97 protein-coding genes (2 of these 97 cut by a window edge) are annotated in these 115,343 nt (G+C 40.6%); 53 read left to right on the top strand and 44 right to left on the bottom strand.

Features of this window, described 5'->3' with window-relative positions:
- Both AC106S_RS05050 and AC106S_RS05045 read left to right on the top strand, forming a co-directional pair.
- Nucleotides 1–794 carry the 3' portion of an alpha-L-fucosidase gene (locus AC106S_RS05050; RefSeq protein WP_482437990.1) on the top strand. The gene continues 679 nt to the left of window position 1, outside the view, so 794 of the gene's 1,473 nt are visible here — the last part of the coding sequence; its start codon lies off the left edge, out of view; the stop codon is at nucleotides 792–794.
- Between the two features lie 141 nt (nucleotides 795–935).
- Nucleotides 936–1,199, top strand: a complete 264-nt coding sequence (locus tag AC106S_RS05045) for a hypothetical protein (protein WP_482437989.1) — start codon at nucleotides 936–938, stop codon at nucleotides 1,197–1,199.
- A gap of 90 nt (nucleotides 1,200–1,289) precedes the next feature.
- Here AC106S_RS05045 and AC106S_RS05040 read toward each other — a convergent pair whose 3' ends face one another.
- Nucleotides 1,290–2,180 (bottom strand): hypothetical protein, encoded by an 891-nt coding sequence (locus tag AC106S_RS05040; RefSeq protein ID WP_482437988.1) that lies wholly within the window; start codon nucleotides 2,178–2,180, stop codon nucleotides 1,290–1,292.
- A 346-nt stretch (nucleotides 2,181–2,526) separates the two neighbouring features.
- Here AC106S_RS05040 and AC106S_RS05035 point away from each other — a divergent pair, with 346 nt between their 5' ends.
- The 8 genes from AC106S_RS05035 to AC106S_RS05000 all read left to right on the top strand — a co-directional run bounded on the left by AC106S_RS05035 (nucleotide 2,527) and on the right by AC106S_RS05000 (nucleotide 14,808).
- A complete protein-coding gene (locus AC106S_RS05035) occupies nucleotides 2,527–3,372 on the top strand; it encodes an RteC domain-containing protein (RefSeq protein ID WP_002996078.1) in 846 nt (281 codons plus the stop codon).
- Between the two features lie 248 nt (nucleotides 3,373–3,620).
- A complete protein-coding gene (locus AC106S_RS05030) occupies nucleotides 3,621–3,974 on the top strand; it encodes a helix-turn-helix domain-containing protein (protein ID WP_002996076.1) in 354 nt (117 codons plus the stop codon).
- A gap of 11 nt (nucleotides 3,975–3,985) precedes the next feature.
- On the top strand, nucleotides 3,986–4,294 hold the full coding sequence (locus AC106S_RS05025) for a helix-turn-helix domain-containing protein (protein ID WP_002996071.1): 309 nt from the start codon (nucleotides 3,986–3,988) through the stop codon (nucleotides 4,292–4,294).
- Nucleotides 4,295–4,379: 85 nt separating this feature from the next.
- Complete coding sequence (locus tag AC106S_RS05020; RefSeq protein ID WP_002996066.1) at nucleotides 4,380–5,843, top strand: DUF3945 domain-containing protein; 1,464 nt, start codon at nucleotides 4,380–4,382, stop codon at nucleotides 5,841–5,843.
- Nucleotides 5,844–5,849: 6 nt separating this feature from the next.
- The gene (locus AC106S_RS05015) at nucleotides 5,850–7,934 is read left to right on the top strand and encodes a type IA DNA topoisomerase (RefSeq protein WP_002996062.1); all 2,085 of its coding nucleotides are present in this window, start codon (nucleotides 5,850–5,852) and stop codon (nucleotides 7,932–7,934) included.
- Nucleotides 7,934–8,812 (top strand): ORF6N domain-containing protein, encoded by an 879-nt coding sequence (locus tag AC106S_RS05010; protein WP_002996058.1) that lies wholly within the window; start codon nucleotides 7,934–7,936, stop codon nucleotides 8,810–8,812. Before AC106S_RS05015 ends, AC106S_RS05010 begins: the two co-directional genes overlap by 1 nt.
- A 145-nt stretch (nucleotides 8,813–8,957) precedes the next feature.
- Complete coding sequence (locus AC106S_RS05005) at nucleotides 8,958–9,395, top strand: DUF1896 domain-containing protein (RefSeq protein ID WP_024567727.1); 438 nt, start codon at nucleotides 8,958–8,960, stop codon at nucleotides 9,393–9,395.
- The gene (locus tag AC106S_RS05000; protein WP_024567728.1) at nucleotides 9,382–14,808 is read left to right on the top strand and encodes an N-6 DNA methylase; all 5,427 of its coding nucleotides are present in this window, start codon (nucleotides 9,382–9,384) and stop codon (nucleotides 14,806–14,808) included. The genes AC106S_RS05005 and AC106S_RS05000 overlap by 14 nt, the downstream gene beginning before the upstream one ends.
- A gap of 46 nt (nucleotides 14,809–14,854) precedes the next feature.
- Here the strand turns inward: AC106S_RS05000 and AC106S_RS04995 are convergent, their stop codons facing one another.
- The 16 genes from AC106S_RS04995 to mobC form a co-directional block, all read right to left on the bottom strand.
- Nucleotides 14,855–15,682, bottom strand: a complete 828-nt coding sequence (locus AC106S_RS04995; protein WP_024567729.1) for an RteC domain-containing protein — start codon at nucleotides 15,680–15,682, stop codon at nucleotides 14,855–14,857.
- Between the two features lie 75 nt (nucleotides 15,683–15,757).
- Nucleotides 15,758–17,005: an MFS transporter gene (locus AC106S_RS04990; protein ID WP_024567730.1), complete on the bottom strand. Its 1,248-nt coding sequence runs from the start codon at nucleotides 17,003–17,005 to the stop codon at nucleotides 15,758–15,760.
- Between the two features lie 83 nt (nucleotides 17,006–17,088).
- Nucleotides 17,089–19,491, bottom strand: a complete 2,403-nt coding sequence (locus AC106S_RS04985) for a TonB-dependent receptor (protein WP_024567731.1) — start codon at nucleotides 19,489–19,491, stop codon at nucleotides 17,089–17,091.
- Nucleotides 19,492–19,989: 498 nt separating this feature from the next.
- Nucleotides 19,990–20,313: a DUF6122 family protein gene (locus tag AC106S_RS04980; protein ID WP_024567733.1), complete on the bottom strand. Its 324-nt coding sequence runs from the start codon at nucleotides 20,311–20,313 to the stop codon at nucleotides 19,990–19,992.
- Nucleotides 20,314–20,453: 140 nt separating this feature from the next.
- A complete protein-coding gene (locus AC106S_RS04975) occupies nucleotides 20,454–20,876 on the bottom strand; it encodes a hypothetical protein (RefSeq protein WP_024567734.1) in 423 nt (140 codons plus the stop codon).
- Nucleotides 20,877–20,910: 34 nt separating this feature from the next.
- Nucleotides 20,911–22,635: a heavy metal translocating P-type ATPase gene (locus AC106S_RS04970; RefSeq protein WP_228417746.1), complete on the bottom strand. Its 1,725-nt coding sequence runs from the start codon at nucleotides 22,633–22,635 to the stop codon at nucleotides 20,911–20,913.
- A gap of 354 nt (nucleotides 22,636–22,989) precedes the next feature.
- A complete protein-coding gene (locus AC106S_RS04965; RefSeq protein WP_024567736.1) occupies nucleotides 22,990–24,180 on the bottom strand; it encodes an efflux RND transporter periplasmic adaptor subunit in 1,191 nt (396 codons plus the stop codon).
- 21 nt (nucleotides 24,181–24,201) lie between these two features.
- On the bottom strand, nucleotides 24,202–28,596 hold the full coding sequence (locus tag AC106S_RS04960; protein WP_024567737.1) for a CusA/CzcA family heavy metal efflux RND transporter: 4,395 nt from the start codon (nucleotides 28,594–28,596) through the stop codon (nucleotides 24,202–24,204).
- Nucleotides 28,597–28,617: 21 nt separating this feature from the next.
- Entirely contained in the window at nucleotides 28,618–29,226 is a 609-nt protein-coding gene (locus tag AC106S_RS04955; RefSeq protein WP_024567738.1) for a hypothetical protein, read from the bottom strand.
- 11 nt (nucleotides 29,227–29,237) lie between these two features.
- Entirely contained in the window at nucleotides 29,238–29,921 is a 684-nt protein-coding gene (locus AC106S_RS04950; RefSeq protein ID WP_024567739.1) for a HupE/UreJ family protein, read from the bottom strand.
- Nucleotides 29,922–30,045: 124 nt separating this feature from the next.
- Nucleotides 30,046–30,309 carry a hypothetical protein gene (locus AC106S_RS04945; RefSeq protein ID WP_024567740.1) on the bottom strand — a complete coding sequence of 88 codons (264 nt, stop codon included), beginning with the start codon at nucleotides 30,307–30,309 and terminating at the stop codon, nucleotides 30,046–30,048.
- An 86-nt stretch (nucleotides 30,310–30,395) separates the two neighbouring features.
- On the bottom strand, nucleotides 30,396–30,803 hold the full coding sequence (locus AC106S_RS04940) for a hypothetical protein (protein ID WP_024567741.1): 408 nt from the start codon (nucleotides 30,801–30,803) through the stop codon (nucleotides 30,396–30,398).
- A 110-nt stretch (nucleotides 30,804–30,913) separates the two neighbouring features.
- Nucleotides 30,914–31,792, bottom strand: a complete 879-nt coding sequence (locus AC106S_RS04935) for a helix-turn-helix domain-containing protein (RefSeq protein ID WP_024567742.1) — start codon at nucleotides 31,790–31,792, stop codon at nucleotides 30,914–30,916.
- A gap of 27 nt (nucleotides 31,793–31,819) precedes the next feature.
- Nucleotides 31,820–32,020 carry a hypothetical protein gene (locus AC106S_RS04930; protein ID WP_482437987.1) on the bottom strand — a complete coding sequence of 67 codons (201 nt, stop codon included), beginning with the start codon at nucleotides 32,018–32,020 and terminating at the stop codon, nucleotides 31,820–31,822.
- Between the two features lie 127 nt (nucleotides 32,021–32,147).
- Nucleotides 32,148–32,348 carry a hypothetical protein gene (locus AC106S_RS04925; RefSeq protein ID WP_024567743.1) on the bottom strand — a complete coding sequence of 67 codons (201 nt, stop codon included), beginning with the start codon at nucleotides 32,346–32,348 and terminating at the stop codon, nucleotides 32,148–32,150.
- Nucleotides 32,349–32,507: 159 nt separating this feature from the next.
- Nucleotides 32,508–34,508: a conjugal transfer protein MobC gene (gene mobC, locus AC106S_RS04920; RefSeq protein WP_024567744.1), complete on the bottom strand. Its 2,001-nt coding sequence runs from the start codon at nucleotides 34,506–34,508 to the stop codon at nucleotides 32,508–32,510.
- A gap of 213 nt (nucleotides 34,509–34,721) precedes the next feature.
- On the opposite strand from mobC, the gene AC106S_RS04915 reads away from it, so the two are divergent.
- Entirely contained in the window at nucleotides 34,722–35,279 is a 558-nt protein-coding gene (locus AC106S_RS04915; RefSeq protein ID WP_024567745.1) for a hypothetical protein, read from the top strand.
- Nucleotides 35,280–35,297: 18 nt separating this feature from the next.
- Here AC106S_RS04915 and mobB read toward each other — a convergent pair whose 3' ends face one another.
- Both mobB and mobA read right to left on the bottom strand, forming a co-directional pair.
- A complete protein-coding gene (gene mobB, locus AC106S_RS04910; RefSeq protein WP_024567746.1) occupies nucleotides 35,298–36,584 on the bottom strand; it encodes a conjugal transfer protein MobB in 1,287 nt (428 codons plus the stop codon).
- Nucleotides 36,581–37,027, bottom strand: coding sequence for a conjugal transfer protein MobA (gene mobA / locus AC106S_RS04905; protein ID WP_002996037.1), 447 nt, complete (start codon nucleotides 37,025–37,027; stop codon nucleotides 36,581–36,583). Before mobA ends, mobB begins: the two co-directional genes overlap by 4 nt.
- 721 nt (nucleotides 37,028–37,748) lie before the next feature.
- Here mobA and AC106S_RS04900 point away from each other — a divergent pair.
- From AC106S_RS04900 to AC106S_RS04890, 3 genes are read left to right on the top strand one after another with little or no spacing between them, the layout of a single operon-like run.
- Nucleotides 37,749–38,516 carry a ParA family protein gene (locus AC106S_RS04900; protein ID WP_024567747.1) on the top strand — a complete coding sequence of 256 codons (768 nt, stop codon included), beginning with the start codon at nucleotides 37,749–37,751 and terminating at the stop codon, nucleotides 38,514–38,516.
- A 4-nt stretch (nucleotides 38,517–38,520) separates the two neighbouring features.
- Nucleotides 38,521–38,955 (top strand): DUF3408 domain-containing protein, encoded by a 435-nt coding sequence (locus tag AC106S_RS04895; protein WP_002996029.1) that lies wholly within the window; start codon nucleotides 38,521–38,523, stop codon nucleotides 38,953–38,955.
- A gap of 11 nt (nucleotides 38,956–38,966) precedes the next feature.
- The gene (locus AC106S_RS04890; RefSeq protein WP_002996027.1) at nucleotides 38,967–39,602 is read left to right on the top strand and encodes a hypothetical protein; all 636 of its coding nucleotides are present in this window, start codon (nucleotides 38,967–38,969) and stop codon (nucleotides 39,600–39,602) included.
- 16 nt (nucleotides 39,603–39,618) lie between these two features.
- Here the strand turns inward: AC106S_RS04890 and AC106S_RS04885 are convergent, their stop codons facing one another.
- The 5 genes from AC106S_RS04885 to AC106S_RS04865 are packed head-to-tail and all read right to left on the bottom strand — an operon-like array spanning nucleotide 39,619 to nucleotide 43,603.
- Nucleotides 39,619–40,431 (bottom strand): hypothetical protein, encoded by an 813-nt coding sequence (locus tag AC106S_RS04885; protein WP_002996025.1) that lies wholly within the window; start codon nucleotides 40,429–40,431, stop codon nucleotides 39,619–39,621.
- Entirely contained in the window at nucleotides 40,432–42,207 is a 1,776-nt protein-coding gene (locus AC106S_RS04880; RefSeq protein ID WP_002996024.1) for a DUF2326 domain-containing protein, read from the bottom strand. It abuts the gene before it with no gap.
- Nucleotides 42,197–42,487 carry a hypothetical protein gene (locus AC106S_RS04875; protein WP_002996022.1) on the bottom strand — a complete coding sequence of 97 codons (291 nt, stop codon included), beginning with the start codon at nucleotides 42,485–42,487 and terminating at the stop codon, nucleotides 42,197–42,199. Before AC106S_RS04875 ends, AC106S_RS04880 begins: the two co-directional genes overlap by 11 nt.
- Nucleotides 42,484–43,380, bottom strand: a complete 897-nt coding sequence (locus tag AC106S_RS04870) for a hypothetical protein (protein WP_002996021.1) — start codon at nucleotides 43,378–43,380, stop codon at nucleotides 42,484–42,486. Before AC106S_RS04870 ends, AC106S_RS04875 begins: the two co-directional genes overlap by 4 nt.
- Nucleotides 43,381–43,387: 7 nt before the next feature.
- Nucleotides 43,388–43,603 (bottom strand): helix-turn-helix domain-containing protein, encoded by a 216-nt coding sequence (locus AC106S_RS04865; RefSeq protein ID WP_109570615.1) that lies wholly within the window; start codon nucleotides 43,601–43,603, stop codon nucleotides 43,388–43,390.
- 257 nt (nucleotides 43,604–43,860) lie between these two features.
- Between AC106S_RS04865 and AC106S_RS04860 the strand changes: the two genes are divergently transcribed.
- From AC106S_RS04860 to AC106S_RS04780, 17 genes are all read left to right on the top strand, one after another.
- Nucleotides 43,861–44,166 carry a DUF4134 domain-containing protein gene (locus AC106S_RS04860; RefSeq protein ID WP_002979435.1) on the top strand — a complete coding sequence of 102 codons (306 nt, stop codon included), beginning with the start codon at nucleotides 43,861–43,863 and terminating at the stop codon, nucleotides 44,164–44,166.
- Nucleotides 44,167–44,176: 10 nt separating this feature from the next.
- The gene (locus AC106S_RS04855; protein WP_002996016.1) at nucleotides 44,177–44,509 is read left to right on the top strand and encodes a DUF4133 domain-containing protein; all 333 of its coding nucleotides are present in this window, start codon (nucleotides 44,177–44,179) and stop codon (nucleotides 44,507–44,509) included.
- A complete protein-coding gene (locus AC106S_RS04850) occupies nucleotides 44,506–47,010 on the top strand; it encodes a TraG family conjugative transposon ATPase (protein WP_024567749.1) in 2,505 nt (834 codons plus the stop codon). The genes AC106S_RS04855 and AC106S_RS04850 overlap by 4 nt, the downstream gene beginning before the upstream one ends.
- Before the next feature lie 27 nt (nucleotides 47,011–47,037).
- Entirely contained in the window at nucleotides 47,038–47,670 is a 633-nt protein-coding gene (locus tag AC106S_RS04845; protein WP_002996013.1) for a DUF4141 domain-containing protein, read from the top strand.
- Between the two features lie 2 nt (nucleotides 47,671–47,672).
- The gene (gene traJ, locus AC106S_RS04840) at nucleotides 47,673–48,668 is read left to right on the top strand and encodes a conjugative transposon protein TraJ (protein ID WP_002996010.1); all 996 of its coding nucleotides are present in this window, start codon (nucleotides 47,673–47,675) and stop codon (nucleotides 48,666–48,668) included.
- 25 nt (nucleotides 48,669–48,693) lie between these two features.
- Nucleotides 48,694–49,317, top strand: coding sequence for a conjugative transposon protein TraK (gene traK / locus AC106S_RS04835; protein ID WP_002996009.1), 624 nt, complete (start codon nucleotides 48,694–48,696; stop codon nucleotides 49,315–49,317).
- An 11-nt stretch (nucleotides 49,318–49,328) separates the two neighbouring features.
- Nucleotides 49,329–49,763, top strand: coding sequence for a hypothetical protein (locus AC106S_RS04830; RefSeq protein WP_002996007.1), 435 nt, complete (start codon nucleotides 49,329–49,331; stop codon nucleotides 49,761–49,763).
- Between the two features lie 17 nt (nucleotides 49,764–49,780).
- Complete coding sequence (locus tag AC106S_RS04825) at nucleotides 49,781–50,065, top strand: hypothetical protein (RefSeq protein ID WP_002996005.1); 285 nt, start codon at nucleotides 49,781–49,783, stop codon at nucleotides 50,063–50,065.
- A complete protein-coding gene (traM, locus tag AC106S_RS04820; RefSeq protein ID WP_002996003.1) occupies nucleotides 50,052–51,392 on the top strand; it encodes a conjugative transposon protein TraM in 1,341 nt (446 codons plus the stop codon). Before AC106S_RS04825 ends, traM begins: the two co-directional genes overlap by 14 nt.
- Nucleotides 51,393–51,415: 23 nt before the next feature.
- Entirely contained in the window at nucleotides 51,416–52,309 is an 894-nt protein-coding gene (traN, locus tag AC106S_RS04815) for a conjugative transposon protein TraN (RefSeq protein WP_002996001.1), read from the top strand.
- A gap of 27 nt (nucleotides 52,310–52,336) precedes the next feature.
- Nucleotides 52,337–52,897 (top strand): conjugal transfer protein TraO, encoded by a 561-nt coding sequence (locus AC106S_RS04810; protein WP_002995999.1) that lies wholly within the window; start codon nucleotides 52,337–52,339, stop codon nucleotides 52,895–52,897.
- A gap of 13 nt (nucleotides 52,898–52,910) precedes the next feature.
- Complete coding sequence (locus tag AC106S_RS04805; RefSeq protein ID WP_002995997.1) at nucleotides 52,911–53,360, top strand: DUF3872 domain-containing protein; 450 nt, start codon at nucleotides 52,911–52,913, stop codon at nucleotides 53,358–53,360.
- A gap of 232 nt (nucleotides 53,361–53,592) precedes the next feature.
- Nucleotides 53,593–54,129, top strand: coding sequence for a GNAT family N-acetyltransferase (locus tag AC106S_RS04800; protein ID WP_002995995.1), 537 nt, complete (start codon nucleotides 53,593–53,595; stop codon nucleotides 54,127–54,129).
- A 52-nt stretch (nucleotides 54,130–54,181) separates the two neighbouring features.
- A complete protein-coding gene (locus AC106S_RS04795) occupies nucleotides 54,182–54,463 on the top strand; it encodes a hypothetical protein (RefSeq protein WP_002995992.1) in 282 nt (93 codons plus the stop codon).
- 174 nt (nucleotides 54,464–54,637) lie between these two features.
- Nucleotides 54,638–54,949: a helix-turn-helix domain-containing protein gene (locus AC106S_RS04790; protein ID WP_002995989.1), complete on the top strand. Its 312-nt coding sequence runs from the start codon at nucleotides 54,638–54,640 to the stop codon at nucleotides 54,947–54,949.
- Between the two features lie 28 nt (nucleotides 54,950–54,977).
- Nucleotides 54,978–55,223 (top strand): helix-turn-helix domain-containing protein, encoded by a 246-nt coding sequence (locus AC106S_RS04785; protein WP_430827366.1) that lies wholly within the window; start codon nucleotides 54,978–54,980, stop codon nucleotides 55,221–55,223.
- A 280-nt stretch (nucleotides 55,224–55,503) separates the two neighbouring features.
- Nucleotides 55,504–56,226, top strand: a complete 723-nt coding sequence (locus AC106S_RS04780; RefSeq protein WP_002995984.1) for a response regulator — start codon at nucleotides 55,504–55,506, stop codon at nucleotides 56,224–56,226.
- Nucleotides 56,227–56,476: 250 nt separating this feature from the next.
- Here the strand turns inward: AC106S_RS04780 and AC106S_RS04775 are convergent, their stop codons facing one another.
- The 7 genes from AC106S_RS04775 to AC106S_RS04745 all read right to left on the bottom strand — a co-directional run bounded on the left by AC106S_RS04775 (nucleotide 56,477) and on the right by AC106S_RS04745 (nucleotide 61,402).
- Complete coding sequence (locus AC106S_RS04775; RefSeq protein WP_002995980.1) at nucleotides 56,477–56,809, bottom strand: hypothetical protein; 333 nt, start codon at nucleotides 56,807–56,809, stop codon at nucleotides 56,477–56,479.
- A 23-nt stretch (nucleotides 56,810–56,832) separates the two neighbouring features.
- The gene (locus tag AC106S_RS04770; protein ID WP_002995976.1) at nucleotides 56,833–57,270 is read right to left on the bottom strand and encodes a hypothetical protein; all 438 of its coding nucleotides are present in this window, start codon (nucleotides 57,268–57,270) and stop codon (nucleotides 56,833–56,835) included.
- 4 nt (nucleotides 57,271–57,274) lie between these two features.
- A complete protein-coding gene (locus AC106S_RS04765) occupies nucleotides 57,275–57,763 on the bottom strand; it encodes a DUF1281 family ferredoxin-like fold protein (RefSeq protein WP_002995973.1) in 489 nt (162 codons plus the stop codon).
- 2 nt (nucleotides 57,764–57,765) lie between these two features.
- Complete coding sequence (locus tag AC106S_RS04760) at nucleotides 57,766–58,176, bottom strand: hypothetical protein (protein ID WP_002995970.1); 411 nt, start codon at nucleotides 58,174–58,176, stop codon at nucleotides 57,766–57,768.
- Between the two features lie 52 nt (nucleotides 58,177–58,228).
- A complete protein-coding gene (locus tag AC106S_RS04755; RefSeq protein WP_002995967.1) occupies nucleotides 58,229–59,302 on the bottom strand; it encodes a DUF932 domain-containing protein in 1,074 nt (357 codons plus the stop codon).
- Between the two features lie 42 nt (nucleotides 59,303–59,344).
- A complete protein-coding gene (locus tag AC106S_RS04750) occupies nucleotides 59,345–59,737 on the bottom strand; it encodes a single-stranded DNA-binding protein (RefSeq protein ID WP_002995963.1) in 393 nt (130 codons plus the stop codon).
- 414 nt (nucleotides 59,738–60,151) lie between these two features.
- Nucleotides 60,152–61,402, bottom strand: coding sequence for a site-specific integrase (locus AC106S_RS04745; protein ID WP_002995959.1), 1,251 nt, complete (start codon nucleotides 61,400–61,402; stop codon nucleotides 60,152–60,154).
- A 514-nt stretch (nucleotides 61,403–61,916) separates the two neighbouring features.
- On the opposite strand from AC106S_RS04745, the gene lpdA reads away from it, so the two are divergent.
- Complete coding sequence (gene lpdA / locus AC106S_RS04740) at nucleotides 61,917–63,305, top strand: dihydrolipoyl dehydrogenase (protein ID WP_482437986.1); 1,389 nt, start codon at nucleotides 61,917–61,919, stop codon at nucleotides 63,303–63,305.
- A 471-nt stretch (nucleotides 63,306–63,776) separates the two neighbouring features.
- Here lpdA and AC106S_RS04735 read toward each other — a convergent pair whose 3' ends face one another.
- Complete coding sequence (locus AC106S_RS04735; RefSeq protein ID WP_482438417.1) at nucleotides 63,777–64,028, bottom strand: Ada metal-binding domain-containing protein; 252 nt, start codon at nucleotides 64,026–64,028, stop codon at nucleotides 63,777–63,779.
- Between the two features lie 170 nt (nucleotides 64,029–64,198).
- Between AC106S_RS04735 and AC106S_RS04730 the strand changes: the two genes are divergently transcribed.
- Complete coding sequence (locus AC106S_RS04730) at nucleotides 64,199–64,999, top strand: patatin-like phospholipase family protein (RefSeq protein ID WP_482437985.1); 801 nt, start codon at nucleotides 64,199–64,201, stop codon at nucleotides 64,997–64,999.
- Nucleotides 65,000–65,006: 7 nt separating this feature from the next.
- Here AC106S_RS04730 and AC106S_RS04725 read toward each other — a convergent pair whose 3' ends face one another.
- The 8 genes from AC106S_RS04725 to AC106S_RS04690 all read right to left on the bottom strand — a co-directional run bounded on the left by AC106S_RS04725 (nucleotide 65,007) and on the right by AC106S_RS04690 (nucleotide 72,595).
- Nucleotides 65,007–65,312, bottom strand: a complete 306-nt coding sequence (locus AC106S_RS04725) for a hypothetical protein (RefSeq protein WP_482437984.1) — start codon at nucleotides 65,310–65,312, stop codon at nucleotides 65,007–65,009.
- Nucleotides 65,313–65,355: 43 nt separating this feature from the next.
- Entirely contained in the window at nucleotides 65,356–65,799 is a 444-nt protein-coding gene (locus AC106S_RS04720) for a hypothetical protein (protein ID WP_482437983.1), read from the bottom strand.
- A gap of 50 nt (nucleotides 65,800–65,849) precedes the next feature.
- Nucleotides 65,850–66,890, bottom strand: a complete 1,041-nt coding sequence (locus AC106S_RS04715; RefSeq protein ID WP_482437982.1) for a hypothetical protein — start codon at nucleotides 66,888–66,890, stop codon at nucleotides 65,850–65,852.
- Nucleotides 66,891–66,895: 5 nt separating this feature from the next.
- Entirely contained in the window at nucleotides 66,896–67,597 is a 702-nt protein-coding gene (locus AC106S_RS04710) for an ABC transporter ATP-binding protein (protein WP_482437981.1), read from the bottom strand.
- Between the two features lie 81 nt (nucleotides 67,598–67,678).
- On the bottom strand, nucleotides 67,679–68,251 hold the full coding sequence (locus AC106S_RS04705; protein WP_482437980.1) for a hypothetical protein: 573 nt from the start codon (nucleotides 68,249–68,251) through the stop codon (nucleotides 67,679–67,681).
- A 395-nt stretch (nucleotides 68,252–68,646) separates the two neighbouring features.
- Nucleotides 68,647–70,746 carry an Imm49 family immunity protein gene (locus tag AC106S_RS04700; RefSeq protein ID WP_482437979.1) on the bottom strand — a complete coding sequence of 700 codons (2,100 nt, stop codon included), beginning with the start codon at nucleotides 70,744–70,746 and terminating at the stop codon, nucleotides 68,647–68,649.
- Between the two features lie 96 nt (nucleotides 70,747–70,842).
- A complete protein-coding gene (locus AC106S_RS04695; protein WP_482437978.1) occupies nucleotides 70,843–71,538 on the bottom strand; it encodes a LytR/AlgR family response regulator transcription factor in 696 nt (231 codons plus the stop codon).
- On the bottom strand, nucleotides 71,531–72,595 hold the full coding sequence (locus AC106S_RS04690) for a sensor histidine kinase (protein WP_482437977.1): 1,065 nt from the start codon (nucleotides 72,593–72,595) through the stop codon (nucleotides 71,531–71,533). Before AC106S_RS04690 ends, AC106S_RS04695 begins: the two co-directional genes overlap by 8 nt.
- Before the next feature lie 899 nt (nucleotides 72,596–73,494).
- Between AC106S_RS04690 and AC106S_RS04685 the strand changes: the two genes are divergently transcribed.
- The 9 genes from AC106S_RS04685 (at nucleotide 73,495) to AC106S_RS04645 (ending at nucleotide 86,133) form a co-directional block, all read left to right on the top strand.
- Nucleotides 73,495–76,938 (top strand): hypothetical protein, encoded by a 3,444-nt coding sequence (locus tag AC106S_RS04685; protein WP_482437976.1) that lies wholly within the window; start codon nucleotides 73,495–73,497, stop codon nucleotides 76,936–76,938.
- Between the two features lie 11 nt (nucleotides 76,939–76,949).
- Nucleotides 76,950–80,426: a DUF6443 domain-containing protein gene (locus AC106S_RS04680; protein WP_482437975.1), complete on the top strand. Its 3,477-nt coding sequence runs from the start codon at nucleotides 76,950–76,952 to the stop codon at nucleotides 80,424–80,426.
- Nucleotides 80,410–80,886, top strand: a complete 477-nt coding sequence (locus AC106S_RS04675) for a hypothetical protein (protein WP_482437974.1) — start codon at nucleotides 80,410–80,412, stop codon at nucleotides 80,884–80,886. Before AC106S_RS04680 ends, AC106S_RS04675 begins: the two co-directional genes overlap by 17 nt.
- A gap of 241 nt (nucleotides 80,887–81,127) precedes the next feature.
- Nucleotides 81,128–82,120, top strand: a complete 993-nt coding sequence (locus AC106S_RS04670) for an RHS repeat-associated core domain-containing protein (protein ID WP_482437973.1) — start codon at nucleotides 81,128–81,130, stop codon at nucleotides 82,118–82,120.
- The gene (locus AC106S_RS04665; protein WP_482437972.1) at nucleotides 82,117–82,533 is read left to right on the top strand and encodes a hypothetical protein; all 417 of its coding nucleotides are present in this window, start codon (nucleotides 82,117–82,119) and stop codon (nucleotides 82,531–82,533) included. Before AC106S_RS04670 ends, AC106S_RS04665 begins: the two co-directional genes overlap by 4 nt.
- Before the next feature lie 154 nt (nucleotides 82,534–82,687).
- Nucleotides 82,688–82,879 carry a hypothetical protein gene (locus AC106S_RS04660; RefSeq protein ID WP_482438424.1) on the top strand — a complete coding sequence of 64 codons (192 nt, stop codon included), beginning with the start codon at nucleotides 82,688–82,690 and terminating at the stop codon, nucleotides 82,877–82,879.
- A 312-nt stretch (nucleotides 82,880–83,191) separates the two neighbouring features.
- Nucleotides 83,192–84,316, top strand: a complete 1,125-nt coding sequence (locus tag AC106S_RS04655; protein WP_482437971.1) for an acyltransferase family protein — start codon at nucleotides 83,192–83,194, stop codon at nucleotides 84,314–84,316.
- A gap of 74 nt (nucleotides 84,317–84,390) precedes the next feature.
- A complete protein-coding gene (locus tag AC106S_RS04650) occupies nucleotides 84,391–84,573 on the top strand; it encodes a hypothetical protein (RefSeq protein ID WP_482437970.1) in 183 nt (60 codons plus the stop codon).
- Nucleotides 84,574–84,768: 195 nt separating this feature from the next.
- Complete coding sequence (locus tag AC106S_RS04645; RefSeq protein WP_482437969.1) at nucleotides 84,769–86,133, top strand: S41 family peptidase; 1,365 nt, start codon at nucleotides 84,769–84,771, stop codon at nucleotides 86,131–86,133.
- A 31-nt stretch (nucleotides 86,134–86,164) separates the two neighbouring features.
- Here the strand turns inward: AC106S_RS04645 and AC106S_RS04640 are convergent, their stop codons facing one another.
- Both AC106S_RS04640 and AC106S_RS04635 read right to left on the bottom strand, forming a co-directional pair.
- Nucleotides 86,165–87,295 (bottom strand): tetratricopeptide repeat protein, encoded by a 1,131-nt coding sequence (locus tag AC106S_RS04640; RefSeq protein WP_482437968.1) that lies wholly within the window; start codon nucleotides 87,293–87,295, stop codon nucleotides 86,165–86,167.
- Nucleotides 87,292–88,929: a helix-turn-helix domain-containing protein gene (locus AC106S_RS04635; RefSeq protein WP_482437967.1), complete on the bottom strand. Its 1,638-nt coding sequence runs from the start codon at nucleotides 88,927–88,929 to the stop codon at nucleotides 87,292–87,294. Before AC106S_RS04635 ends, AC106S_RS04640 begins: the two co-directional genes overlap by 4 nt.
- Nucleotides 88,930–89,322: 393 nt before the next feature.
- Between AC106S_RS04635 and AC106S_RS04630 the strand changes: the two genes are divergently transcribed.
- The 8 genes from AC106S_RS04630 (at nucleotide 89,323) to AC106S_RS04595 (ending at nucleotide 103,900) form a co-directional block, all read left to right on the top strand.
- Nucleotides 89,323–91,626 carry a fibronectin type III domain-containing protein gene (locus AC106S_RS04630; protein ID WP_482437966.1) on the top strand — a complete coding sequence of 768 codons (2,304 nt, stop codon included), beginning with the start codon at nucleotides 89,323–89,325 and terminating at the stop codon, nucleotides 91,624–91,626.
- 131 nt (nucleotides 91,627–91,757) lie between these two features.
- Nucleotides 91,758–94,058 (top strand): fibronectin type III domain-containing protein, encoded by a 2,301-nt coding sequence (locus AC106S_RS04625; RefSeq protein ID WP_482437965.1) that lies wholly within the window; start codon nucleotides 91,758–91,760, stop codon nucleotides 94,056–94,058.
- Between the two features lie 159 nt (nucleotides 94,059–94,217).
- Nucleotides 94,218–96,557 carry a T9SS type B sorting domain-containing protein gene (locus tag AC106S_RS04620; protein WP_482437964.1) on the top strand — a complete coding sequence of 780 codons (2,340 nt, stop codon included), beginning with the start codon at nucleotides 94,218–94,220 and terminating at the stop codon, nucleotides 96,555–96,557.
- A 31-nt stretch (nucleotides 96,558–96,588) separates the two neighbouring features.
- A complete protein-coding gene (locus AC106S_RS04615) occupies nucleotides 96,589–98,874 on the top strand; it encodes a T9SS type B sorting domain-containing protein (protein WP_482437963.1) in 2,286 nt (761 codons plus the stop codon).
- 99 nt (nucleotides 98,875–98,973) lie between these two features.
- On the top strand, nucleotides 98,974–102,057 hold the full coding sequence (locus AC106S_RS04610) for a T9SS type B sorting domain-containing protein (protein WP_482437962.1): 3,084 nt from the start codon (nucleotides 98,974–98,976) through the stop codon (nucleotides 102,055–102,057).
- A gap of 329 nt (nucleotides 102,058–102,386) precedes the next feature.
- On the top strand, nucleotides 102,387–102,899 hold the full coding sequence (locus AC106S_RS04605; RefSeq protein ID WP_482437961.1) for a DUF305 domain-containing protein: 513 nt from the start codon (nucleotides 102,387–102,389) through the stop codon (nucleotides 102,897–102,899).
- A 97-nt stretch (nucleotides 102,900–102,996) separates the two neighbouring features.
- Entirely contained in the window at nucleotides 102,997–103,551 is a 555-nt protein-coding gene (locus AC106S_RS04600; RefSeq protein ID WP_482437960.1) for a hypothetical protein, read from the top strand.
- A gap of 19 nt (nucleotides 103,552–103,570) precedes the next feature.
- Nucleotides 103,571–103,900 carry a hypothetical protein gene (locus AC106S_RS04595; protein WP_482437959.1) on the top strand — a complete coding sequence of 110 codons (330 nt, stop codon included), beginning with the start codon at nucleotides 103,571–103,573 and terminating at the stop codon, nucleotides 103,898–103,900.
- Nucleotides 103,901–103,963: 63 nt separating this feature from the next.
- On the opposite strand, the gene AC106S_RS04590 is transcribed toward AC106S_RS04595, so the two are convergent.
- The gene (locus AC106S_RS04590) at nucleotides 103,964–106,387 is read right to left on the bottom strand and encodes a T9SS type A sorting domain-containing protein (RefSeq protein ID WP_482437958.1); all 2,424 of its coding nucleotides are present in this window, start codon (nucleotides 106,385–106,387) and stop codon (nucleotides 103,964–103,966) included.
- A 348-nt stretch (nucleotides 106,388–106,735) separates the two neighbouring features.
- Nucleotides 106,736–108,328, bottom strand: a complete 1,593-nt coding sequence (locus tag AC106S_RS04585; RefSeq protein ID WP_482437957.1) for a helix-turn-helix domain-containing protein — start codon at nucleotides 108,326–108,328, stop codon at nucleotides 106,736–106,738.
- 389 nt (nucleotides 108,329–108,717) lie between these two features.
- On the opposite strand from AC106S_RS04585, the gene AC106S_RS04580 reads away from it, so the two are divergent.
- From AC106S_RS04580 to AC106S_RS04570, 3 genes are all read left to right on the top strand, one after another.
- A complete protein-coding gene (locus tag AC106S_RS04580) occupies nucleotides 108,718–109,473 on the top strand; it encodes an SDR family oxidoreductase (RefSeq protein WP_482437956.1) in 756 nt (251 codons plus the stop codon).
- 724 nt (nucleotides 109,474–110,197) lie between these two features.
- Nucleotides 110,198–110,725, top strand: coding sequence for a hypothetical protein (locus AC106S_RS04575; protein ID WP_482437955.1), 528 nt, complete (start codon nucleotides 110,198–110,200; stop codon nucleotides 110,723–110,725).
- Between the two features lie 213 nt (nucleotides 110,726–110,938).
- Nucleotides 110,939–115,343 carry the 5' portion of a DUF8202 domain-containing protein gene (locus tag AC106S_RS04570; protein ID WP_482437954.1) on the top strand. It continues 2,696 nt past the right edge of the window, so only the first 4,405 of its 7,101 coding nucleotides appear in the window; its start codon is at nucleotides 110,939–110,941; its stop codon lies beyond the right edge, outside the window.

The raw sequence follows: 115,343 nt of genomic DNA, 5'->3' as shown, positions 1-115,343 counted from the left end.
ACTTTAAAACATTCACTTTCAACCAGCTGAATGAAATTACTTCCAACTACGGCAAAATTGATATTCTGTGGCTGGATGGCGGCTGGGTAAGACCTTTTCACACCATTGATCCTGCGGTGGAATGGCAGAGAACCATCAAAGTAGAGCAGGACATTGATATGGATAAAATCGGAAGCATGGCAAGGAAAAATCAGCCTGGAATTATTGTGGTAGACCGTACTGTTCCCGGAAAATGGGAAAATTACGTCACTCCTGAGCAGGCCGTTCCTGAACATGCGCTTTCGGTTCCCTGGGAGAGCTGTATTACGATGGGAGATTCCTTCTCCTATGTTCCCAACGACCATTACAAATCTTCCCAAAAGATCATTGAAACCCTTGTTAAAATTATCTCAAGAGGCGGTAATTACCTGATGAATATTGCTCCCGGTCCCAATGGAGACTATGATCCTGTGGTTTATGACAGGCTGAAGGAAATTTCCGGATGGATGGAGAAAAACAAGTCTGCAGTTTTTGCCACGAGAAGCATTGCTCCTTATCATGATGAAGATTTTTATTATACCCAAAGTAAAGACGGTAAAACTATAAATGTTTTCCATATCAGTGAAAACAGAGAATATAAAGCTCCGGAGAATCTTAGATTCACCATTCCTGAAGGTTTTAAACCTGAAACTGTAAACGTTCTGGGGGTAAAGTCAAAAATACAGTGGAAGCAGAACGGCAATATCATCGAAATTAAAATGCCGCAGGACAGAAAAGCATTGCAATATGCTGCCGTTATTCAGATGAAGAAATAAAAGAGCAGAAGATCAGTCGTTTTGAACCGGTTTGAGGAGGGACCTCCGTAAATTGAATTTATGTTTGGTATGGTATATGTAATATTATGATAAATCAGGATGAATTTAGCTGACTAAATTCTCTCTTAAAATATACATATCATGAAAAAGTTATTCATTTCAACAGTATTGCTGTTAGGATTGTCGGTGAATGTTTATGCTCAGAAACATCCTCCGCTTCCTCCGCATCCTTCAAAAAGTGAGTTGGTTGATCGTAAGATGAGTGAACTGGATAAAAGATATAAAACCGAAAAGAAACTGATCCAGAAACATCCGCTTTTAACCAAAAAGATGAAAAGAGCACAGCTTCAGGCCCTGAATGAAAAATACCAAAGCCAGAAACAGCTGCTTAAAAAAATGAGATAATGTTGTTTTCTTTCATTAAACAGCTCAGACAATACAGGTAAATAAAAAGAGCAGGCGGAAAATCCTGCTCTTTTGCTTTTATAAACCTTCTTAATACACCTTTCTGGCTAACAGAAGATTGAGAAGGAAAGTTCCCGTCCAGTTACTGTTATTGGATCCGTTGTTTCCGATAAAATCAATACGGGCTACCGATACCGTAAGCCGGGTTTTCCCGTCGGTTCCGTTATTCGCAAGACTCACAAAAGAAGCCGTAAAAACATCAGGAAAGCTTGAGTTGTTTCCTGCCGTGAGAATAGGATACATATTGTTCACATTAAATGCAGGTCCCTGATATTCATAAACAATAGTCATTCTGCTTGCATTTGAATAACCTGCGGTATGACCATAAGGGGTAGAGGCTTTACTGATCACCCACCAGGCATTCGTCCCTGTTCCCGTATCGTATGTGCTCACCGTATGATTGCTCCAGTCTGCCACAGGCGATGTTCCGTCTTTATGCGGGGGAATAGAGAGCTGAACCCCGAAAATCTCAACATTGCTGGGTTTGGGTAATACCGTAAATGACAGGTCCCAGGTTCCGGCAGTGGTATTGCTGTTGTTCACCACTTCTGCGTAAGCTCCGGTTGGAATGGTAAAAGAAGTAACCGGATTGTTGTCAATTCTTAATGTATTTCCGCTGGAAGCCTGAAGGGTAATGTTGAAGGCTGATATATTCTTGATCTTGTAAATTCTGCCCGTAAAACTGGTTGTTCCCGTTCCGATTACCGGAAGGGTAAAAGTAGCATTGGCCGCTCCGTTATAGGTAAGATAATGGTCTGTTGCAATAATGCTGTACGCCGTTGATGTAATCTCTTTGTAATGGGCTCCTAACGATCCGTTAATCATCAGAGTACTGTTGGGAGTCTGTGTGTTGATACCAACTTGTGCGTTCAGTAAAATGCCCCAAAGCAAAATGAGGGCTGTAATAATCTTTGTTTTCATATTTTTATATTTTAACTAAAAAAGATTAATATAGCCCAAAGTGGCTAATAAAGAGTAGTTTACAAGAGTGGGAAATCCAATCGGTAACGATTTAGTAATGGTGCTTACTGCACTCGCTTTCATCTGATTACCTTGTAAATCAATACTGCAAATATAAAAAAATAAAGGGTAAAGTACATAGGTGCTTTACCCTTTTTTTCTTTCCTCTCATACAAAAATTATGAAAAAAAATTCCCCCACTGTGGGGAACCTGTGATATTTATTCCAGTATATTTTCCAAATTTTGGTTCATCATCAATAGATGTAATTCCGAAACAGATAGTGATAACTTTTAAAAGACTAAGCTATGGAAATCCTGTTGAGTAAAATATTATCGCAAATAAGGTATCAAGAAGATAAACTCGCTTCCGATTTGATGCCAACGGCGGAAAAGGCGTATCAAATGACCTTATTCCTGAATGAAATGCTTCTTAAAGTAAAAGCCAAGATTGTGCAAAGTGGGTTTAAGAACGAACAGCAGGAAATTAACTTTTTTAAGAACATCAAACCCCAAATCTTAGGAAAGCTCATCTACTACAATAAAGTATTTCGATTTGAAACGACCTGTCCGGTCAGCACAGGGAAAATACATCAGAGTTATTACGAGAATGAATTAAAATCTCTCAAATCAGAATATAAGGAGAGTATTTGCAATACCTATTTTTACAGGTACTACCGTGCAGGAAGAACAGACCGTGACCACAGCTATTTTATGCTCGGAAAAATTAATTACCACGATGGTTTAAATAGCGGAGTTTTTGAAATAGACCTTAGCTTTTCCACTTATTACGATAACAAAATAGCCCATATTATTGCCAATGAACTACTCTATACTTATTTGCTAAACAAAATCAATCCCGAAGAAAATCCTGACTTCGTTTTACTAAATGACGATGTGAATAAGGATATTTCGTGGACTAATTCGCAAAACGCACTTATCGAACTGATATATGCCCTGTATGCTTCCAGTTCTATCTCACACGGAAGTATCGGTATCAGAAAACTGGCTTTGATTTTTCAAATCCTGTTCCGAACTCCTGTAAATGATATACATCACGCTTTCCACAGAATGAAAACCCGTGCAGGTTCCCGAACGGCATTTTTAGACCAGCTTAAAGTTTCATTGGAAGAATATATGGATAAAGACCTTTGACTATTAAAAGGCATTGGTTCAAAGCAGTACATTTATGTGTACTGCTTTTTTTTACCCATATCTGCCAATTGGCAAATGAAGGCAAAATAACGTAGTTAATAATTCAAAAGCCCTCGAAACCCTTATTAAACAAGGGTTTTTCCCGATTGCAAAAATTTTCAAAAAACCGTCAAACCAATTGGCAGACATTGGCAGACAAACTTTGCCACCCTTAGCAATTTTGCATTGTGAACATTAATAGCAATGCAATGAAAATAATCACTATCGAAGAAGAAGCGTGGCAACAGCTCAACAGCCGTATCAATGCGATTGCCGATTATCTCAAAAGGTTAAATGATACAAGCTACGATGACTTGTGGCTGAACAACCACGAGGTATGCCAATACCTGCACATCAGCGAAAAGACTTTGTGGCGTATGCGTACCAAAGGCGAAATAGCTTATTCAAAACTTTACGGGCAATACTTCTATACGATTGGAGCAATCAAGGATATGCTCAATGCCAATGCTATACAAAGCAATGATGAATTTGTACAGGAGCTTATGGCAAAAGGCAAAAGCTATATCAAGAAAGGTAGAAAGCTGAAATCAGGTAAATCTTAAAACGTGCGGTTATGAACATTGACAGAATGGAATTTTTGGCGTGGATGGAACGCCTAATGGAACGCCTCGATATGCTGGGCGACAATATAGACAGCTTACAAAAGAAACGCAACAGCATTGACGGAGAGGAATTGCTCGACAATCAGGATTTACTGCAAATGCTGAAAATCAGCAACCGTTCCCTGCAACGGTATCGCTCCATCGGCAAGTTGCCCTATTACACCATAAGTGGCAAACTGTATTACAAACTGTCTGACGTGCATCAGTTCATCAGGGAAAGTTTTAATCCGCCTTTACCCAAACTGAACGCCAATGGATGACAAACACTGCCTTTGACTGCCATATCAGGCAAGTGAGCAAACGCTTCATATACATTCGGCATTTGAACTTTAAAATATTCAGATTATGAGCGAAGAAACAGAAAACAAACAGCAAACTCCCGAACAGTTATCGGATATATTACTGGTATTGGATAAGCAAAAGAATAAAATACAGGCGGTTACCGGCATAGACGAAAACGGCAAATTGAAGACTACTGACCCCACAAAGGAAAACCAAAGCCAGTTTATGCGTGTGGATAAGCACGGCGATTTGTTCTCCAACTTCTTCTCTAACTTTTGGAGGCAGTTAAAAAATCCGACCAATTTTTCATTCTTCAAAGTATCGGCTGATGAAGCCGTAGATAAGGCTAAGGAAATGCAAAAGCAGGTAGATAATCCTACACCCGAAGGCGAAAAGGAAATGAAAAAGAACGAGGTAAAAGCCGAACCCGAAAATGAACAAAAACAAGAAAATAAAAATGATATGGCAACAACACAGACAACACCGGATACCAGCGAATACCGCTACAAGCCGGAACAGATTGATTGGGAAACAATGAACAATCTCGGAATAGGCAAAGAACGCCTTGAAAAAATGAACCTTTTAGACCCGTTGCTAAGAGGTTACAAGACCAATGACCTTGTACCTGTAAGCGTAAACCTCGGCGGGGCTATTGTTCGCACAGATGCCCGTTTGTCTTTACAGACTGCACCGGACGGAACCGTAGTGGCAGCGATACACGGTATCAGGAAAGAGCCTAACCTGAACTTTGAGTTTTTCGGACACAAGTTTACCGATGAGGATAAGAAAAACCTGCTCGAAACGGGGAATATGGGTCGTGTGGTTGACTTGACCAATTCCAAGACAGGCGAATTGATGCCGTCAATTATCAGCGTGGACAGGCTAACCAATGAGCTGATTGCCCTGAAGACCGAATTTGTCAAAATTCCCGATGAGATTAAGGGTGTAAAATTGAACGATGAGCAAAAACAAACCTTGATGGAAGGCAAATCGCTTTATTTGGAAGGAATGATTTCTAAAAAGGGCGATGAGTTTAGTGCCAATGTACAGTTTAATGCGGATAAAAGATATGTTGAGTTTCTGTTTGATAGAAGTAACAATAATCAGCAAACACAAGAAAACCGGCAGAACAATCAGCAAAGCCAACCGCAGGAAGCTCCGAGAACTTTTAGAGGTAAGGAACTTGATGATGAACAATACAATAAGTTCAAAGCTGGACAAACTGTTTATATAGATGGTCTGATAGATAAAAAAGGACAAAAATATCAGGGCTACATCACGCTCAACAAAGAAACTGGCAAAACAGATTTCTCGTTCCAAAATCCCGACAAGCTCAAAGCCCAAGCGAAACCAACCGAAGCCCACAAAACGCAGACTGCGGTTAATTCCGAGGGAAAAACCAACGAAGCAACCAAGAATATCAAAGAGCCTTTGAAATCGGGGCAGCAAACACCCAAAAATGAAAAACAGCAGGAACAACAGAACAAACCCAAAGCACCTGCAAAATCCAAAGGCGTAAAAAGATAGTGAATAATGAAAACAATTATTGCAGAAAAACCAAGCGTAGCAAGGGAAATAGCCGGACTTGTGGGAGCATCCGATAAAAAGGACGGCTACCTTACGGGTAACGGCTATTTTGTTACGTGGGCATTCGGACATCTGATAGGATTGGGAATGCCCGAAGATTACGGCATTTCGGGGTTTGACAAAGCATCCTTGCCGATACTTCCAAACCCTTTTATGCTGACCGTTCGCAAAGTCAAAAAAGACAAAGGCTATCAAGCCGATGCTGGTGCATTGAAACAGCTAAAAGTGATTGAAAAACTGTTTAACCAAAGTGAAAGCCTCATCGTGGCAACCGATGCAGGTCGTGAGGGCGAACTCATCTTTCGGTACATTTATGAGTATCTGAAATGCTGTAAGCCCTTTAAACGGCTTTGGATAAGCTCGCTGACCGAAAAAGCCATTAAACAGGGCTTTGACAACCTAAAAGACGGAAAGGAATTTGACGGATTATATCAGGCGGCACAAGGCAGAAGCCGTGCCGATTGGCTCGTAGGCATCAATGCTACACAGGCATTGAGCATTGCCGCAGGCAACGGTATTTATTCGCTCGGAAGAGTGCAAACGCCTACACTGGCTTTGATTTGCAAACGGTATATAGATAACAAGAATTTCGCCGTACAGAAATATTGGCAGATACAATTATCCCACTCCAAAGAGCAAATTGATTTTAAAAGTATTTCTGCTACCAAATGGCAGGATAAAAAGCTGGCAGATGATACATTAAAATCTATTGAAAGGAATGGTAATACTGTAACAGTTACTTCCGTAGAAAATAAGAATATAACGGAGCAGCCGCCTTTGCTTTTTGACCTCACAGGCTTGCAAAAGGAAGCCAACAAAAAGCTGAACCTCTCTGCTGAAAAAACTTTGAATATTGCTCAAAGCCTGTACGAAAAGAAATTCATTACCTATCCACGTACCGGGAGCAAATACATCCCCGAAGATATGTGGGCTGAAATTCCCAACCTCGTGAGGGCATTGCAGAACAGGGAAACCTGCAAAGCTGCTTTATCCAAAATTAAATGGGGGCGTTTCAATAAGCGTATTGTAAATGATTTGCGTGTTACCGACCACCACGGATTGTTGATTACAGATAAAGTCCCGTCCGTTTTGAGTGCAGACGAAAATGCGGTGTATGATATGATTGCCTTTCGCCTGCTCGAAGCCATTTCGCAAGCCTGCATCAAAGAAATAACCGATGTTTCCTTACAGGCAATGCACTATGATTTCACCGTAAAAGGCTGTAAAATTTTGGAAGCAGGCTGGCGTATGATTAAGGGTAATTTTTCGGAAGATGATGCAGAACCTATACAGGATTTGCCCGAATTGAAAAAAGGCGATGAACTTAAAATAAAAGAAGCTGCCATTCTCGAAAAGAAAACCAAACCTCCTGTGCTTTATACCGAAGCTGGGCTTTTGTCGGCTATGGAAACCGCAGGTAAGGAAATCGAAAACGAAGAAGAACGGAAAGCCCTGCAAAACATCGGTATCGGTACTCCGGCTACAAGAGCCGCCATTATCGAAACACTGTTTACCCGTAACTATATCCAACGAGAAAAAAAATCTTTAATACCAACCGAAAAAGGATTGCAGGTTTACGAATTGGTTAAAGACCGAAAAATTGCGGACGTGGCTATGACCGCAGAATGGGAACTCGCTTTGCAGAAAATTGAGAACAACGAAGCGAATGCCGGAAGTTTTCAAAAGGAAACGGAAACCTTTGCAAAGTCCATTACCGATGAATTGCTGCAAACCTCCATTGCTCAAAACAGCCTCCCTAAATTGGTTTGTCCGAAATGTAAAAGCCAACAGCTTATTATCCGTGATAAGATTGTTAAATGCTCCGATGAAGTTTGCGGCTGGATACAGTTTCGCAATGTGTGCGAAGTGCAAATCAGTATTTCCGATATTGAAAACCTTGTGAATAAAGGGAAAACCAATCTTATCAAAGGAATGAAAAGCAAGGCAGGAAAGAAATTCGATGCTTATATCGTATTGGATGCCGATTGCAAAACCTCTTTTGAGTTTGATAATAAAAAGCCAAAAAGATAATGACCGATATTACCATATCCCAAAAGGAAATAGCACCGCTTATCCATACCATTAGGGATAAGCAAGTTATTCTTGATGCTGATTTAGCAATGCTCTATCAGGTAGAAACAAAAGCCCTAAACAGGGTTGTAAAGAGAAACCAAAACCGCTTTCCCGAAACTTTTTGCTTTCAGCTTAGCGAACAGGAAGTAAAATCTTTGAAGTACCAATTTGGCACTTCAAACGTTGGACGGGGCGGGAGGCGTACGCTACCCTTTGCATTTTGTGAGCAAGGAGTGGCAATGATGTCCGCATTGTTGCGAAGTGATATAGCGGTAAAGGTCAGCATTGAGATTATGAATGCCTTTGTAGAAATGCGGAAAATGCTTATCAGCAATGCTTCGCTGTTTCATCGTTTGAATAATATAGAACTGAAACAACTACAAGCCGACCAAAAATTTGAGGAAATCTTTAAGGCATTGGAAAGCGACAAGCTCCACAGCGAAAATGGCATCTTCTACAACGGTCAGGTTTTCGATGCTTACGCCTTTGTGTCGGATATTGTACGAAGTGCCAAAAGCTCCATTATCCTGCTGGATAACTACGTGGACGATACAGTGCTGACTTTGCTGGGCAAGCGCAAGGAAAATGTAACCGCTACAATCTATACCAAAACTATCAGCAATCAGCTACGGCTGGATGTACAACGGTACAACAGCCAGTATGCTCCGATTGAAATTGAGGTTTTCTCCGATGCTCACGACCGCTTTTTGATTATTGATAATGCAGAACTATACCACATCGGGGCATCTCTCAAAGACCTGGGCAAAAAATGGTTTGCCTTTTCGAGAATGGATATTGAGGTCGGCAGGATGCTCCAAATTCTAAACAATCCATAAAATGAACCTCTGAATTTTCAGAGGTTTTTTATTGCTCATTGCGACAAATCCTGCCACACAAAGCCAAACCCTGCCACTTCTTCAAAGGCACTTATCTACCGCTATAATTTTAGGCTTCAAGCAAAATTCTAAACAAAATTATAGTATGAGTACACAGCAAAAAGACTTGTCGTATTACAGATTACGACTACAAGAACATCTTAATTCAGGCTTTCCTGAAAAAGCCAGCGACCACAAATTTATCGACCAGCGTTCTTCGTGGGCTGCCAATGCTTACGAGGGTGCTTTCAGTTCGGGAAACGCTATTGAGCAGTGCAACGAAATAGCCAATTACATTCTCTTTGAGGGCTTACATTTTTCAAGGTTCGATACCATTTTTCAGGTGGTCTGCAATGAGTTCGATACCCTAATGGCAGACGAGGAACTTCGACCATTTGCCCTGAAAATGTTCCGTGTTTGCGAGCCTGTTTTTGCCAAATATAAACTGACCGATGATTTCGCCTACGGTTATGAGTTTGATGTACTCTACACCGAAATAACGGGAACCATCGCAATATGGATAACCGAAAATGGGCTTCAGTAAAAAGCAACATCTCCAACAGAATATTGATGCCCTGCGAATTGCTTTTAAACTGGAAAAGGAGAACCGACAAGCCACCGTAGGCGAAAGACTGCTAATGATGCAATACAGCGGATTTGGCGGTCTTAAATTCGTTCTGAACCCCGTTGAATATGAGATGGACATCAACAATTGGAGAAAGACCGAACACGACCTTTTCTCTATTACGCAGGAGCTGCATCAGGTTTTAAAAGAAAATGCCACAGACGAAAAGCAATACAAACGATTTGTGGACAGTATGCGAAGCTCCGTACTCACAGCATTCTACACACCGCCGGAGGTTATAGATGCCGTTTCTTCCGTATTGCGTGATAGCGGTTTGAAGATTGATAAATTCCTCGAACCCTCCGCAGGTATCGGCTCATTTATACAATCCTTTTCGGAAAATCAAAAAGCCAATGTTACTGCTTACGAAAAAGATTTGCTAACGGGCAAAATCCTAAAGCAGCTTTATCCCGCAAATAATATCCGCATAAGCGGTTTTGAGGAAATCCCCGAAAAGGAACAAAGCAGTTACGATGTTGTTGCCAGCAATATCCCGTTCGGTGATACCTCTGTATTTGACCTTTCATACTCCCGAAGTAGAAACCCCGCAAAGGAGCAAGCTGCCCGAAGCATTCATAACTATTTCTTTTTGAAAGGAAATGATATGCTCCGAGAAGGTGGTTTGCAGGCTTTCATTACCTCACAGGGGATTTTGAACAGCCCGAATAATGAGCCGATACGCAGGGCATTAATGGAAAACAACAATTTGGTTTCAGCTATCCGCTTACCCAACAATCTGTTTACAGATTATGCAGGTACAGAGGTTGGCTCTGACCTGATAATCCTGCAAAAGAATACAGCAAAACCAAATTTGACCGAAGCGGAAGAATTGTTTTGCCAAAGCAACAAAACAGGATATGGTACACCCAGCAATGCTTTATTTGAGGACGGTACAAGAATTATACATACGCATTGGAAAGTAGATACTGACCCTTACGGGCAACCTGCATTAATCTATACACACAAAGACGGCGTTGAGGGCATTGCAAATGCCCTCAAAGAGATGCTTTCCGAAGATTTTGGTAACCACCTGAATTTGTCTTTATACAAAGGCGAACAACACGATGAACCTTTTATACAAATTCCAACGCCGGTAATTCCGCCTCCCATTGTTGAGCGTGAAATCATTCAGCCCCAGCAACAGCTTTTTACGACACCTGTGATAAGACAGGAAAGTCCGCAGGAATTAAAACAGCTAAGCATTTTCGACCTATTTGAAAATACAGGTGAAACTGTGGCTGTCCTTGCTCCGCCAAAAAAAGCAACATCAGCCAAAAGACAGACCAGCCAGAGAAAACGAATGCCTATCAGTCGCCAGCCCGACCTGTTCAGTTCTGCAATGCAGCAACCTTACACGCTTCCTGTTTCAAATGGCAATAAAACATTTAATGGCAAAGAACAGGAAGTAATCGGCGATTTGTTTTCGCAACAAAACGGGAATGGCCAAGCTGATAAGCCAGCCATTCCCGTAGCCGTTCTTGCCGCCATTCCCGAACCTGCGCCGTTTAGTAACGAACTGCAATCGTTCCACCGAAACGATTGCCTTGTGGTAGATAATGGCTGGGTGGGTTATCTGCAAAGTGTAGATACCGCAGACGGTACGGCTGTCTTCCACCCGTTGCAATTACCTCCTACGCAAAAAGCAAGAGCCGAAGCGTATATACAGGTACGTGATGTTTACCAACAGCTTTATACCAAAGAAGCACAGCACCAAACTGAACACAAAGAAGAAAGGGAAAACCTTAACCGATTGTACGATGCCTTTATCAAAAGGTATGGCAATCTGAATAGCGCCGATAATATCAAGCTCATTAAAACGGACAGTGCCGGAAAGGAAATGCCTTATCTGGAGCGTGTGGTGGGCGGCGTGGTACACAAAGCGGATATATTCAGCCGTCCGGTCAGCTTTTCCATCACAACATTAGCTACCGACAATCCCGATGAAGCGTTGGCGGCATCGCTGAACAAATACGGAAGTGTGGATTTGGACTATATGTCCGAAGTGAGCAATATGACTGCCGATGTGCTGAAAGAAGCCTTACACGGCAGGATTTTCTATAACCCTTTGCAACAGGAATATGAAATCGCCGAACGCTGGATTGCAGGTAACGTGGTAGAAAAAGCGGCGGATGTAAGAAACTACCTCGAAAACAATCCCGATGATGCCCAAGCCAAAGAAAGCCTTACTGCTTTGGAAGAAGCCCGCCCAAGACGAATTGAATTTGAAGAGCTGGACTTTAACCTCGGCGAACGCTGGATACCGACTGGCGTTTATGCCCGTTTTGCTTCGCATCTTTTCGATACGGATGTGCGTGTACATTATTCCGAAAGCTCCGATGACTTTTCTGTAACCTGTGGACAGAAGAATGTGCATATATGGGACAAATATGCTGTTAAGGCAGAGAGCAGAACGTTTGACGGGATTAACCTGCTGAGGCACGCCCTTGTCAATACTACGCCTGATATTACCAAGAAAATCACAATAGATGATAAGGAAGTAAAGGTTAGGGATATGGAAGCCATTCAAATGGCAAACACCAAGATTGACGAAATCCGAACTGCCTTTACAGAGTGGCTCCACGCCCAAAACAATGAGTTTAAAAACAGGCTGACCGACCAATACAATGATACCTTTAACTGTTTCGTCCGACCGAATTATAACGGAACACATCAGGAGTTTCCGGGATTAGACCGCAAGGGGTTAAAAATCCAAGACCTGTATGATAGCCAAAAGGACACCGTTTGGATGATTAAGCTCAACAACGGTGCTATCTGCGACCACGAAGTAGGTGCAGGAAAAACGCTGGTAATGTGTACGGCAGCACAGGAAATGAAGCGGTTGGGGCTGGCTCACAAACCAATGATTATCGGGCTGAAAGCGAACGTACCCGAAATTGCCGAAGCATATAGAACCGCCTATCCGCACGCTAAAATACTCTATCCGGGCATTGACGATTTTACGCCTAAAAAACGCTTGCGGATTTTTGGTGATATTAAAAACAACGATTGGGATTGCGTGATACTCACACACGACCAATTTTCTATGATACCGCAATCGCCCGAAATGCAAAAGGAAATTCTCGAAATAGAACTGGACAGTGTGGAGCGTAACCTCGATGTGCTGCAATCGCAAGGAAATGAAGTTACCAGAGGGATGCTTGCCGGAGCGATAAAGCAAAAAGAAAATCTCGAAGTAAAGCTGAAAACCCTGCAACACGATATTGAGAACCGTAAAGATGATGTGGTGGACTTCAAAATGATGGGCATAGACCATTTGTTTGTGGATGAAAGCCACCAGTTTAAAAACCTCATTTTTAATACACGCCATTCAAGGGTTGCCGGATTGGGAAATATGGACGGAAGCCTAAAGGCTTTGAACCTGCTCTTTGCCATTCGCACTATCCAAGACCGTATTGATGCGGATATGGGTGCTACTTTTCTTTCGGGTACAACCATCAGCAATTCACTGACAGAGTTGTATCTGCTGTTTAAATACCTACGCCCAAGAGCATTGGCAAAGCAAGGCATTCATTCTTTTGATGCGTGGGCGGCTATTTACGCCCGTAAGACCACCGATTATGAATTTTCGGTGGCTAATAATATCGTGGCGAAAGAACGTTTCCGCTATTTTATCAAAGTACCGGAACTGGCTCAATTCTATTCCGAAATCACGGATTACCGTACAGCGAAAGATATTGGAATTGACCGCCCCGAAAAGAATGAGGTGTTATACAACATACCGCCAACTCCCGACCAGGAAGCATTTATCCAAAGCCTGATGCAGTTTGCCAAAACGGGCAATGCCACTTTATTAGGAAGAGAGCCGCTTTCTCAACGGGAAGAAAAAGCAAAAATGCTGATTGCTACGGACTACGCCCGTAAAATGTCGTTGGATATGCGAATGGTAAGCGATATTTATGAAGACCACCCCGACAACAAGGCTTCTCATTGTGCCGCTAACATTGCGAAGTATTACCACCAATACAATGCGCAAAAAGGAACGCAGTTCATTTTCTCGGATTTAGGTACTTATAAACCGGGTGAATGGAATGTATATTCTGAAATTAAACGCAAGCTCGTGGAAGACCACAACATACCTCCACACGAAGTCCGGTTTATACAGGAAGCTAAGAATGATAAGCAGCGTAAGGAACTTATCAAAGGAATGAACGAGGGCAAAATCCGTGTGCTGTTCGGTTCAACAAGTATGCTCGGCACTGGCGTAAACGCACAGAAAAGAGCCGTTGCCGTACACCATTTGGATACACCGTGGCGACCGAGCGACCTTGCCCAAAGGGACGGGCGGGCTATCCGAAAAGGCAATGAAATTGCAAAGCATTTTGCGGACAACAAAGTACAAGTAATTATCTATGCCGTAGAAAAATCACTGGACAGCTATAAGTTCAACCTGCTATTCAACAAACAGCTTTTTATCGACCAGCTAAAGAATAATAATCTCGGTAAGCGTACCCTTGACGAGGGTAGTATGGACGAAAAATCGGGTATGAACTTCTCGGAATATGTAGCAATTCTCTCAGGAAATACCGACTTGCTGGATAAAGCCAAAATAGAAAAGCAGATTGCCGGACTGGAAAGCGAAAAGCAGGCTTACAGTCGTTCTAAATACAGTGCCAAATATAAATTGGAAGACTATACAGCCGAACTTGACAAAGCCCAATCACGCTTTGACCGTATGAGCCTTGATTGGGGAAACTTAGAGCAACGGTTACAAAAACGGCAGGACGGTACGGTTGTAAATGCTCTTGTGCTGGACGGTTTATCGCCGAATGCCGATGTAAAACAGACGGGTGCAAAACTTAACCAGCTTGCGGACAAAGCACGTACAGGAGGCGATTATGAAGAAATCGGTAGCCTGTATGGTTTTCAGCTATTGGTAAAAACCGAAGTTTCCCAAAAAGAGGGCGTGGATATTCGTGTGAACCGATTTTTTGTACAGGGCGAGGGCAATATCAAATACACGTTCAATAACGGTGTTATGGCAAAAGACCCCGAAACGGCATCACTGAATTTTTTAAGGGCTTTGGAAAAGCTGCCTGTCTATATTAAAAAGGAACAGGAGAATATTGCCGAGTTCCAAAAAGATTTGCCTGTGCTTCAGGAAGTGGTTAACGGTACGTGGTCTAAAGAAACCCGTTTAAGCGAACTTAAAACTGAACTGGCTGCCGTAGAAAGGAAAATACAGCTTTCCATAGAACCTGTTAAACAAGTAGAAGAACCTGCGGAACAAACTGAAAAAAAGCAGCAAGCTCCAAAGGTGTCAGAAAGCATTATCAGAACTAAAGGTATCCATTTGCCACGAGGCGTACTATGAAAAGAAAACGGGGATCTGCAAGTCCCCGTTCCTTTTTTATCAATTTCTAATATTCATCTTCTTCCAGCTCATCCATCCGTTTTATCAGCGCATCACGCAGGCTGTCAAGAAACTTCGTCCGGTTTATTTTTCGGGCTTTCAGCTCCATAAATGTATGGTAAAAGTCGCCTAAATCAACATTAAAGATGCTTTCAAATGTTTTGGCGATTACTTTAATATCCGTATTGTCAAATACACCCTGAGCGTGAAGGGCATATATCAATTCTGTCAATGCAGTTTTACTGCCTCGCCAATTTAAGTTAGGTAATTCTATTGATTTGCTTTTATGTATCGGGCTGTGAAGCTGGTCTTCAAGATATACTTGTATCAGGTCATTGGCGATGATTTTTGCAGCCTTATAATCGTGGGAAGTGGAAAAATTATGGTCCGCTTCAAAATAATAGGTGTCCAGACTTAGTTTAATGTCATACTTTCCCCGTACAAATAGCTTATCATCTATAAAAGTATTATTGGTTCTGTAATATTTATAAAATTCGAGGTTATTGTCAAAATATCTTTTGAGTTTTTCCAATTCATCATTATAGTATTTCTTCACTGCCTTACCGCCATAAGGTTTCTTTGTTTCGATTTTATAGATAGCGTTATAATAGATGAGCTTTGAAACAATAGCGGGCTTTTGATGCTTGAAAAAACGAATTTCTTCCTCTACATTTTTAAATCCTCTGTTCAATACATATTCTTTCACATTAGACAGGCATTTGATGATAAGTTTTATTATCACTTCAATCTGTTGTATGGAGCAATCCGTTTCAGTTTCTAATTCTTTGATTGCGGCTTCCAGATTATTCAACGTTTCGTTATAAAATTTATCCATCCTGTTTATTTTGAAATTTCTATTGGACACCTACATTGAATTAGTTGATGTCATTACATAGGGTTAGCTAATCGGTCAAAGTGCCTTTTTACGATTTCCTTTCGATGATTTAAAGGTTAAAACAGCAATTACCGCCAAAGCCAACGTAAGCATACCTCCATACAAGAACTCTTTTTCGGGAAACCGTGTGCCTAAAAAACCTGCTATCGGGTATGCTATTGCCCACCACAAATGAGAAAACGCAAAGTGAGAACCGTACACCTTACCTTGATTTTCTGATGCAATGTTTTCGCCTATTAATGTTTCTGACGGCATATCGGCAAGCGTTTGACCTATACCTGCCAAAACCCATAAGAACAGCAAGCCGTTGTACGGAACAAAATTGGCAAAGCTGATAGCTAAACCTATCAGGACAGCCCCGCTTATCAGCGATATGCTCCGTGTTTTGGTTTTATCAAGGCTGCCTAACAGAAAAGCCGTGATAGCTGCGCCTACTCCGAAAATTGCCATTATCCAGCCGTAATGCTTATCATCTAAAGCTAAAGATGTTTTTACCAAACCAACGGTATTTACCAATACCATAGCTCCGGCAATAGCAGATATAAATTCAATACTTAAAGAGAACCTTAAAATCTTGTTTCCAAACAATAAGCGAATACCTTTTATTACTTCGCTCCACGTATTGCCGGGCGGTGTACTATCGGTATTCACTCCTTTTTGCAGTGCTGCCACCGGTATAGTCAATATCAGTAGTATGGCAATGAATAATGTTGCTCCATTGACAAAGAAAATCTGCTTGGCTCCTAACCATACCGCAAATATCCCCGCCAATGCAGGACCAAATACGCTTAACAACTGAAAAGTTGCCATTGATAAGCCGTTGGCTTCCCTGTATATTTCTTTGTCTACTATCTGTGGGATAATAGCCCTGTATGTTGGCGTGAAGAATGCAGCGAATACGTTCAATGCAAATATCAACCCATACACCTGCCACTCGGCATTTACAAACGGCAGCATACACACAATTGCCATTCTTGCCAGTTGCGTTATCAGCAATATGTTTTTTCGCTTTAATTTTTCAGACACTACGCCTGCAAAGGGCGAAAAAATGATATACGCCGTTACCCGCAAAGTGAGAGCCGATGCCAATATAGCTGCCGCATTATCGGGGCTGATTTCATAGGTAAGCAATGCCAATCCTAACCACGTAAAGGCATCCCCGAACAAACTTGCGATTTGGGCAAAATAAAGCCTTGCGAAAGTCGAGTTCCGTAATGTTTTAAATGGTTCTGTAAACGCTTTTTTTAATAATTGTAATTCCATTTTACATTTTTAAATTATTCTTATTAAGCGGATAAGCACCGCCGTCAGACGGTGCTTTTTTCTATCCGCTTCGTTATGGTTTCTTAAAAATTCATTATCAGTTTCACACTGATATTACGTCCCATATTGAAAACGCCCATTCTTCCCGTTGCCGGATTTTCAGGAGCATATTTCAGTCTGCTTAAATGACTTTGATAAGCCACATCAGCAAGATTTTCTCCACTAATGAACAAAGACATAAAGTCGCTCCGGTTGAACGCCTTAATATTTGTTCCGATACCTGCACTCAATAAAGTGTATGCGGGTGTTGCTGTTTCTGTTCCGTAAGCACTGAAAAACTTATCCTGCTGAAAGAAGTGGTTAATCCCAAATTTGATGTAAGCGTTGGAAAACGTTCTATTTACATTCCTTAATTCGGCTTTGATTTCGCCCCTGTATCTCGGGGCTGGGATAAACGGCAAGTATTTCGAGCTTTCGGGTTGGCTGCTTTGGGTAGCCTGTACATACGAAAATGAGTTTTCCAAATGCAGCCATTCTATCGGTTGCGGGTGTATGTCCAAATAAATTTCGCCACCAACTAAGGTAGCGTTGCCCGCTGTATATTGAAAGGCTGGCGCACCATCAACAGGGTCGGGAATAATTTCCGTTCCGTCTTCCGCAACAAGTTTTTCGAGATAGATATAATTTTGAATGAAGTTTACAAATGGCGTAAGCTCCAACGTAATGTGTTTGGAGTTCAGAAAATAGGCAACATCTATCTGGTGACTGATTTCTGATTTTAAATCAGGTGTTCCGAACAGATAACGAAACGTTCCCTCGTGTCTTCCGTTCGCTGACAGTTCCGTACTGTTCGGCGCTCTGAAACCTCTCGATACATTGAATTTTAACGTAGAATTTTTATCGACTTGATAAGACAATCCTAAGCTACCGGAAACGCCATTGTAGTTTTTATTAAAGGCACTGAACTTTAATTCCGCATCGGGGTCTGTACTTTGCACAGGCTCTTCGTCTTCATTAAGATAGAGTTCTTTTGAGTTCATAGACCTGTTGTCAAATCTAAGTCCTCCGGCTAAAGTGAGTTTGCCAAAAGTTTTCTGTGTAAAAAGAAATGCTCCGGCATCAAACAGATTATAGGCAGGTATCAAAAATTCTTCCCCTCTGTTGGTGTTGGATTGCCACATACCACCGATACCAACCGAAGTTTCCCAGCCTCTTGATTTTTCAAAATTATACCGCACATTATAATTAAGTGTGTTCAAATCAAAGAACAATGCCGGTTCATTGGGAGCGGCGGGGTTTTCATACTCTCTTCGTTTATTGTTCTGAAAACCGAAATCGGCATTAATTGTACCTTTATTCAATATGAAATAATTGTTGGAAGAAACGCCCAAATGGTTGATGGTCTGATGTGGAAAACCGACCTTATACCCTTTATAATCATTTCCGCTTGCAACTACTTCATCGCCATTGGCATTTTCATAGATAAATCTTCCTAACTCGTCCCTTTCGCCCTCTACAAGATTAAGCGTGTTGTTATAAGAGCTGACGGTGAGGTGCGAGTGTCCCCACCTTTTGTTTATTCCCAAGAACAAGCTGCCGTTAAGTTCCTTAAAACCCGAATTGAAGACTTTCCCATCGTAGGCATTTTGATAGTTGCCCGCAAATTTATTACTAAACCTGCCCAACCATTGTAAACCATCCTTATTGCCTGCATTGGAAAGGGAGTAGCCTATCAGGTTATTATTGCTTTGGTAATTCGTAGAAACCTGCGTTTTTATCTCACCTATTGGCAAGGCTTTAGGAGCAAGAAAGTTAAGCACTCCGGCAATACCGTCCGAGCCGTACATCAGGCTGCCGGGACCTTTCACTACTTCCACTCTGTCCACCGCATTCTCATCTATTTCAATACCGTGTTCATCTCCCCATTGCTGCCCTTCTTGACGAATACCGTTATTCAATGTAATCACCCTGTTGTATCCCAATCCTCTTATGGTAGGTTTTGAAATTCCCGTACCCGTTGTTATCTGGTTTACGCCCGGTATGTTTCTCAAACCGTCAATCAGGTTGGTAGCACTGTTTTGTTTTAAGGTGTTGCCGTCAACCGCTTTGACAATAACAGGGCTTAATCTTAGTTCTGTCGAGCGGGTTACACCTGTGATGATTAACTCGTTCAGCTCCGTAATGGCAGGACTTAATACAAAGTCCATAACCGTATCTTGTGCTATCGTTATTTTCTCGATTATTGGTTCATAACCTGTAAAACTTATCTCTAAAAGATATGTTCCCCGTTTCAGGTTTTTGATTTCATAATTACCGTTTACATCCGTTGTGGTTCCGGCTTTTAAATCAGCAATATAGACTGATACCCCGGCTAAATTTTTATTATTTTCCTGGTCTTTTACTGTACCGGAAATTCTGTTTTGTGCAAATATGTTTAAGGTTGCTGAAACAAAGGCAACCAATAGCAATACGCTTTTTAAATTCATAAATCTGATTTTTTAATTCTTATAATTTGAGCTGGATAAACAGACGCTCCGGCTGCTTACCTCTATAAAAAATCAAATTATTGGCGGACCTCTGTTTTGGGTTTCAGGAAGTGTGGCTTCGTAAAAATTTGCCTTATATAATGTATATTCCGAACGATGTTCAACATTAATGCAAACAAACTGTATAGCGGTAAAAAGATGAACAGATACACAATGATTGTCACAAAGAAAACACTTCTTTAATACTTTGCTAAGGTGGGCTTTATGTTCGCAGAAACTATTGCTGCCATCTGAATAGTAAACAGTTTTTTCACATTTGGTTGCTTTTTCAAATGCAATAATTTCATCGTGGTGGTGAAACATAAGTGCAGGGCTGTTGCCGAACAGGTATAACATCAACAGAAAAAGTCCTGCAAATTTTATGTTTCTTTTATCTTTCAATTTTAGCTACGATATGGTTAAAAATGTTTTGGATTTTCCTGTAAACTCAACGGGTATCTACCAAAGACAATCCTGAAAATCGGTTGCCATATGTAACAATAAGCCCAGCGCAACAATCCTGACTATTTTGTTGCCGAACAGCAAGAGCAAGAAATACACTGCTATTGCATAATACGAATGCAGGTAGTGAAAGCCAACGCTGCATCTGTTCGGGTCGAATATCGGTTCTGCAAACAGGTGGTCTATATCAACAAGCATTGTTGCTAACAAAATTATCCAGACCATCTTCCATTCCTTTCTGAAAAACACGAAGGCAACCAATCCCGGAAAGAGAAGGTGCAAAGCGTAGTGGATAATATTTTGCAGTACGAATAAGGACATTTAGTTATTTTTCTTTGGTCGTTTTTTAGTCGGGTATGAAGCCTATTAATAGTTTATGTTGATTTGTTATGGAAATAAAGCCTTGCGGAAGTCTTATTCCACAAAGCCTTATTATTTCACCGCCAATTTTAGATGAAAAATTAGTGTTGATGTCCGTGTGCTTTGTCAGCAGCAGAAACCTCATTTTTAAATTTTCCAACCAACTTTTTGCCCTCATAGGTAATCGTAACGGTGCAATTCGTATGGATGCCATTTTTAGGCAATGCCACTGTCAATGCTCCATTTTTACCTGCGATAAGATTAGCTGTTGATTTACTGCCATTTTCAAAAGCAAATTCTACCGAGCCGGTAGCCGTTTTGGTTAACGTTTTAGCATTGGCATCCAGCACATAAAAAGTAAGCGCATTGTTGGCTTTTACCATTTCGATATGGTAGTTGTCAATATCTACCATTTTACCCCCGTGTGGAGCTGCACCGTGTCCGCTTTGAGCCATTGCAGGGCTAATTGCTAAAGTTGCAATAGCAACCACTAAAGCCATTCCGATTGATTTGATTTTTCTCATTTTTTTTGATTTTTAAAAAGTGAATAATTAAGAATTAAATTTTTACCCTAAGTAATTTGATTGAATTAAGAAACACCAGCGTATCAGGTAACAGGTGGATGATGGCTGCCTGCACCGGTCCTAAAACTCCCGTTAACACCAATGTGATACCTACAACGTGTACCACACCCACACCGCCGATGATATTTTCCTTAATTGTCCTGAATGCTTTTTTACTGATGGCTTTGGAACGGGCTATTTTTTCCAGCTTATCTTCCACCAATACAATATCAGCCGCTTCCATTGCAGCTTGTGTACCCACTATGCCCATAGAAATACCTACATTCGCCTGTACCAAAGCAGGTGCATCGTTAATGCCGTCACCAACCATTGCTACTTTTTCGCCTTTGGATTGTAGTTCCTGTATCGCCTTGATTTTGTCTTCAGGCAGCATATCTGCCCTGAATGATGTAATACCTAATTGTCCTGATACGTGTGCTGCCGTCTGTGGATTGTCGCCTGTGAGCATAATGATGTTTTCTACACCGCTTCTTTTCAATTCCTCAATCATTTCCTTTGCTCCCGGACGTATCGCATCTGACACATAAAACACAGATGCCGCATTGCCATCCACCGCCATATAGATAGCCGTATCGGTGAGGTTTTCGCTATTGACGGTTACGGAAATAGTATGGTCGTCCATCAGCGTTTTGTTACCTATCAGCACTTTTTTATTGTTGATGGTAGCACTGATACCTTTCCCTTTGAATACCTCAAAATCCGTAGGCTCTGATAACGAAGCACCCATATTGTCCGCATACATCAGTATAGCATTGGCAAGGGGGTGGCTGGAACGGTTTTCCGCTGATGCCGCTAATTGCACCAATTCTTTTTCAGTAAAGCTGTCATCGAGTATTTCAACTCTGTTTACGGTAGGCTTACCTATGGTCAATGTGCCTGTTTTGTCAAAAACAATGGTTTTTATCTTCGCCAATTCTTCCAAAAACTTACCGCCTTTTACAAGTATTCCTTCTCTTGCGGCTCTTGCTATGGCAGAAATGGTTACTAAAGGCGTAGCTAAGCCTAATTCGGCAGGCGAAGTGAAAATAAGCAGGGCTATCACGAGCTTTACATCTTTAGTTAGTAGGTAAACACCCAATACAAAAACGAAAACAACGGGTATCAGCCACGCCGCTACCTTATCCGTTAATTTTTCAATAGGGGCTTTACTGCTTTCTGCTTCTTCTACCAAAGCGATAATGCGTGAAAACACCGTATCTTTTCCCGCTTTGGTCATTTCTACGTCCAAAGCCCCTAACTCCAGTATTGTACCTGCAAATACTTCTGTACCGGAATTTTTTTCTACGGGTACGCTTTCTCCTGTTATGGGGGCTTGGTTTACAGACCCCGAACCCGCCACTATCTTACCGTCAACGGGTATTTTTTCGCCAGCCTTTACCACCACAATATCACCCACCGTCAGTGATGCAATAGATACGGGCTGCTCGTTACCGTCCTTTTTCAATATGGCTGTCTGTGGCACAGAACCGATGAGTTCCTTTATAGATGCTCTTGCTCTTTCACCGCTTGCACTGGCAATGTATTCGGCAATCAGGATAATCATCAGCACCACAGAACCCGCTAAATATTCTTTACCAACGACCGATACGATTACGGCAATGGAAATAAATAACTCCGTACCTATTTTCCGTTCCCTGATTAATTCGAGAATGGCAGTTTTTAGCAATGCGTATAAACCAAAAGCCGTAGCTGCCAGCAAGACGGGAAGTGGTATAATTTCTAAATAAAACAACAGGCTGGCAATACCCACTGTAATAATGCGTATGATTTCCCAAAAAAATTGCCGGGAAAAAAAGGTTTGTAAATAGTTCATATTGTTATGATATTAATGGGTATGCCCTTTGGATATACCCAAGTTTGAAATAACTACCGATAATATGAGCAATGCTATAAACAATACTACCCCAAGGGCAATCAAACCATACTTCATCTTTTTAGATAGGGGTCTGTTATTTGTACCTCCTTTTCTTTTCGGAGGAGGTACAAATTTTTTCCTCTTTCTTGTTTTCCGACTTCTATTTGTTCTTGATTTCATACAGTAGATAGCATTGTCTTATTCTTCCTCTTCAGCGTTTTTAATTGCCGAAAGAATGGTATAAGCATTTTTAGTAACTACCTTTAATGATTGCTGATTAACACTTTGAGGCAATTCGATAGCCGTATAGCCTTCCTGTTCCATACCTTTGGCAACTTGTACCAACTGGAAGGTATAGCCGTCTTTACTATCCGCTGTTTGAATAATGATGTAATCCAAACCGTCCAACTGAACAATGGCATCATTCGGTACTGCACTCTTTTGTTCCGTTCCTGTTTCTACCCACGCCTTTACATACATTCCCGGTAAAAGTTTTGCATCTTTGGTAAAGCGGCAAAGCACAGGTATCATTTTTTTGTCATCGGCTGCCTGACCTACCAAGTACACTTTTGCTGTGTGGCGGTAATCATTCTCATTAGATAATGAAAACTTAACCGTTTGCCCAACCTGAATTTTTCCCAAGTCTTTTTCAAAGGCATTTAAGGCAAGATGCAGGGCATCTGTACCTGTTATCTCAAACAGCACATCGGTAGGGGCAGCATATTTACCAATGTTGGTATTGCTGCTTTTGATATAACCTGAAATGGGTGCATAAATGCCCGCAGTTCTGGAAATTTTATTGCTGCTTTTTAAACTTGCGCTGCTGATGCCAATGAGTGCCATTTGCTGTTCTAATCCGGCAATACGGGCTTTCATTACATTATAATCTGAACTTACCTGTTGAAAAGTCTTTGCTGCATTCACATCCTCGTTTCTCAATTCCTGCTGCCTTTTGTATTCCTGCGATAAATATTCCAACCTGCCGATACTTTCCAGATATTCCTGCTGAATGGTAATAAATTCCGGGTTTTCAATGGTGGCTAATTGCTGTCCTTTTTTTACAGCTTGCCCCGGTAGCAGCCCTGCTGTTTTTATATAACCTCCCAATGGTGCTGACACTGTGGCTATACTGTTAGGGTCAGCTTCGATAGCTCCCGTCAGCTTGATGATATTACTTAGGTTTCTTAATTCGATAGCACCTGTTTGTATCTCTGATAGCTTATACTGGTCAGGAGTAAACGTAATTTGTCTGACCGAAGAAGCTGTGTCCGCCTTGCTTTCTGCGGTAGTCTGCTCCCCGGCAGCTTGCTCTTTTTTATCCTTACAGGATACTACCACTATTGCTGATAGCAGTAGGAGCGGTATATATTTTTTAAATGACCTATTCATTATTTTAATTTTTTTGAATGATTAATTTTTACCTGAAATTGCTTCTATGGAAATAACGACCCTGTTGAAATTATACAGGTTGTCTATATACTCCGAATGGATGTTATTGGATAGCGTAAGGTTTTGCAAATATTGTGTATAGGAAATATCACCGCTTCTAAAACCTTTATCCGAGTTGTTGATAATCAGGTCTGCCTGCGGCAATGCCTGTGTCTGATAATAGTTTATTGACTTCTGATATTTCACATACTCCTGCGCCAGCTCTTTTAATTGTCCGTTCAGGTTCATCGTTGTCAGTTCCACCTGTTTTTGTGCAATCTGCTCGTTGATTTTAGCCGCATTGATTTTGGATTTATAACCTCCGGGGAAAAGAGGAATAGCAACACCAATCTGGAAAAAATTAAACCGGTCTTTTCCGGTATAGGTTCTGTCTATACCGTTTATTGTTTGCAAGCCTTTGTAGGTTTGACCGTTATAACCTAAAATAATATCCGGTAGCATCTTGCTTCTCTCCAAAGAGATTTCTCTTTGGCTTACATTGATTTCCTGTTGCAGATATTGAATGATGGGATTATTGGCAGTAGATGCGTTATCCATAGGCAATAATATATCTCTTGGAACTAATGCGGTATCTGCTATACTGATATCATCGGTTGTGTTGAGCAATGTCTGTAAAAGCTGCTTGGCAATTTTTATATCGGCTTCGTTCTTTTCCAGCTCATTTTGAATTTGCCGGTACTGTACAGATGAAGTAGCATTTTCAAGGCTTGTACTTTCTCCTGTCCGGTATCTCACGTCGCTTGCTTTGCTTAGCTTACTAAAAATGGTGTCCTGCTCTAACAACAGCTTCCTTTTTTCCAAAATGTACTGGTATTGCAGGTAAGCCAGCTTCACGTCTTCTACAAGGTCGTTTTCGGTCACAGCTTTGTATTTTTCGCTGCTTTGTATTCTTTCCTGCGCCAGCTTTGACTGGTTGCCGTAAACCGTTGGAAAATCAAAACGCTGTGTAACACTGATTAAATTATCATTAATGGTAGGATTACTCACTACGCCCTGCGTATAGGAAATTTCTGTCTTAGGAATAGTAACGCTTCCTTTTTTTAAAGCCTGCTGGACATTGATGTTATACTCCGCTATCTTGATGCTGTTGTTGTTTTTTAACGCCTCGTCAATAGATTGCTGCAAGGTCAGCACTCTCGTTCCCGAATTGGATGGTACTTGCGCCTGCATTACAGATGGGAAACAGAAAAATCCCAATAGCAATATGGCGGTAGGTAAGGCTTTGTTTTTACGCATTTTGAAAGATGATTTAGTGAAGTAGATATACAGTACCGGCAGCACTACAAGGGTTAAAGCGGTTGCCGTTATCAGCCCTCCAATAACTACCGTAGCCAACGGGCGTTGTACTTCTGCACCTGATGAGCTGGACAAAGCCATTGGTAAAAAGCCTAAAGAGGCTACGGCGGCTGTCATCAATACAGGTCTTAACCTTACCCGAGTGCCAATACGCACCCTTTCGTAAATATCTTCTACACCGTCTTTTGCCAATCGGTTAAATTCCGCTATCAATACAATCCCGTTCAGAACCGCAACCCCAAACAACGCAATAAAACCTACACCTGCAGAAATACTGAAAGGCATATCCCTGATAAGTAGAGCAAATACACCGCCTATTGCAGACAATGGAATAGCTGTGAATATTAATAAGCCCTGCTTTACCGAACGGAATGTAAAGTATAAAAGCAATAGGATGAGCAATAGTGCGACAGGCAAAGCTACTGCCAGCCTTGCGTTGGCTTCTTCGAGATTTTTAAATTGCCCGCCATAGGTGATATAATAGCCTGATGGCATCTTAACCTTAGCATTCACAATATCCTGAATATCGTTTACGATGCTTTTTACATCTCGGTTTCTTACGTTGAAACCAAGTGTAATCCGTCTTTTCGCATTATCTCGCTGTATTTGTACCGGACCGGGTTTGTAAGCAATATTCGCCACCTCGCTTAAAGGGATTTGCTGACCTGTGGGCGTACTTACAAATAGATTTTGAACATCTGTAATGTCTGCTCTTGAAGCATTATCCAATCGTACTACCAAATCAAAACGTCTTTCTCCCTCGTACACCAAACCTGCTGCTTTACCGGCAAAGCCTGTTTCGATGGCACTGTTCACGTCCTCAACGTTCATTCCGTATTGGGCTATCTTATCTCGGTCAAACTGTATGCTGATTTGTGGTAAACCCGTAATTTCTTCCACATACAAATCTTCTACACCCTCAACATTTCTTATTTTCCGACCTACATCTGAAGCAAGGTCAGAAAGCACATCTAAATCTTCACCGTATATTTTTAAAACCACATCCTGCTTAGCACCGGTAAGCAATTCGTTAAAACGCATCTGTATGGGTTGCTGGAAACTGAATGTTGCATTGGGGATTACAGATAGAGATTGTTGCATTTTTTCAATCAGTTCTTCTCTGTCGCCTGCACTTGTCCATTCTTTTTTAGGCTTTAGCTTAACAACCATATCTCCCGCTTCAATAGGCATTGGGTCTGTCGGAATTTCACCCGAACCTATTTTGTTTACTACCTGTTCTACTTCGGGATAGTTCTTCAATAAAATGGTTTGTGCTTTTTGGGAAACGTCTATCATTTGGGTGATGGAGCTTCCCACGGGAACCCTTGTTTCCACTGCAAAATCACCCTCGTCCAACTGCGGGATAAATTCACCGCCCATTCTGTTGAATGTGATAAGTGTGATGATGAACAATACCACTGCAACCGATACTACCAAAAGTTTTCGCTTCATCGCACCATTAATGATAGGTGTATAAACTTTCTGTATGGCTTTCATCATCCTGTCCGAAAAGTTTTCTTTGTGCGTTGTCTTTTTACTCAACACCAATGCAGACATCATCGGAACGTAAGTGAACGATAACAGGAATGCGCCTAAAATGGCAAAAGAAACTGTTTGTGCCATTGGTCCAAACATTTTACCCTCAACGCCTACCAATGCTAATAAAGGCAGGTACACGATTAAGATAATAATCTCGCCAAATGCTGCTGCGGAACGTATCTTACGGGACGACTGATAAACTTCTTCGTCCATTTGGTCTTGTGTCAGTTTAGCCACGCCACCGTACCGTTCCTTGCTACCTGTAATCCTATGCAACACCGCCTCAACTATAATGACCGTTCCGTCAACGATTATCCCGAAGTCAATTGCCCCCAAGCTCATCAGGTTTCCTGAAACTCCAAAAACCCGCATCATTGCTATTGCAAACAACATTGCCAGTGGAATTACAGAAGCCACTACCAATCCGCCTCGCAGGTTTCCTAAGAAAAGTATCAATACAAAAATTACAATTAATGCCCCTTCAATAAGGTTGGTTGAAACGGTTGAAATAGCTCCGTCCACCAATTTTTTACGGTCGAGGAAAGGCTCTATTTCTACACCTTCGGGTAAACCTTTCTGAATTTCCGCAATCTTTTCTTTTACATTGGTAATAACCTCCGATGAGTTAGCTCCTTTCAACATCATAACGATACCTGTAACGGTTTCGCCCTCACCGTTACGTGTGGCTGCTCCGTATCTTGGACCGTTGCCAAAACGAACTTCGGCTACATCTCTTAACAAAACGGGTACGCCTCCCTCGGTTTTTATAACAATTTTTTTGATTTCCTCAATGTTCTTTACCAAGCCTTCGCTTCGGATAAAGAAAGCATTCGGACCTTTATCAATATATGCACCTCCCGTATTTTGGTTGTTTTTTTCCAGTGCTGTGAAAATATCGGAGATATTAATGTTCTGGCTGGCAAGCCTGTCAGGTTCAATGGCGATTTCGTATTGCTTTACAAACCCTCCGAAGCCACTTACTTCCGCCACGCCGGGCGTACCTAATAGCTGCCGTTTAATAATCCAGTCCTGAATGGTTCTTAACTCTGTGGCATCGTACTTATCTTCATAGCCTTTTTTGGGATGGATAACGTATTGGTAGATTTCGCCCAAACCGGTGGTTACAGGAGCCATTTCAGGCGTACCCACCCCTTCGGGGATATTTTTAGCTGCAATAGTCAGCCTTTCCTGTACCTGTTGCCTGCCCCAATAGATGTCTACCTTTTCTTCAAATACAATGGTAACAATAGAAAGCCCAAAACGGGAAAAGGAACGCATATCCTTTATACCCGGAATGCTGACCATTGTCTGCTCCACGGGAAAGGTTACGAGCTGTTCCACTTCCTGCGCCGCCAGTGTAGGCGATACAGTAATGACCATCACCTGATTATCCGTGATGTCAGGTGTGGCATCAATAGGAAGTTTGGTAAGCGAATAGGAACCCCAGCAAATTAATGCCAGGGTAAATAATCCTATTACCAACTTATTCTTGATTGAAAAATGAATGATGTTATTTAACATATCATAATGTTATTAGAATATTTATTGTTTAAGAAGATACTGTCCTTTCATTTTGATTTTAACAGTAATGTTCTCATTGGAATTGTTTTTGAAATACCAGCCCTGCGGACCTTCAAACGGAGCGACTAAAGAGCCGACCATATTATTGGAATAGGCAATCGTATAGCTTTCAAAGTAGTTGCTGTTGTTCTTTACTTCGCCGTGAAAGTCAAAGTATAGCTCACCTTTATCGGTAATCCATTCATATTTCATCTGACCGTATTTCAACATATTTACTTTGTATTCCAATCCTTCGCCTGCCGGAATAACCACGCTTACCTCGTCTGTACGTTCTGCCAGTTGAGTGGCTGGTGGCGGGTTATCTGCCGCCGCTGGTTTGGCAACATCTGCCGGAGAGCCAACATTTTCCAGTTTTAGTATCTTGTGCGGTCCCGAAGCCAACGCTTCCGTACCTGCATCACCAACATACAGCTTGCTAAAGCCTGTTGCCTTGCCAATACCCAAAGGGTCTATCCCGTATTCAGCCGGGAGTACGGCACTTACCAAGAGTACCGCTCCAATAACCAAAGCAATAATGACCTGCTTTACAATGGATTTCTTATCTAAGATTTGATGTGCTATTTCTGCCATTTTGATATTTGTTAAGAGTTAAAATAACCGACTAACTGATAGCCGAATAATAAAAAGCCTGCTGCCATCAGCAACATATTTGTAACTGTTGAGAATTTTAGAAAACTCGGTGACCTTCTCCAATTAGTGATGATAAACAATACAAGGGCTAAGGCTATGAACTGACCTATCTCTACACCGATATTGAAGCCAAGCAGGTTGGTCAATAAGCCGGTTCGGTCAAAGCTCAATTCCTGTAACTTACTGGCTAAACCAAACCCGTGAAAAAGTCCAAAGATTAAGACTGCCGCTTTGGTATTGGGCTGACGTCCTAAAAACCTTTGAAAGCCTCCTAAATTATCGAAGCCTTTATACACGATAGACAATGCAATAATGGCATCAATCAGATAGGCATTGATTGCCATATCTGCCAATACACCCAGCAATAGGGTAATACTGTGACCAATGGTAAAAAAACTCACATAAAGCAGTACTTCTTTTGGGCGATACAGAAAAAAGATAACGCCTACAAGAAAGAGCAGGTGGTCATACCCGGTGAGCATATGCTTTGCCCCGATATACAGAAAAGGAACGAAAGCTACTCCCGAATTGCCGCTTAAAAATGTCTGGGTATCCTCATCTACTCCGTGAGCATACGCCGCCCCTGAAACCAATATCAGTAGGGCTATTGATAGAAAAATTTTGATATACTTCATTTCCGGATTTTTTGTTAATTGAAAGCATAGCATCGAGGATGTGCATAGGTGAATACACACATCTCACGATGTACAGTTTGTGAAATCAATTATGCACACGGATTAAGCGTAATCCCCAAAAGGATTAATGCTTGTGTCCGTGAGCTTTGTCTATGCTGTCCTGATTAACTTTAGGCTGCGCAGCAGATTTATCTGTGCTGTCAGCAGGTGTATGATTACCCGCAGGGTCGTGGGAATGACCGTGAGCCTTGTCAATGCTGTCCTGATTGACTGCCGGAGCTGTTAGTTCCTGTTCTGAATTTGAATTATCCGAAGAAGATTTTTCGCTGTTATTGCAAGCTGTAAACGCAAGTGCAGCAAATGCCGCTATAATGAATGATTTTTTCATCGTTAAAATAAATTTGATATTAAAAAAGAAATAATTCGCCCGTAGGATTGGGCGTAACTCAAATTTTAACTTTCAGAGAATGAAAGTTAAGCAACGATGAAAGAGGGAGGTCCCCGAAGGGTGTATGCTCCGAGGAGCGGTGGTAAATAAATAAAGTGTCCATCAGGTGGAAACGTGTGTTTCTGATAGACAACTATATATTCAACAGGCGGAATGAAATCAATCGGTAAAGCCTTGATTGATTTTACATCATCCTTTGAAATAACAATTCTGGTTTCGCTTGAATTAGTAAAAGATACGTGTTCGCCAGCGTGTATAAAACCCGAAAAGGCAAGCTCTAAAGGTGTTTCTTTACTATTGTTATGATGATTGTTGCCATTCTGATGCCCGTCATTGGCAATATCTGCGTGGTGGTGGTGCGATACAATGCCGTGCCCCAAAATAACTAATTGGGCAGCAATTAAAAACAATATGGCAATATATTTACGCAACATTATGGCAAAGATATACAAATAAGTTCATTTGGTAATAATTCGGTGCAAAAAAATGAATTTAGCCCCCAATAAAATATTACAATGGCAGATGCTTAAATTTAAAAAGCCTTTTACACAGGCTCAACAGGAATATGGATTGCTCTCTCCATATTTTCGTAAGGATTTGTCAGCGGGCTTTGCGGTAAAATCTCAAATGCAAAAGGTTGTTTAATCCTGTAAGGGCTTTGATGCAGCCATTCGTATAAGCTGTGAAAAGTATGGAATATTTGTTTTGTATCGCCTGTAATGCCACATACGGCAAACTTTCCGCCGTCAATGTTTAGTATATCAATGCCTTTGGGTATCTCCTGATGTGCCTGTAACGTTATTCCTGCCTGATATATGCCTGCGTGTGGATTGACAATGCCGACAAATTGCGTGTTCACAGTCAGTAAATCCCTTGCCTCTGCAAACTGAATAACTCTTTTGAAACTCTTATGAATTTCTCCGATGTCTGTTAAAGGTGCATTTACAAAAATGACTTTAAGCGATTGGGCTTTTTTTATTTCAATGCTCAAATCCTTTTCCCTGCCGTTATTATCATTTACGAAAAAGTTCCCATTGATTTTTATATGCTTCAGGTACTTTGTAATAGTCGTGTGGTCTTTTGACGGAATGTTCCGCAATTCCTCTGCCGAAATACCAAAGAAATTCCTAAAGCTCCTTGCAAATGTAGAAGATGAAGCAAAACCGTTATCCAGTGCAATTTCGGTAATGGATTTGTGCGTATGTGTGAGCAAATAATGGGCAACATTTATCATTCTTACCTTTATGATAAACTGTTTCGGGCTTTCGCCAGTTACCTGCTTAAATATTTTTTGGAAATGAAAAGGCGAATAATTAGCGATGCCCGCAAGTTGTGCTAACGAAAGCTCCTCTTGCGGGTTTTGCTGAATGAAGTTGATAACTGCATTGATTTTCTTTTTATGTTCCGTTGAAATATCAAACATCGCTTACAAAGGTAATCAAAATACAGGCTAATGGTTTGAGTGCTGCTCCATTCCGTTGTGGTGTGGCGGTGTATGATGCCCTGAATGAAAATGATGAATAATGCCGTGAACAATGGTTGCAACAAGGATGAGGTGAAGCATCACAAGAACGACTTTACTGAAATGGCGATACCATTTTCCAAGCGAATGCCTGTCTATGTAAATCCTCAAAAAAACGGCTGCAATCAACGTCAATAATTCAAAGGTCAAAAGACCTGCTAAATGTAAGTGAAACATAATTTTATATGTAAGCTGATTAAATTAAAAAAAGCAAAGAGCAACCTTATATTGTTACTCTTTGCTGTAACTGCGTTCATCATTTTTTAACAACAAGTTTTTCAGTTGCGGCATTAAACTCAATCGCCTTTTTGTTGCTTTCGGCAACTCTCGATTGTTTGCCGTGAATGATTTTTCCCAAAGGGCAAATACCGTCAGCAGGTGGTTGGTGTCCTACGTGCAATGCCGCTCCAAGTGTAAGAACAGAAGCCGCACTTAACATTACAATTTTACCTTTCATATTATTTTCGACAGTGATTATAGTGCTGTCCCCGCACTTCTAATAATTTACTAAGGCAAAGATTGAATGTTTACATTGCATACACTTTACAAAACGAGGGAAGTAGTTTGCATTTCTTGCGATTGTTGCCAAAACATTTAAAGAACTTTCACTATTCGGCTATTGTTCCTGCACCAAATGCTGTAAGTTCGGGTCGTTCTTGATACGCTCCATTTCGCTGACTACAATATTCAGTATATCAGATTTTATCTGTTTGTAATTGCTTTCAATTTCCTGCTTCATTTTATCCTCGCCCTGCTCATTTACAAAAGATAAGATTTGCGGTATCTTTTGATAGGCTTTGCTTTCTGCTGCTACCTTTTCATTATCTACCACAATTTCGGCGTGAAAAATCTTTTGCTCGATACGTTCATCAAAGTTATCTGATACAGAACCGACAAACATCCCTTGCGTTAAAGTTGAGATTTTGGAAGCGGGAATAAGGCTGTCTAACTGTGTGGAGATAGAGGTAGATTTATCGTTGCGGTTAATCGTCATACTTTGGCGTTTCTGCAACACTTTACCAAAGCGTTCTGATAGGCTCTTTGCCGTTTCTCCAACCACCTGACCACTAAAAATATTGCCTACGGTATTCTGTATTACCTTGCTTTCTTTATCGCCGTAATCCCTCGTCAATTGCGAAAAATCCTGAAAGCCCAAGCAAACCGCTACCTTATTACTTCTCGCCGTTGCGATAAGATTGTCCAGTCCCCGAAAATAAATGGTGGGCAATTCGTCTATGATAACCGAACTTTTAAGCTGTCCTTTTTTGTTGATGAGCTTTACAATTCTTGAATTGTATAAGCCCAATGCTGCGGAGTAGATATTTTGACGGTCGGGGTTATTGCCTACACATAAAATTTTCGGCTCTTTCGGATTGTTGATGTCGAGCGTGAAATCATCGCCTGTCATCACCCAATAAAGGCTCGGCGAAATCATTCTTGATAAAGGAATTTTTGCCGATGCAATTTGTCCCTGTAACTGGTCTTGTGCGCCGCCTTGCCACGCATCCATAAAGGGCGACAAATAATTTTCCAAATCGGGGTAAGAGGTTAAAATCGTGAACACGTCCGAATACTTTTTATTCAGCAATTCAATGGCGTGTGGGAACGTACAATACTTACCATTCTCGTAGATTTTCAGATACCAAATAATGGCAGCCAATAAGATAATTGGGCTTTCTACGAAGAAATCGCCCTGCTTCTGTATCCAGCTTCGGTTGAGGTTTAGCATTATGGTATAAGCCGCTTCGTAAGCATCGGATATGTCGGTCATAAAATCGGGATTGAGTGGATTGCAACGATGGCTCTTGCGTGGGTCGTCAAAATTTATCACGTAAAATTTTGGCTGTACTTTGTACTTGTCCCTGTGCTTCAGTAAATGATTGTAGGCAATGGTAGAAAGGTCGTCAAACTTGAAATCGTATATGTACATACTGAAACCTTTCTCTATCTGCTGCTTGATGTAGTTATTTACAATCGCATACGATTTACCCGAACCCGGAGTGCCTAACACAATTGATGCCCTGAATGGATTGACGATGTTAATCCAGCCGTTGTTCCATTTTCCTTTGTAATAAAACTTCGTGGGAAGATTGACAGAGTATTCGTTTTCCATCAACTTGGTTTCCTGCTGAAAGCTCTCGTTCTCGTTGTTGAAAACATCGTCCATCAGGTTGTTGCGAAGCAAACGGCTCATCCAAACGCCAGCGACCATTAAGGCGATATACCCTAAACCTGTGGTTAAGATATACAGAAATGTAGCGATTAATAACGGTAGCTTTAGTAAAGGGAAATTCAGAAAGAACAGGATAATACCGATTGCTAAAGCCACATAGATTTTAGACCAGGTTATCTTCTCATCTTTAACGCCCTTTGTTCCCAAACAGCTCAAAGCCAACAAAACCAAAGCGAAGACTTTGGTATATAAGGTATGCGAAAACAGCCCTGCCGTTCGCTGAAAGTTGCCTAATATTTTATTGATTAACTCCAATGTCCAGCCACGCTCTATAAAGAAACCGTAGCAGAACCAATAAAGGTGCATCAGCACTATGATGATGCTTACTGCCCGCATAAAAGCCATTATCTTGGCAAGTCCTCTTAAATCGTCTTCTCCCTGCATTTTTGTAAAATTTTAAATGTTCGGGCGTGAATTTAGAAGCTGTGTTGTGTGGCTATAAGAATGTGGCAGTGAATGGCAGTGTTTGGCATTAAGAGGCTATAAAGCCTTCAATACCGTTCAGGTAATCCAATGATTTTTTTTAAATTTATACTCGTGAAAACCATTTTGCTATTCTCGTCTGTTGGAACAAGCAAGATTTAAAAGAGGAATGCTATGAATTGGAATAATCCTGATGCTTATCCCGGAGAAACTGAAGAAGAATATGAAATTCGGAAAAGAGGTGAAAGCCAAGCTGCCACCGGATTAATGTCTGGGATAATAAAGTTTTTTCTTTTCGGCTTAAAAATAGCGGCTATTTTCGGCGTGTTCTTTTACGCCGGGTTTTTGCTGTCGCAAAAATTGTGGGGCAAAGAAACTGATAACTTTAAGATTTGGGCATTCTCCCTATTATTTGCCTACCTCATCTTCTGCATCGTTTATTTTTTGAAAGGAACTATTATAGGATTACGGAGAAAGAACCAGAGGCTATGGATATTACCGTGGGCTATCTGTGTTTTATTATGCTGCATTGTTCCTGCATTCATTATAAAATCAATAGTAGCTGGTATGTTCAGCGTGACAGAACGAGATAGTATATGGTGTATCGGGCTAAGCTGGGGAGCGTTTGTACTTTCCGCATTATACATCTACGGTATTTATCAATTCAAAACACCTACTGCACCTAAGATTTTGCATTGGAGCTATGCGTTGGGGCTGAAAGTTTCTACATAATAGGCAAAGAAAAACCTGTTACTGACCTCGTTTGCGCTTCCTTTTCTTTTTCATTCTATTGGCAAAATCCTGTTCCTCGTAATCCTCGCCCTGTGCTTCGGGAATGAGCAAACCGCCCAACGCTTCAACCAACCCGTCTTCATTTTTATCGGTAGTAACAAAATCAAACAAATGGTGGGGTTCTTCCGCAGGAAGATCTGCATCATTTGTCCTTGCTATTTTCGGTATTAGCTTATCAGGCTCTTTTATCTCCGGCTTAATGTTGTTATTCCAGTAATCATTAAAGGTATTGGCAGAAAGCTCTGTTGCTAAACGTGAACCGTTCCAAACCGTTTTGGAATTGTGGTCAATAAAAGTGATACCGTAAATACGTCCTGTATCATTCCGGCGCACTACTATGTTAATGCCCTGTTCTCCTAACTGCTTTTTAAATGCCTGTTCATCGCTTGTGGTTTTCAGGGCTATGGTAACGGCAGATTTTAGGGTCTGCTTGGTAGGATTGTCTTTCAATGCCGTTTTGCATTTCGCAAAATGCAATTCCAAAGCCGGAAGCCCTGCGCTCTTGCCAAACAAGGAAGCCTTGAACGGATGCCCGGCTCTTTCGCCTTTTTCATTCAACGGAATATATAATAAGCCCTGCTGCATTTTTCCTTGTAATTCGCCCTCTATTTTCTCGGTGGTAATATTGAACAGGGAAAGCAGGGCATTGTATTCGCCCAAAGTTTGGTATTGGTAGTAGTTCGGCAGGTGGCGAACGACCGAAGCTATTTGGCTTTTTACATCGCCCGCCCGATAATCTACCGGACGGAAAACCTTATCAGTCTGGTTACGTTCTTTGTCCGTAGCCGGTATTAAATGATATTGTTTTTCCAGTTCCCGGCATACATTCATCGACCGCATTTTCTCAAATTTGTCCGAAATCTTTTTGCCCTGCTCGTCCACACATACCGATACGATGTGAATGTGGCTGCGGTCAATATCAGTATGCTTGAATACAATAAAAGGCTGCTCGCCGTAACCCATTTCCCGCATATACTGCTGTGCCATTTCCCGAAATTTATCATCATTTACGATGTCTTTCGGGTCGGGATTGAGCGAAATATGCAGCGTATGTTTCTCGGTATTGCGGTTGGCTATCAGATAAGGAGCGAAAGATTGGGCTAATTGCGCAACCGTATATTGACCGCTTGCGGTTTCAATCATCTTATTGGCAAACAGAATTTGTCCGTTTTCTTTTTCAATTTTCAGGTTATTGTATGCCAATGCACCATATAAATTTCCGCTCCTACCGATTTTTGCTATCACTTTTTAGAATGGTTTTTGAGGTATTTTGCTTCAAATTCTTCGGTCAGTTCAATGATTTTTCTACATAACATCGCCATTTCAGCCGTCTGTTTTTCCAGCTTAAAGAGGTAAGCCGATGCTTTTTTCTGTGAAAAATTCTTGTAAAGCAGCTTAATAATCTGGTTGTAATTCACGCCAACGTTGCGGAACTGGCTGTGAAAAGAGGTCAGCCGCATATAAAAATCAACCGTTCCTTTGTCAATCTGAATGGTCTTTATCGTCTTGTCAAAGATGCGGGATTTGATAAAGTGTGCCTTTACATCCATATTCGACTGGTCAAACAGGGCAAGAAACTTGGCGTTTTCCTCTTCGTTAAGAGAAAGCGAATACCTGAATATCGCTGGGTCTGTTTTAAGTGGACGACCAATGGGTTTTCTCACTTGTCTTTTGTTGTTCTCGTTCATAATAAATCCATTTTTAACCTATACAAAACCCTGACTTCGGAAGGTGTTTTCCAGCCCCCTGCAAGGGCAAGTTGTTCTGCATCGGAAAATACTTTTGAGATGCTGAGAACACAACTTGCCGTGTTCTGTTGAACACAAAAATCCGCCCTGCGGGACGGATTGAATGTAACAGGGAAAAACGGCTCGATGCCGTTCCCCATTTTTTCCGATTTGTCAAAATATGCTTGCATAAATCCGTTAATAAAAATCATTCTACAAAGTAACTACCTCTTATTAAGAGTATTGCAATGCGATACCCGGACAAATACTGCCTTTGAACGCCAAACACTGCCACAATGAAATAAGCACCTATCTATCTGCATTTCTTTGTACATAGAAACAGAGATAAGGGCGCAGATAAGTATGCAGGTAACAACATAAGTACCTGATTAAAAAAGTAGCTAAGTGCAATTGTACGGAGATAGAAAAATACCTGCCGACATACCTGAACAGATAGTTGAGCAAGTAAAAATGCAGGTACGCATATCGGCAGATATGCAGATGCAAACCTGCATATCTGCATACAATCCTAAAGAAGTATTCAGGTACATCGCTAATGGAGCGCATACCTGCCTAAGTAATTACATACCTATATGCCTATGTACAGGATGATATAGGTAGAAGCCTGCGGAGATACGGACATAAGTAATTGAGTATATAAATAAGTAAAAACAGTTGTAATATGAACGAAAAACAAAAACCAGTATTTATCGCCTTTTCATCCCAAAAAGGCGGTGTAGGTAAAAGCACCTTTACTACGCTTGTTGCAAGTACAATGCACTACCGGTTAGGCTACAATGTTGCCGTATTCGATGCGGATTTTCCACAGCACAGCCTGATGAAAATGAAAGACCGTGATTTGAAAATGATAATGGAAAACGAGGCTTTGAAAAAGCTGGCGTACAAACAATTTACCACTATCAACAAAAAAGCCTATCCAATAATACAGCACAAGGCAAACAGCGTACTGGAAGAAGCCCACGAATTTGTAAGCAGCTCTTCAGTGCCACTTGATGTGGTATTCTTTGACCTGCCCGGAACGGTGAACACACCCGGCATCCTGAAAGCACTGGCAGGAATGCACCACATTTTTACGCCCATTACGGCAGACCGTGTGGTAATGGAAAGTACGCTCATTTTCACACAGCTTTTGCAGGACGTGATTATGAAGAAAGGAGAAACCGATATAAAAACCATTAACCTGTTTTGGAACCAAGTGGATGGAAGGGAAAGTACCCCGCTATACGGTATATATAATCAGCTTATCGAACAGTTAGGGTTAAGCCTGATGCAAAGCCAAATCAAAAACAGCACACGCTTCCGCAAGGAAAGCGAAGTAAACAGCAAAACCATATTTCGCTCAACCCTGATGCCGCCCGATGAGCGGCTGATGAAAGCCTGCCAGTTGGACGAGTTTATGAGCGAATTTTTAAAAATCATTCAATTATAGTCCTATGGAGAAAGACAATAAGAAAAAAGTAACGCCCGATATTAACGAGGAGCTGATGATGAACCTGATGGTAGATGGTGTAAAAAAAGAGGGCTTACAGCTTCCGCCAGAAACCGCCGATGAACCGGAGCAGAAAGTAAGTGTGCGGGAAGAACCGACAAGGGAAAAGCCTGCGGTTAAAGAGAAGAGCAGGACCAAAAAGGCAACCGAAGCCGATTACGAAAGTATCTTTTTCAAAAAGTCGGAAACCAATGCCCGTGATGGGAAAACGGTCTATATCCGACCAGAGTTTCACGAAAAGCTGACACGTATTATACAAGTAATTGGTGAAGACAAGATTAGTATTTACGCTTATTTGGATAACCTGTTGGATTATCACTTTCAGGAATTTGGCGAACAGATTACCAAGAGCTATAACGATAAGTATAAACCCATTTAATAATTGGAGCTATGGAGATTGTAATTGTAATATGCCTGCTGATAGTCATTGCCTTGCTTTTGCAGGACAAGATTGTCATTAAGAAAAGGTCGGAGCAAAAGCCGACAAAGGGAAAAATCAATCCGCACCTTCCCGATATTATGGGGCAGCCTAAACCGAAATTAAGCCATTCAGTGCCAAACACTGCCAATGAAAGCCAAATAGAGGAAGTGGAGATAAACCTTGATAATTTAGACATTGAATATGACGAAAACGAAAACGTCAGCATTCAAATTCCGCAGGAAGAACTGGACGAAGTTTTCAGCAATATACCTGATTTGGAAGATGAGGAAGAAGACTGGAACAGGTACGGAATACCCAATGGCGATGACGGTTTTGCCCAAGGGGTTACCTTCGAAGAACTAAGCTCCGTGGGGGTATTGCTCCAAAAAGAAAAATTGGAAACAGCCCAAAAGGAAACAGCGGTAGCCATAGTTCAGAAATTACAGGGAACCGAACTATTCAGCCTATTGGAAAATTCTGTGGCGGATGCTTCCCGAAAGATAGCCGAGCTTTTGGATAGTAGCCTTTCAACTGAAACAGAACCCGGTTCTTCCACCTTGCGGAAAAATGATTTGGGGAATTTTGACATTGGGGAGTTCTTATAGACTTCCCTTTGTCTTTTTAAATTCCGTTTTCCGAGAACTCTTCAAACGCAGAATAGTTTTTTATTCCTTTAGACTTGTTCACTTTTCCCATAATTGTGCAATCAATCCGGCTTTTTAGATAGGATGCTAAATCATCAAAATGCCGAACATCAATATAATTAATTCCTGATGCTTTATATCTTTTAGATAATGAAATAGTAAAAGCAGCCCAGTTGAATTTTTCTCCCTTTTTACTTAGTTCAATTTGTTTCCAATCGCCATATCTTTTTTTTAAATAATCAATATAGTTCTTCTTAGAAAGCTCTTTCCCCAATGCTCCGTCAGGTAATTCAATTTTTGCTTTTACAGGCTTGGATTTTTTTACAAACTTTGGAAAATACTTATGTAGCAAAGCCTCTGATTGTTCAATATGCTTTGTAACGGTGTCCCATCCCCAATAATATAAATGAAATGGAAGTTCCTTTTCTTTTCTGATTTGATTGAGGTATTCCTGTATTTGCACATCGTCACGGAAGGTAGAAACAAAAACAAATTTGTCGAAATCAATAGCTAAGTCCCTCGATTTTTCTAAATCGGTGTTTATATCCTGAATTAGATTTTTCCTGATAGTTTCATCCTTTCTTCCAATGCTCTTCAATTTGCATTGAATAACCGTTTTGGTTTTAGTAGAAAAGACATCAATTCCTTTCTGATTTTGTCCTTTTACACCAAACGTCTGAAAGTCTGTATTCTCATATGACGAAGTATTCTCTACAAAATTGAATAAATCACAAGTAAGTTCCTCAAATAACCTTTCATCTTTTAAAGGAGGTAGTTGATAGTTCGCCATCTAAAAAAATCGTTTAAAAATTGTTTCCTGTTCGGTATCTGAATATTCAGCAATCACTTGTTTTGACCAATCAAAATCAAACTTTCCAAACTTATTTTCATCGCCGTTTAAATCAATTTCATCTTCATTGAAAGTAAGTATATATTGAAAGTTATGCAGCTCGTTCGATTTGTGGTACATATAGTTCAGGACATTGGATATTGTTTTGTATGATATGGCGTGAAATACACCATCGTGTACAAGAAAATCAGGGATATTGCGTTTATCAATCCTGCTTTTTAAGAATACCATTAAATCATACGCTACAATTTTCAAACGTTCCTGTCCCAAAGCATCTGCTTTTGGAATTTCCAGACTTATTTTAAATGGCAACTGATTTCTTGGCGAAGTAGAGTTTAATGTGATATTAAAATAAGAATTATCAAATTCTTCATCCAAATAGATAGCATTTTCAAGAATTTGCTGAAATAATAATCTCAACTCATCAAGATAGGTTTGTTGCTTATTTAGTTCACTAACAATATCTCTCTTTAATTCTGCAATGACAATATTGGAATTTCCTAATATTTCCTCTATTTCGTCAATTTCCCTTACAATTGAGGTGTTCCGTTCTAAAAGTGTTTTTTCATTCACTAATCTTTCGTAGGTACTCTCAATCCTGTCCAATGCACCTCTCTCTTTTAGCAATGAAAATAATTGGCTCCTGTTCTTTTCTAATTTTTCAAGCTGTGTTAAACTTTGGTCTATTGATGATTGTAATTTCTTTTCTTCTTCCAATAAATATTTATTTCTATTCGCCAGAAGTTGTTTTTTAAAGTCTATAACTTCATCTAAACTCTTTTTTACAAAGTTGCCAAATGTAGATACGGTTTCATTGTAGAGCTTACGAATTTTGTCCAGGTCGATAGATGTTACATCATTGTAAGAGGATTTGAGTTTTTCTAATTTACGGTTTGTATTATGATAGATGACAGATTGCTCGTTAATTTCAGATATAACCTGATTTAGCTTTTGCTCTATCTCTTTGTGATTAGCAAGAAAGTTGTACTCTTTCAGGCTATTCTCAAGTGCTACAATATCTTTTTCGATTTTTAGCCGCTCGGTTCTAAACTCCTGAATATCTTTCCCTGTATCTGCCTTAACCTTTTCTGATAATGATTTTACTGTATTATTGTATCTTTCATATTCAGAAGAAACTTCGTTATATTTTAAAAGTGTTTTAGTCGGGAGATTAAGCAAATAAAAATTATACAACGCCTTTTCTCTTGCATTGGCGTTATAAGAAACAAAATTTAAAGGGTCAACTCTCTGCTGACTTTGCAAGTCATCCTTAACAAAAAATTCCATCAACGTTCCATATCTTTTTCCCTCAAAGAATACTTCGTTGTTCTCTGTCGGAAAAAATATCCCTTCCAGCAATTTCGGCATTTCAGATTTTTCATATTCATCGAGAGCATCCGGTCGCTTCCCGAAAAATATTTTTTTTGTATCGGCAAAGCCCCTCTTGAGAAAATATTTTTGTTCCTGTACTTCAATTTCTAAAGTAATCGTGTGTTCATCCTCACGTAAAAAGTCATACTTTTTTTGAGCAAATCTTTTTTCTGCTTTACCGCTTAGTAAGGTAAAATCAACAAGCCTGACCAACGTAGATTTGCCAATACCATTAATCCCTCGTGCTTCTTTATCCCCAGAGTATTTGCCCAATATGATGTTTATTCCATTGTGAAATGGAACAGCATCTATAAGGTTGGTTTCTGAATATATTCTAATTAACATTGTCGAATAAACTTGTTTGATTTTCTTCTTGGCTTTCTTTCTTTACCAATTTAATTTTATATCCTTTTTTCTCAATACTGCCAATTGTATGCAAAAAGGTTAAAGCATACAGAAAAAGGTCGGGTGTTCTATCTTTATCCCTGTTTAAAAACTTATTCATTATATCATCCACGATGGTATATTTGTTTTTAAAAGGGGAATTGCCCATAATACTAATAATATCTGCTCCCAATACCATAAGATTGGTTTTAAGATTGCTTTCTGGCTGCGGTAATATCATAGTTCATTTTCTGTTTTTCTGCCTATTAAACACTGCTCAAACATATAAAGCAATATAGATTTTACACACTTCACATATTCATCATCTTTAATGTTTCCATATGCTGTTGTATATTGGTCGGTTAGATTATATAATCTATCCTTGAAATTTCCTGAAAGTTTATTGTAATCATTTATAACTCTTCTTTTCAGGGTATTAATCTCATCATCGTTATATCCCGAAAGTATATTGGTAATCGTGTTAAATTCTGCCATAACCAGTACCATTTCCGAGTTCATTCCATCCCAATCTTCCTGCTCAAAGTTGAGTTCGATTTTCTTTTGGGGAGGGACTAATGATTTCCTGTCGAAATGCAGAGCCTTATCTTCTTCGCTTGAAGCATTCAATAAGTCATTAATAATTTCCTGAATATAGTCCTGTATAAAAAAGTTCTCAATCCCCAAATAAGCTGCAAGTTTTCTTTTTTTACTTGATACAAGTTCATCAACAATAGAAAGAATTTGGTCTATACCCTTAATCGAAGTATCGCCGTCCAAACTCTGAATTAGCGTAAATTGTTCCGGTGATACTTCGTGGTTTACGTACATTTCCCAATTTGGAAATTTGTCTTTCCAGTTTTTCTGGTATTTTTCGAAATCTCCTTCTTTGTTTGTTGCCCCTAAAACTTTCGTTTCAAAATCAGTTTTGCTATATTTTCTTGGTGCGTAACAAGCCAATATTTTTTGTTCGGGTAAAATAGTACCGTCATTGCCTTTATCCTTATTCCTTCTAATGGGCGTATAGTTATCAACGCCATATTTCAAAAGAAACAGTTCATCAATAAATTCTTCGAACTCAAATCCTTCTTTGGATTGAATTTGCATTTTAAAAGCGTTCTTCAATAATTTATCCATATACAAATCAGAGTTCCAAATTAATTTTAACTGTACCGTCAAATCCCTTTTCTACTATCTCTTTAAGGGTTTGAAGTTTGATATTATTGCCATAATCAGTTTCAACCTTAGAAATGTAACTCCTTTTCTTACCCACTTTTTGGGCTAATTGTTCTTGAGTTAGCTGTCTTTGTTCTCTGGCTTCCTTCAGCATTTCTCCAATATGTCTGCCTGATATTTTCATCTCAAAAAGGATTAAAATTGACTTTATTACGAATGTACAAATGTAATTTAAAAGTTGCATTGAACCAACTGTAAATTGTATAAAAAGCATTTGAAAATTTCCACTCTCGTTCTGAAAATTCCCACCAACAAAGCCACTCACAGCCAAACACTTCCTTTGACTGCCACTTTCTTATAACGCCTCTTTTTCCACAAGACATTTGTCCCGAAAGCTCGCAAGGTGCGGGATAAAATGTAACAAATAAATGTGTTTCAATTATGGAAAAACAGAGAAAAAAAGTTTTGCTGGCAGCCGTGGCGATGCTGTCAGGAATTGGTGCGTTCGCACAGGGAAACGGTTCGGCAGGTATCAACGAAGCTACTCAAATGGTAACAAGCTATTTCGACCCCGCCACCCAATTAATCTACGCCATCGGTGCGGTGGTTGGGCTCATCGGAGGCGTTAAGGTGTATAACAAATTCAGCTCCGGCGACCCTGACACGAGCAAGACTGCGGCAAGCTGGTTTGGTGCGTGTATCTTCCTGATTGTTGCCGCTACCATCCTGCGTTCATTCTTCCTGTAATCCTTTGCTTATGAATAGTTACAATATTAACAAAGGCATTGGGCGTACAGTAGAGTTCAAAGGATTGAAAGCGCAATACCTGTTCATTTTCGCAGGCGGACTGCTCGGTACGCTTATTCTCGTGATGATACTGTATATGGCAGGCGTAAACTCTTACATCTGCCTGTTCATCGGAGCAGGGGGTGCTTCGCTCATCGTATGGCAGACCTTTTCACTGAACCAAAAGTACGGCGAACACGGGCTGATGAAAGTGGGTGCAAGAAAACGGCATCCTCGATACATCATCTGCCGCAAGCCTGTACACAGGTATTTAAAATTCACTTCTAAACCAAAAGCCGTATGAGAAATGTAGCAAAGACCTCCACTTTGGAAAGCAAATTTCCATTGCTGGCAGTAGAGAACAACTGCATACTTTCCAAAGATGCGGACATTACCGCCTGTTTTGAAGTGCGTTTACCGGAACTGTTCACGGTAGCTTCTGCGGAATATGAAGCCATTCACTCCGCTTGGCACAAGGCGATTAAGACCTTACCCGATTTTACGGTCATTCACAAACAGGATTGGTACATCAAAGAAAGCTACGCCCCCGATTTGGCACAGGAAGATCAGAGTTTTTTATCGAAATCTTATCAACGCCATTTCAACGAGCGACCATTCCTGAACCACTATTGCTACCTGTTCCTGACAAAAACCACCAAAGAGCGTATGCGTATGCAAAGCAACTTCAGTTCGCTTTGCAAAGGCACACTCATACCAAAGGAAATCAGGGATAAGGAAGCGATACATCGCTTTATGGAAGCCGTAGCACAGTTTGAGCGTATTGTGAACGATAGCGGTTTTGTGAGCCTGCAACGATTGAGCGAAGAAGACATCATCGGTACAAATGAAAAGCAAGGATTGCTGGAACAGTATTTTACCCTTTCGAGGGAAGCAGGAACGCCGATGCAGGACATCGCACTCGGTGCTGAAGAAGTCCGTATCGGAAACAAAAGGTTGTCTTTGCACACCCTGTCCGATACGGACGATTTGCCCGGAACGGTATCGGCAGATACACGTTTTGAAAAGCTATCTACCGACCGTAGCGACTGCCGTTTGTCGTTCGCTGCACCTGTGGGGTTGTTGTTGAGCTGCAACCATATCTACAACCAGTATTTGTTTTTGGATAACAGCGAAGCGAACCTGCAAAAGTTTGAAAAATCAGCAAGGAATATGCACTCATTGGCTCGGTACAGCCGTGCCAACCAAATCAACAAAGAGTGGATAGAAAAGTACCTGAACGAAGCACATTCGTTCGGGCTTTCCTCTGTTCGTGCGCATTTTAATATTATGGCGTGGTCGGAAGACCCTGCCGAACTCAAACAGCTAAAGAATGATTGCGGTAGTGCGTTAGCACTGATGGAGTGTAAGCCACGCCACAACACTACGGATGTTGCCACGTTGTATTGGGCTGGAATGCCGGGCAATGCCGGCGACTTTCCGGCAGAGGAAAGTTTTTACACGTTCATAGAGCCAGCCTTATGCTTCTTTACCGAAGAAACCAATTACCACAATTCGCCGTCCCCATTCGGGGTAAAAATGGCGGACAGGCTTACAGGCAAGCCTATCCATTTGGATATATCAGATTTGCCAATGAAGCGTGGCATTATCACGAACCGGAACAAATTCATTCTTGGTCCGTCAGGTTCGGGTAAATCGTTCTTCACAAACCATATGGTAAGGCAGTATTTCGAGCAGGGCGCACACGTACTGTTGGTAGATACGGGTAATTCCTATCAGGGTTTGTGCGAATTGATTAAGGGGAAAACCAAAGGCGAAGACGGGGTTTATTTTACCTATACCGAAGACAATCCCATTGCCTTTAACCCTTTTTATACCGATGACGGCGTGTTCGATATTGAAAAGCGTGAAAGTATCAAAACTTTGATACTAACGCTTTGGAAAAGGGACGATGAACCGCCGACCCGTTCGGAAGAAGTGGCATTATCCAATGCCGTTAGCGGTTATATCGAGCGTATCAAAACGGAAAACGTGTACCCATCATTTAACGGCTTCTACGAGTATGTAAAAGGCGATTACCGCAAGGTATTGGAGCAAAAGCAGGTAAGGGAAAAAGACTTTGACATTGCCAATTTCCTCAACGTATTAGAGCCTTATTACAAAGGCGGCGAATACGATTACCTGCTGAACTCAAACAAGCAGTTAGACCTGCTTTCCAAACGCTTTATCGTGTTTGAAATTGATGCCATCAAAGACCACAAAATCCTCTTTCCCATAGTCACGATTATCATTATGGAGGTGTTCATCAACAAGATGCGCCGACTGAAAGGTATCCGTAAGCTCATCCTGATTGAAGAGGCTTGGAAAGCGATTGCCAAAGAGGGAATGGCGGAATACATCAAGTACCTCTTTAAGACCGTTCGCAAATTCTTCGGAGAAGCGATTGTCGTAACGCAAGAGGTCGATGATATTATCCAGTCGCCCATTGTGAAAGAAAGTATCATCAACAACTCCGATTGTAAAATCCTCTTAGACCAGCGCAAGTATATGAATAAGTTTGACGATATACAGGCAATGCTGGGGCTTACCGATAAGGAGAAAGGGCAGGTACTTTCTATCAATATGAACAACGACCCATCAAGGCTTTACAAAGAAGTCTGGATTGGTTTAGGTGGTACGCACTCGGCAGTCTATGCCACCGAAGTTAGTTTGGAGGAATACCTCGCCTATACCACCGAAGAAACCGAAAAAATGGAAGTAATGCAGCTCGCTGCTGAACTGGACGGAAACGTGGAACTCGCCATTAAGCATATCGCTATGCAACGGCGTGACAATTCAAATCAATAGTCATTAACAATTTAAAATTTCAAGAAAATGAAAAAAATCCTTTTTATGGTGTGTACGGCACTAATGCTTGCCGTTGCACCGTCCGCAAAAGCCCAATGGGTAGTAACCGACCCCGCAAACCTTGCATCGGGCATTCTCAACAGTGCGAATGAAATCGTACAGACTTCTTCCACCGTAAGCAATGTGGTTAAGAACTTCAACGAAGTGAAGAAAGTGTACGAACAGGGCAAGGAATATTACGACAAGCTGAAAGCCGTCAACAACCTTGTGAAAGATGCCCGTAAGGTGCAGCAAACGGTTTTGCTGGTAGGCGATGTTTCGGAAATGTACGTGCAGAATTTCGGCAAGATGATGAACGACCCCAATTTCTCGCCGCAAGAGCTGACCGCTATCGGTAACGGCTACTCCGCATTGCTCAATGAAAGTACCGAACTGCTGAAAGAACTGAAGCAAATCGTAACCTCATCCAGCCTTTCGCTGAACGACAAAGAGCGTATGGACATCATCGACCGTGTGTACAAAGAAGTAAAAGACTACCACAGTCTTGTACGCTATTACACCAACAAAAATATTTCTGTAAGCTACCTGAGAGCGAAAAAGAAAAACGATGCCAAAAGGGTGCTTGACCTATACGGAACTGCTAACCAAAAATACTGGTAACAATGGAATGGGATAATCTTCACGAACTCCTGCGTTCGCTTTATGACGATATGATGCCGCTTGCAGGCGATATGGCGGCAGTGGCTAAAGGTCTTGCGGGATTGGGTGCATTATTCTATGTGGCATTAAAGGTTTGGCAGGCTTTAAGCCGTGCCGAACCTATTGATATGTTCCCATTGTTACGCCCGTTTGCTTTGGGGCTTTGCATTATGTTTTTCCCAACCATTGTATTGGGAACTATCAATGCAGTGCTAAGCCCCGTTGTAACGGGAACACATTCCATACTCGAAGACCAGGTGCTTGACCTGAACAAGCTGCAACAGCAGAAAGACCAACTGGAATATGAAGCAATGGTCAGAAATCCCGAAACCGCCTATATGGTATCGGACGAAGAGTTTGACAAGAAGCTGGATGAATTGGGCTGGTCGCCCTCCGACATCGGCACGATGGCGGGTATGTATATGGACAGGGGTGCTTATCAAATAGAAAAAGCCATAAAGGATTGGTTTCGCAATCTACTGGAGATACTCTTTCAGGCGGCGGCTTTGGTTATTGATACCATAAGAACATTTTTCCTGATAGTCCTCTCCATACTCGGACCGATTGCCTTTGCAATTTCCGTATGGGACGGCTTTCAGTCCACGCTCACGCAGTGGCTCACGAGGTATGTGAGCGTTTACCTGTGGTTGCCTGTTTCCGATTTGTTCAGTTCGATGCTGGCAAGGATACAATCGCTGATACTGGAAAAGGATATAGCAATGCTTTCAGACCCGACCTATATACCCGACACCTCCAATACGGTGTACATCATCTTTATGATTATCGGCATCATCGGGTACTTCACTATCCCGACAGTAACAGGCTGGGTAATCCAAGCTGGAGGCGCAGGAAACTTTACCCGCAATGTAAACTCAACAGCAATGAAAGCAGGAAACCTTGCCGGAGCCGGAGCTGGTTCAACGGTTGGAAACATCGGCGGTCAGTTACTTAAAAAATAATGTAAAACAATAATCATTCTTAAAAATGGAATTTAAAACGCTAAGAAATATAGAAAACAGCTTTCGGCAGATACGTTTATATGCCATCGTGTTTGCCGTTCTCTGCATAGGCGTAGTAGGATTTGCCGTGTGGAAATCGTACAGCTTTGCAAATGAACAAAGGCAAAAAATCTATGTGCTGGATAATGGCAAATCACTGATGCTTGCCTTGTCGCAGGATGCCAGTATTAACCGACCTGTGGAAGCAAGGGAACACGTCAGGAGATTTCACGAATTGTTCTTCACGCTTGCACCCGATAAGAACGCTATTGAAAGCAATATGAGCAGGGCGTTCAACCTTGCCGATAAATCAGCTTTCGACTATTACAAAGACCTGTCTGAAAAGGGCTATTACAGCCGTATCATTTCGGGTAATGTTCAGCAACGAATTGAGGTAGATAGTGTGGTGTGCAATTTCGACAATTACCCCTATGCAGTGCGCACCTATGCCAAACAGTTCATCATCCGTTCGAGCAACGTAACACGCCGTAACCTGATTACTTCCTGCTATCTCGTCAACTCCGTTCGTTCGGATAACAACCCGCAGGGATTTAACATCGAAAAGTTTGCGGTAGTAGAAAACAAAGACATCGAAGTTATCGAACGCTAAAAATTAAGGATATGAAACAGTTACTTGATTTAGACGCATTCGCAAAAACGCTGACCGATAAAGGGTATGACGGTTATTTCCAAACGGAGGCAGCTTATGCCGACAAAATCAAAGACAGCATCAGCAGGTTTTTAGAGGCTTGTAAAAATGGGATGGATAAACCGATGTTGCCCAACATTATGATGCTGACAACTTACCTGCAATGGAATGGCGATGATAAGCCAAAGGTTGAATGCAATATGTGGGTAAAGTATGAAGACGGTCTTTTTGATGTACAGAAGATGAATATTGAAAGGATAGACCAATACGGGCAATTATTGAAACAATCCAAACTGACAGACCTCTCTACAAGCTCGGTTCCGACAAGGAAAGAAGCCATTGCCCAAGTGTCTGACAAACCTAAAGAACAGTTGTCTTCCCCGAAAAGGCGGTTTAAAATGCGATAACCGAAAATCATTAAAGTATGAAAAAATTAAGAGCAACTATGGACAGGTTTTTTGATAAGCTCGATGAGCGTTGGCGGGCTTTGCCAGTGCGCAAGCAGCATCAATACACGTTGTACTTTTTTGTGGGTTATCTCTTGCTTACGGCAGGGGTTATTGGCAAAGTAGTGTACGATACGGGCAAGCCGAATGATACCATCAACATCAGGCATATCGAGAACCCTGTCCTCAAAAGTAAAAATCCTGCAAGGTTGCAGGATAGTGTATCAACAATTTTAAAAAATCAGTTTTATGAAAGAAAATGAAAAAAGGGTCAGCATTCTCGTTGAGGAAGGCGACCAAAGTAAAGCATCCAATCTGCTGGATGATAAAAAGAACAGCAAAGACCGCCTTAAAAAGCCCTTGATATTCGGTTTGATGGCGATTGTCTTCTTAGGCTGTATGTACCTCATCTTTAAACCGTCAAAGGATAAAAAAGAGGTCGAAAACATCGGGCTGAACGATGCTGTTCCACAAGCTACCGGGGCAGGAATGCCCGACAGCAAAGGCAAAGCGTATGAGCAGGAAATGCTGGAACAAAAAGACCAGGAGAAACGCAATGCCCTTACCACGCTATCCGATTATTGGAATGAGGACAGCTCATCTGCCAACGCCAAGAGCGAAGAAGATTTTGTAGAAGAGGAAGAAAGCAACGGCTATGGCAGTGGCAGAAATTCGGGACGTTATGGCAATCCTGCCTTGAACAGCTACCGAAATACACAAAGCACGTTAGGCTCATTCTATAATAACGACAATGCAGAAACAATGGAACTCCGCAGGCAATTGGATGAGCTAAAAGAAAAACTGGCTGATAAAGATGTACCTAAAGCAACAACAGTAGATGACCAGCTTGCCCTGATGGAGAAATCCTATCAAATGGCTGCAAAATATCTTCCGCAAGGTAATAGCAGCAATGGAGAAGCCACACCCACAAACGGTACAGCTTCGGGAGCTTCGACTGCCAGCCAAAAAGAGCATTTTGTATCATTTACGCCCACAAGGAAAAACACCGTATCAGCCTTGTATCGTGAGCCAACAGACAGCGAATTTTTGAACGATTTAAACCAGACCAAAAACAGGGGCTTCTATACCGCAGGTTCTACTGAACAGGTGGTACAGCCGAAAAACAGCATCAAAGCCTGCGTACACGATGCACAAACCGTTGTTGGGGAAACGGGCGTAAGGCTTCGTTTATTAGAGCCTGCCAAAACGCCTAATCGTACCATTCCCAAAGGAACTATCGTAACGGCGAATGCCAAGTTTCAGGGCGGTCGTTTACAGCTAAAGGTTACTTCGGTAGAACTGGAGGGTAATATCATTCCCGTAGATATTACCATTTACGATTTGGACGGGCAGCAAGGCTTGTACGTTCCGTATTCGCCCGAAATGAACGCACTTACCGAAATGGCGGGCAATATGAGCCAGACAGGAGGAACGAGCGTGATGCTTACGCAGAATGCCGGACAACAGGTTGCTGCCGATTTAAGCAGAGGCATTGTACAAGGAATTTCGGGCTATTTCGCAAAGAAAGTACGTACACCAAAGGTTACGCTCAAAGCAGGGCATCAGGTCTTCCTTGTATCAAAACAATAATGTTAAACTAAAATAATTTTATAATGAAAAATCTTTTTAAAACACTTTGGGCATTTGCTCTGACTATCGGCTTAGCCGTAAATTCTTTTGCGCAGGACAGCATCAGAACTCCGCTTGCATTGGGCAAGATAGAACCATACAAAATGGAAGTAACCTACGATAAAACTTCGCACTTGATTTTCCCGACTGCCATTCGTTACGTGGATTTGGGAAGCGAATACCTGATTGCAGGTAAAGCCGAAGATGCGGAAAACGTACTACGAGTAAAAGCATCGGTAAGGAACTTTGAACCGGAAACGAATTTTTCAGTAATTACCAATGATGGACGTTTTTACAGTTTCAGTGTGTATTACAGTTCCTACCCTGAAGCAACAAGCTATGACCTGCTAACAATGCAAAAATCAGTAGATAGAACCAACGGAAACGATGTGCTTTTTGAAGAATTGGGCAACAATTCGCCCTCACTGGCAGGCTTGTTACTGGAAACCATTTACAAGAAAGACAAGCGCATTGTAAAGCATATCGGGGCTAAGAGTTTCGGCATTCAGTTTATCCTCAAAGGCATTTACATACACAACGGCAAATACTATTTCCATACCGAACTGCGTAACAAAACCAATGTTCCGTTTGAGATTGATTTTATCAATTTCAAAGTGGTGGATAAAAAGGTTGCCAAACGTACCGTAGTGCAGGAAATTCCTTTGACACCGCTTAGGACTTACAAACCATTGGACGGCATAAAAGGAAAATCTACCGAGCAAAATGTATTCCTCTTAGACCAATTTACCATTGCCGATGATAAGATACTTCTGATTGAGATTTTCGAGAAGAACGGCGGCAGGCATCAAACATTGCAGGTGGAAAATTCGGATTTAATCAAGGCTCGTTTGATTGACGATATGCACCTGAAATTTTAATAACCCATTTAAAACAACAGTAATAAAATGAAAAAGTATATCTATACCGTGATGCTCGTTTTAATGGGTATCACAACGACACAGGCACAGCGAATGCTGCCGAAACAGAAAGGGTTGGAAGTAAATGTTGGTGTGCTGTCCGATGATAAAATCGGCAACGATTATTATATCAATATCGGTATGACCGTGAACGGTAAGAACGGCAATTACCAGCTTTGGGCGTTGGAATATACGCACCAATACCACGATTATAAAGACCTCCGCATCCCGCAGGAAACTTTTACAGCCGAGGGCGGTTACAGCTTCTTCCTTTTGGGCGATGCCCGGAAGAACATCACGCTGAATGCCGGAATAACCGCCGTAGCAGGTTATGAAAGCATCAACCGTGGCGAACCGATGTTGTATGACGGAGCGAAGATATTGGACGAGGACAATTTCATTTACGGAGCTGGCGGACGACTGACCTTTGAAACGTACCTTTCTGACCGATTTGTATTAGTCCTGCAAGGGCGTACAAAAGTCTTTTGGGGTACGGATTTACGACAGTTCCGACCGTCGGCAGGTGTGGGATTAAGGTTTAACTTTTAAAACGTAAAAAACGATGATAGCAATATTCAATAAATTCAGAACAGGGCTACTGCCATTATATATATTCCTGGCAATCCTCACAGCTTCGGTTACGTTGGTATCTTGCAGCAAAGATGATGAACTCGAAATACAGAACAATTTTCCTTTCGAGGTCAATGTAATGCCAGTGCCTAAAGATGTTGCCAACGGACAAACCGTAGAAATACGCATTACCATACAGCGTACAGGCAATTACAGCAACACGCAGTATTTTCTTCGCTACTTCCAGTTTGATGGTCAGGGAACGTTGCAATACTACAATGAGCCGCCGTATCAGCCCAACGACCTGTACCAGTTACCAACGGAGCAGTTCAGGCTGTATTACACGTCAACGTCTGCCGTATCACAATCTTTTGATGTTTGGATTTCGGACAGCTTCGGGAACGAAAAGCAGATAACTTTTCAGTTTAACAGCAGCGATTAAGAGCAGTATTCCAATTCATAAATAACGGCTTATCTGATGGGTAAGCCGTTTTTAATTTTAAATTCGATAGTTGCTAAAGAAATAATTTCTTATCCTTGCAATAATGAAAAAGGGTATTATCCTTTCGGTTTACCAAATTTGAGTAAGTTATTATTTCCATAAACAATGAAAGCGGCTTGCCTTTTTGGGTAAGCCGTTTTCGCATTTTATAAAACTGCTGATTTTACAGACTATGGAAATAAAAATTAGAAAGGAAGAAAAGGAAGATTTCAAAAAAGTTTTTGAACTCATTCGCCTGGCTTTTGAAAACGAGGAATTGAGCGACCATAAAGAACAGTTCTTGGTGGAACGGTTACGCAATTCTGATGCGTTTGTCCCCGAATTATCACTTATTGCCGAAGTAGATAATCAAATTGCGGGATATATATTGCTCACAAAAATTAATATTGAAGACAAGGATAAAAACACTTACACCTCGCTTGCGTTAGCCCCTGTTGCTGTGTTGCCGAATTATCAGGGAAAAGGTATTGGCGGCAAACTCATACAAGCTGCCCACGATATAGCAAAAAAAATGGGCTTTGGCTCTGTGATGCTGTTAGGACACGAAAACTATTACCCTAAGTTTGGCTATAAGCTGACCAAAGAATTTGGGATAAAGCTGCCATTTGAAGTTCCTGAAGAAAACTGTATGGCAATAGAACTATCGCAAAATGCGCTGCAAAATGTAAGCGGTGTAGTTCGGTATCCGAAAGAGTTTGAAATTGAATAATGCCACGGATATTTTTCGTAAATTCAAACAGTGGAAATAAAGTATTTTTGGTATGGTTGCATCATTGGTAATAGGTATTATATTTTTGGTTGCAGGACTGGGACTTCGCTACTGGATTAACCGGAGAAAGTTTTACAGGCGCAGCCCTATGGGAGCAGAGGGCTTCTCATCTTATGAAAGTTCGGTTTTCATTAAATTCGTGGAAAGGGTCGGTAAATGGATAGCTTACGGGCTGATTATTTTCGGTCTGTTGTCGCTGTGGGTTTATTGGCGTGAGAAAAAAGAAAAACAACAACCTGAAGTAAAAATAGAACAACCTGCCGAACGCAGATAGTTATTACAGCATACATTTTTTAAGCAAATCGGATAGCCCAAAAGCTATCCGATTTTTTTATTTACGGCTTAGTAAATCGCCAAACGCTACCTCTCAAAGCCAAACCCTGCAACTTTCCCCAATGCCGTACTAAGCCTTTATAAATTCAACTTCCATAGCAAAATTGAGCAAACAATGGAAGTAATCGCAATACAAAAATCCGCACTGGACGGAATGAAGAATGAGCTGAAAGCACTTTTGGAACTTACCGAAAATGCCACGCAGAAATACACGCCAATTTTTGCGCAAGAGCAATGGCTCGATAACCAGGAAGTGTGTTTGATGATGAACATTACCAAGCGGACTTTGCAGACGTATAAGGACAAAGGGTTATTGCCTTATTCCAGACTGAACCGTAAAAATTATTATAAACGCTCGGATGTACAGGCTTTGCTCGAAGCCGGACAACCGTACAATACTGCCGAAAATGGATTTATTCACGAATGACAATGAAGAAATCATTGCCCATCAGGAAATGATAACACAGCTAAGAACCCGTATCGAAAGCATATTGAAAAACTACCGCCCTGTAATGAACGGAGAAATTTACCTTTCGGGCGAAGATGTGTGCAAGCTGCTCCATATCAGCAAACGCACTTTACAGCAGTACCGTGATGATAATATACTGCCGTATATACAAATAGGCGGTAAGATTATTTATAAGGAAAGCGATATCCTGACTATACTGGAGCAAAATTACATTTCACAAAAAATTGTTTGACTGTAATCTTTTTTGTATTATATGCTGTCAAAAAAGGACGAGTTTAGTATCTTTGTTGTCGAAAATATAGAAAATACTTAAAGTTGTTTTTGCTTTAAGTTCCGCATTAGAAACTGGTAATTTTTAAAACCCCGGAACGAATAAGTAAGAACGCTCACGTTATGGCGTGGGCGCTCGCTTATTTGGGGGTCAGGCGTACCAGTGCCTTAATGCCAGTAAGTGTGGTTGCCTGCGCCTCTTTTTTTTGCAGGTTCCACTAACTTGATAAACATTAAGAGTTATGGACGGCAAGGATATTTTTTACCCCGAATTTGACCACCCTGCTACGCAATTATCAGCGTTCTCTCTCTGCATTGATGTTTTTATCATATCCCTTAAAAACGGGGAAATTGTACATTTTAAACCTAACGAGATAGCACACTTTAAAGATTGGCTTGACCGTTTTAAAGTCAGGGACATTGAGGTCGATAAAGGAATACCTTACGTTACTCGAACTCCGAATTTATCTAAAGCTCCCAACGGATTTTTTAACCTCATCAAACTAAGCAAAAAGAAAATGAGCAAAGAACAAATAATAAAGGTAGGGATGATAGATGACCACGATATGCTTAGAAAGGGTATTTGTGATTTTCTAATGGGTTTCGGTTTTGAAATACTTTTTGAAGCCGAGAATGGAAAAATGGCAATGAAAAAAATGGAGGAAATCGAAGTTGTTCCCGATGTAATGGTTGTTGATATAAATATGCCGGTAATGAATGGTTTTGAAACCGCTAAAGCATTGAATGAAAAATATCCGCAAACCAAAGTCCTGGCTTTTAGCATTAATGATGATGTACAGGATGTAGTAAAGATGCTTCAGCGTGGCGTAAAAGGGTATATACTGAAAGGCGCAGACCCCGAAGAACTTAAAAAAGCCATAACCGTTATAAATGATGGAGGACATTATTTTAGTGCTGGCGTAGCCGAAATTGCAAAAGAATACTATAAACAGTTTCCGCAATAACAGGTTTCTTTGTTACTTTCTTTTCCGCAGAACTCACGAAAGAAAGTAATCCCCCAATAATAAATTATGGGATAATGAATATCCCAAGCAATAATGTCGCAACCTGTTTGGTAAAATGGAAAAGAAAGGATTTGTGTAAGGGCGCATTTTGCTAAAGGGGATTGCACCAATTTAAAGCAAAAAGACTGCCCAACCATCGGGAGGATCTGTCTTTTTGCCGCCCGACTTTTCGGGTCAGGCGGCTGCTATTTTAGCTTATGGTTTTTAAATACTCGTCATAACGTTCCGTTATATCCTTGCCTTTCCTGAACGTGTCTTTTGTGTAGCTGTAATGCTCTTCAAAGAACTTTACTTCTTTGGTGGTAAGGTCTATTAAATAGCGGTAGTCTGCGTTTATCCGCCTTTCATCCATTGTACAATGCTCCGTAAGCATTTCGAGTTCTTGCTCACTGTTGTCAAGGGATAACAAAGGCAAAAAAAGCCTTTCAACGATATATCCCTGTTCGGGTGCGCTGCTGCTGTCGGCAACGCAAATAAGAGATTTGCCGTTGCTCAATTTGATATGAAGATTTGAACGTGTCATAAATTGAAATTGGGGTTTATTGATTAAGCCGTTAATTGGATTAATGAAAATTCTTCCGTCCAAAATTCCTCGCTGGTGTGCTTGCCGTATGCTGTATAGTAGCCTGTACCGTTTGCACGCAATACAAGCCTGTAACAGTCCAATCGGTTTTCGGGTGCGGTAAACATTTCCTGCTCCCCCTCGTCAAGCTCCACAAATGCCCATTCTTTATCGTTTAGCATTTCTTCAATGTTCGGGGTATCGTCTTCGCCTGTGCAATAAAAATCTACTGCCGTATCATAGTAGTTCATTGAGCAGAAATAATGATTGCCCTCTAACGGCTTAACCAATGCAAGCCGTTTTGCCTGTTCCTGTTTCCATTCTTCGGATAGATGGATAATTGCAAACTCGCAATTATCCCATTCGCTATTGGTGTTGGCTTTAACCAAAATATGTGCTGTCGCTTTATCGGATAGTTTCATCGTTCTAAATTTTAATGGTGTTTAACTGATTTTCGATTTTACGTTCTAATAGAGTGTCGAGTATTTCCCATTCGCTGTCGTACTCCTTGCCCTCAAAATGGTAGGTGTCTGTTTCCTTGTCTAATTCGTAGCTGTCAAAATCTTCGTCTTCCAGATAAATATCTATGAGTAGCTTGTCAGAAAACATTGTCCTGCCATATACCAAACAACCTAATTCCTCATAATCCAATTGGAAATCTATGTTGTAATGCTCGGCTATCTGCTTAACTGCTTCCGCATTTGGCGACCATTTTGTTTGATAATTGAATATTCCCGTATCGCTTTCGTAAACCTCAAAGAAATATCCGCCGTTACTGTCGTCTATGAAATCGGGCAGTTGTCCGCAATTCTCTTTCCTTTCTCTTTCAGCCATTGATTTGAATAGCTGTGTTACCTGTTCGATTGCTTCAGGCTTCCCCTCGAAGACAACCGTATTGTTGCACCAATTTGGCATAATTATTTATCGTTTAAGGTTATTTTTAATAAAGGCTCACTTCCGAATATTAGGTGTATAGCCTGTTTTAGATTGGGTTTACAGTCCTCTGTCTGTGCATATTCGATAAGGCAGTGCATCGCAAATATTGCGTTGTATCCGTCAAAAAAATGGTCTGCAAACCAGCGTGGTTTTTTGAGAAGTTTGTCCTCGTTCTTCTCGATTATCCTGTGTGCATCCTGCACAAGCCTGTACCAAAATTCTGCGGTAAAAAAGCCCTTTTGATACCAACCCTCACGAATGGTAATTTCATTTTTCAGAAAGTATTCGCACTGCTTTTTTACGGCGTTCTGAATGTTCGCCATTTCTTCGGGGAATAGCCTGCAAAGCAATTCGCCTTTATCTAAGTTGTCCATTTTATGTAATGCTTTCATATTGTTGTTTTATAGTAGGCTACCACCATTTAAGGCGGTAGCCTGTTGTTATCTAATTAAGGTTTAGGATTTCCGCACCGTCCAAAGCAAATGCGGTACACAATTCAAATGCTTTCTGTGATTTGAGTTGGGCAGTACCACCCAATACAATGCTCTGTAATTTGGCTTCATCATCTTTGTAATTGCGTACATTCTGAAAGTAGCCTGTAACAGCGTTGTATGCTCCGAACAAAGTCCCTTTGGTCGTGTTCATCTGTTGTGCATCATCTGTCATAGCATATAGAAGCGCATTATCAACCACGTTTTTGAACACGGTGGAAACTTCATCGTCAGCCCCTTTGTTGATAAGGTCAAGTGTTTCTTTGTTCGGGCAAAGTGCCAACTGGATTAGCTTTCTTACTTCTCGGTCTGATACTTTTACCTTTGTCCAATTATTGAAAATGCCCTCTAATTGGTTGCTCAATGTGTTGGCAAGCCCCATAATCTTGTGGGCGTTCTCGATACGTTGTTTTGCTCCCGAAGTATGTTTGATACGGACTACATTGGTCATACTGCGTAGTGAGGCATTCAGCGTGTTTTGGCATACGATACGGATAGGCGTAAATGCTGCGGTAATACTTCCGCTACCATCGTGCGAAGTGGTTAGAAAAATGTACTTTTCCGTTACATCATCGCCATTGCCTACACGGATATAATCGGGCAGTTTGGCAGTGATAAAGATGCGTTCCCCTTTGCCCAATGCCCCTGCGGTTTCGTACAGGATACCTTCGCCACCACCTACAATAGCATCAAAAAAATTAAAGGCTTCCCGATTTTGTACAATGTGGTAATCCTTACCGACTACACCCAATACTGCATTGTTATCGGTGCGTATGTTAGCGAAATAGTTAGGTACTTCTAATTCGGTGCTACCTATTTCTATACCGTTGGCAGTTTCGATAATGCCCGAACCTTTGGTAAACAGTGGGGATTTTACGACATCGTAATCTAACCCTGCGTATTTGATAGCTTCCTCGCTCGTTGGGTATTGCTCTACGATTTGCCCCAAACCGTGCCACGCTTTTTGCTGTACTGAAAAGAAACTGTGCTTTCCTGTTTGCTCGTTGAAATGAATGTTATGTGCCATTTTGATAAATTTTGATGTTAAAAAATGATTGAATACTCGTTGTTAGAATGGGAGGTCGTCATCTGCTCCCTGTGCTGTAACCTTGTTGTTCTCGGCTTGTGCAGTAGCTTGTATGGTTTCGGCTCTCCTGCTACCTCCGTGCAGTTTGATTTGTGAGGTATGAAAGTTCAGCCCCGAATGTGCTTCGCCGTCTTTGCCTATCCACGCTCGTGTATTCACTCGCCCTGTGAGTTCTACCAATGTGCCTTTTGTCAGCAGTCTTGCCACGTTTGCAGATAGCCAGTAGGCACAATCGAAGTAGGTCGTTTGCTCTACACGCTCGCCTTGTTTGTTCTTGTAGCTTTCGTTGCTCGCTACCGAAAAGTTTACTACTTGCTTGTCGTTGTTAAGGGTTCTTACTTCCGCATCCCTTGTTAGTCGTCCGATGATGTTCATAATCGTTCTGTTTTAAAAGTTTGACATTTTGTTACGTTCGCTTTTCTCGCTTCCTGCTTCCTGTTGTGGTCTGCTCCGCTTCGCATAATATTTTCCAAAAGAAAAACCGGAAAAAAGAAAGCAGATAATCCAAGCGGGCAACAGCGATGACCAAGAAAAAAAATGATTTAATGGGGGTTCCTTTAGGGGGAAACCGTTCATTCGTTTTTTTTATTGGTGGGTGTGTGCGATGGCTGCCCGCTATAACTTAGCTGCCTTTTTACCGGTTGATTGTGGAAATTTTCTATTCCTAATTTTTATGTCAATTATGAACAGGCTTCAATAGTCTGAAACAAAGGAGGAGTAATAAAAAAGTATGGGCATAAAAAAAGCAGAACCGTTAAGTTCTGCTTCTTGTGGTTAGATAAAAGCGGATTAGATTGCCATCATAAATGCCTCTTCCATTGCTTTGAATTTCGGTGTAACCAAATCCATATCCTTGCTGATTTTTTGGCTTGTGATTTTAGCATAAATTTGTGTGGTGGAAATGTTTTTATGCCCCATCATTTTGCTAAGGCTTTCAAGCGGTACGCCCTCGGTCAGAAACATTGTTCCAAAAGTATGTCTTGCGGTGTGAAAGGTTACTTTTTGCTCCGTGATAATCTCTGCCTTTTCAACCAATTTACCTATGTGCGTATTGCAGGTTGCATTGGTAGGAACCGGAAAGATAAATTCATTCCTTGTTGTACCCTGATATTTCTCAATGATACGTTTAGGGATTTCCATTAACCGAACATTGGAAGCAACATCAGATTTCTTTCTCCGGCTGATAATCCATTGATGACCGTCAAAGAATGATTGAATATTGCTTCTTGTCAATTTCTTAATATCAGCGTAAGCCAATCCTGTAAAGCAACTGAAAATAAAAATATCTTTTACAAGTTCATATCTTTTATGCGGAACCTGACACATCATCAGCTTTTCAACGTCTTCTTTCAGTATGTACCCTCTGTCGGTTTCTTCCATACTTATTTCGTAATCCTCAAAAGGATTATCACGTATCAGCCCTTTTTTGATAGCCAGTTCAGCCAAAGCAATAACAGGCATTGTGTAAATCCAAACCGTGTTATGGGCGCATTGCTTATCGTAGCGGAGGTAAAAGTCAAACTCACGGATAAAATCTGCCGTCAGTTCCCGAAATGCCATATCTTCCCTGTGATAACGCTCTTTTATAAATTCCGTAAGATGATTGTAAACAGTGATGTATTTGTTGTAAGTTCCTTGTGAACGCTCCTCTTTATCAACCAATCTTTTAAATTCAACATTCTGGTCGTTAAAAACTTTCAATATGGCATCATCCATTACACCAACACCGAGAAAAGAGAGCTTTACTTTTTGGGCAGTTGCAAAGCCCTCGTGCTTCAGCATATCTTCATAAATCTTGTCGATACGTCCCCGTATATTGTCCAGCTTTTGGTTGATGCTCAAAGCTGTGGCACTTTTGCCCTGAACCCGTCCGTGTTTTAAATCCCAACTATTAGGGTTAATTTCTAACTTTGTCCCGAAAGTTTTCGGTGTTCCATCAATGGTAATACGTGCCATAACCGGGGCATTACCGTTCTTTTTCAGTTCGTTCTTTTTCAAATAGAAAAGCAGTTTGAACGTCGATTTTTTTGTCTGCTCCATAACTCAAATGTTTAACGTTTAAAATTAAATTACATTGAGTTACAAGGGAATATAAAAAAGGGTGCAAAAGACTGAAATATAATCAGTTAAGCTATATAGTTGCCTTTATCAATCGGTAACGAATTAGTAACCTAACCTTGTCAATTTAAGCCCAAAACCTATCAGACACCGAGTTCCAAACTAAGACTACACATTTATAAAGCATTGTATAGTAGCGGTTTTAATCGCTTTGCGTACTTTTGCTTTTTATTAATCTTTTTAAACTAAAATATAAAAATTTTACTACAATATTTGTTTATTGATTAATAAAATTCATTTTTTAACATTTATCTCTGTTTTGTGATATTTTAAAAAATGAAAAATAAACCATTTTAATTTATCGGTTTAAAACAGAAGTCTGATTTTTCTATTGCCCCGGTCGCCAAATCAGGAGTGGTGTTCAGTGAAATATGGAAGGGCAGACCATGAAACATCAAAATTTTTTCCTTAAATTCGCATAAAAATTTTTAAAGTAATGAATTACGATATTATTGTCATTGGAAGTGGTCCTGGTGGATATGTTACTGCAATCAGAGCAGCACAGTTGGGTTTCAAAACCGCAATTATCGAAAAAGAAAACTTAGGGGGAATCTGTCTTAACTGGGGCTGTATTCCAACGAAAGCCTTATTGAAATCTGCTCAGGTTTTTCATTATATCAACCATGCTGAAGATTACGGACTGAACAAAGTGGAAGCCAGCTTTGAGTTTCCTAATGTGATCCAGAGAAGCCGTGGTGTAGCCAGCAAAATGAGCAAAGGGATTGAATTCTTAATGAAAAAGAATAAGATCGATGTAATTCTTGGAACTGCTAAAGTTCAGAAAGGTAAAAAAGTTTCTGTTACAGATAAAGACGGTAAAGTAACTGAATATTCGGCCAGCCATATCATCATTGCAACAGGAGCGCGTTCAAGAGAATTGCCTAACCTGCCTCAGGATGGTAAAAAAGTAATCGGATACAGACAGGCATTATCTCTTCCGGAGCAGCCGAAATCTATGATCGTTGTAGGTTCCGGAGCTATCGGGGTAGAATTTGCCGATTTCTATAACACAATGGGAACGAAAGTAACCATCGTAGAATTCATGCCGAATATCGTTCCTGTGGAGGATGAAGAGGTTTCCAAGCATCTGGAGAAATCTCTGAAAAAATCAGGAATCGAAATCATGACCAATGCTTCTGTGGAAAGCGTTGATACAAGCGGGGAAGGCGTAAAAGCCAATGTGAAAACCGCTAACGGGAACATTACCCTTGAAGCTGATATTTTGTTATCTGCCGTAGGTATTGCTGCCAACATCGAAAATATCGGTTTGGAGGAAGTAGGAATCCAGACAGACAAAGGAAGAGTGCTGGTAAACGAATGGTATGAAACTTCAGTACCGGGTTACTACGCAATCGGAGATATTATTCCTACCCAGGCTTTAGCTCACGTTGCTTCCGCTGAGGGAATTACCTGTGTTGAGAAAATCAAGGGAATGCACGTTGAGAAAATCGACTACGGAAATATTCCGGGATGTACGTACTGCCACCCTGAAGTAGCATCCGTGGGTCTTACAGAAAAACAGGCTAAAGAAAAAGGATACGAGATAAAAGTAGGTAAATTCCCTCTTTCTGCCAGTGGTAAAGCTACTGCGAACGGAAATACGGACGGATTTATCAAAGTAATCTTCGATGCTAAATATGGTGAGTGGCTGGGATGCCACATGATTGGTGAAGGCGTAACCGATATGGTAGCTGAAGCGGTAGTCGCAAGAAAACTTGAAACGACAGGTCATGAGATCATCAAATCGATCCACCCGCACCCAACCGTATCTGAAGCGATCATGGAAGCAGCAGCAGCAGCTTATGGTGAAGTGATCCACATCTAATCTGAAAAGAACCTTACAGATATATAAAAGCCCGGAAATTTCCGGGCTTTTTTTGTATTCCCGTTGATAAGTTTTCTTTGGGAAAATATTCATAAACATCCGTGAGATCCGGAGGATCTGTGGTGAACTTTTTAACCACAACTGCCACGAAAAAATTTGAACACTAAAGTAACCTTAAGTTGAATGCACGAGGCACAGAAGTCCGCTAAAGTTCTTAAAAATCTACGATTTTTACCTGGAGTGGTAGAGAAAATGTAACGGGTTTCAAAAACCCGTTAGGTTTAGAAACAAAAAATCAGTGTTATCTGCAAAATCGGCACAAGAAAAATATCCCAGGCATCTGTGGAATCTGTGAGAAGCCCTTTAACCCTTAAAATCTTAATTTCATTATTCAATAAAGGTGAAATTTAGTCCATCTAAACAAAAAAAACATTCAATATGGCTTTAGCCAAATCTAACAACTTGTATATCTTATTCCGGTACATTCCGGAATTTCCATTGCATATAAGCCTTCCTCATACAGTGTCCGCATGGCCGGAATCCGTGCTGTAACGCTTCCTGTTCTGAGCCCAAAAAGATTCTGTTCTCTTTGTTCATCCGTTTGCCCGAACGACAGCTCAGGAGCCCGTAAATTTTCAGTTTCTTATTACCTCCAAAGCGGATTTCTCCTTTCCTGATAAGACTTCTTAACGTTTGGTCCGGAATATCGGAATGATTCAGTATCATTATGTAAGATTTTAATGGCTTATTGAAAACCTAATTTCTTACGTTTTGCCAAATCCTGCAATCCGGAATAAGCGATTCTGCATCATGCTCTGTTAAAATAATAATAAAATCGGCATATTTAGAAAAATTAATCCCATTTTATCACCGTGTTTTCTTAAATTTATTCTATGAATTCTGAGAGAGTAGGACTGGTTTTATCGGGAGGCGGTACCAAAGGAATTGCCCATGCCGGAGTATTGAAATTTCTGCATGAAAAAAACATCGGTATAGACGTTTTGTCTTGCTGCAGTGCAGGTTCTATTGTGGGGTGCCTTCATGCGGTGGGAAAAACTCCGGAAGAAATTCTGGAATTCTTTAATTCCGTATACTTTTTCAACTGGAAACATTTTGCCTTCAATCAGCCGGGACTGGTTTCCTCCGTTATTTTCAGAAATTATCTTAAACCCATTTTTCATGATATGAAACTGGGAGATCTGGATATCAGGGTCAAAATTGTAGCTACGGAGCTGGTTTCCGGAACCCAGAAGATTTTTGATGAGGACTTTGAAGTGGTAGACGCTATTATTGCATCCTGTTCCATCCCGGGAATTACCACCCCTTATATTATTAATGACGAAATGTACTGTGACGGTGGAGTGCTCAATAATTTCCCTGCCGATATTATCCGTGACGAATGCGACAGACTGATTGGTGTTTTTGTGTCTCCCCCCAACGATATTGACATCAAGGATCTGAAATCCATCAAAGCGATTGTTTCCCGCTCCTATGACCTTCTTTCCTACAGGATAGAGAGAATAAAATTCGATTACTGCGACTGGTTCATTTCCTCGCAGGAACTGTCTACCTACGGAACTTTTGAGCGGAAAAAAGACCGCCTGGACCAGATCTTCAACATCGGGTACAGAGCAGCCGAAGAAAGCTTTGAAACCAGCCGTTTTCATACGGAACTCAGAAAATCCGGAACCTGATATAATTCTAACGCAGCTGCATCCTTTTTACACGATATTCCCCCACATCAGGAGAATACAGATCAATGTAAAAATAATGGTGATCCAGGCAATAAAGGCTGGAATATGCCAAAAGTTCCGCGGGGAAGAGTTTTTCATAAAACCGGGAATAAAATATGATCAGGACGACTGTATTGGCAGCCCCAAGAATAATGAGTTCAATAAATGCAGCCGGGATCTGGCTGCTTCCATTCTGATAGGTATAGTAAAGATGCCCCGTACTTATGAGCTGCAGTAATACGGTGAGAGACGGAAATATCAGTGATTTATTCATTACAGATATAAAAAAATCCCGCATAACAACGGGATTCCTTTTTTTATTTTTTTACTACGGTTCCATATTCATTAACGATCTCCTGGTCATTATTATCAGTAACCGTTAAGGTATAGGGTGGTTTTTTTGCAGAATCCGTAAGGTAATTTCTCCAGACCTGATACGTATAGCCGTTGTTGTTGAAAACGATGGAATAATTACCTCCGCTGCCGTCAGGAACCAGTTCACCATCACTGATGATCATATGCGGTTTGGTGGTAATGCTGGAATTCGCTCCCCAGGACTGATACAGGTATTTGCCATTGGGCTGTTTATCAATTCTGATCTTAAACTTTTTGGTTTTGATGATTACGGTTTTGGGAACCTGCTGGAAAAAGCTGTTAGAAGCTGTATGGTTGAGCGCTGATGCTCCGTCCGTAAGATTTTTAGCGTTCATAAAGGAAAACTGAGCAACGCAGAAGATTCCTAGTACAATTTTTCTGGTCATTTTGTATTGGTTATTGTTGAGGTTAATTGCCCATCAAAAATAAAGCCATTTTATATTAAAATTGTTTCTGTGATCCAGCTTTCCAGTTCGTGATAATGTTTAATAGTTTTGGAGAACCATACATAGCTTCTGTATCTTTCCACATACTGCCGGGAAAAAGTCAGAAGGTTTTTGGTGTTATTGAAAAAACTTATATGGATATTGGTTCTGAGTGCTTCAAGACGCTTATTCAGCCATGCTTTATCTTCCTGAACTCCGGACTGGTGATGTCTGATCAGAACACTGATAATTCCCGGATCGATTCTTCCGGATGATCTCAGAATCCTGTCTAATTCGGCAGTCAGCATTTCATCATCTGTCAGTTTAATTTCAATAATATTCTCATCGTCATTCTGAAACAGATGTTCAAATTCTTCATCGTTAAGCAGGGGACGTGCGGCGTGCAATACCTCCCGGGCAGTTTCACATCCGCTGTTTTGTTTATAAATAACGATGGCAGGAACATCCATTTTCAGGCGGAGGTAGGCTTTTATTTTATGATGACCGTCCAGAATAAACGAAGAACTCATTCCGGGATCTGCATGATAAAGTTTACAGAATGCCACTGCTTTGGGACGCGCACCTTCCCGGATAAGGTCCATATAATACTTTACTCTTGTTTCATCAATACTACTGTCTGTAAGGGTAAGAATATGGCCGAAATCCTTAAAAGGATAGAACCAGCCTGAAAAAAAATCAGTATCAGAAGGAAACTCATCAGCAGGTAAATCCCTGTAAGTATGAAAATCCGTATTGTCAAATGGCATATTTTCAGGATATACCTGATAAGTTCCATTTTCAAAAAGCTGAAGAAAGTCCTGAATGCCGGTCATGATTTCTTCTTCTGTACCGTCAATGAGAGCCCGGTTAAGCTGACCGGCCATGTGGATCTGTTCTTCTTTTGAAAGTTCAGATACGGCATAATATTCACCTATGCTGCCTCTGCAGTCCGGCCAGTTGATGGCAACAGGACGCTGTATACTCAGGCAGCTTGCAAACCCATCAGATATAAGCCTGATAATCCCCTGTCCGTTGGTCACAGAAAATTCCATGATAATTATGAAACGGCAGTATAGCTGGCAAAAGCTTCTTCCAGGCTGTTGAATCTGCCTTTGAATTCATCAATAGGGCAGTCCTGGAGAATGTTACCTTTATGAATCAGGATAACCCGTGAGCACAGCGCTTCCACTTCCTGCATGATGTGGGTAGACAGAAGAACGGTTTTCTGCTGTCCGATTTCCTTTACAACATTCCGGATCTCAATAATCTGGTTGGGATCAAGACCGTTGGTCGGTTCATCCAGGATCAGCAGATCCGGCTGGTGAATGATAGCCTGAGCCAGTCCCACCCTCTGTTTATATCCTTTGGAAAGCTGTCCTATCTTTTTCGATTTTTCCGGGGTAATGCCTACCAGTTCGATGACTTCATCTACCCTGGAAGCAGGGATTTTATGAATATTGGCAACAAACTGAAGATATTCTTTAATGTACATCTCCAGGTATAGCGGATTGTTTTCGGGAAGAAATCCTATTTTTCTTTTACAGGCAATTTCATTTTCCGTAATATTCATCCCGTTAAAGATAATTTCGCCCTGATCAATTTTCAGAGCACCTACGATAGATTTCATCAGGGTGGATTTTCCTGCGCCATTGGGGCCGAGAAGTCCGATGATTTCATTTTTATCAATAGAAATGTTGATCTGGTCAAGTGCGGTCTGTTCACCAAATTTTTTGGTTAAATTGATTATCTGAAGCGGCATAATAGGTATTGTCTTTCTGCAAAAATAAAAATAAAAAAACTCATTCGGATGAATGAGTTCAGTAATATTGAAAAAATACGTTTATTTTTTTGATTTCTTGTTTTTACTGCTGCTGTTGGAGGCCGGTGAAGCAGTAGAAGCCTGATTAGCGGCAGGCTTTGTGGTATTTACCTGATGGGCCGGAGCTGCGGGTTTGTCATACATCGTATATTTTCCGTTTGTTCTTCCGAAAACCTTTTCCATCTGTTTTTTAGTTAAAAACTGTGATTTTCCGACATACTTACGGTTTTTGTTGATGTACTGGATAAACTGCATGGTAGGCTGGCCGTAGTTTTTCTCATAGTGAAGTTCAATGATATCATTAGGAAGCTCCAAAACCACATTTTCTTCCGGAACTGTTGTGAAGCCCTCCATAATAAGGGTATAAAGACCGGAAACATCGCCGTTCAGATTCTGAAAAGAAAAAGATCTGATGGTGTTCAGGTTACTGGTATTCAGATCCTGATAGTTGATGGTGAATTTATCTTCTTTTTTATATAAACCTACGGAATTATCTTTGCCAATTTCCACCAAGCTCTCATTTTTCAGCACTTTGATCTGTGAGAAAACTGAAATGCCGAACATACATGTAATGAGTAGAAATATTTTTCTCATGTGGATGAATTTTAATGTTTTATAGATTGGTGTACTAAAATTACTAATAAAAATGCTGATAAGCAACTTTATTCCTTAAGGCAAAAATAATACTTTTTTTTAATATCCATAGGAGCCTGCGTATAGATGCTATGCATGTCTTTATATGGGTACTTCGTTGGAAATCATATTTTTATGATTGTAAAACGTAATTTTCTTATCTGCTCAGTTTAGCCGTATAATAAGGTTTGTATCGTGTAAGTTGTTCATATACAGCAGGTAATGCGTATGTGGCAATTTAGAATAAAATCTATAAAAAATAATATATTCTTAATGTATGATCAGGAATATATTATTTTTTTATTTGCTTTATCACTCAGGATGCCAGGCTTTATCTAACGGATCGAATATCCGTTTTATTTCAGATTAATCCTTCCGTCTATCATATATTGTGGGGTGTAATCAGAGGTAATTCCCGGGCTCCAGCCTTTGTCAAATGCCATAGATGCCAGAGCGGTACAGCTCCATGACAGAAAACCTTCGTGATCACGGCATAAAGGCGTACCACCTCTGTTCAGTGCTTTTTTCTGACCCCAGACTTCTTTACAGGCCTGAACGGCAAGTGCAAAATGGGTCCGGAATTCGGATTCATTGTTTTCTGCGAGACTTTTCAGGGCATTCAGATAGCGGCTTCTCAGATAGTATCCGAATTTCTGCCTGACACCCGGCCCGATTGAAGATTTATTTTTTTCCAGATCTGCCTGCATTTCTTCAAAAAGAGAAAGATTAAACTGTTGGGTGAGATAGTATTCTTTTATCAGCTTTAAAAAGCCAATTCCGAAACTTTTAATATCCCAATCCTTTTCATTGATTCCCCAGAAACGGATCGGGCTGCCGGCAATGATTTTTTGTTTTTCCTCATCACGGGCAATAGTAGCCAGGCATAATGCCGTAAAAAGATTAATACGTTCATTTGTTGGCTCCACTTTGATCTCAAAAGTTCCGCTTTCATCTATCACGGCTTCTTTTACTTCGTCTTCAAAGTGAGCCAGGCGACAAAACTCACTGATACTGTTCAGGCCGTAGTGAAACCATTTTTTTTGTAACGCCAACTCCGTTTCTGTTAATACCGACATTTGCAGCAATTCGCATGAATTACGGAACAGATAGAATAAGAACCGGAATGTGTGTTTTGCTTTTTCTGCCGATGCGTCAAAACGAGCGCTCTGCCATTCGAAGTTTTCTTTAATAATCTCCGGATGATCAACTTTATGTAAGGCAATATGGCTGTCGTCCTTTGTCTTTTTTGCGGACGTTTTAGGTTTTGCCGGTTTATGTTTTTTATAAACGGTCAGAGCGTTTTCAATCACTGCCAGGTTATTTTCATCCCGGGGTTTTAAACAGGGGAATTGAAGGAAATGGAAATTCTTTCTGTCGAAAAATAACAGATTTCCATGAACGGTTTGCCCAATCAGCTGAAATGCCGCAAGTGGTTTCGCAGCACCCTCCAGTATAATTTTGTCTAAGCACGTACCGTCAAACCCAAAGATATACAGGATATTCTGTCCTTTGAAATAAATGAACTGTTCGGTATCATTCACTGCGAAATTAAATTCTTCCAGGGCTTTCAATTTGATTTTATCCGGCTGAATGTCCCGGAGCTGTCCTGCAACAGTTCCGTCTGTGTTCACCAGAAGAAAGCAGGCTTTGGCACTCAGATTCCTGTATTGATCGAAAACAGGAACGAGAATAAGCGATGAAGTAAGCGGATAAATACTGCTGATCCAGGGTCTGAAAAGTGTTATCCCGTTTTTTTCTCTGATGCCGTCCGTAAGATTTTCTTCCATCCGTTCATCACGGCGAATGGTTTTTCCGTTTTTAAGTACAATTCCTGGAAAATCAGACTTATACATAGTGTCCGGAGTAGCATTTAAGGCGGCCAGCAGTCTAAAACGAGGGCGTTGTGCAGCATCTTTAAAAGGGGAGTCGGAAATCACAATAAAATCACCTCTTTTTTTGTCCATGACGGTTCCCCGGCCCATTTCGCCATCTATCAAAGCAATCAGCCGGTCAGTCTGCGGCAAAACAGTTGCGCTGTAATACAGGTTATTTGTGGCAGCTTCCTGTTTTTGCGGGAAAAGTGCATGCGCATCTCCCGGCACATCGATAACTGTTGTCGTGTAGGAAGCCGGATCGATGTTCCCGTCTTCATCAATGATGAAGCACCGGTTGGCGGGACCGGAAATAATGATCTGTCCCGAAGTGCTTTCACTCAACGCAAACTCCCTGGATTCGCTGAACTGTCTGAATCCATTTAAAACTTCCGTTACCGGAATTTCCTTTTCAAAGACGAAATCTTCTGAATATTTGAACAGATATAATTCGGTAAAATTGGATATAAGCAGCAGATGGCTGTTGTTTCTGCGGGCTAAAAAGGCAATACAATTGATAAGAGTCAATGGATTTCCTGCAAATTTTTCATCGGTGAAGAGCGGCAGTATTATTTTGTGTTCCATATTGTTTTTGGAATGTTATTTTGAAATGGTTAATTGTTTTTTGAATATCTGTATTTCGGATATATTGGGATCCTTTTAAAATACGGAAGTAATTTTTCAGAGTAAGCGTTTCTCAGAAAGCTGTGCAATAAAAGTATCAAACTCATTTTTGTAACTTCTTCCCACAGGCACCGTATATGTGCCAAGTATGACCTCATGATTGCTGAAAGCCGTTATATATTGTGAATTGATCATAAACGATCTGTGAATCCTTATAAAACCTTTAGCGGAGAGGGCTGCTTCCAGATCTGCCATTCTGTTTTTGGAAATAAAAACTTCATGATTGGCCAGAAGCGTTTTCACATCGTTGCCCTGGCTTTCAAAACAGATGATTTCTCCGGTTGAAATTTTCCTGTTCATCCCTTCTGTTTTAAGAATGATAAAATCTTCTTCAGAATTTTTTTTATCCCTTAAAATGCGTTCCACAGATCTGAAAAAGCGCTCAAAAGTAACAGGCTTCAGAAGATAATCCACGGCTTCAAGCTCAAAACCTTCCAGCGCAAATTCGCGGTAAGCTGTGGTGAATATTGTTTTGGGACGATGGGAAAGCGATTTTAAAAAATCAATTCCGTTTAAATGAGGCATCTCGATGTCCAGGAACATCAGATCCACCGGTTGGGTCTGCAGAAGCTGATAGGCTTCCATCGCATTGGCCGCTTTTCCGGCCAGCTGCAGACTGCTGATCATGGAAATATGTTTTTCCAGCAAAGCCGTAGCTAAAGGTTCATCATCTACAATGATACAGTTAATCATCTGCTGCAGGGGTTTTTATTTCGGCCTTAAAAATATTGTTTTCTTTTGAAACATTAAAAACAAAGTGACTCTGATAATGATGCCGGAGCTGCCGTTCAATATTCTCCAGCCCGATTCCATGAGTTTTGGCTGCTGTACCGTTATCCTCACAGGTATTTTCTATGCTGAATGTGATATAACCATTACCGTGGTATAGGCCTATTCTGATTTCTGTCTGCCCGGAAGCTGCGGCTGTACCGTGTTTAAAGGCATTTTCAACCAGGGTAAGATAAATCAGCGGTGGGACTGACCCTGTACAGCCAGGCTGTATGGTCCGGGTAATCTTCAGCTTCCCCTCATGATAACGGAGACTTTCGAGGGCAATATAATCATTAATAACCGCAAGCTCTTCGGAAATGAGAATTTTATTTTCAGGTGCCCTGTAAAGGATATAATCAAGAATATGAGAGAGACGGCTGATGGATTCCGGGGTTTTCTCCGATCCGTTTAAAGAAAGGGAGTATATATTATTCAGGGTATTGAACAGAAAATGCGGATTCAGCTGGGATTTAAGGGATTTCAGTTCCAGTTCTGCTTTTTCTTTCTGCAATGTCAGGGTATTTTCCTTTTCATCTTTATACCGGATAAAAAACATCACGGCAGTCCATATAAATGCCCCGCTGATCACCGGAAAACTGTAATGCGGCAAAAGATAACCGATGTCCGTAAAAATACTGATCAGGCTGTCTTGCGGAACGTTCATGAAAAAAGGTTCCGCTGCATAAATGATGAAAATTCTGTTCGCTGCGGAAATCAGGTAAATACTGAGGAGAAAATACAGAGAAAACTGAAGGTATTTTTTCGTATCAAAAAATCTGCGGATCAGGATATAATAAATAAAATTGGCTCCTGCAATCTGAAAAATCCAGTGACAGAAATTATAAATTACCAGGGTGGTGAATGGTCCTCCGTCATATTCACTGTAACTTCTGGCTGTTCCGAATAAAAATAAGGCGGTCCAGAAGAACAACTGGAAATACAGGTTCTTTTTAACAGCATTTTCTGATTCTGTTTTCATTTTCTCTCAAAATGTAAAAATATAAAATCCGCAGATAGGGTAGTAGTGATGGGCACCAAAATATCCGGATAGATGGTGAAATGCAGTAATTATTATTCAGACAGCGTTTTTTACATTTTTTGTTTACTGCTGAATTTCAGCCGGAAATTCGGGCCTGTCAGGCTGAATGTATCATGGGATCGTTCGGAATACTACAATAAATCCGATCAATATTTGAAAAAAACATTTTTAGGGAATATTTTCATCGGTTTAAATTATATCACTGATTGTTGATGTAACTGGAAATTAATAAATTATTTATAACCAAAAGTAAATGTAAAAAATGAGAAAATTAAAAACCTGTTTTTAGGTAAATTTTATAAATAATGAATATAAAACATGGATTTTTTTATTGTACATATGGCAACTAATTTTTATATTAACTTCAGAAATTCAAGTGTTTATGAGGGAATATAATAGCCGGCAATTCTTTTGTACAACGTCGTTTCCGGGACAGGAAATAAATCTGCATTCCATTTTTAATTTTTTTTATAAAAGAATTTAATACGACGCTTTTTGTCGCATATGCTTCGTACTATTGATTTTCCCATTAGGTACTGATCAGCCGAATTGTAGCTTATAGAAAATTGGTTAAAAGATATTGTTTAGATCAGCAGTCATTCACTTACACGGAATTTTCTGTGATGTAAACATTAAATGGTGTTTGAAGAAATCTCTTAAAAACAGATTATCAGAATATTGTTAATTGGTTCGGTATAATTAGGGAAAGAGAAAAAAAGATCGTGAAATTGAAGGAATGCCGGCCGGGTAACCTTATCAGGAAGCAGGATATCAGAGCTGTCTAAACCTGTCAGCAGATATAAACAGTAAGTACTACAATGATTAAAAATAATAACACAATGAAACAAAATATAACAGCTTTGTTCTTCTGCCTGTCAATAGGTACAGCATTGGCACAAACTTCAACAAACGGGCAGTCAACCCTTCCCAATATTATACCTCCTTCTGCGGAATCTTATAAACTGGGAACCTTCGGGAATATTCCGGTAAGCCTGTTTATGGGCAATGCCAATGTAAACATTCCACTGACCTCCTATGAAACAAAGAATATTAAACTTCCCGTCTCACTCAGCTATTCTTCCAATGGAATAAAAGTAGATGATATGAACGGTGCCACCGGATTAGGCTGGACACTTAATGCCGGTGGTGTCATCACGAGGATTATAAGGGATCTTCCTGATGAAGATCATCAGCTTAATATTGCATTTCCTACCAATATTGACAGCCTGGGAGCGGTAAGAAATCCGGCTGTAATGCAGTTTTTCCAGGATGCCTCCAGTCCTGATGCAGATACGGAGCAGGATTTCTATATGGCAAGTTTTAACGGGATACAGATCAAATTTATTTTTGATAAAAGAGGTGTTCCTGTAATCTATTCTCAAAAAGATGTGATCATTGAAGGAAGAAGTGGCGGTGATGCTTTCACCATAACCACAGACAACGGTACCAAATATTATTTTACTGACAGGGAAAAAACTTCCAACCGTACTGCGGGAGACGGACATTCTCTTATTTCTATAAAGACTACTGCCTGGTACCTGACGAAGATTGAAGATACAGCAACTGGAGAAACCGTGTTTATTGAAAATACAGACGGAGGTTATTCAGCTACCATCAGCCGGTCCCAGACATTATCCTATACTTCCCCAACAGGAGGACCGATGTTTTCCGGTTGTGGAAATCCTGCATTTATACGTTATCCGCAGGTAAGTGAGCTCATCAGTCATAACCAGACGGTAAACGGAAAACAGATCAAAAGAATATACAGCAGCAATCCTGCTTATGGCGAAATCCTGTTTGATTATACCCAGTATCCTGAGAATACGGATTACAAAAGTTTAACACGTGTAGTGAAAAAACTGAGTAATTCCATCATTAACAACGTTGATATCACCTACCAGTTTACTGCGAACAAAAGATTGTTTCTAACTTCTGTGAAAGATAATATTTCAAATGCGCTTCACCAGCTTGAATATATCAATCCGCAGGAATTCCCTGTAAGGCTTTCGTTCAGCAGGGATGGCTGGGGATATTATAACGGAATCCCCTACAATACCAATCTGGTTCCGAAAATAAACAAGTTGACAAGCTGGGCCAATTATGAGGGGGCCATCACAGCTGTGATGCCGGAAAAGACCCAGATCGGGATGCTGAAAAAAATTATCTATCCCACCAAAGGATCATCGGAATTTTTTTATGAAAACCATACGAAAGTAGATAGAAACGTAGTGCTGAGCCCTGAGCAGAAGAACGGGGTTCAGATAGGTGCAGAAAGCGCTTACAGCGGACAGGCTACCAATTCCACTACATTCATGTCTGTAAAGGATGAGGAAATTATGTTGGGAGGAGGAGCAGAATTTAATATTGATGCCTGTCGGCCTGAGTCGGAAATTCCAGGTAAACACAGGGCAAATGCCAGTCTTCATCGTCCCAATGGCCAAGTCGTAAATCTTTATCAGAAAACACCCGCCGGGATGGTATATAATGTTGGGGTTTCCGTTACTTTTCCGCTGGTAGATGCCTTTTACGCAATGATTCAAAAAAACGAGGTGCTTACTTTATCACTGCGGACTACTTTTAAATGTGTTCAGGCTCAGGTAGCTGCCGGCTATACCGAAAAACTGGAGATAAGGGGGGACAGGGAAGTACCTATCGGAGGTTTGCGGATAAGTAAAATTACAGACAGTACGGAAAATGGAGTGGCCACCACCAGACAATTTGTTTACAGGGACCTGAACGAGCAGAAAAGTGAAGCGGAAGTAATAAGAAAGCCTGAATTTGAAGAGCTGCTTAACTTTACCAGAACCTGCAATAGCAATCCCAATCCAGGTAATCCGGGAAGTGGCGTCCCGATAGGAGTTGAACGTTTTCCTTATTATGTTGTTACCTCTTCAAATATCAATCAGCTTTATGCCACCCATCCGAATATTTTCTATAAAACGGTACAGGAAATTGTGGAAGGAAAATCCAATATCGTCCATAAATATTCAACGGATACCGATGTATTTGGAAATGTACTGTACGGAAATAATATACGGAATTCCCAGTGGACCAATGCTGGATGGAACAACGGCCGGGAAATCTCTACAAAATATCTGGATGGCAGTAATAATCTGGTAAGAACGGTTGAAATAAGCTATGCAGAAGACCCGAACAGAAGATATCAGGTGGATGGTTTTAGCATCCGTAAAAATTATGATAACCCTGTTATACAGAACGTAACCAGAACCTGCACTGCGGAAGACGTTACAAGAACGATCGATTTTACCTATTGTACCGCTAATCATAGCCATCATTACCGTGTGTCGGACTGGTATAAAAACTGTTATGCCCCCGGAGCGCATAATGTAACCCAGCAGTATAAAGATCTCTGCTATGGAAAAGCGATTGGGGAAGTGGTTGCTTTTGATGATTATCTGGACAATCTTGATATCATGCAGTATAAGAACATTTCTTATTTCGAATACCTGAAAACACAAAAAACAACAGACTATCTTGATGGGCAGGCACTAAAGACCGAAACGGAATATTTCTACAATAATCCGAAGCATAGCCAGCTCAACAGGCAGAAAACAACCCATCCTGACCTTTCGGTTGATGAAACCTCTTATCAGTATGCCCATGAAAAAGGCAATCAGCTGATGATAGATAAGAACATGGTGGGTATTCCGATGGAAACGGTTGCTATCCAGACTGCGGGAAATGCAACGAAAACACTGTCCAGAACGGAAACGCTCTATCCTTCGGTCCTGCCGCATCCGGTAACCGGAAATTTTGTGCAGCCACTGTCGGTAAGGTCTTATGATATACTTAACCTTTCAAAGGTGAATACAGAAGTAACCTATGACAGGTATGACAGCAAAGGAAATCTCATTCAGTATACGACTAAAGACGGTATTCCGGTAAGTATTGTTTGGGGATATAACAAAACCCTTCCCATATTTAAAGTGGAAGGAGTTACATACAGTCAGATCGAAAATCTGATTTTGCCTTACGTCACAGGTTCTGATATCGACGTCACAGATCCTGCTTATGAACAGGGACTGATCAGTGCTTATGAGACGTTCCGCAGGGAAGCCGTACTGAAAAATAAGATGGTTACTGCTTACACCCACGATCCGCTTATTGGCGTAACGACTATTACCCAGCCCAATGGTATCAGGGAAACCTATATTTATGATGCTGCCAACAGGCTGAAAGAAATAAAGATCAGAGAGAAGACAGGCAGCGGAAGCTATGTTTCCAAAACAGTCAGTGAATTCAACTACAATTACAGACCTTAAAGATTCAGATCATGAAAAAACAATTCATCTTAAAAATAATGTCTGTACTTCTTTTGGCATTTTTTACATTACAGAAAGCGCAGACTACTTCAGAAAATTATGTACAGTCAAAGACCTGCCTTAGCGAAGACTGTGTTAAGAAAACAGAAACCATTACTTACTTCGATGGCTTAGGCAGGCCCAAGCAGGTTATCAGTGTAAGGGCAACCCCGCAGGGTCAGGACCTTGTGGTTCCGGTTACTTATGATCATTACGGAAGGCAGCTGAAAGATATTCTTCCTGTGCCGGCTCCTTCAATGGGTTCAGGCTATCATTCCGGGATCACCAATGAAAATGCGGCTAACACCTATTATGGTTCCACGAATGCTTTTTCCGAAAAGCAGATAGAAAATTCCCCTTTAGACAGGTTGTTACAGGAGGCAAAACCCGGCGATTCGTGGAAACTTTCATCAGGTCACACAAAAAAATACCGGTATGAAACAAATGCGGATAAAGAGGTTTTAAAATTTATTACTGTTACCACAATTAACACTGTAAATGGGGTCTCCAATACGGTTTCTTCGTTATCGGTATCTCCGGATGATTCAGGAAGCTATCCTGCGGGAGTGCTGTATAAAAATACAGTGACCGATGAAGACGGAAATCCTGTTACCCAGTTTCTGAACGGGCGGGGTCAGGTGGTGCTGATCCGCAGGACAGATGGAACAAACAACGCAGATACCTATTATGTATACAATGAATACAGCCAGAATGTATTTGTAATTCCCCCAAAAGCTGTACAGCAGATTGGGCAGAATAGCAACAGTATTTCCCAGAATATACTGGATGACCTGTGTTACCGGTACAGTTATGACGGCAGAAAACGCGTGGTTGAAAAAAAGCTTCCGGGTAAAGGATGGGAGTATATGGTGTATGATAAAGCAGACAGGCTTGTTTTGACCCAGGACGCGAATCTGAGGAAAAGCGGAGAATGGATTTTTACCAAATATGATGAATTTTCGAGACCTGTTTACACCGGAATTCTGTACAGCCCGGCAAGCAGACAAGCCCAGGTAAATGTAGTAGAAGGTATGGCTCTAAATATTGAAACCAGAAGCAGCTCAGGCTGGAACAACAGCGGAATGAATGTGTTTTATACCAACAGCACTGCATACCCGACTACCAATTTTAAGCTGCTGACCGTTAATTATTACGATACCTATCCGCCAGAACTGACCGCCATTCCCCAGCTGATATTGGATCAACCGGCGATGGCACAGGAGCTGGACCGTTTTAATGATGCCTCAACCAAAGGTTTACTTACTGCTTCTTATCCGAAAAATATTGAAGACGATAACTGGACAAAGACCTATTATTTCTACGATACAAAAGCCAGGGCCATCGCCACTTATACCACCAATCATCTGGGAGGATATACCAACACACAGACCAGGCTGGATTTTGCCGGACTGCCGCAGGAAAGCTATATTTCCCATAAAAGAACCACTGCTTCTCCCGAAGTAGCCATAGAAGAGCGTTTTACTTATGACCACCAGAACAGGCTTTTGGTGCATAAACACAAGGTGGACAGCAATCCTGAAGAGATCCTGGCCCGGAACAGCTACAATGAAATTTCCCAGCTGGAAACCAAAAAAGTAGGAGGGAAGAATATAGGATCACCTTTACAGACGGTGAATTATCAGTATAATATCAGGGGATGGATGACTCAGATTAACGATCCCTCCAACTTAGGCAATGATCTGTTTGGCTATAAGATCAATTATAATCTGAGAGAAGGACAGGAAACTCCGAACAATGATTACAGCAGCTTAAAAGTAAAACCCAGATTCAACGGAAATATAGCGGAAATAGCCTGGAAAACGCTGACAGAAGAAAATGAACCATTGAAAAGATATGGCTATGCTTATGATGGATTAAACCGTCTTTCCGCAGGTTTTTATCAGAAACAGGGTTCTGAAACAGCCAAAGAATATTTTGAAATTCCGGAATATGACCTGAACGGGAACATTACCAGGCTGAAAAGATCAGCGGCGCTCCAGATGGGAAATACAGCAGCTATTGTGATCGATAACCTGAAGTATGATTATACAGGCAATAAGCTGACAAAGGTTACTGATCTGCAGCAGAACCCTTCAGGATATCCATACCTGGCGAATCCCGGTACCATCGGTTATGACAATGATAATGGTAACGGAAACGGTAATATGACCAGTCATCCGGATAAAGGGATTTCTTCAATTCAGTATAATTATCTAAATTTACCTAAACAGATTACCCAGAATGCCAAAGTAACCAACTATACTTACAGGGCAGACGGAGTAAAAGTAAAGAAGCTCTTTGGAGACATAGAAACCGATTACCTGGATGGGTTCCAGTATAAAAGTACGAAGCCATCGGAAGCGGGTGATGGATGGGTAATTGTTGATCCGAATGAAGTGGCTGAGATGAAACTGAGAATTATACCCACTTCAGAAGGATATTACGATGCGCTTAGCGGCAGATATGTCTATCACTACACAGATCATCTGGGCAATGTAAGACTAAGTTATACGGATGCCAACAAAGACGGAATCATTCAGCCCAGAAAATACCAGGCTATGAAATGTACAGAATCTCCGGCCGGAAATGTTTGTTATATGGACTGGAGACCTGGAGAGATTGTAGAAATGAATGATTATTACCCGTTTGGATTGCTACATAATTATACGGTTACTACGCAGAATGCTTATCAGTACAAGTACCAAGGACAAGAGTTACAGGAGACTGGTTTTTACAGTTTTAAGTGGAGAAATTATATGCCGGATGTTGCAAGATTTTTCAATATTGATCCTTTGGCAGAAAAATACCCAACTTGGGGACCTTATGTTTTCAGTGGTAACAGAGTTATTGATGCAAGGGAGCTGGAAGGATTAGAACCTGTAGTATTGACGAATATCGAAGGTAAAATGATTGTCGATTTTCATGTGAAAGTTACACCTAAAAGTGATATGACAACACAAAATATTAATGATCATCTAAGTTATGTATCTACAATATTATCCCAAAACTCTGGTCTACAAATCAATATGATTAATAACCCTAAAGCTACTTTTGGCCTTGACATGACAAAGCCATATCAGTCAAAAAAAACAACATTTTATAAGGATGGTAAAGTCAAAATAGAAATGATTCTTGGTGAAGCGAGAGTCGGAAACCCGATAAATCAAACAATTACTTCTAATGGAAGTCCAAAAGTTACAGCACATGAAATCGCGCATACATTAGGTCTTGAACATATATGGGAAGATCCTAATGTATCCAATACTCCTGAAAATATTAAAAATTTACAAAATTCAGATGGCAATATAATATCTGACATGCAAGAAAATTCAGGAACAGATATTTTACCACAGCAGGTAGAGAAGATGAAGAAGGTTATAGAAGCATCACAAGCCAGAATTAATAAAGATGAACTAACCAAAACTAATAAAGATGAAACTACTAAATAAATTACTCATAATAATATTTTTAAATATTGTAGTATTCTCTGCTTATAACTGTAAAAGTGTTACGGCAGAATTTTATTATAATGACAGAATCGAAAAAACAAATTATGAAAAGGATGCAGAAAAGATGTATTTTGAAGAGGTTCCTAAAGAATATCAAAAAACAGATAAAGATATTTTAATCATATTTAGCGGTGCTGCTTTTAAAGGGAAAACAATAATTATTAATAATAAAGATTCAATACACTTTGATCTAAAACCTGAATCACCCGAGTGCTATGGAGTAATTATGAGAAAAGTTCCAAAATCTGTGAAAAAAATAAAATTATCTGTTGATGGAAGAAAGAATACAGTTATTCCTATTATTGAAAATTATGAATATATCGTTGTAGGAAATGCTTATAGTGAAAAGAAATGGGGTATTCGTTATAATAAGATCCTTCCAAGTTTTTCGTGTATGTAGCCATTAAAAAAATAACCAGGCTTTCTTTTGCAAGAGAGTCTGGTTTCTTATAAAAGTACCTTCCTTGCTAAATGCAAAAGAATAATTTTTATATTTACAATTATCCCTCTGCTCGCGTCTCGCTCGTGTCGGCAGATAAAAACAAACCCATCGTTTTTGCAGCGGTGTGAGATTGCAATCTAAGTCAAGGAAAATTGTAGATAAGCTATACAGAATCATTCAGCCCAGAAAATACCAGGCAATGAAATGTACAGAATCTCCGGCCGGAAATGTTTGTTATATGGACTGTAGACCTGGAGAAATTGTAGAAATGAATAATTATTACCCGTTTGGATTGCTGCATAATTATACGGTTACTACGCAGAATGCTTATCAGTACAAGTACAACGGAAATGAGTTGCAGGAGACGGGAATGTATGATTATGGTTTTAGACAATATATGCCAGATCTGGGTAGATGGTCATCATCTGATCCTCTTTCGGAATTGGCTCCAGGCTGGACTCCTTATAGATATGCTTATGATAATCCACTAAGATATATCGATCCTAAAGGTTTATTCGAGAGTAGAAAAGAAGCTAGACAGTATCGAAGAGAACATAATTTACACGGATCAATAAAGAAGCAAAAAGACGGCAGCTATGCAATAAATGATAGGGATAATATGGTATCTTATGCAAAGGGTAATGATTCTGATCTTACAGCTTCAGATACGCATGATAATGATGGGGTTGTTGAGTCTGTTTTAGTTACTAAAGCTCCATATACTCAGAAAGATGCATTTGATCTTACGACAACGGATATCTCATTATTTGAAAATACTACATGGAAAGGGATGTCAACAGCTCAAAAAAGTAAGCTTGTATGGGATGCTAAAAAATTTATTAAAACAACTACAGGTATAAAAATCTCTGGAAGTACGAGTAGTTGGTATAGAACAAAAATTCCAAAGGCAATGAAAGGAATCGGAGTTGCTGGAGGAGCTGTTGCAGGAGCTGTAATAATTTATGATGTGGTTGATAGTAAACAAATAAAAGCATCTAATATTTTAGATGCTGCTGTAACAGGAGTGAGTTTCGTCCCAGGATGGGGTTGGGTTGTTGGAGGTGTTTTTTTTGGTGCAGATATGATAACTAAAGGAGTTACTGGCCAATCAACAGGTGATCACTTGGACAATTATATTGAAGAAAATTATGATAAAGATGACGGAGCATTAATAGATTGGTCAAAGAAATGAGAAAGATAGAAGAAAATATTTTTTATAGAGTTTATATTGCCTATTTGAATAAAGATTATCCAGCTACATTTGTAAGCTGTTTATACATCACATTTATTTATATGTTTTTATTAGCGCCAATTTATGGTTTATGTATTGATTTATTTAAAGGATTAGATGTAAATATTGTAAAATTTTTATATATAATTTACGTTATGGTTATTTTTATTGTGATATTTAAAAAATATTATAACAAAGTAACATTAAATGCTATATTAAATAGAAACAAGAATAATAAACAATATTTGCCTACTTGGTGTTATTTTTTAATATTACCAGTAAGTATGGTTTTTGGTATAAGTTTTTATATTTTAATATCTATACAAGTGTTACAGAGATTTAGCCTAGAAGGATATCTATATGATTTATTATAATTATCATTTGCCCCTCTGCTCGCGCGAGCGTCTCGCTCGTGTCGGCAGATAAAAACAAATCCATCGTTTTTGCAGCGGTGTGAGATTACAATCTAAGTCAAGGAAAGTTGTAGATAAGCTATACAGAATCATTCAGCCCAGAAAATACCAGGCAATGAAATGTACAGAATCTCCGGCCGGAAATGTTTGTTATATGGACTGGAGACCTGGAGAAATTGTAGAGGTGAATGATTATTACCCGTTTGGATTGCTGCATAATTATACGGTTACTACTCAGAATGCTTATCAGTATAAGTATAATGGCAAGGAGCTTCAGGAAACAGGGATCTATGACTGCATGAAATAATAATACAAACAGCGGAAATGGAAAGTATACTTTTAATTTTCATGGGGCAAAGTTTAAATCTGATTTATAGATCACCAAAAGAAAGATTAGTTAAATCAGTCGGAGCATGGATTAAGCAAAGGTTAAAAATAACCGGCTGTCTTTCAGGTTGAGTTCGTTTTCCGTGCCTGTTATAAAACCCGGACGTTTAAGATTGTGCAGGGGAGTCCGAAGCTATCCGTACCACATTTCCTGCCGTCTGCCTCTCACAAACGGTTATCTGCAATACCTGTTAAAAATACCGTTTATACAGACTCATATTTGCAGTAAAAAATGGTAGCGGAAAACTTATCAGGCAAACTTCATGGATTGGATCATCTGCGGGCATTGGCAATCGTGCTGGTGCTCATGTATCATTACCGTGCATTTAAGCATCCCGGATGGATAGATACGGTTGGGCAGTTCGGGTGGACAGGGGTTGATCTTTTTTTTGTACTCAGCGGATTTCTCATATCCGGGCAGCTGTTCAGGGAAATAGGAGTGAAGGGAAAGATCAGCTTCAAAATATTCTTCACCAGGCGTTTCTTCAGGATTATTCCGCCTTATCTTTTTACCCTTTTCCTGTATTTCTGTATTCCTTTTTTCAGGGAAAGAGAAGCCTTGCCTTCTTTCTGGAAATTCATGACGTTTACCCAGAACTATGGTCTGGATGTCATCAGCCGGGGAACATTTTCCCATGCATGGTCCCTGTGTATTGAAGAGCAGTTCTACTTTTTTCTTCCTATCCTGCTGCTGATTACTGTAAAAACGGGAATATTCAGGTATATGGTGCCGCTGTGTATGCTGCTTATTGTTTTTTCCCTGGCGGCAAGAGCTGTGGCCTGGCAGATGTACACTGCTCCGTTTATGGATTCGGAGGATTTCTGGAAAAGCTGGTATATGAATATCTATTATCCCACCCATACCCGGCTGGATGGGCTGGCGGTAGGAGTTCTCGCTGGTTTTCTGATGAATTATTCAGAAGGGGTTAAGCGGATCATTCACCGTAACGGAAATCTGCTTTTTGTATTGGGAATACTACTGTTAAGCTTCTCATTCTGGTTTTGCAGGGATCAGGTTTCGCAAAAAGCATCTGTATTTGGATTTACATTCGTTGCGTTGAGCTATGGCATTATAGTTATGGCAGCAGTTTCGGAAACTTCATTCCTGTTCAGGACAGAATCTTATATCACGACACAGCTGGCCGGGCTGTCTTATGCCGTTTATCTTTCACATAAGGGAATCATTCATATGGTACAGTTTCTTCTTGAAAAGCAGGGAATTCAGACCTCAGATAATCTAAGCCTTTTGATTGGTCTGTCAGCCTGTCTGGCGGGAGGATTATTTTATAGATTTTTTATTGAAAAACCTTCTTCCAGGCTTAAAAACAGGATTTTGGCACAGAAACAGGCAACATGAAAACATGTCAGGTCTCTGATTACCATCGCTTCATCAAATCAACGGAGTTTATTTTATCCTTAACTTCCTGAAATATGAACAAAGAAGCTGAAATTTTGCGTTCCCAGAAAATAGAGGTTCTCCTGTTCATACCAATTGATTTTCCTGAAGAATACACAGAATACATGGGTGTTTGCAGGGATTTCTCTCTGCTTTTGCGGATGACGCTGATTTTATGGATGGGACTGAATCTTATAGATTTTAATATGGAGTTTTAAAACTTCTATGGTCTGATGACCTCCAAAACACTTTCAAACCTGCTTTTATCCTGAATTCAAGCTTTTACTGCAAAGTCAGATTGTATTCAGGGCCGGACATCTGTGCAGTCCGGGCACTTCCTAACCGGCAGGATGAAAAGACCCTGTAACAAAACGGAATTGAAGTTCTACTCATCCTGTAAAATTATTCTCCGGATGAAACTGATGCTAAACCTATTGGTGTTTTTTATAACACAACTGATTTTTGCCCAAAAAACCTGTAATGAATTTTACCATCATACATTTACGAAGCAACAGCTGGAACAGGATATAGATTTTATGAGGGAAAAGATCATAAATGCTCACGTAAGCCCATTTACAGAAATCTCAAAAGATGAATTTGAGAAAAAATATAAGGGAATCCGGAATGCCTTAAAGGACGGAATGACCCAGAAAGATTTTTATTTCGCAGCCAGGCCCCTGATAGTCACACTCAATGATGAGCACAGTGGAATTTCTGATTACTGCGTGACCGACAGTATGAAAAATGCGATGAAAGTACTTCCCCTGAAGTTTGCCTACGATAACGGGAAAATGATCCTTACAGAAAACTATTCGGACAGTCGGCTGAACATCGGTGATGAACTGGTCTCACTGAACGATATGCCCATAGCGGAGGTTTTGAAAAACTGTGCATCAACAGTTCCGGGAGCAAAAGAAGAAAGGATTCCGATCGTTGTTGACCGGTTCTGGATCATGATCAATAAATTCTGCTATTTTATTACAGATAACTACAATTTAAAATTTGCAGGCGGACTTCAGACCGTAGTTAAAAGTATCTCACTGGAACAGCTGAAGGCTAATGCCTCAAAAGATCAGAAGCCTGAGCAGAAAAAGTCTGGACCGGTGACCTATAAAAAAATTAAGGATTTCGGTTATCTTACCGTGAATACCTTCAATGAAAAAAGATCTTTCCCAATGGAAGGCTGGAAGATAAAATTCGACAGCCTCTTTACGCAGATCAGAAAAGACGGGGTAAAAAAACTGGTGATTGATGTTCACGAAAATTCAGGCGGTAATTCCGGGATCGGTAATCTGCTGATTACTTATTTTTCGGATAAAACGTACAACACTTATCAGGGCAGATGGAAAAAGAGCCGGGAATATGCAGATTATTTAAGAACAGATAATAAACTGCCGGCAGAATATGAAAAATTAAAGGACGGAGATTATTATCCCATAAAGTCACGATCCGTAAAGCCTTCTGCAAATGCACTCCGATTTAGCGGGAAAACCTATGTTGTGGTAGGTAAAAATACATTTTCAAGTGCCATGATGTTCGGAGCAGTTGTTCTGGATAACAAACTGGCAGAAGTGGTGGGGGAAATTCCGGAAAAAGGACATCCCAATCATTTTGGAGAACTCATCAGCTTTAAAACTCCCAATACAAAACTGGAGTTTTTTTTCGGTGTGAAAGAATGGATCAGACCCGCCGGAAATATTCAGCCCAATAAACTGATCCCGGACAGGCAGATTGAACTGAAAGATAAAACGGAAGAACAGATCGTGGAACAGCTTTAAAAGAAGACAGAAAATTTAAATTCTCGATATTTTAAGATCTGAGGAGTTTCTGAATCTCTTTCTGATGGTTTTTATTACGTTTTCTTATTTTTAAAATCATTACAGAAAGCAGACTGAGAATTATCAACCCTGTTATTACCGAGGTTCCGATAAGGTAATTATAATGAGAGATGACTTCAGTGTTCTTTTTTTCTGTGTCTATGGTATGGGCATCAATAGCATGATTAATAGAATTGAGTTCACTCTGTTCTCTCTTAAAACGGGTATCAATATACTTTCTGCTGTAAGTCTGATATTGATCCTGCTCTCCCATAGCCAGATAATTATCCGCCATTTCTTTGTAAATTCCTTCGTTTAGAGTAAGATCACCTGATTCTTCTCCCAATTTCTGAGCTTTGAGAAGGAGTTCAAGTGCTGCCTGATTTTCATGTTTCTGCTTGTGTACTTCAGCCAGCCCCTTTAAGGCAAAGGCTTCCAGACTTTTGGCTTTGATCAGACCTGCGAAATCCATCGATCTCATAAAGGCAGATTCTGCTTTTTCAGGCTGATCCAGGTTGAGGTAGCAGTATCCGATATTATAATACATGATACTCTGGTTGAAAAAGGTGGTCTTCTTATCTTTTACCTTTTCAAAATTCCTGACGGCAATCAAGAATTCCTGAAGGGCAATTTCAGGATTCGACTGGCTTTTATAGATCATTCCCCGCAGGGCATAGCTTCTGGCCGTTTCAAAATATTTAAAAGAGAGACCCTCAGGAAGCCTGGCCAGGTATTCGTCCGCTTCATCCAGTGTTTCAAGACTTTTACTGTACAGTTCCATTTGCTGAAACTGAATGGCGGCCGAAATAAAGAAGGTAGTCTGTACCTTGAGATCATTTGTTTTCCGCACCAGTTCCCTGGCTTCCAGGATATAATGGAGTGATGCATCAAAATTTCTTTTGGCAATTTCTGCAGTAGACAGCAAAAGATATATTTTGATGGATCTGTTGACATCTTTCTCTTTTTGAAGCAGTTTTTTCCCTATACTGATCGCATTATCCGGGTTATTGTAGATCTCCTGATTGGCCTTTTTTATCAGGGAATCATCGGAAATGGCCTGCCCAAAAAGAAGAGCCTGGCAAAAAAGAAGCATCAACAGAAAAATTCTCGTCGTTAGTTTCATGATCTTTTATTTTTAATGATTTCCTGGATATAGGTATTCGGAGACATGCCTGTTATGGATTTAAAAACATTGGTAAAGGCACCATGTGAAGAAAATCCCGAATGTTCCGCAAGATAGCTTACCTTATAATTAAGATAAGCGGGATCGGTCTTTAATAAATGTGCAATATGGTTGATTCTCAGTTCATTAATGTAGCTGTTGAAGTTCTTCTCTTTATGACTGTTAATAACTTCTGAAAGATATTTCGTATTGATCCCGGTCTGAGCAGAAAGAGCCGAAATAGACATATTCTTGTTCAGATAGTTATCCGTTTGCTCCCATTCTTTCAGTTTTTGAAGAATTTCGTCTTCCTTTTCTTTTGAGATCTTGGGAGAATCTTTTTCCCGGCTTTTATTCACCTTCCCGCTTCCGGTTTCAGGGCTGTGGGCCTGGGCCGGTATTGCATTTTCCTTTTCTCTCAGCTTTTCAAAAAATCCCAGTTGCTTTTTCAGATCTTTACTTCTTCCGGATTCGTATAAAAAATAAGCAACGGCAGCTATGATAAAGAACAGAGTAATGGCAGTAATACCCTTGAACTGGCTGAGTTTATTCTGTCTCTGAAATTCAATGTCTTTATGATGATAGGTTTCAACCAGCTTTACAATATACTGTATTCCTTCTTTTTTGCTGGAATCAATCTTTGTTTTCAGCTCTGTATAAAGATTATTGTAATAATGGTATTTTTCATCATTATTCAGAGCCAGATAATTTTTGGCATACAGATCATAAAAAATGACCTTCATATCGTGATAAGGCAGGTCTTTAATTTTCGAAAAACCTTCATCAAGGTATTTCACAGCGGCTGTATAATCTTCTTTCAGAAAAAAATAACGGGATATGCTTTCATAGGCAAACGCCGCAAGAAAAACATCATTTCCATTATTTTCAATATCCTGTATGCTATGATCCAGCAGTTTTTTCGACTCTTCCAGCCTGTTGAGCTTCATCAGAAAGGTGGCCCGGAAGATGGTGTTTTCCTGTCTTATAATCCGGTTCTCCTCATTATTGCCGTCCAGATACCGGTCGCTTTGATCAAGATACTCCAGAGCCGTTTCATACTTACGCGTCACTCCCGAATTGATAGCCTGGAGTTGAAACAGTTTGGCAATCGTCATCCTTTCTTTCTGATGCTGGCTTTTTAAAAGCTCACGGTCGGCCAGAACTCTGGTAATAATTTTTTCAGACTGGCCATATAATCCCAGATTCTGGTATTGGTCGGCCAGGTTATAATCCCCAAACAGCCGGATAAAGTGGGAGAGGGCCTCGCTCTGATGATCATCTTCCTTCTGATTGGAGATGTTGACAGCCTGAACATAATTTCCCTGCATAGCATAAGCCTGAGAAATGATTTTTCTGAGAATCATTTTATGCTCCGGATTTTTATCACTGATTAAAATACTTTGTGAATAGCTGATACAGTCTTCAGGATTCTGATATAATTTATGAAAAGCTTTATCCGTCGAAATGCTGAAATCAGGACCGGCTTGCCCGTATGTAAAAATAGGTAACAATAATATGAAAAATAATATCAGGATATTATTTTTCCGTCTTTTCTGCAGCAGAATATCTCTTTTCTGCCTGTTTTCCTTTGACATTCCTGGCATTTGCCTTTTTTAACCGTTGTTTGTTAACTTATTGGTTTGCAATATTTTATGTTTTTAATTCTTGTAAAATGAATGAATTATGCAAACGTATTCCTTTATAAAGGGCAAATATAACGCTAATATTGTTTAAACCTTTATGTTGATTGAAAATAGTAGACTTATCTGAGGATTTTAATGAAATTATCATACTTATTTGGTGTTATAGTTAAAAAAAATAATGATGTTTCATTAATGGGTTTGATAAATAAATAAAGTCCGGAGCTTAATGTCCTCCTGTTACTTTTAAGATAACAGAATCCGGGTGAATAAGATGAATAAGATCCTTATTGATGATCATAAATTCTTCAATACAACAATACATTCTTAACTCTAAAAAAATTAAAAATGAGAAAGCATTACCTATTATGGATGACTTTACTTCTTCCGTTTTTACAGCTGAATGCACAGACGTACTGTATCCCGGCTACCGGAGGAACAAACTCCACGTATTACCTGAAAAATGCTGTTTTTTCAGATCAGGGGGCCTTTTACTATGATGCAGCTGCCTATCAGGCTTATACAGACCATTCTGCCAGCCATATCGTGACCTCTTATCCCGGAGGAACAGTGAAAGTACACCTGGAATTCGCAGGAGGTGGAACCAAATCACTGGTATGGGTAGACTGGAATGGCAACGGAGATTTTAATGATTTTTATGAAAATCCGCTGGGAACATCGCCTTATTCCGTTGTAGATGATCAGTTCTTTATTCCTCCGGCTCAGGCTCCGGGAATTTACAGAATAAGGGTACAGACCGGAACAAACCTTAATACTTCATCCAGTCCATGTGGCCCTAATGCCGGCAATAATGGAAACTTTGCAGATTTCAGCTTAAAAATCGAAGCTGCTCCAACCTGTTTTGTACCTTCTGGTCTTACTTCAAGTAATATCACAACGAATACGGCTTCTATTGCCTGGACAGCTCCGGCCACACCACCGGCAAACGGTTACGAATATTATTATACCTCTTCTGCTACGGTTCCGGATGCTTCTGTCACCGTTTCAGGATCAAGCACGGCAACTTCTGCTCCTATCAGCGGATTAGATCCGTTTACTACTTACTATTACTACGTGAGATCCGTTTGTGGAGCATCCAATAAAAGCGCATGGTCTTTAAGAGGAACATTTAAAACGAAATGTAATCCTGTAACCTATATGTTTGAAGATTTTGAAAATGCAACAACGGGAACTCTTTATAATTTAGACTGTTGGGATAAAATTGTATTAGGTAATGGTTATCAGGCTGTTAGTGCGGGTAGTGGAATTAATAGCTCAAAAGCAATGTATCAGACTGCTAATGGGGCAGCCAATACAGTTATCGCTATTCTTCCGGCATTCAGCAATGTGAACGCGGGTACCCACTGGCTGAGATTTAAAGCCAGGTATGCAGGGTCTACACAGGGGCCTTTAGATATTGGCTATGTAACCAATGATACAGACGCATCTTCGTTTGTGAACATTCAATCCGTAAATATTGTCAGCAGTACATTTGACGGTTATGAATATTCGGTAGTGATTCCTAATACGGTTCCTGCCAATGCAAGACTGGCTATAAGACATGGAGGTACACCATCCAACAGTTATTATGTGGATAATGTTTACTGGGAACCTAAGCCTACCTGTATGGCTCCATCTAATGTTGTTTTATCCAATGTTACCAGTGCCTCTGTTAATATTGGCTGGACCGCTTCAACACCTGCTCCCGCATCAGGATATGATATTTATTACAGCACGAGCAGCACACCTCCGGCTGCAGATGCAACGCCGAATGTAACCGGAGTAACAGCAAATCCTTATACATTACAGGGCCTTAATTCTGCAACAACCTATTATTTCTGGGTAAGAGCAAGATGCAGCACTGCAGACCAGAGTGCATGGACGAACGTGGTTTCTGCTTTAACACTTTGTGCTCCAAAAACATCACTTTTTGAAAATTTCGAGTCTTATAATACCGGTCTTATCACCAATGCGCCATGTTGGGGCAGGCTGGTTACCGGATCAGGAAGTGTAAATGTCAACGGAACAGGTGCTTATTCAGGTACAAAACATATTATGCAGAGACCTCTTACGGGATCTTCTATGGCAGTTTTGCCTGAGTTAAGCAACATCAATGCAGGAACACATTCATTAAAATTCAGAGCGTACTGCAGCGTAAACACAGGTAAGATAAAAGTTGGATATGTAACCAATCCTGCAGATATTAATTCTTTTGTTTTGATTCAGGATTTGAATATTACCAATACTTCTTATAACCCTGCTGCCGGAACCAGCGAATATGCAGTTGCTGTTCCCAATACAGTTCCTGCCACGGCTAGACTTGCCATATTCACAACATTTGCAGAAGGAGGGAATGTGATTTATTACTGGGATGATATATCCTGGGCGCCTACTGTTTCTTTAGGAGTAAATGAAATAGCGGCAAAGAACGATATTGTTATTTATCCTAATCCGTTCACAGATACTGTTACGATCTCAGGAGAATTACCATTACAGTCTGTTTCCGTATTTGATGCTTCAGGGAAGAAGATAAAAGAAGTACAGCCTTCTGACAGAACGGTTTCATTACATGAGCTTAATTCAGGAATGTACATGATCAGATTAATGATGAAGAACGGAACTTCCAAAACCATAAAAGCGGTTAAAAAGTAAATAGGTTGTCTGTCATCACAAAGCGGTGGAGCTTTTTTCACCGCTTTTGGACAGATCCGGTCATTTTCTATGACAATTCCATCCTTTTAATCTTCAGAGGGTACAGACTAACAACAAAAACAAAATAAAACATGAGAAAACATTACCTGTTATTTTGGATGATTTTACTTCTTCCGTTTTTATCACTGAATGCACAGACGTACTGTACTCCAACCAGTGGAGGGACAAACTCCACCTACTATCTTAAAAATGCAGTTTTTTCGGATCAGGGAGCACTGTATTATGAGGCGGCAGCCTACCAGACTTATGTGGACAATTCCGCAAGCCATACCGTAACGTCATATCCCGGAAGTACGGTGAAGGTACATCTGGATTTTGCAGGAAGCGGAACCAAAGCCCTTGTCTGGGTAGACTGGAACAGCAATGGAGATTTTAATGATTTTTATGAAAATCCGATAGGAGTATCTGGTTTTTCAACCATTGACGACCAGTTTTTTGTTCCGCCAGCCCAGGAACCGGGAATTTACAGGATAAGAGTACAGACCGGAACAACGCTTACTGCTTCTCCTAACCCCTGCGGTCCTAATGCCGGTAACAATGGCAACTTTGTAGATTTCAGCTTGAAAATTGAACCTTCAGCTCCAGCCTGCTTTGTGCCTTCTTCTCTTACGTCAAATAATATAACAACGAGTACGGCTTCTATTTCATGGACAGCTCCTTCCACAGCACCCGGAAATGGTTACGAATATTATTATACCTCTTCTGCAACGGCTCCTGATGCTTCTACTCCAGCTTCAGGAACGAGTACAGCAACTTCTGCTTCTATCAGTGGATTAGATGCATTTACTACCTATTATTACTACGTAAGATCTGTTTGCGGAACGTCCAATAAAAGTGCATGGTCTTTAAGAGGAACATTTAAAACGAAATGTAATCCTGTTACGTCTATGTTTCAGGATTTTGAAAGCGCAACCACCGGAACTCTTTACATTCTGGACTGCTGGGATAAGATTATCTTAGGAAACGGTACACAATCCGTTACCAATACGGTTGGCGTGAACAGTTCAAAAGGAATGTATCAATATGCCAATGGGGCAGCCAATACCGTTATTGCAGTTCTTCCCGCATTCAGTAATGTAAATGCAGGAACCCACTGGCTGAGGTTCAGAGCTAAAGTAAGCAGCGGAACCGGAACGCTGGATGTAGGGTATGTTACCAATGATACGGATGCATCGTCTTTTGTAAATATACAGTCTGTCACGATGACGAATACCACTATGGACGGTTATGAATATTCAGTGGTGGTACCCAATACGGTGCCTGCCAATGCAAGGCTGGCCATAAGACACGGAGGAGTACCTAATACCATCATATATTGGGATAATGTGTATTGGGAGCCAAAACCAAGCTGCTTTACTCCGGGGAATATTGTTTTATCCAACGCAACCAGTTCAGGAGCAGATATCTCATGGACAGCTGTTGTGCCTGCTCCTGCTTCAGGATATGATATTTATTACAGTACAGATAATACACCTCCATCAACAACAACAACTCCCGGTGTAACAGGAATAACTGCAAATCCTTACACCTTGCAGGGACTGAATTCTGCCACAACCTATTATATCTGGGTAAGATCAAGGTGCAGCAGTACAGATCAGAGTACCTGGTCAAATATTGCATCCGTACTTACGCTGTGCGCTCCGAAAACATCTCTTTTTGAAAATTTTGAAGCTTACACTAACGGATCAATTGCCAATGTACCTTGTTGGGGCAGACTGACCACCGGAAGCGGAAGTTCAAATGTAGATGCGTATAGCGGAGGGTATTCCGGAACCAAACAGGTGTTCCAGAGACCGGTTACAGGATCTTCCATGGCTGTTTTACCTGAATTGAGCAATATTAATGCAGGAACCCACTCTCTGAAATTCAGAGCGTACTGCAGTGCGGCTACCGGTAAAATAAAAGTGGGGTATGTAACAAACCCAGCGGATATTAACTCATTTGTACTCATTCAGGATCTCAATATTACCAATACTTCCTATGCGGGAGCAAGCGAGTATGGGGTAGCGGTTCCCAATACGGTTCCCGCCAATGCAAGACTGGCCATATTTACAACCTTTGCCGAAGGTGGGAACGTAATCTATTATTATGATGATGTATCCTGGGCACCTACTGTTTCTTTGGGAGTGAATGAAATAATGACGAAAAATGATATTAGTGTTTATCCTAATCCGTTTACAGATGTTATTACCATTTCCGGAGACATGGAACCGCAGTCTGTTTCGGTGTATGATACTTCGGGAAGGACTGTGAAAGAAGTGAAGTCTCCTGAAAAAGCAATTTCATTACAGGAACTTAATTCCGGGGTGTACATGATCAGGTTAATCATGAAGGATGGCACCTCAAAAACCGTAAAAGCTGTAAAAAAATAATATGTTGTCTCTGCCATGACAAGCCTCGGACTCATCCTTTTTACCGCTTTCATGGCAGATTTTTATCCTGGTTATCAGGGGACAGTATGTATTCTGATAACATCAGGAAAAATGATGGAAAGCTATCCCTCTTTTCTATTATAAAACAAAAGTATTCTAATGATCCCTAAAAAAATACCCCACCATACAAAACAATGGCTTACCTGCTCAAAGAAGCTTTTTTTAGGCTTTTTACTGCTTCTCTTTGCCAGTAATGATCTTTTTTCGCAAAGAGATACCGAGCACTGGTTTGCCCCTATGATGGCCAGACCTAACAGCAGCAATAATGAACAGGCACTGTTTTTATCTACTGACTCTGCTGTTCCTTTTCCGGTAACCATTTATAATAACAATACTGTTGTTGGAACGGTAACCATCAGTAAAGGAAATCCGCAGTCTTTCAATATTCCTGTGAGTATGATGATCGCTGATTCTCCGGATAAACTGTTTACAGCCACAAGCAAAGGGCTTTATGTAAAAGGAGATAAGCCTTTTTTCTGCACCTTCAGATTTTCAACCAGAAATCATGGTGAGATCCTTACTTCAAAAGGAAAAGCAGGAACCGGTACTAAATTTTATGTGGCATACGGTCCTATTGCTGTTTCTTCTACAAATAATAATTTTAGCTGCGGTATCCTGGCTACTGAAGACAATACCAGGGTAACAGTATCCAATTATAAGACATCCGTTAAATTTTCTAACGGAACAAGCGGAACGAGCAATCCGGTGATGACCTTTACACTAAACAAAGGCCAGTCCTATATCATTGAAGGTATCGGAAATGAAGCCGGAAATCAGACGGGATTTATGGGGGCAAAAATTGAATCTGATAAGCCAGTGACGGTTACCAACGGTAATTTTAACGGACAGATCGTCAATTCCAATAACGGGAATGATATTTTAATGGACCAGTCTATTCCTGTGGAACGCCTGGGTAACGAATTCGTTCTGGTAAAAGGAATGGCCCCGATAGCCGCCAATGTGGAAGGAGCCATTGTAGTGGCGACAGAAAATAATACACAGGTCTACCTGAACGATGAAACCAATCCTGTTGCTGTACTGGAAGAAGGTCAGTTTTACAGGATAGAATCAACCGCTTACATCAGCCAGAACTTCAGTGGACATTACAATATGAGGATCCGCAGTACCAAAAATATATATGTTTATCAATTAATGGCCGGTGCGCAGTCTTCATGGGTTGAAATTACAATAGGGGCCAACTACATTCCGCCTTTAAACTGTTTTCTTCCCAAAAAGATTGATGAAATAGGAATGATTGATGTATTGCCTTATTACACAGCCATTACTCCCAATGTGAAACTGAATATCATTACCGAAACAGGTGCTTCTGTATCTGTAAACGGAGTAACCTTATCGGGAGTCCAGGGACCGTATCCCGTGACAGGAAATCCGAACTGGCAGACCTATTCAGTCAATAACGTGACAGGGAATATTACCGTGCATTCTACCAAAGCGGTAACCGCAGGAATAGCGGCAGGAGAAGGTAATGTTGGCTATGGCGGTTATTTTGCAGGATTTTCCTCTGTTCCTGTTATCGCGAAAAAGAACGGAAACTGTATTCCGGGAATGATTCTGGAAGTGGATGACAGCTATGCCTCCTATCAGTGGAATTTCAACGGAAACCCTATTCCGGGGGCAACGGCCAATACCTATTCTCCAACGAAAGCAGGAAATTATACGGTAACAGTATCCGCGGGGGGAAGCTGTCCTCCTGCCACCACTCCTGTATTTGAAGTGACGATGCCTCTTCTGCCTCCTTCTATGCTTACGGATAAAATAATCTGTGCCGATGGCACCACAACACTGGATGCAGGACCGGGCTATCAGTCCTATGAATGGAGCACAGGAGCCACTACACCATCCATCTCCAATGCAGGAATCGGGAACTATTGGGTTATTCTGGGAAATAACGGCTGCTTCAGCAAGTATGAAGTATCTGTAAAATCAGCACCGAAACCGGTGATCAGGAATATTGATATAGAGCAGAAAAAAGCTACGGTTACTGTAACCGGAGGGAAACCGCCGTATATGTATTCTATGGACCATGTCAACTGGCAGAATTCTAACATATTTATCAACCTTCCGAACGGGCAGCATAAATTTTATGTGAAAGATGCCTATAACTGCGATCCGGTAGCAGTGGAAATGACTGCCGTCAATATCATCAATGCCATTACGCCGAACGGAGACAACATCAATGATGTGATTTCTTACTCGGAGCTCGGCTATAAGAAAGACCTGTCTTTTTCAGTGTATGACCGCTACGGAAATAATGTTTTTAAAGGAACAGCTTTCAACAACTATACGTGGGACGGAAAATTCAGTAATAAGAAAATGCTTTCCGGAACCTATTGGTATGAAATCTCATGGAAAGAACCCGGTATGCAAAACGCAGTTATTAAATACAATGGCTGGATTCTGCTTAAAAACAGGGATTAATCACCATCAATTATGTTATCTGTAAAAACTTATGAAAAAAACGATATTATTTTTTATACTTTTCTTTTTTTCCTTTTCTGTATGGGCGCAAAGGGATACCGAACATTGGTTTGCCCCTATGATGTCCAGGCTTAACCGAAGTAATGACAGGCAGGCCCTATTTCTGTCAACAGACAGTACTGCTCCTTTCACGGTTACCATTTACAACAACAATACAGCGATAGGAACAGTAACGATCAGTAAAGGAAATCCTCAGTCATTTGATATCCCGATGGAACTGATGATTGCCGATTCCCAGACTGAACTGTTTAAGGCAACAACCAGAGGATTATATGTAAAAGGGGAGAGATCTTTTTTCTGCACATTCAGATTTTCTGTAAAAGCACATGCTGAAATCCTGACCTCCAAAGGGAAAGCAGGAATCGGTAAGAAATTTTATACCGCTTATGGTCCTATTACAGTGTCGTCTTCAGTATATAACTTTTCCTGTGGTATTTTGGCAACTGAGGACAATACTACGGTTACCGTTTCTGGTTATAAACCTTCTGTTCAGTTTTCTAACGGAACCAACGGAACCGATACTCCCTCGATGACTTTTACTTTAAACAAAGGGCAATCCTATACCATAGACGGGCTGGGGAATATCCCGGGAAATCAGACAGGATTTATCGGGGCTAAAATTGAAGCGACAAAACCCATAACAGTTACCAATGGAAATTTCAATGGCCAGATTGTAGGATCTAACAATGGAGGAGATATTCTGATGGACCAGTCGATCCCTGTGGAACGTCTGGGTGATGAGTATGTGCTGATGAAAGGAATGGCTCTTCTGGCAGAAAATACGGAAGGAGCCATTGTGGTGGCAACAGAAAATAATACCAGGGTTTTCTTAAATGACGAGGCTACTCCGGTTGCCGTTCTGAATGAAGGGGAATCATACAGAATCAATTCCACGGGATATATCAGCCAGAACTTCAGCGGGCATTATAATATGCGGATAAAAAGTACCAAAAAGATCTATGTTTATCAGCTGATGGCCGGAACGCTCTCGAGGAGTGATATTACGCCCGGAGCCAACTATATTCCGCCGCTCAGCTGCTTTCTTCCAAAGAAGATAGATGAAATAGGGATGGTGGATGTTATGCCCTATTATACCACTTTCACTCCTGCAGTTAAGCTGAATATCATTACTGAAACAGGGGCTTCCGTATCTGTAAACGGAGTCACCCTATCAGGTACACAGGGACCATATCCCGTGACAGGAAATCCCAACTGGCAGACTTATTCTATTAATAATGTGACAGGAAATATTACAGTACAGTCTACTAAGGCAGTGACTGCGGGAATAGCAGGAGGAGACGATGCGGTAGGCTATGGCGGTTATTTTGCAGGATTTTCTTCCATCCCTGTTATTGCCAAAAAGAACGGAAACTGTATTCCGGGAATGATCCTGGAGGTGGACGACAGCTATGTTTCCTACCAATGGAATTTCAATGGAGATCCTATTCCGGGAGCTACTTCCAATACCTATACTCCGGATAAAGCAGGAAATTATACAGTAACTGTGTCAGTAAGTGGAAACTGTCCTCCTGAAACCACCCCTGTATTTGAAGTGGTAGTACCTCCCCAGATTCCAACTTTGCTTACTGATAAGGTGATCTGCACTAATGAGACAACAACACTGGATGCCGGGCCTGGATTTCAGTCATATGAATGGAGTACGGGAGCCACCACACAGTCGATCTCTAATGCAGGAGTCGGAAAATATTGGGTGATTGTAGGGTATAACGGCTGTTTCAGCAAATACGAAGCAACTGTAATACCTGCCCCTGATCCGGTGATCAGGAATATTGATCTGGAGAACAAAAAAGCTACCCTTACCGTGATTGGAGGAAAGCCCCCTTACAGCTATTCCACGGATAATGTTAATTGGCAGAGCTCCAACGTATTTACGAATCTTCCAAACGGGCAGCATAAGTTTTATGTTAAAGATTCTTATCACTGTGAGCCTGTTGCAGTAGAGGTAACGGTTATCAATATTATCAACGCGATTACCCCGAACGGCGACAACATTAATGATTCAGTTTCCTACTCAGAACTCCGATACAAAAAAGATTTGTCTTTTTCGGTGTATGACCGGTATGGGAATAATGTCTTTAAAGGAACTGCTTTCAACAACTATACATGGGACGGAAGATTCAGCAATAAAAAAATCCTTTCCGGAACCTATTGGTACGAAATCTCATGGAAAGAACCCGGCCGCCAGAATACGGACGTTAAATATACCGGCTGGATCCTGGTTAAAAACAGAGAATAACCTCCGGAAAAAATATAATTAATAATCATCGCAATATCATCAGCAAAAAGTTTATTCAGCTGTTATGAGTTGCTTAATTTAAAAATCTCCTTATAATCTATGAAAAGGGTCTTATTTATTTTTATGCTGCTTTTGTCTCTTTCCGTTCAGGCGCAGAGGGATACGGATCATTGGTTTGCCCCTATGGTGGGAAGCCTTTCCAACGGAAATCCCAGGCAGGCTTTATACTTATCTACGGACAGTACTGTTCCTTTTCCTGTTACCATTTACAATAATAATGCGGTAATAGGAACCGTTACCATCAGTAAAGGAAACCCTCAGACGTTTGATGTTCCTATCAATCTCATGCTGGGACAGAATCCTGCTGATGCTATGAGTGTAAAGACCAGAGGGCTTTATCTTCATGGTGATCTCCCGTTCTTTGCAACTTACAGATTTTCAGAAGTTAATCATGGTGAAATTTTAACTTCCAAAGGAAAAGCCGGAATCGGAACAAAATTTTACGCGGTATATGCTCCACTGATGAATAACACCAATACGCTGAATTTTACCTGCGGTATCCTGGCTACTGAAGACAATACACAGGTGAAAGTTTCAGGGTACAATATGACCACATGGTTTACCAATAATTTCAACGGGCTTACCCATCCTTCTATTACGATTACCCTTAATAAAGGGCAGTCTTATATATTTTCCGGAAATGCCAACAGACCCGGCAATAAGGACGGATTTATCGGAGCCAGGATAGAAGCTACAAAACCTGTTTCGGTAACCAACGGAAATTTCCGCGGCCAGTTCGGGCTTGTTCCGCCTTATAACGGGGAGGATATTATCATGGATCAGTCGGTTCCTGTGGAACGTCTGGGAAATGAATTTGTTCTGATCAAAGGAATGGGAAATCTTCTTCCGGAAATTGAAGGAGCCATTATTGTAGCCACAGAAAATGACACCAAAGTCTGGCTGAATGATAATCCTACCCCTGTTGCTACATTAAATGAAGGCGGTTATTACAGGGTTAGAGCCTCTAACTACGTAGTAAACGGGCCTTCTCACCTTAATATGTATATCAGGACAAGTAAAAGTGTTTATACCTATCAGCTTTTATCCGGTACGGCAGATAATGATGCTACGGAAGGATTTAATTATATCCCGCCTTTAAACTGTTTTTTACCTAAAACGATTGACGAAATCGGGAAAATTGATGAATTTCCTTATTCCACTACTTTTAATCCACCGCTTTTTGTAAAGCTTAATATTCTTACTCAGGCAGGAGCTAACGTAACCGTAAACAGTGTTAGCCCTACCGCTGCACAGGGGCCTTTCCCGGTAACGGGAACCACCGATTGGGTTTCATATTCCATTCCCAATATTGCCGGAAATATTACCGTAAATTCTACTAAAGCAGTTACTGCAGGAATTGCCGGGGGAAGCGGAAACTTAGGTTATGGAGGTTATTTTGCGGGATTCAGTTCTGTTCCGGTGATCACTAAGGTTTCAGGAGATTGTGCCCCAGGAATTGTTTTGCAGGCTGAAAGTGGCTTTGCCCATTATCAGTGGAACCTTAACGGAAACCCCATTCCGGGAGCCAATGCTAATACTTTTACCCCTACACAAGGCGGGAACTATACTGTATCTATCACTAATGAAAACTGTGTATACACCACTTATCCATACAAGGTATATTCCTGTCTGGCAAATACGGTAAAACCATTAAATGCCTGTGGAGCGGGCATGCCTACACAGATTACTCCGGCATTCACCGGTTCAGCGCAGACTCCTGTTCCCGGAAGTGTACAGATCATAACGCCTCCGGCCAACGGAACTTTAACGGTAGACCCTGCCACAGGTATATTGACTTATACAGCCAATGCAGGAACAACAACAGATACCTTCACGTATAAATTCTGTGGAAATGATCCGGAATTTACAGACTGTGAACAGGTAAAAGTGAATGTTACCGTACAGCCTTTAGTGCTTACAGATACTACGGTAAGTGCATGTAACAATAACGGGTCAGGAATCTTTGACCTAACCTCTGCCAATGTGGGCGGACCAGCTACGGCCATCAGAAAATATTATCCTACACTGGCAGACCTGAATGCGGGAACCGCGGAGATTATCCCTGCGAACGCCTATGCAGCTACATTACCTGCCACGGTTTATGTGAAAGTGACCACAGTGGAAGGATGTACAGCCAATGCGAAGATTACGCTTCAGTATTATCGCGGACCGGATGTTATAGATGCGCTGCTTTCCGGGTGTTCTGTTCCCAATCAGCCAGGCCGGGGAACTTTTAATCTCACGACAGCAATTGTTACCACTACCAATCCTGTTACAAAAAGATATTATCCGACCCTTAATGATGCAATTAACGGAACAGCTGAAATTATGGCTCCTTCTACCTATGTCTCTCCGGATACAACGGTATATGTGAAAGTTATTACTGTGAACGGATGTTTTGATTTTGCCAAAGTAACCCTGAATGTGATTCCACCTAAGCCGTCACCATTATTAGTGGATCAGTACATCTGCCCTCAGGCAGTTACGAGACTGGATGCAGGACCTGGTTATACTTCCTATCTGTGGAGTACGGGAGCTACTACGCAGGCTATTCAGAATGTGCCGGTAGGAAGTTACTGGGTTATCCTGACGGCTGACGGCTGCCAGACCAGACAGGAGGTGAGAGTAATTGCGATACCAGGCCCGAAGATTAAAAAGCTTGATGTTAAAAATAATACGGTAGCCATTACTGTGGAAGGTGGAGAGCCGCCTTATCAGTATTCCAGGGACGGAATTCAATGGCAGGACTCCAATGTATTTACGGATCTTCCGAGGGGACGGAATACGTTCTATGTAAAAGATTCATTCAACTGTGATCCGGTACAGATACAGATTACGGTACCTAATCTTGTGAATGCAATCACACCAAACAGCGACGGGATCAATGATGATCTGGATTACAGTGAACTGAGCTACCTGAAAGATCTGAAATTCAATATATTCAACAGATACGGACAGCTTTTGTTTTCTTCAGAAAAAAATAACAGTCTGAAATGGAACGGAACCATTGGCGGAACTCCGGTGAGCAGTGGCACCTACTGGTATGAAATAACCTGGACCGACCCGGATACTAAGACCCCGGTAGCCTATTCGGGATGGATCCTTGTGAAAAATAGAAATTAGGAGTTTTTTTATTAAAGGGGATTTTTTATTATATTAATCATGCAGGAGGTAAATGCAGAGGAATGCTTTTGTTTGGGCAGTACGGATCTTGATCTGTGCTGCCCTTTTCTGTTTTTTATTACGGTGTATGATATAAAGTACAGAAAATTTTCCATACACTTACTGATACTGTTGGATTCAGGCAGGTTGAAATTCATGTTTTGCTTTATGCCTGTAATCATAAACCGTTCAGGAAAGTATTCTTATCTTTATAAGAGCTTTGTACAAGGCGTAAACCATGATCAGTTCAAAGAAAGCAGGGGCGAATACTCATTTAAAAATTCATGGTTATGGAAAATAGTCAGAACACATACAGCGTACAGGATTCTTCACACAATTCAGGACATTCTTCAAAGATGTATTTTCGCTTTGTCATGATGGCGATAGCTATGTTTGTGGTGATGTATGTCATCATGTACGCTATGATTGACAGTTTGCAGAACTTTATTCCCAATATCAATAATCTGTATATGACTCTGATGATGACGTCGGCTATGTTGCTGCTTGAGCTGTGGATAATGAGAGCGATGTATCCCAATCCGAAGATGAACACGGTAATTGCGATGATTTCGATAATAATTGGTTTTTTTTCCTGGTTCGGTATCAGGGAGCAGATAGGGGTTGATGACTGCCAGTTTGTAAAAGGAATGATTCCCCATCACGCAGCAGCGATATTGATGTCAGAAAAAACAAGGCTTACAGATCCTGAGTTGATTAAACTGCAAAAAAATATTCTTGAAACCCAGCAAAAAGAAATTGAGCTGATGAAATGGAAGCTAAAGGAATTTGAAGAGAGAAAATAAACAATATGATGTTGCTCTTTTTTCTGTTTTTTTATAAATTGTGGACGCTGAAAAAAGAGTAGAAGCTTGTTTTCAGCAAGTGCCAACTTCACATTTTATGAAATATAAGAACTATTCCGTTATCTTTAAACTAAACTCCCTGTATCTTTCTTTTCTGTATTTCCGGATGTTCTGGCTTTCAGACGGAACGGAGACTCAAGAACTTCTGCTTTATAAATATATGCTGTATTCGGTTTTTATGGTGTATCCGTTATTTATTTTCTCAACGCTTATGTTTTCTAAGGAGGTGAAAGCAGGCTTTTTTCTCAAATTTTTTATATGGCTGATGATTCTTCTGGGGCCGGCACTCTTTTTCTATACCTTTGATCTGTATCAGCAGAAGGAGCTTCTCTATGGATCCATACTTACGGTGATTCAGTGCCTCATCCAGTCCAGGACGATAAAAGATGATGAATTGCTGTTCCGGGCTGCCGGCGTTTTTGCCGCCAAACTGCTCCTGTGGTTCTTTGTTTTACTGCTGTCTATGATCTCACTGGTATGGTATTCGGACAGGGATATTCTCACCAATATGCTGGCCGGGGGAATTTATTATTTTTGTGTTGCTATTCTTGATATGCTGATTGATAAATATAAATTCCTCTCAGAAAAATAGCAGGATAAAATAAAAGTCTATGACCGTAAAAGAGCTTATCATCAACGAAATTGAATCTTTGAATATTTTAATTGCCGAAGGAAAGGATAAGGAAACCAGCATTCAGATGAAGAAAAACCTGTCGGAAACCCTGTATCTTCTTGATGTTTTTGAAAAATACCGGATTAAAAAAGAAACTGTTGAAACTGTTGAAACTGTTGTTGAGCTTCCGGCTTCCCATACAGGATATTCAGATTACAGGATCATCAATGACTGTGAATCTGATGATCCGGACCACTGGGTTGAAGTGGATATTTCCGGAGAAAAAATAAGGCTGTCCGAAGGTGATATTATCATCAGAAAGAAATAGAATAAGTGAATAAAAAACAGCCCCCGTTGGGGAGCTGTACACTTAATATATGAATGTGTTTTTTTATTGAATGATCAGATTCCTGCTTTCAACAGCAGCATTATCGCATACCAGAACCAGTCTGTAAGTTCCGCCGGGATATTGGCTGATATTGATGTTCATTGTATTGTCTTTCTTATCGATGATATAGTTGGAAACGGTTCTTGAATTAGAATCAATCAGCATGAAATACGCATGGCTGCAGTTCATTTTCTTATAGCCGATATTCACCGTATTTTTTGCAGGATTCGGATAAATAGTTATGATATAACTGTTTTCCGGGCTGATGGAAAGCGTTTTGTAATCTTTAAATCCGTCCAGTTCAGCGGTCACTTCAAGAATAACCTTTGAATCTTTGCTCTGGTATTCAAAACGTTCTCCGGTATGAAGCAAAGTTCCTCTGGAATCATACCATTTGTAGATTGCCGGCTCATTGATAGGAACAGCTTCCAGGGTATTACCTTTTTGAGCTGCATCAGCACGGAATAATTCTCTTTTTTGTTTGGAAACCTGGTAAAATTCTCCCCCCAGCAGCTTTTTTTCTTCCATATCCCAATGCTCTACGTGGAATCCGAATTCCTCATTTTCTGAGTTGTTGGCGGCCAGGAAATTAACCCGTACATCCAGAAGGCCATAATCATTTGGTGGGAAATTGTCAAGGATGATCTCCGTGTTTTCATTAACTTTAATGGCGTTTTCACCCTGCATCTGGAAATTCGTTCCCTGGAAACCATTGGAAGCCCAGATATTCCATAATTTACTGTCGAATTTAAAACTTACCTCAGCCTCATTAAAGATATTGGTATTGAACCGGCTTAGTTCGTTCTTTAATCTGAGCTTGAACTTTTTAGGAGTATTTCTGAAATTTCCAATGTGAATTTTTCCGGAGTTGGAAGCTCCTGTTTTCAATACGCTTACATTTTTTAAAGCAATATTATTGGTATTCAGAAGAAGGTAGGAATATCCGTCACTTTCCGGTAAAGGAGAAATATCGGTAGGCGATTCAATTTTAGCCAGCAGGCAGAAATGCCAAGGCTCATTCAGTGAGCTGTAACGGGCGGGATCGGGAATATTATTCCATGGAATGGTAACAATATGTTCCTGGTAAGAATTTAATACCGGAAGATCAGCCTCTCCGATAAGGCCTCCCAATGGATAGCCGTTGTGAAACAGATTTCCTTCAAAACCGGCAATCGGAAGAGAAGTTCCGGCTTTGATCCAGTATAGCTTTACCTTACCTCTGCCGTCGGTTGGAGAACAGCCTTTATTCACAATACGTATTTTGGCATAATTGGGGCCGATACCATATAAAGGATTGTCATGATAAGGGCTGTCATCATTTACATTTCTTATCCAGATATCCGGGCTTGACCAGAAATTGGTAGAAATATGGTCAGGCTCAACACCCAGGTCCACTTCTGAATTTCTCACCATCATATCAAAATTCTTGTCATTATTAGGCGTTACCAAAGCTCTTTTTACAGGATGCATCAAGGGATCGGCATTGTCAATCGACTGATGCATTCTCTCAGCCTGTCCCTGAGTGAAAAGACGCAGGCACCGCGGCCCATACGACATAATATTATCCAGAACCGAAGAGTCAAGACTGTAAGGGGTTCCCTGGCAGTCTGTCTGATGTTTGATATGCTTGCAATTTGAATCTACATTGTAAAAATTACCCGGACTTCCGTATAATCCCGGATCGGCAGCAGTATCGTATACCATATCTCCGGCAGTAAGTGCATTGTAATTGGGATCATTGGGATCTCTTGTTACATGCTCACAATTAGGATCATTGGCCATAGAGCCGTTGGGTGGGTCGTTGGTGTCACCGTGGGTATGGATTAAGTTCAGAACATGGCCCATTTCATGTACCAGAGTAGTGTCCATCCACCATAAATTCTCTTCTTTTATTGCAATGGCATTATCCAGATAAGTGGTGACTCCGTCTGCTGAGCCTCCGTTTACCAGGATGATGGTTTTAGCCACATAAATATTAATGGCATCGTCTGCGTAAGCATTCTTTATTTTGCCCTCTGAAGCCAGCCAGCTGTGGTTTTGTCCATGCATATGAGCTGTGGATTTCAGAACGCCGTTCCCGTTTAAAACAAAACAGATCTGGTGCTCTTTGTAGGCTTCGTTCAGTTGTTTTACGTATTTCAGGGCCATATCATAATAGATACGTACTCCTTCTGTACCTTCATCATTCATCACTGCCCAGAAATTCACTCTGAACTTTTTGGGAGTAATCGTGGTTTTTGCTGAATGAAGTCTGGAAGCATTTTGCAGTGGTTTAGACTTATTCTTCAGGAATTCTGCTTCGGAAATGCCCATTTTTCTTCTTATCTCAGGGGGGATGTCATCATATACCACACATTGGGAATAAACAGTTAAAGCGAAGAATAATCCCAGCAGGATCATCAGCTTTTTAAGATAAATTTGTTTCATAATACATATTTTTTTTGGATTCCTTTAAATATATGAAAAATATTTATCTATAATTTATTTTATTTGTTTATTTTATTGTTTTAATGGTATTTTTGTTTTTATTTTTAGTTAAAATTGATTAATTTATTATAATAATTCTAATTTTAGAACTGTTGTTTTAATTTGCAGAATCCCTTTTAAATAAATGAAACAGATGATTTCCGGTATCGTTTACATGACCATAAAAATAAAAAATGATATAACTGTCCGTTTATCAGGTATTTATAATGGATAAAAATAAGAGAGGATGAAAGGGATATAAAAAGCAGCCCTTAAAGGACCGCTTTTCAGTACAGGATATCACGTATGCTATACCGGGGTTCTTAGCTGCTCCACAAAATAGGATGGCGTAAAACCTGTTTCATTCTTAAAAGCCGTAACAAAAACCCTGGGCGTTGTATAGCCGCATTCTTCCGCCAGATAGTTGATCTTATACTCACGGTAGATCGGGCTTTCATAAAGTTTTTTAGTGATATAACCGATCCGGAGACCGTTGATATAGCTGGTAAAATTCTTATCCCTGTATATTTTAATGACTTCTGAAAGATACTTGGTGTTGGTATTCAGATTGTTGGCCATCCAGGTAAGGCTGAGGTCTTTTCTGAGATACTTTTCCGAAGCTTCAAACTTTTCAAGCCTGGCTAGCAGTATTTTTACAGTTTCACCCGGAATGTTTACAGAGGGTTTAGCTTCTGTATTTTCTTTTATATCCTCATGCTCTTTAGGATTTGTCTGCTGCTCACTGTTTATTCTGGCAGTCACCTCATCATATCTTCTGTGGGAGATCTCATTTTTTCTCCTCCAGTAAAGCCATATGGACAATACTGATAGAATAATAAAACATCCGGAAGATAAAAGCAGAATTCTGATATTGGAGGTATGTTCTTTATCTTTTTTTGTTTCTGTGGCAGCGACAAGTCTGTCAAATTCTTTGGCAGTTTCCTTTTTTGCCGCATCATTGAGGCTGTCATTAAGCTTTGCATATAAAAGAGTGTATTTTGCCTGCTCTGCAGAGTTTTTCAACTCTTCATTAGAATCGGCGAGAAGCATAAAGGCAAATAGTCTGTAACCTGGATTTTTTTTGAATTTTTCCCGTTTTAAAACTTCATTGGCGAGATCAATAGACTTTTTATAATTATGCTTCTCTAAATAAAATCTTCCTGTACCACAGAGTATGGGCAGATCAAGCTTTTCAAAAATCTCAGGTTGTGTTGTTTTATAATTGTATGCTTTCAAATAATAGGGTTCTGCCAGGTCCAGGCGCTGGGGCTGTACAACTCCCAGATAAAAATTACCGATATTGAGGTTGTTGAGTGCAATTTTTTCATATTTTTCCAGGGAGTGTTTCTGATATTCATTATCGATCTGCTGAAGTTCTTCCAGTTCCTTTTTTAAATAATAAATAAGTGAATCAGGTTTTTTATAGTCATAAAAGACCGAAAATCTATTGTACACAACAGACATTATAGAATGCCTTGCATTCGGGTTCTCTATTTTTTCTGCATATTTCAGTCCGTTATTTATATTCTTCAGCTCTTCTTTCTGTATGCCCATTGCCTTATCTACATACGATTTATAGATATGAAGCATAGCGTTTGTGGTGTTATCATTTAAATCCAGAGCTTGAGTTTCTTTAATAAGATCCAGCATTTTTTTATAATCAGAGCGGTGATATAAGATATACAGCATTTTGATTTTCCCTTTTCCAATTCCTTCTTCATAATTTATTTTTTCTGACAACTCAATAAGCTGTTCAATCTTTTTAAGCTCCCGGTCGGTAGTGTTGTCACCGGTTTCATCATACAATCTGTTGATTTCTTGTTTTGTAGGCAGATTGCTCAGAGCCGGAATAAGAATAGAAAAAAAGAATAAAGTGAAAATCAGACAGTCAAGTTTTCTCATGTCAGTTATGTTTATGACAAATCTAACAAAGAATTTTTTTAAAAATTCTTACATACCTACTGATGCATTGGTTTTATTGCTGTAAAAATGCATTATGATTGTATATTTTGTTGATTTTCAGCATGTGTTTTTTGTAAAATAACCTGCTGTATATGTAATACTTTCCGAATTGTTCCTGGCATAATGTTGTACAGTAGCTTAGAGAGATTTAATATTGTCACGCAGCCGCCAGACTGAGAAATGTTTCAAGCAGGATTCTATAAATACGATGATGTACAGAATCTTCTCTCTTTGCTTAGGGAGAAGATTTCTTTTCTCTTAAAAGGCGGATAAAGAATACAATGCAGAATAACAGATCATCTGTTAACTATAATTAAATAATCAATAATATGAAAACACACGATGTAAAAGGAAAAGTAGTGTTAATTGCAGGCGGTGCTAAAAACCTGGGCGGATTACTGAGCCGTAATCTGGCGGCAAAAGGAGCAAAACTGGTCATTCATTATAACAGTGAGAGCACCGGGTCTGATGCTGAAAAAACACTTGCCGATGTGCAGGCTTTAGGAGCGGAAGCTATTCTTGTTCAGGGAGATCTTACAAAAGTAGAGAAGATCACTGAACTCTTTCAGGCAGGCATTGAAAAGTTCGGAGGAGTTGATATTGCCATTAATACCGTAGGAAAAGTTCTGAAAAAGCCTTTTGTAGATACTACCGAAGCAGAATACGACAGTATGAGTGAGATCAACTCAAAGGTCGCATATTTTTTCATCCGGGAGGCGGGGAAAAAACTGAATGACAATGGAAAAATCTGTACTATTGTTACTTCCCTGCTTGCTGCTTACACAGGTTTATATTCTACGTATGCAGGAATGAAGGCTCCGGTAGAACATTTTACCAGAGCGGGATCTAAAGAATTTGGAGAGCGGGGGATTTCTGTGACTGCCGTGGCTCCCGGCCCCATGGATACCCCTTTTTTCTATGGGCAGGAAAGTGATGATGCAGTAGCTTATCACAAATCTGCATCTGCTCTTCAGGGATTAACGGATATTAGAGATATTGCACCATTGGTGGAATTTCTGGTTACCGACGGATGGTGGATCACCGGACAGACCATTTTTGCCAATGGAGGATATACAACAAGGTAAATGCAGGCTTTCATACAACTGTAAATAATTTTTCTAAGTATGCTGAAATTTCCGGAACACTCATTTTATGAAAAGGACTGATCATAAAATTCCGGAAATAGAGACAGCTGTTGGAGTACAACTTTTCAGGGGTACTCCAATTTTTATTATAAACTGTCGGGAAAACTGGAGAACTTTAAAAAAATGCAACGGAATCACCGCCCATGATAGAGACTTCCCCAACTGATTCATCAGCTGAATACCTATCATCCGCCGGTGGTATGAAAATCCCGGGTTTCAGAAGATATAGAATAAAATCTGAAGCATGCCCACGCGGATAAGAAGCATTACATTCAAAGCAGCGTGAAAATAAAAGTCAGGATCAGGATATTGTATATGGGGTAGTGTAAAGCATCCTCGAAACCCTGATTTTTCATCAGAAAACAGGTATTTATTTCGTGAAATCTGAAAAGAAAAAAGTCTTTGATATAAAACTTGATTTGCTTTAAGTGTTTGATTATCAATGTTGCTTATTTGTATAATAAAGAAATAATACACGAAATTTTCTGAATTTTTCCTGCATCGGCCTTGTATACATTTTTATGTAATGATAATATTGCAGCGATGTTAATTGGTTTAATTAAAACATTTAATTTGATTTATTTTTTTATTAAAAATACGAAAAATTCGAATTTTTATTAAGTTGTTTAATTGATCCGTATCCATAAACTAATCAGAAAACATAATGAAAAAAACACTACTGATTTTAACCTTGCTCACAGTCTGTACTGTAAAAGCACAGGTAGCAATAGGGAAAACAGGCGTTACCAATACTTCGGTATCTCTGGAATTTTCCGATACAGAAAACAGGGGATTCATTCTTCCGTATGTTGAAAATAAAAGCGGAGTATCCACCGAAGGAACCATAATTTATGACACAACAGATCATAAAGTAAAATATCTGAAAAACGGCGGACAATGGGTAAACCTCAGTGAAGATGACAGTACTGCTGCAACGGTGGGAACTGCTGATCTGAGTATTCAGGGAACAGACAAAACAGAAAAGGCAACCGCTAAAACAGCAATAGGAAACAATTCTTCCACAGATGGAATCCTGGTACTCGAAGCTTCAGATAAAGCCATGATCCTGCCCAAAGTAGCCAGTCCGCATCTGAATATTATCAATCCGGCTCCCGGTATGATGGTATTTGATACCACTAAAAAACAGCTTGCCGTATACAACGGAAAAGTCTGGACATTCTGGAAACCATAAATCAAATGAACAGATTCCGGAAATTTTAATCTGTCTGATCAGGTTCTGAGGGAAAATCTATTGACCTTTTACAATCTTGTAAAGTAATTAATCGTGGTCAGGTAGGTATTAAAACAGGTTTATTTAATGGTTATCGATATTACAGGCAAATCCCCGGATATACAATCTAAAAACACATATCACCGGAAAAACCGGTTAAAAATTTATTGACTAATGAAAAAACAGACTATCCTTTTTTTCATATTGCTCATTTGGGGCAATATGATGGTTAGGGCACAAAACTGCAACGTGAATGCAGGTGCTAATGTCACTATATGTGGCACGTCTACCAATCTCTCGGGAAGCCCGGGAGGCAGTACATCGGGAAATCCCGTATGGACGCTTGTTTCCAAACCGGCAGGCGCACCGGATCCGGTGATCGCAAATCCTGCAGCATACAATACCGGGGTCACAGGGATGACTTTCCCGGGTAATTATGTTTTCCAGATTGCACAGAACTGTACAGTCGGGACAACAACTTCCCAGGTAACAGTTACTGCGCCGGGGAGTGTTTCCTCTTTCACGGCAGGTCCCGATATTACCAATGTATCTGCCGTAACAGGAACGGTTACCCTAAACGGTGTTGTTCCTGCAGGATACACAGCACAATGGAGATATTATCATCTCTTCTCAAAAGAAAGATATAATGAAGAAGTTACAGATAATGCTACAATGACCAATAGCAGTACGGCATCTCCAACACTTACCTTAATAAAGAAAGCAAATCATGACACAGATCCTGCTTACCGCGTTATTCTGCGTATCACATCGGTTAATAATCCCAGTTGTTGGTATGAGGACGATGCTATTGTAAGATTTATTCCCAATCCACAAATTAATGTAGCTTCAATTTCTTTTTGTGGAAGCAATAATCTGCGTTATGCAAACTTATCAAACTCTCCGGTATTTGACACAACAAAACCCGGTTCTTCCGGAAATGCTTCGTTTGGAACGACGGTTACACTGAACGTTATCAGCCAGCCGGCCGGTGGAAATATGTCTTATCAATCAATAGATAATCGGGATATTAATTTTAATGGCATTACTGTTCCCGGTGTATATACTTATACGGTTACGGTAACTAATGCGGGCGGTACTTATACCACTCCTCAGATTACATTCAATTATTTGGGTCAGACACCCAAAGAAGTTAGTTTTTTAGATCCTGCTCATCCTGACCAAATGGAATATAGATTCCAAAGGACTGCCGGAGCAGTATATTGCAATAAAGTAGGAGATACCAATCCTATTACATTTTATTATAAACTAAATCCATCAGACTCTCCAGGGCTTGTATCAACTGTGAATAATGGCGGAATAACACCTCCGGGAGGTGCTCCAGGTCTTTCGGCAAATGGAGCGGGAACTATGGATAGAAGCGTGACCGTGACACCTCCTGCAGGAGGATGGCGGGCAGGTACCTATGTCGTTCATGTGGGTCTGGGAACAGGCTGTGCTCTTGATCATTATTATTATATTCACATTTCGGATGGAAACCGCCCGAATGTTGCCGTAAATAATATGACTGTTTGCTATTCAGGAACAGGAAGTGTTTCTGCTACCGTTCCTTTACCTAGTGTATATCAGGGGGCAGTCAACAGCAGTTATTTTCAGGATTTTGCAGGAAGGTATGATTTTACAGTGGTTTCAAAACCTGCTGGATCAGGAACACCTGTATATCAGACGACCAATTTCAGGACTATAACTAATACTTCTACCGTAATCTCCAACCTGGATAAAGAAGGAGAATATGTTTTTAAAATAAAAGCTGTTCCGGATGCAAATGGTCTGGGGCCTTTTTTAGATAAAGAATATGCCTGTTCAGGAACCTCTTTAGAAGGTACTTTTTCAATATTTGTATCTGCTCAGGTAGGCTCCAATGCAGGTTCTGCCCAGAATCTTGTCGGTGTATCACAGACTGCCTTCAATGGAAATAATCCGGGAGCAGGATCCACAGGACTATGGACTCTGATATCAAAACCGGCCGGTGCTCCGGATCCGGTAATTGTAACACCTTCAGCTTATAATACTAATGTTACGGGATTCAACACTCCCGGGATATATACCTTCCGATGGACAGTTACCACAGGTACCTGTACAAGTACAAGCGATCTGACGGTTAATGTTACGGCTCCGGCTCCCGGAGGGGTAATGGCAGCTGTATGGTATAAGGCAGATGCAGGGGTATATTCCGATGCAGGAACAACCACAGCGGCTGACAATGCTGCTGTTCAGCAGTGGAATGACCAGATGGGAACAGGCCGTAACCTTTTACAGGCTACCGCTGCACAAAAACCTGCTTTCTCCAATCAGACTGTGCTTGCTAATTTTAACCCGACAGTGACCTTTAATTCAGCAGGGCACGGAACTGGTCAGGGAGGCTTTATGGCCGCAGATCCGGGAAGTGGAAACGAAATTATAGACCGTTCTAAAGGAAGTATCTATATTGCAGGTAAAATGAAGACCCTGGGTGCTGCTGGACTGGCTGGCTTTGATCAAACGATGGATTATCCCGGGCTTCATATTTCCAATAATGCCACCACCGATAAACTGCTGTTTTATTCCGCAGGAAGTGGTTATACAACCTTGTCAACCAATCTGTTTGCTGCCGGAAAACCTTTTGTGGCAGGATCTTCATGGCAGAATGCGGCAGGATCAACTGCATCCAATCTGTTGGCTAAAGTGTGGCTGGACGGTAATGAATCTGTCTATAACAATACCCTTAATAATGTAAATACAGCAAATTCAGCCCGTGCTTTCAGAATCGGGCGTGACTCCAACTGGGGAAGTCATGACGGACAGATGAACGAGGCTATTGTATTTGCCAATCCTCTTTCCGCTTCAGAAAAGGCACGTGTAGATTCTTATCTGGCTGTTAAATGGGGAACAACACTTACAGGAGATTATACCAGTTCTGCCAATACTATTGTGTGGAATGTCTCTCCTGCTTATCAGAATAATATTCTGGGGATTGCAAGGGATGATCTTTCTGTTTTATATCAGAAGCAGTCACGCAGTGAAAATGCTGATCAGAAACTGATCATCGGAGCAGGAACCTCATTGGCGAATACCAATATGACGAATACCAACACCTTGACTGAAGGGCAGTTCCTTCTGGCAGGAGATAACGGACTGAAGCAAAAACTCAGAACACCGCTGGCCTATACCGGAGGAACAAATGGGGAGATCAATTCACGTTTTGAATCCATCTGGAAAGTTCAGAATACAGGAAATGTAGGGGTTGTTACACTGGCATGGCCGAAAGGGGTAGAAAACCTGTATTTAGTACAGTCTCCGGATGCCGTTTTTGATGGCGGAGATACTTTTACTCCTATGACTGCGGAAGTAACCGTAAACGGAGTGGTATACAATACTGTTAATGTAACACTGGCCAATGGACAATATTTTACTTTTGCAGGCTATCTGCATGCTCCGGGAGGAGTTTCCAATAATCTGTCTTATTGGTACAGAGCTGATAAAAATGCAGTGAATACAGGAGACGGTACAGACGTTACGGAATGGACAGACCTGGTTTCCGGAGTTACTTCTGCAAAAATATCAACAGCGCCACTTCCTAAATATAAGATGGGAGCCTCTGATTATTTCAATTTTAATCCGGGAGTTAATTTTACGGCGATCCAGCAGATCATCGGAAATATTTCCAACCCGACACTGGAAAATGTAAATTATGATATTTTCACCTTTACGAAAGAAGGGATGACAGGAACCCGTTTCTTTAATGTAGGTTTCAATAATACTTCATTTGGTGGTGCCAACTGGGACCAGCCGGGATTCTATGCTGATGGAAGTATCGGTTCCAGAAATAATGCAGGAGGAGGGATCATATATAACCTTAATCCGGGTAATGTTGTATTCAATACCGGCATTCCTAATATCATGTATCATACTTTTACCGATACAACCCTGAGTAAAGGACTGAACGGATCTGCCAACGGTGCAACAGTTACTCATGGAGCCATAGGATTGGTAAACGGCGGACACCTCTTTGGCGCCAACGGCGGAGTGAGTCCTCCCGGAGGGGACGACTGGGGCTTTACCGGGCATATCGGAGAAACCATTATTTATGGAGCCGGGAACCTGACTGCCACTGAGAGAAGAAGAGTAGATTCTTATCTTGCTATTAAGTATGGAATTACTTTGGACAGGGTGAATACAGATCATTACCTGGCTTCTGATGCAGGAATTGTATGGAATGGAACAAACAATACCGGATACAACAGCAATATCTTTGGTATTGCCAATGATAAACCGTCTGCACTTACTCAGAAACAGTCTAAAAGTGTAAATACTGGACAGAAACTGATTATTGGAGCAGGAAATTCTCTGGCAGAAACCAATGATGCCAACCCTAATACCTTATCAGCCGGACAATTCTTAATAGTAGGTGATAATAACCTGAAACAGGGACTTAGTATACCATTATCTTACACGGCAGGCTCCAACGGAGCAATCAACTACCGTTTTGAATCTGTATGGAAAGTGCAGAATACCAACAATGTAGGAACAGTAACGGTAGCATGGCCAAAAAGTGTGAAAAACCTCTATCTGGTACAGTCAT

Source organism: Chryseobacterium sp. FR054 (assembly GCF_056844565.1).
This window is presented reverse-complemented; position numbering and strand designations above follow the sequence as displayed.

Bases quoted from the DNA above. Each gene is read 5' to 3' on its own strand.
- AC106S_RS05045 (WP_482437989.1), top strand. From the start codon at position 936: ATGAAAAAGTTATTCATTTCAACAGTATTGCTGTTAGGATTGTCGGTG.
- AC106S_RS05040 (WP_482437988.1), bottom strand. From the start codon at position 2,180: ATGAAAACAAAGATTATTACAGCCCTCATTTTGCTTTGGGGCATTTTA.
- AC106S_RS05035 (WP_002996078.1), top strand. From the start codon at position 2,527: ATGGAAATCCTGTTGAGTAAAATATTATCGCAAATAAGGTATCAAGAA.
- AC106S_RS05030 (WP_002996076.1), top strand. From the start codon at position 3,621: ATGAAAATAATCACTATCGAAGAAGAAGCGTGGCAACAGCTCAACAGC.
- AC106S_RS05025 (WP_002996071.1), top strand. From the start codon at position 3,986: ATGAACATTGACAGAATGGAATTTTTGGCGTGGATGGAACGCCTAATG.
- AC106S_RS05020 (WP_002996066.1), top strand. From the start codon at position 4,380: ATGAGCGAAGAAACAGAAAACAAACAGCAAACTCCCGAACAGTTATCG.
- AC106S_RS05015 (WP_002996062.1), top strand. From the start codon at position 5,850: ATGAAAACAATTATTGCAGAAAAACCAAGCGTAGCAAGGGAAATAGCC.
- AC106S_RS05010 (WP_002996058.1), top strand. From the start codon at position 7,934: ATGACCGATATTACCATATCCCAAAAGGAAATAGCACCGCTTATCCAT.
- AC106S_RS05005 (WP_024567727.1), top strand. From the start codon at position 8,958: ATGAGTACACAGCAAAAAGACTTGTCGTATTACAGATTACGACTACAA.
- AC106S_RS05000 (WP_024567728.1), top strand. From the start codon at position 9,382: ATGGGCTTCAGTAAAAAGCAACATCTCCAACAGAATATTGATGCCCTG.
- AC106S_RS04995 (WP_024567729.1), bottom strand. From the start codon at position 15,682: ATGGATAAATTTTATAACGAAACGTTGAATAATCTGGAAGCCGCAATC.
- AC106S_RS04990 (WP_024567730.1), bottom strand. From the start codon at position 17,005: ATGGAATTACAATTATTAAAAAAAGCGTTTACAGAACCATTTAAAACA.
- AC106S_RS04985 (WP_024567731.1), bottom strand. From the start codon at position 19,491: ATGAATTTAAAAAGCGTATTGCTATTGGTTGCCTTTGTTTCAGCAACC.
- AC106S_RS04980 (WP_024567733.1), bottom strand. From the start codon at position 20,313: ATGTCCTTATTCGTACTGCAAAATATTATCCACTACGCTTTGCACCTT.
- AC106S_RS04975 (WP_024567734.1), bottom strand. From the start codon at position 20,876: ATGAGAAAAATCAAATCAATCGGAATGGCTTTAGTGGTTGCTATTGCA.
- AC106S_RS04965 (WP_024567736.1), bottom strand. From the start codon at position 24,180: ATGAATAGGTCATTTAAAAAATATATACCGCTCCTACTGCTATCAGCA.
- AC106S_RS04960 (WP_024567737.1), bottom strand. From the start codon at position 28,596: ATGTTAAATAACATCATTCATTTTTCAATCAAGAATAAGTTGGTAATA.
- AC106S_RS04955 (WP_024567738.1), bottom strand. From the start codon at position 29,226: ATGGCAGAAATAGCACATCAAATCTTAGATAAGAAATCCATTGTAAAG.
- AC106S_RS04950 (WP_024567739.1), bottom strand. From the start codon at position 29,921: ATGAAGTATATCAAAATTTTTCTATCAATAGCCCTACTGATATTGGTT.
- AC106S_RS04945 (WP_024567740.1), bottom strand. From the start codon at position 30,309: ATGAAAAAATCATTCATTATAGCGGCATTTGCTGCACTTGCGTTTACA.
- AC106S_RS04940 (WP_024567741.1), bottom strand. From the start codon at position 30,803: ATGTTGCGTAAATATATTGCCATATTGTTTTTAATTGCTGCCCAATTA.
- AC106S_RS04935 (WP_024567742.1), bottom strand. From the start codon at position 31,792: ATGTTTGATATTTCAACGGAACATAAAAAGAAAATCAATGCAGTTATC.
- AC106S_RS04925 (WP_024567743.1), bottom strand. From the start codon at position 32,348: ATGAAAGGTAAAATTGTAATGTTAAGTGCGGCTTCTGTTCTTACACTT.
- mobC (WP_024567744.1), bottom strand. From the start codon at position 34,508: ATGCAGGGAGAAGACGATTTAAGAGGACTTGCCAAGATAATGGCTTTT.
- AC106S_RS04915 (WP_024567745.1), top strand. From the start codon at position 34,722: ATGAATTGGAATAATCCTGATGCTTATCCCGGAGAAACTGAAGAAGAA.
- mobA (WP_002996037.1), bottom strand. From the start codon at position 37,027: ATGAACGAGAACAACAAAAGACAAGTGAGAAAACCCATTGGTCGTCCA.
- AC106S_RS04900 (WP_024567747.1), top strand. From the start codon at position 37,749: ATGAACGAAAAACAAAAACCAGTATTTATCGCCTTTTCATCCCAAAAA.
- AC106S_RS04895 (WP_002996029.1), top strand. From the start codon at position 38,521: ATGGAGAAAGACAATAAGAAAAAAGTAACGCCCGATATTAACGAGGAG.
- AC106S_RS04890 (WP_002996027.1), top strand. From the start codon at position 38,967: ATGGAGATTGTAATTGTAATATGCCTGCTGATAGTCATTGCCTTGCTT.
- AC106S_RS04885 (WP_002996025.1), bottom strand. From the start codon at position 40,431: ATGGCGAACTATCAACTACCTCCTTTAAAAGATGAAAGGTTATTTGAG.
- AC106S_RS04880 (WP_002996024.1), bottom strand. From the start codon at position 42,207: ATGTTAATTAGAATATATTCAGAAACCAACCTTATAGATGCTGTTCCA.
- AC106S_RS04875 (WP_002996022.1), bottom strand. From the start codon at position 42,487: ATGATATTACCGCAGCCAGAAAGCAATCTTAAAACCAATCTTATGGTA.
- AC106S_RS04870 (WP_002996021.1), bottom strand. From the start codon at position 43,380: ATGGATAAATTATTGAAGAACGCTTTTAAAATGCAAATTCAATCCAAA.
- AC106S_RS04865 (WP_109570615.1), bottom strand. From the start codon at position 43,603: ATGAAAATATCAGGCAGACATATTGGAGAAATGCTGAAGGAAGCCAGA.
- AC106S_RS04860 (WP_002979435.1), top strand. From the start codon at position 43,861: ATGGAAAAACAGAGAAAAAAAGTTTTGCTGGCAGCCGTGGCGATGCTG.
- AC106S_RS04855 (WP_002996016.1), top strand. From the start codon at position 44,177: ATGAATAGTTACAATATTAACAAAGGCATTGGGCGTACAGTAGAGTTC.
- AC106S_RS04850 (WP_024567749.1), top strand. From the start codon at position 44,506: ATGAGAAATGTAGCAAAGACCTCCACTTTGGAAAGCAAATTTCCATTG.
- AC106S_RS04845 (WP_002996013.1), top strand. From the start codon at position 47,038: ATGAAAAAAATCCTTTTTATGGTGTGTACGGCACTAATGCTTGCCGTT.
- traJ (WP_002996010.1), top strand. From the start codon at position 47,673: ATGGAATGGGATAATCTTCACGAACTCCTGCGTTCGCTTTATGACGAT.
- traK (WP_002996009.1), top strand. From the start codon at position 48,694: ATGGAATTTAAAACGCTAAGAAATATAGAAAACAGCTTTCGGCAGATA.
- AC106S_RS04830 (WP_002996007.1), top strand. From the start codon at position 49,329: ATGAAACAGTTACTTGATTTAGACGCATTCGCAAAAACGCTGACCGAT.
- AC106S_RS04825 (WP_002996005.1), top strand. From the start codon at position 49,781: ATGAAAAAATTAAGAGCAACTATGGACAGGTTTTTTGATAAGCTCGAT.
- traM (WP_002996003.1), top strand. From the start codon at position 50,052: ATGAAAGAAAATGAAAAAAGGGTCAGCATTCTCGTTGAGGAAGGCGAC.
- traN (WP_002996001.1), top strand. From the start codon at position 51,416: ATGAAAAATCTTTTTAAAACACTTTGGGCATTTGCTCTGACTATCGGC.
- AC106S_RS04810 (WP_002995999.1), top strand. From the start codon at position 52,337: ATGAAAAAGTATATCTATACCGTGATGCTCGTTTTAATGGGTATCACA.
- AC106S_RS04805 (WP_002995997.1), top strand. From the start codon at position 52,911: ATGATAGCAATATTCAATAAATTCAGAACAGGGCTACTGCCATTATAT.
- AC106S_RS04800 (WP_002995995.1), top strand. From the start codon at position 53,593: ATGGAAATAAAAATTAGAAAGGAAGAAAAGGAAGATTTCAAAAAAGTT.
- AC106S_RS04795 (WP_002995992.1), top strand. From the start codon at position 54,182: ATGGTTGCATCATTGGTAATAGGTATTATATTTTTGGTTGCAGGACTG.
- AC106S_RS04790 (WP_002995989.1), top strand. From the start codon at position 54,638: ATGGAAGTAATCGCAATACAAAAATCCGCACTGGACGGAATGAAGAAT.
- AC106S_RS04785 (WP_430827366.1), top strand. From the start codon at position 54,978: ATGATAACACAGCTAAGAACCCGTATCGAAAGCATATTGAAAAACTAC.
- AC106S_RS04780 (WP_002995984.1), top strand. From the start codon at position 55,504: ATGGACGGCAAGGATATTTTTTACCCCGAATTTGACCACCCTGCTACG.
- AC106S_RS04775 (WP_002995980.1), bottom strand. From the start codon at position 56,809: ATGACACGTTCAAATCTTCATATCAAATTGAGCAACGGCAAATCTCTT.
- AC106S_RS04770 (WP_002995976.1), bottom strand. From the start codon at position 57,270: ATGAAACTATCCGATAAAGCGACAGCACATATTTTGGTTAAAGCCAAC.
- AC106S_RS04765 (WP_002995973.1), bottom strand. From the start codon at position 57,763: ATGCCAAATTGGTGCAACAATACGGTTGTCTTCGAGGGGAAGCCTGAA.
- AC106S_RS04760 (WP_002995970.1), bottom strand. From the start codon at position 58,176: ATGAAAGCATTACATAAAATGGACAACTTAGATAAAGGCGAATTGCTT.
- AC106S_RS04755 (WP_002995967.1), bottom strand. From the start codon at position 59,302: ATGGCACATAACATTCATTTCAACGAGCAAACAGGAAAGCACAGTTTC.
- AC106S_RS04750 (WP_002995963.1), bottom strand. From the start codon at position 59,737: ATGAACATCATCGGACGACTAACAAGGGATGCGGAAGTAAGAACCCTT.
- AC106S_RS04745 (WP_002995959.1), bottom strand. From the start codon at position 61,402: ATGGAGCAGACAAAAAAATCGACGTTCAAACTGCTTTTCTATTTGAAA.
- lpdA (WP_482437986.1), top strand. From the start codon at position 61,917: ATGAATTACGATATTATTGTCATTGGAAGTGGTCCTGGTGGATATGTT.
- AC106S_RS04730 (WP_482437985.1), top strand. From the start codon at position 64,199: ATGAATTCTGAGAGAGTAGGACTGGTTTTATCGGGAGGCGGTACCAAA.
- AC106S_RS04725 (WP_482437984.1), bottom strand. From the start codon at position 65,312: ATGAATAAATCACTGATATTTCCGTCTCTCACCGTATTACTGCAGCTC.
- AC106S_RS04720 (WP_482437983.1), bottom strand. From the start codon at position 65,799: ATGACCAGAAAAATTGTACTAGGAATCTTCTGCGTTGCTCAGTTTTCC.
- AC106S_RS04715 (WP_482437982.1), bottom strand. From the start codon at position 66,890: ATGGAATTTTCTGTGACCAACGGACAGGGGATTATCAGGCTTATATCT.
- AC106S_RS04710 (WP_482437981.1), bottom strand. From the start codon at position 67,597: ATGCCGCTTCAGATAATCAATTTAACCAAAAAATTTGGTGAACAGACC.
- AC106S_RS04705 (WP_482437980.1), bottom strand. From the start codon at position 68,251: ATGAGAAAAATATTTCTACTCATTACATGTATGTTCGGCATTTCAGTT.
- AC106S_RS04700 (WP_482437979.1), bottom strand. From the start codon at position 70,746: ATGGAACACAAAATAATACTGCCGCTCTTCACCGATGAAAAATTTGCA.
- AC106S_RS04695 (WP_482437978.1), bottom strand. From the start codon at position 71,538: ATGATTAACTGTATCATTGTAGATGATGAACCTTTAGCTACGGCTTTG.
- AC106S_RS04690 (WP_482437977.1), bottom strand. From the start codon at position 72,595: ATGAAAACAGAATCAGAAAATGCTGTTAAAAAGAACCTGTATTTCCAG.
- AC106S_RS04685 (WP_482437976.1), top strand. From the start codon at position 73,495: ATGAAACAAAATATAACAGCTTTGTTCTTCTGCCTGTCAATAGGTACA.
- AC106S_RS04680 (WP_482437975.1), top strand. From the start codon at position 76,950: ATGAAAAAACAATTCATCTTAAAAATAATGTCTGTACTTCTTTTGGCA.
- AC106S_RS04675 (WP_482437974.1), top strand. From the start codon at position 80,410: ATGAAACTACTAAATAAATTACTCATAATAATATTTTTAAATATTGTA.
- AC106S_RS04670 (WP_482437973.1), top strand. From the start codon at position 81,128: ATGAAATGTACAGAATCTCCGGCCGGAAATGTTTGTTATATGGACTGT.
- AC106S_RS04665 (WP_482437972.1), top strand. From the start codon at position 82,117: ATGAGAAAGATAGAAGAAAATATTTTTTATAGAGTTTATATTGCCTAT.
- AC106S_RS04660 (WP_482438424.1), top strand. From the start codon at position 82,688: ATGAAATGTACAGAATCTCCGGCCGGAAATGTTTGTTATATGGACTGG.
- AC106S_RS04655 (WP_482437971.1), top strand. From the start codon at position 83,192: ATGGTAGCGGAAAACTTATCAGGCAAACTTCATGGATTGGATCATCTG.
- AC106S_RS04650 (WP_482437970.1), top strand. From the start codon at position 84,391: ATGAACAAAGAAGCTGAAATTTTGCGTTCCCAGAAAATAGAGGTTCTC.
- AC106S_RS04645 (WP_482437969.1), top strand. From the start codon at position 84,769: ATGAAACTGATGCTAAACCTATTGGTGTTTTTTATAACACAACTGATT.
- AC106S_RS04640 (WP_482437968.1), bottom strand. From the start codon at position 87,295: ATGAAACTAACGACGAGAATTTTTCTGTTGATGCTTCTTTTTTGCCAG.
- AC106S_RS04635 (WP_482437967.1), bottom strand. From the start codon at position 88,929: ATGTCAAAGGAAAACAGGCAGAAAAGAGATATTCTGCTGCAGAAAAGA.
- AC106S_RS04630 (WP_482437966.1), top strand. From the start codon at position 89,323: ATGAGAAAGCATTACCTATTATGGATGACTTTACTTCTTCCGTTTTTA.
- AC106S_RS04625 (WP_482437965.1), top strand. From the start codon at position 91,758: ATGAGAAAACATTACCTGTTATTTTGGATGATTTTACTTCTTCCGTTT.
- AC106S_RS04620 (WP_482437964.1), top strand. From the start codon at position 94,218: ATGATCCCTAAAAAAATACCCCACCATACAAAACAATGGCTTACCTGC.
- AC106S_RS04615 (WP_482437963.1), top strand. From the start codon at position 96,589: ATGAAAAAAACGATATTATTTTTTATACTTTTCTTTTTTTCCTTTTCT.
- AC106S_RS04610 (WP_482437962.1), top strand. From the start codon at position 98,974: ATGAAAAGGGTCTTATTTATTTTTATGCTGCTTTTGTCTCTTTCCGTT.
- AC106S_RS04605 (WP_482437961.1), top strand. From the start codon at position 102,387: ATGGAAAATAGTCAGAACACATACAGCGTACAGGATTCTTCACACAAT.
- AC106S_RS04600 (WP_482437960.1), top strand. From the start codon at position 102,997: ATGAAATATAAGAACTATTCCGTTATCTTTAAACTAAACTCCCTGTAT.
- AC106S_RS04595 (WP_482437959.1), top strand. From the start codon at position 103,571: ATGACCGTAAAAGAGCTTATCATCAACGAAATTGAATCTTTGAATATT.
- AC106S_RS04590 (WP_482437958.1), bottom strand. From the start codon at position 106,387: ATGAAACAAATTTATCTTAAAAAGCTGATGATCCTGCTGGGATTATTC.
- AC106S_RS04585 (WP_482437957.1), bottom strand. From the start codon at position 108,328: ATGAGAAAACTTGACTGTCTGATTTTCACTTTATTCTTTTTTTCTATT.
- AC106S_RS04580 (WP_482437956.1), top strand. From the start codon at position 108,718: ATGAAAACACACGATGTAAAAGGAAAAGTAGTGTTAATTGCAGGCGGT.
- AC106S_RS04575 (WP_482437955.1), top strand. From the start codon at position 110,198: ATGAAAAAAACACTACTGATTTTAACCTTGCTCACAGTCTGTACTGTA.